Source organism: Carnobacterium inhibens subsp. inhibens DSM 13024 (assembly GCF_000746825.1).
GTDB classification, from domain to species: domain Bacteria; phylum Bacillota; class Bacilli; order Lactobacillales; family Carnobacteriaceae; genus Carnobacterium_B; species Carnobacterium_B inhibens.
Genome location: NZ_JQIV01000006.1, coordinates 2,085,514 through 2,200,856, shown reverse-complemented (window position 1 = coordinate 2,200,856; position 115,343 = coordinate 2,085,514). Strand labels below are relative to the sequence as shown.

At 35.4% G+C, this 115,343-nt stretch carries 94 protein-coding genes, 1 other RNA gene, 1 pseudogene, 1 riboswitch and 2 other annotated features (2 of these 99 only partly in view); of the genes and pseudogenes, 24 read left to right on the top strand and 72 right to left on the bottom strand.

From position 1 onward, the window contains the following. On the bottom strand, positions 1 to 914 hold the 5' portion of the coding sequence (locus BR65_RS11635; protein WP_034538321.1) for a mannose/fructose/sorbose PTS transporter subunit IIA. It extends 49 nt beyond the left edge of the window; 914 of the gene's 963 nt are visible here — the first part of the coding sequence; its start codon is at positions 912 to 914; its stop codon lies off the left edge, out of view. A 327-nt stretch (positions 915 to 1,241) separates the two neighbouring features. Beyond that, entirely contained in the window at positions 1,242 to 1,997 is a 756-nt protein-coding gene (locus BR65_RS11630) for a class I SAM-dependent methyltransferase (RefSeq protein WP_034538319.1), read from the bottom strand. 232 nt (positions 1,998 to 2,229) lie between these two features. Here BR65_RS11630 and BR65_RS11625 point away from each other — a divergent pair, with 232 nt between their 5' ends. From BR65_RS11625 to BR65_RS11605, 5 genes are all read left to right on the top strand, one after another. Then, positions 2,230 to 2,427, top strand: coding sequence for a helix-turn-helix transcriptional regulator (locus BR65_RS11625; RefSeq protein ID WP_034538318.1), 198 nt, complete (start codon positions 2,230 to 2,232; stop codon positions 2,425 to 2,427). A 2-nt stretch (positions 2,428 to 2,429) separates the two neighbouring features. Then, positions 2,430 to 2,870 carry a hypothetical protein gene (locus tag BR65_RS11620; protein ID WP_034538316.1) on the top strand — a complete coding sequence of 147 codons (441 nt, stop codon included), beginning with the start codon at positions 2,430 to 2,432 and terminating at the stop codon, positions 2,868 to 2,870. Between the two features lie 161 nt (positions 2,871 to 3,031). Further along, a complete protein-coding gene (locus BR65_RS11615) occupies positions 3,032 to 3,436 on the top strand; it encodes a zinc ribbon domain-containing protein (protein WP_034538315.1) in 405 nt (134 codons plus the stop codon). 232 nt (positions 3,437 to 3,668) lie between these two features. After that, positions 3,669 to 5,321 (top strand): peptide ABC transporter substrate-binding protein, encoded by a 1,653-nt coding sequence (locus BR65_RS11610; protein ID WP_034538314.1) that lies wholly within the window; start codon positions 3,669 to 3,671, stop codon positions 5,319 to 5,321. A 260-nt stretch (positions 5,322 to 5,581) separates the two neighbouring features. Continuing rightward, entirely contained in the window at positions 5,582 to 5,944 is a 363-nt protein-coding gene (locus BR65_RS11605) for a hypothetical protein (protein ID WP_034538312.1), read from the top strand. A 395-nt stretch (positions 5,945 to 6,339) separates the two neighbouring features. On the opposite strand, the gene BR65_RS11600 is transcribed toward BR65_RS11605, so the two are convergent. From BR65_RS11600 to BR65_RS14165, 5 genes are all read right to left on the bottom strand, one after another. After that, complete coding sequence (locus BR65_RS11600) at positions 6,340 to 7,998, bottom strand: peptide ABC transporter substrate-binding protein (RefSeq protein ID WP_034538311.1); 1,659 nt, start codon at positions 7,996 to 7,998, stop codon at positions 6,340 to 6,342. Positions 7,999 to 8,166: 168 nt separating this feature from the next. Further along, positions 8,167 to 8,443: a binding site (T-box leader), on the bottom strand. Between the two features lie 105 nt (positions 8,444 to 8,548). Continuing rightward, entirely contained in the window at positions 8,549 to 10,303 is a 1,755-nt protein-coding gene (locus tag BR65_RS11595; protein ID WP_034538310.1) for an ABC transporter ATP-binding protein, read from the bottom strand. A 1-nt stretch (position 10,304) separates the two neighbouring features. Continuing rightward, the gene (locus tag BR65_RS11590; protein ID WP_034538308.1) at positions 10,305 to 12,020 is read right to left on the bottom strand and encodes an ABC transporter ATP-binding protein; all 1,716 of its coding nucleotides are present in this window, start codon (positions 12,018 to 12,020) and stop codon (positions 10,305 to 10,307) included. A 129-nt stretch (positions 12,021 to 12,149) separates the two neighbouring features. Further along, positions 12,150 to 13,349 (bottom strand): MFS transporter, encoded by a 1,200-nt coding sequence (locus tag BR65_RS11585; protein WP_034538307.1) that lies wholly within the window; start codon positions 13,347 to 13,349, stop codon positions 12,150 to 12,152. Further along, positions 13,349 to 13,480, bottom strand: coding sequence for a hypothetical protein (locus BR65_RS14165; RefSeq protein WP_280512910.1), 132 nt, complete (start codon positions 13,478 to 13,480; stop codon positions 13,349 to 13,351). The genes BR65_RS11585 and BR65_RS14165 overlap by 1 nt, the downstream gene beginning before the upstream one ends. Positions 13,481 to 13,960: 480 nt before the next feature. Between BR65_RS14165 and BR65_RS11580 the strand changes: the two genes are divergently transcribed. The 3 genes from BR65_RS11580 to BR65_RS11570 are packed head-to-tail and all read left to right on the top strand — an operon-like array spanning position 13,961 to position 16,414. Continuing rightward, on the top strand, positions 13,961 to 14,578 hold the full coding sequence (locus BR65_RS11580; protein WP_034538305.1) for a sugar O-acetyltransferase: 618 nt from the start codon (positions 13,961 to 13,963) through the stop codon (positions 14,576 to 14,578). Between the two features lie 23 nt (positions 14,579 to 14,601). Beyond that, positions 14,602 to 15,603: an ROK family protein gene (locus tag BR65_RS11575; protein ID WP_034538303.1), complete on the top strand. Its 1,002-nt coding sequence runs from the start codon at positions 14,602 to 14,604 to the stop codon at positions 15,601 to 15,603. A 16-nt stretch (positions 15,604 to 15,619) separates the two neighbouring features. After that, the gene (locus tag BR65_RS11570; RefSeq protein ID WP_034538300.1) at positions 15,620 to 16,414 is read left to right on the top strand and encodes a Cof-type HAD-IIB family hydrolase; all 795 of its coding nucleotides are present in this window, start codon (positions 15,620 to 15,622) and stop codon (positions 16,412 to 16,414) included. Positions 16,415 to 16,628: 214 nt separating this feature from the next. Here BR65_RS11570 and BR65_RS11565 read toward each other — a convergent pair whose 3' ends face one another. Beyond that, positions 16,629 to 17,819 carry a CapA family protein gene (locus BR65_RS11565; RefSeq protein WP_034538299.1) on the bottom strand — a complete coding sequence of 397 codons (1,191 nt, stop codon included), beginning with the start codon at positions 17,817 to 17,819 and terminating at the stop codon, positions 16,629 to 16,631. A gap of 295 nt (positions 17,820 to 18,114) precedes the next feature. Here BR65_RS11565 and BR65_RS11560 point away from each other — a divergent pair, with 295 nt between their 5' ends. Together BR65_RS11560 and mgtA are read left to right on the top strand one after the other, a co-directional pair. Then, the gene (locus tag BR65_RS11560) at positions 18,115 to 18,519 is read left to right on the top strand and encodes an RING finger protein (RefSeq protein ID WP_051932760.1); all 405 of its coding nucleotides are present in this window, start codon (positions 18,115 to 18,117) and stop codon (positions 18,517 to 18,519) included. Between the two features lie 194 nt (positions 18,520 to 18,713). Further along, positions 18,714 to 18,879, top strand: a riboswitch (M-box (ykoK) riboswitch). A 355-nt stretch (positions 18,880 to 19,234) separates the two neighbouring features. Beyond that, positions 19,235 to 21,850 (top strand): magnesium-translocating P-type ATPase, encoded by a 2,616-nt coding sequence (gene mgtA / locus BR65_RS11555; RefSeq protein WP_034538298.1) that lies wholly within the window; start codon positions 19,235 to 19,237, stop codon positions 21,848 to 21,850. A gap of 262 nt (positions 21,851 to 22,112) precedes the next feature. Here the strand turns inward: mgtA and BR65_RS11550 are convergent, their stop codons facing one another. The 6 genes from BR65_RS11550 to BR65_RS11525 form a co-directional block, all read right to left on the bottom strand. After that, on the bottom strand, positions 22,113 to 24,212 hold the full coding sequence (locus tag BR65_RS11550) for a DUF262 domain-containing protein (RefSeq protein ID WP_034538297.1): 2,100 nt from the start codon (positions 24,210 to 24,212) through the stop codon (positions 22,113 to 22,115). A gap of 267 nt (positions 24,213 to 24,479) precedes the next feature. Then, positions 24,480 to 26,258, bottom strand: a complete 1,779-nt coding sequence (locus tag BR65_RS11545; protein WP_034538295.1) for a DUF2207 domain-containing protein — start codon at positions 26,256 to 26,258, stop codon at positions 24,480 to 24,482. Between the two features lie 267 nt (positions 26,259 to 26,525). Beyond that, positions 26,526 to 27,233: a DsbA family oxidoreductase gene (locus tag BR65_RS11540; RefSeq protein WP_034538293.1), complete on the bottom strand. Its 708-nt coding sequence runs from the start codon at positions 27,231 to 27,233 to the stop codon at positions 26,526 to 26,528. A gap of 140 nt (positions 27,234 to 27,373) precedes the next feature. Next, positions 27,374 to 27,910: a nucleoside/nucleotide kinase family protein gene (locus BR65_RS11535; protein WP_034538292.1), complete on the bottom strand. Its 537-nt coding sequence runs from the start codon at positions 27,908 to 27,910 to the stop codon at positions 27,374 to 27,376. 139 nt (positions 27,911 to 28,049) lie between these two features. Next, on the bottom strand, positions 28,050 to 28,604 hold the full coding sequence (locus BR65_RS11530) for a nucleotidyltransferase family protein (RefSeq protein WP_051932759.1): 555 nt from the start codon (positions 28,602 to 28,604) through the stop codon (positions 28,050 to 28,052). A gap of 13 nt (positions 28,605 to 28,617) precedes the next feature. Further along, on the bottom strand, positions 28,618 to 29,130 hold the full coding sequence (locus tag BR65_RS11525; RefSeq protein WP_244877170.1) for a MepB family protein: 513 nt from the start codon (positions 29,128 to 29,130) through the stop codon (positions 28,618 to 28,620). A gap of 262 nt (positions 29,131 to 29,392) precedes the next feature. Between BR65_RS11525 and BR65_RS11520 the strand changes: the two genes are divergently transcribed. Both BR65_RS11520 and BR65_RS11515 read left to right on the top strand, forming a co-directional pair. Continuing rightward, entirely contained in the window at positions 29,393 to 31,042 is a 1,650-nt protein-coding gene (locus tag BR65_RS11520) for a putative polysaccharide biosynthesis protein (protein ID WP_034538291.1), read from the top strand. A 128-nt stretch (positions 31,043 to 31,170) separates the two neighbouring features. Continuing rightward, a complete protein-coding gene (locus tag BR65_RS11515) occupies positions 31,171 to 32,613 on the top strand; it encodes a WD40/YVTN/BNR-like repeat-containing protein (protein WP_244877169.1) in 1,443 nt (480 codons plus the stop codon). A 459-nt stretch (positions 32,614 to 33,072) separates the two neighbouring features. On the opposite strand, the gene BR65_RS11510 is transcribed toward BR65_RS11515, so the two are convergent. After that, positions 33,073 to 33,900, bottom strand: a complete 828-nt coding sequence (locus tag BR65_RS11510; protein WP_034538287.1) for a MerR family transcriptional regulator — start codon at positions 33,898 to 33,900, stop codon at positions 33,073 to 33,075. Between the two features lie 162 nt (positions 33,901 to 34,062). On the opposite strand from BR65_RS11510, the gene BR65_RS11505 reads away from it, so the two are divergent. Together BR65_RS11505 and BR65_RS11500 are read left to right on the top strand one after the other, a co-directional pair. After that, positions 34,063 to 35,811 carry an ABC transporter ATP-binding protein gene (locus BR65_RS11505; protein WP_034538286.1) on the top strand — a complete coding sequence of 583 codons (1,749 nt, stop codon included), beginning with the start codon at positions 34,063 to 34,065 and terminating at the stop codon, positions 35,809 to 35,811. Continuing rightward, positions 35,804 to 37,618 carry an ABC transporter ATP-binding protein gene (locus tag BR65_RS11500; protein ID WP_034538284.1) on the top strand — a complete coding sequence of 605 codons (1,815 nt, stop codon included), beginning with the start codon at positions 35,804 to 35,806 and terminating at the stop codon, positions 37,616 to 37,618. Before BR65_RS11505 ends, BR65_RS11500 begins: the two co-directional genes overlap by 8 nt. A gap of 74 nt (positions 37,619 to 37,692) precedes the next feature. On the opposite strand, the gene BR65_RS11495 is transcribed toward BR65_RS11500, so the two are convergent. Continuing rightward, positions 37,693 to 38,505, bottom strand: a complete 813-nt coding sequence (locus BR65_RS11495; protein WP_034538283.1) for an alpha/beta fold hydrolase — start codon at positions 38,503 to 38,505, stop codon at positions 37,693 to 37,695. A gap of 243 nt (positions 38,506 to 38,748) precedes the next feature. Between BR65_RS11495 and BR65_RS11490 the strand changes: the two genes are divergently transcribed. After that, entirely contained in the window at positions 38,749 to 39,147 is a 399-nt protein-coding gene (locus BR65_RS11490; RefSeq protein WP_034538281.1) for a VOC family protein, read from the top strand. Positions 39,148 to 39,241: 94 nt separating this feature from the next. Here the strand turns inward: BR65_RS11490 and BR65_RS11485 are convergent, their stop codons facing one another. After that, positions 39,242 to 39,616: a type II toxin-antitoxin system PemK/MazF family toxin gene (locus tag BR65_RS11485; protein WP_023176947.1), complete on the bottom strand. Its 375-nt coding sequence runs from the start codon at positions 39,614 to 39,616 to the stop codon at positions 39,242 to 39,244. Position 39,617: 1 nt separating this feature from the next. Beyond that, complete coding sequence (gene mazE, locus BR65_RS11480) at positions 39,618 to 39,842, bottom strand: type II toxin-antitoxin system PemI/MazE family antitoxin (RefSeq protein ID WP_023176946.1); 225 nt, start codon at positions 39,840 to 39,842, stop codon at positions 39,618 to 39,620. A gap of 212 nt (positions 39,843 to 40,054) precedes the next feature. On the opposite strand from mazE, the gene BR65_RS11475 reads away from it, so the two are divergent. Both BR65_RS11475 and BR65_RS11470 read left to right on the top strand, forming a co-directional pair. Continuing rightward, positions 40,055 to 42,592, top strand: coding sequence for a DEAD/DEAH box helicase (locus BR65_RS11475; protein ID WP_023176944.1), 2,538 nt, complete (start codon positions 40,055 to 40,057; stop codon positions 42,590 to 42,592). Next, positions 42,589 to 43,299 carry an SWIM zinc finger family protein gene (locus tag BR65_RS11470; RefSeq protein WP_034538280.1) on the top strand — a complete coding sequence of 237 codons (711 nt, stop codon included), beginning with the start codon at positions 42,589 to 42,591 and terminating at the stop codon, positions 43,297 to 43,299. The genes BR65_RS11475 and BR65_RS11470 overlap by 4 nt, the downstream gene beginning before the upstream one ends. A 708-nt stretch (positions 43,300 to 44,007) precedes the next feature. On the opposite strand, the gene BR65_RS11465 is transcribed toward BR65_RS11470, so the two are convergent. The 3 genes from BR65_RS11465 to BR65_RS11455 are packed head-to-tail and all read right to left on the bottom strand — an operon-like array spanning position 44,008 to position 46,901. Continuing rightward, the gene (locus BR65_RS11465; protein WP_034538278.1) at positions 44,008 to 44,766 is read right to left on the bottom strand and encodes an ABC transporter ATP-binding protein; all 759 of its coding nucleotides are present in this window, start codon (positions 44,764 to 44,766) and stop codon (positions 44,008 to 44,010) included. 2 nt (positions 44,767 to 44,768) lie between these two features. Further along, positions 44,769 to 45,836: a FecCD family ABC transporter permease gene (locus BR65_RS11460; RefSeq protein WP_034538277.1), complete on the bottom strand. Its 1,068-nt coding sequence runs from the start codon at positions 45,834 to 45,836 to the stop codon at positions 44,769 to 44,771. A 24-nt stretch (positions 45,837 to 45,860) separates the two neighbouring features. Next, on the bottom strand, positions 45,861 to 46,901 hold the full coding sequence (locus BR65_RS11455) for an ABC transporter substrate-binding protein (RefSeq protein ID WP_034538276.1): 1,041 nt from the start codon (positions 46,899 to 46,901) through the stop codon (positions 45,861 to 45,863). A gap of 660 nt (positions 46,902 to 47,561) precedes the next feature. Here BR65_RS11455 and BR65_RS11450 point away from each other — a divergent pair. Next, complete coding sequence (locus BR65_RS11450) at positions 47,562 to 48,833, top strand: DEAD/DEAH box helicase (protein WP_034538274.1); 1,272 nt, start codon at positions 47,562 to 47,564, stop codon at positions 48,831 to 48,833. A 381-nt stretch (positions 48,834 to 49,214) separates the two neighbouring features. Here BR65_RS11450 and BR65_RS11445 read toward each other — a convergent pair whose 3' ends face one another. The 15 genes and pseudogenes from BR65_RS11445 to sufC form a co-directional block, all read right to left on the bottom strand. Further along, positions 49,215 to 49,526 (bottom strand): helix-turn-helix transcriptional regulator, encoded by a 312-nt coding sequence (locus tag BR65_RS11445; RefSeq protein WP_034538273.1) that lies wholly within the window; start codon positions 49,524 to 49,526, stop codon positions 49,215 to 49,217. A gap of 340 nt (positions 49,527 to 49,866) precedes the next feature. Continuing rightward, positions 49,867 to 51,541, bottom strand: a pseudogene (locus tag BR65_RS11435) (IS1182 family transposase). A gap of 518 nt (positions 51,542 to 52,059) precedes the next feature. Further along, the gene (locus BR65_RS11430) at positions 52,060 to 52,767 is read right to left on the bottom strand and encodes a hypothetical protein (RefSeq protein WP_034538272.1); all 708 of its coding nucleotides are present in this window, start codon (positions 52,765 to 52,767) and stop codon (positions 52,060 to 52,062) included. Position 52,768: 1 nt separating this feature from the next. Further along, positions 52,769 to 54,298, bottom strand: a complete 1,530-nt coding sequence (gene pglZ, locus BR65_RS13500) for a BREX-3 system phosphatase PglZ (RefSeq protein WP_051932751.1) — start codon at positions 54,296 to 54,298, stop codon at positions 52,769 to 52,771. Between the two features lie 13 nt (positions 54,299 to 54,311). Further along, positions 54,312 to 57,092 (bottom strand): DNA methyltransferase, encoded by a 2,781-nt coding sequence (locus tag BR65_RS11420; RefSeq protein WP_034538269.1) that lies wholly within the window; start codon positions 57,090 to 57,092, stop codon positions 54,312 to 54,314. A gap of 4 nt (positions 57,093 to 57,096) precedes the next feature. Then, the gene (locus tag BR65_RS11415) at positions 57,097 to 60,816 is read right to left on the bottom strand and encodes a DUF6079 family protein (protein ID WP_034538267.1); all 3,720 of its coding nucleotides are present in this window, start codon (positions 60,814 to 60,816) and stop codon (positions 57,097 to 57,099) included. A gap of 11 nt (positions 60,817 to 60,827) precedes the next feature. After that, on the bottom strand, positions 60,828 to 61,268 hold the full coding sequence (gene brxF, locus BR65_RS13495) for a BREX-3 system P-loop-containing protein BrxF (RefSeq protein ID WP_051932749.1): 441 nt from the start codon (positions 61,266 to 61,268) through the stop codon (positions 60,828 to 60,830). A 690-nt stretch (positions 61,269 to 61,958) separates the two neighbouring features. Then, positions 61,959 to 62,924, bottom strand: coding sequence for a hypothetical protein (locus tag BR65_RS11405; protein ID WP_034538266.1), 966 nt, complete (start codon positions 62,922 to 62,924; stop codon positions 61,959 to 61,961). A gap of 9 nt (positions 62,925 to 62,933) precedes the next feature. Beyond that, complete coding sequence (locus BR65_RS11400) at positions 62,934 to 63,560, bottom strand: hypothetical protein (RefSeq protein WP_034538265.1); 627 nt, start codon at positions 63,558 to 63,560, stop codon at positions 62,934 to 62,936. Beyond that, complete coding sequence (locus BR65_RS11395; RefSeq protein ID WP_034538264.1) at positions 63,551 to 64,042, bottom strand: hypothetical protein; 492 nt, start codon at positions 64,040 to 64,042, stop codon at positions 63,551 to 63,553. The genes BR65_RS11400 and BR65_RS11395 overlap by 10 nt, the downstream gene beginning before the upstream one ends. A gap of 143 nt (positions 64,043 to 64,185) precedes the next feature. Further along, positions 64,186 to 65,580 (bottom strand): Fe-S cluster assembly protein SufB, encoded by a 1,395-nt coding sequence (gene sufB / locus BR65_RS11390; protein WP_034538262.1) that lies wholly within the window; start codon positions 65,578 to 65,580, stop codon positions 64,186 to 64,188. Next, complete coding sequence (gene sufU / locus BR65_RS11385) at positions 65,580 to 66,044, bottom strand: Fe-S cluster assembly sulfur transfer protein SufU (protein ID WP_023176926.1); 465 nt, start codon at positions 66,042 to 66,044, stop codon at positions 65,580 to 65,582. Before sufU ends, sufB begins: the two co-directional genes overlap by 1 nt. Next, the gene (locus BR65_RS11380; RefSeq protein WP_034538260.1) at positions 66,031 to 67,269 is read right to left on the bottom strand and encodes a cysteine desulfurase; all 1,239 of its coding nucleotides are present in this window, start codon (positions 67,267 to 67,269) and stop codon (positions 66,031 to 66,033) included. The genes sufU and BR65_RS11380 overlap by 14 nt, the downstream gene beginning before the upstream one ends. After that, positions 67,266 to 68,552 carry a Fe-S cluster assembly protein SufD gene (gene sufD / locus BR65_RS11375; RefSeq protein ID WP_034538258.1) on the bottom strand — a complete coding sequence of 429 codons (1,287 nt, stop codon included), beginning with the start codon at positions 68,550 to 68,552 and terminating at the stop codon, positions 67,266 to 67,268. Before sufD ends, BR65_RS11380 begins: the two co-directional genes overlap by 4 nt. An 11-nt stretch (positions 68,553 to 68,563) precedes the next feature. Next, positions 68,564 to 69,337: a Fe-S cluster assembly ATPase SufC gene (gene sufC / locus BR65_RS11370; RefSeq protein WP_034538256.1), complete on the bottom strand. Its 774-nt coding sequence runs from the start codon at positions 69,335 to 69,337 to the stop codon at positions 68,564 to 68,566. Between the two features lie 250 nt (positions 69,338 to 69,587). Between sufC and BR65_RS11365 the strand changes: the two genes are divergently transcribed. Beyond that, positions 69,588 to 70,316 carry a gamma-glutamyl-gamma-aminobutyrate hydrolase family protein gene (locus BR65_RS11365; RefSeq protein ID WP_034538255.1) on the top strand — a complete coding sequence of 243 codons (729 nt, stop codon included), beginning with the start codon at positions 69,588 to 69,590 and terminating at the stop codon, positions 70,314 to 70,316. Positions 70,317 to 70,492: 176 nt separating this feature from the next. Here BR65_RS11365 and BR65_RS11360 read toward each other — a convergent pair whose 3' ends face one another. From BR65_RS11360 to BR65_RS11340, 5 genes are all read right to left on the bottom strand, one after another. After that, entirely contained in the window at positions 70,493 to 70,966 is a 474-nt protein-coding gene (locus BR65_RS11360; RefSeq protein WP_244877168.1) for a PH domain-containing protein, read from the bottom strand. Further along, a complete protein-coding gene (locus tag BR65_RS11355) occupies positions 70,956 to 72,476 on the bottom strand; it encodes a PH domain-containing protein (protein WP_034538253.1) in 1,521 nt (506 codons plus the stop codon). Before BR65_RS11355 ends, BR65_RS11360 begins: the two co-directional genes overlap by 11 nt. Further along, positions 72,469 to 72,951 carry a PH domain-containing protein gene (locus tag BR65_RS11350; protein WP_034538251.1) on the bottom strand — a complete coding sequence of 161 codons (483 nt, stop codon included), beginning with the start codon at positions 72,949 to 72,951 and terminating at the stop codon, positions 72,469 to 72,471. The genes BR65_RS11355 and BR65_RS11350 overlap by 8 nt, the downstream gene beginning before the upstream one ends. Before the next feature lie 132 nt (positions 72,952 to 73,083). Beyond that, positions 73,084 to 74,421 carry a PTS cellobiose transporter subunit IIC gene (gene celB, locus BR65_RS11345; RefSeq protein WP_034538250.1) on the bottom strand — a complete coding sequence of 446 codons (1,338 nt, stop codon included), beginning with the start codon at positions 74,419 to 74,421 and terminating at the stop codon, positions 73,084 to 73,086. 122 nt (positions 74,422 to 74,543) lie between these two features. Beyond that, complete coding sequence (locus BR65_RS11340) at positions 74,544 to 75,965, bottom strand: 6-phospho-beta-glucosidase (protein ID WP_034538248.1); 1,422 nt, start codon at positions 75,963 to 75,965, stop codon at positions 74,544 to 74,546. A 197-nt stretch (positions 75,966 to 76,162) separates the two neighbouring features. Here BR65_RS11340 and BR65_RS11335 point away from each other — a divergent pair, with 197 nt between their 5' ends. Beyond that, positions 76,163 to 77,134, top strand: coding sequence for a LacI family DNA-binding transcriptional regulator (locus BR65_RS11335; RefSeq protein ID WP_034538247.1), 972 nt, complete (start codon positions 76,163 to 76,165; stop codon positions 77,132 to 77,134). A gap of 176 nt (positions 77,135 to 77,310) precedes the next feature. On the opposite strand, the gene BR65_RS11330 is transcribed toward BR65_RS11335, so the two are convergent. From BR65_RS11330 to ald, 9 genes are all read right to left on the bottom strand, one after another. Next, positions 77,311 to 78,150, bottom strand: a complete 840-nt coding sequence (locus BR65_RS11330) for a MetQ/NlpA family ABC transporter substrate-binding protein (RefSeq protein WP_034538245.1) — start codon at positions 78,148 to 78,150, stop codon at positions 77,311 to 77,313. 125 nt (positions 78,151 to 78,275) lie between these two features. Beyond that, positions 78,276 to 78,980: a methionine ABC transporter permease gene (locus tag BR65_RS11325; RefSeq protein WP_023176912.1), complete on the bottom strand. Its 705-nt coding sequence runs from the start codon at positions 78,978 to 78,980 to the stop codon at positions 78,276 to 78,278. Then, entirely contained in the window at positions 78,964 to 80,004 is a 1,041-nt protein-coding gene (locus BR65_RS11320) for a methionine ABC transporter ATP-binding protein (protein WP_034538242.1), read from the bottom strand. Before BR65_RS11320 ends, BR65_RS11325 begins: the two co-directional genes overlap by 17 nt. A gap of 67 nt (positions 80,005 to 80,071) precedes the next feature. After that, positions 80,072 to 80,335, bottom strand: a binding site (T-box leader). A 50-nt stretch (positions 80,336 to 80,385) separates the two neighbouring features. Then, entirely contained in the window at positions 80,386 to 80,736 is a 351-nt protein-coding gene (locus BR65_RS11315; RefSeq protein ID WP_023176910.1) for a glycine cleavage system H family protein, read from the bottom strand. Between the two features lie 16 nt (positions 80,737 to 80,752). Further along, positions 80,753 to 81,121 carry an arsenate reductase family protein gene (locus tag BR65_RS11310; RefSeq protein WP_034538240.1) on the bottom strand — a complete coding sequence of 123 codons (369 nt, stop codon included), beginning with the start codon at positions 81,119 to 81,121 and terminating at the stop codon, positions 80,753 to 80,755. Positions 81,122 to 81,160: 39 nt separating this feature from the next. After that, entirely contained in the window at positions 81,161 to 82,336 is a 1,176-nt protein-coding gene (locus tag BR65_RS11305; protein ID WP_034538238.1) for an FtsW/RodA/SpoVE family cell cycle protein, read from the bottom strand. 167 nt (positions 82,337 to 82,503) lie between these two features. Continuing rightward, on the bottom strand, positions 82,504 to 83,499 hold the full coding sequence (locus BR65_RS11300; protein ID WP_244877193.1) for a YihY/virulence factor BrkB family protein: 996 nt from the start codon (positions 83,497 to 83,499) through the stop codon (positions 82,504 to 82,506). A gap of 163 nt (positions 83,500 to 83,662) precedes the next feature. Then, a complete protein-coding gene (locus BR65_RS11295; RefSeq protein WP_023176905.1) occupies positions 83,663 to 83,893 on the bottom strand; it encodes a DUF2969 family protein in 231 nt (76 codons plus the stop codon). 111 nt (positions 83,894 to 84,004) lie between these two features. Then, positions 84,005 to 85,123 (bottom strand): alanine dehydrogenase, encoded by a 1,119-nt coding sequence (gene ald, locus BR65_RS11290; RefSeq protein WP_023176903.1) that lies wholly within the window; start codon positions 85,121 to 85,123, stop codon positions 84,005 to 84,007. Positions 85,124 to 85,364: 241 nt separating this feature from the next. On the opposite strand from ald, the gene BR65_RS11285 reads away from it, so the two are divergent. Both BR65_RS11285 and BR65_RS11280 read left to right on the top strand, forming a co-directional pair. Beyond that, positions 85,365 to 85,733: a hypothetical protein gene (locus BR65_RS11285; protein WP_034538235.1), complete on the top strand. Its 369-nt coding sequence runs from the start codon at positions 85,365 to 85,367 to the stop codon at positions 85,731 to 85,733. A gap of 165 nt (positions 85,734 to 85,898) precedes the next feature. Further along, a complete protein-coding gene (locus BR65_RS11280) occupies positions 85,899 to 87,041 on the top strand; it encodes a site-2 protease family protein (RefSeq protein WP_051932748.1) in 1,143 nt (380 codons plus the stop codon). Between the two features lie 139 nt (positions 87,042 to 87,180). Here BR65_RS11280 and BR65_RS11275 read toward each other — a convergent pair whose 3' ends face one another. Then, entirely contained in the window at positions 87,181 to 87,474 is a 294-nt protein-coding gene (locus BR65_RS11275) for a PfkB family carbohydrate kinase (protein WP_023176898.1), read from the bottom strand. A gap of 56 nt (positions 87,475 to 87,530) precedes the next feature. Continuing rightward, positions 87,531 to 88,058: a UTRA domain-containing protein gene (locus BR65_RS11270; RefSeq protein WP_051932747.1), complete on the bottom strand. Its 528-nt coding sequence runs from the start codon at positions 88,056 to 88,058 to the stop codon at positions 87,531 to 87,533. A 403-nt stretch (positions 88,059 to 88,461) separates the two neighbouring features. Between BR65_RS11270 and BR65_RS11265 the strand changes: the two genes are divergently transcribed. Beyond that, entirely contained in the window at positions 88,462 to 90,468 is a 2,007-nt protein-coding gene (locus BR65_RS11265; protein WP_023176895.1) for a KUP/HAK/KT family potassium transporter, read from the top strand. Between the two features lie 351 nt (positions 90,469 to 90,819). On the opposite strand, the gene ssrA is transcribed toward BR65_RS11265, so the two are convergent. Continuing rightward, positions 90,820 to 91,186, bottom strand: a transfer-messenger RNA (tmRNA) gene (gene ssrA / locus BR65_RS13675). A 230-nt stretch (positions 91,187 to 91,416) separates the two neighbouring features. Here ssrA and BR65_RS11260 point away from each other — a divergent pair. After that, positions 91,417 to 92,010: a hypothetical protein gene (locus BR65_RS11260; protein ID WP_034538234.1), complete on the top strand. Its 594-nt coding sequence runs from the start codon at positions 91,417 to 91,419 to the stop codon at positions 92,008 to 92,010. A 192-nt stretch (positions 92,011 to 92,202) separates the two neighbouring features. On the opposite strand, the gene argF is transcribed toward BR65_RS11260, so the two are convergent. The 19 genes from argF to eno form a co-directional block, all read right to left on the bottom strand. Further along, positions 92,203 to 93,156, bottom strand: coding sequence for an ornithine carbamoyltransferase (argF, locus tag BR65_RS11255; RefSeq protein WP_023176892.1), 954 nt, complete (start codon positions 93,154 to 93,156; stop codon positions 92,203 to 92,205). Positions 93,157 to 93,181: 25 nt separating this feature from the next. Further along, on the bottom strand, positions 93,182 to 94,384 hold the full coding sequence (locus tag BR65_RS11250) for an acetylornithine transaminase (protein WP_034538232.1): 1,203 nt from the start codon (positions 94,382 to 94,384) through the stop codon (positions 93,182 to 93,184). Next, positions 94,377 to 95,180 carry an acetylglutamate kinase gene (argB, locus tag BR65_RS11245; protein ID WP_023176888.1) on the bottom strand — a complete coding sequence of 268 codons (804 nt, stop codon included), beginning with the start codon at positions 95,178 to 95,180 and terminating at the stop codon, positions 94,377 to 94,379. Before argB ends, BR65_RS11250 begins: the two co-directional genes overlap by 8 nt. 9 nt (positions 95,181 to 95,189) lie before the next feature. Further along, positions 95,190 to 96,425 (bottom strand): bifunctional glutamate N-acetyltransferase/amino-acid acetyltransferase ArgJ, encoded by a 1,236-nt coding sequence (gene argJ / locus BR65_RS11240; protein WP_023176887.1) that lies wholly within the window; start codon positions 96,423 to 96,425, stop codon positions 95,190 to 95,192. Between the two features lie 19 nt (positions 96,426 to 96,444). Then, on the bottom strand, positions 96,445 to 97,479 hold the full coding sequence (gene argC, locus BR65_RS11235; protein WP_034538228.1) for an N-acetyl-gamma-glutamyl-phosphate reductase: 1,035 nt from the start codon (positions 97,477 to 97,479) through the stop codon (positions 96,445 to 96,447). A 197-nt stretch (positions 97,480 to 97,676) separates the two neighbouring features. Next, positions 97,677 to 98,459 carry a Cof-type HAD-IIB family hydrolase gene (locus BR65_RS11230; protein ID WP_023176883.1) on the bottom strand — a complete coding sequence of 261 codons (783 nt, stop codon included), beginning with the start codon at positions 98,457 to 98,459 and terminating at the stop codon, positions 97,677 to 97,679. A gap of 32 nt (positions 98,460 to 98,491) precedes the next feature. Continuing rightward, positions 98,492 to 99,172 carry a histidine phosphatase family protein gene (locus BR65_RS11225; protein WP_023176882.1) on the bottom strand — a complete coding sequence of 227 codons (681 nt, stop codon included), beginning with the start codon at positions 99,170 to 99,172 and terminating at the stop codon, positions 98,492 to 98,494. 129 nt (positions 99,173 to 99,301) lie between these two features. After that, the gene (locus BR65_RS11220) at positions 99,302 to 101,296 is read right to left on the bottom strand and encodes a fructose-bisphosphatase class III (RefSeq protein ID WP_034538227.1); all 1,995 of its coding nucleotides are present in this window, start codon (positions 101,294 to 101,296) and stop codon (positions 99,302 to 99,304) included. A gap of 167 nt (positions 101,297 to 101,463) precedes the next feature. Next, positions 101,464 to 101,937, bottom strand: a complete 474-nt coding sequence (locus BR65_RS11215) for a glutathione peroxidase (protein ID WP_034538226.1) — start codon at positions 101,935 to 101,937, stop codon at positions 101,464 to 101,466. Positions 101,938 to 102,049: 112 nt separating this feature from the next. Continuing rightward, on the bottom strand, positions 102,050 to 102,508 hold the full coding sequence (smpB, locus tag BR65_RS11210) for an SsrA-binding protein SmpB (protein ID WP_034538225.1): 459 nt from the start codon (positions 102,506 to 102,508) through the stop codon (positions 102,050 to 102,052). 32 nt (positions 102,509 to 102,540) lie between these two features. Further along, a complete protein-coding gene (gene rnr, locus BR65_RS11205) occupies positions 102,541 to 104,907 on the bottom strand; it encodes a ribonuclease R (RefSeq protein ID WP_034538223.1) in 2,367 nt (788 codons plus the stop codon). A 3-nt stretch (positions 104,908 to 104,910) separates the two neighbouring features. After that, positions 104,911 to 105,663, bottom strand: a complete 753-nt coding sequence (locus tag BR65_RS11200) for an alpha/beta hydrolase (protein WP_034538221.1) — start codon at positions 105,661 to 105,663, stop codon at positions 104,911 to 104,913. Between the two features lie 178 nt (positions 105,664 to 105,841). Further along, positions 105,842 to 106,078 (bottom strand): preprotein translocase subunit SecG, encoded by a 237-nt coding sequence (gene secG, locus BR65_RS11195; protein WP_034538220.1) that lies wholly within the window; start codon positions 106,076 to 106,078, stop codon positions 105,842 to 105,844. Positions 106,079 to 106,183: 105 nt separating this feature from the next. After that, a complete protein-coding gene (locus BR65_RS11190) occupies positions 106,184 to 107,425 on the bottom strand; it encodes a DUF1015 domain-containing protein (protein ID WP_034538218.1) in 1,242 nt (413 codons plus the stop codon). 11 nt (positions 107,426 to 107,436) lie between these two features. Next, complete coding sequence (locus BR65_RS11185; RefSeq protein WP_023176875.1) at positions 107,437 to 108,618, bottom strand: 3-phosphoglycerate dehydrogenase family protein; 1,182 nt, start codon at positions 108,616 to 108,618, stop codon at positions 107,437 to 107,439. A 1-nt stretch (position 108,619) separates the two neighbouring features. Continuing rightward, positions 108,620 to 109,699: a 3-phosphoserine/phosphohydroxythreonine transaminase gene (gene serC / locus BR65_RS11180; protein ID WP_034538216.1), complete on the bottom strand. Its 1,080-nt coding sequence runs from the start codon at positions 109,697 to 109,699 to the stop codon at positions 108,620 to 108,622. Positions 109,700 to 110,490: 791 nt separating this feature from the next. Continuing rightward, entirely contained in the window at positions 110,491 to 110,988 is a 498-nt protein-coding gene (locus tag BR65_RS11175; RefSeq protein ID WP_034538215.1) for a mannose/fructose/sorbose PTS transporter subunit IIB, read from the bottom strand. A 203-nt stretch (positions 110,989 to 111,191) separates the two neighbouring features. Then, positions 111,192 to 114,020: a sigma-54-dependent transcriptional regulator gene (locus BR65_RS11170; RefSeq protein ID WP_034538214.1), complete on the bottom strand. Its 2,829-nt coding sequence runs from the start codon at positions 114,018 to 114,020 to the stop codon at positions 111,192 to 111,194. A 213-nt stretch (positions 114,021 to 114,233) separates the two neighbouring features. Beyond that, a protein-coding gene (gene eno, locus BR65_RS11165) for a phosphopyruvate hydratase (protein WP_034538211.1) crosses the window boundary here: on the bottom strand, positions 114,234 to 115,343 show its 3' portion. 192 nt of this gene lie beyond the right edge of the window; 1,110 of the gene's 1,302 nt are visible here — the last part of the coding sequence; its start codon lies off the right edge, out of view — the gene reads right to left on this strand; the stop codon is at positions 114,234 to 114,236.

Genomic DNA, 115,343 nt, shown 5'->3' with positions numbered 1-115,343 from the left:
CCTTTTGAATCATTTGGAACTTTACGTACGTCAAAGCTAATTCCTGCTTCTTTCAATTTCTTGAAAGCATCAATATCTTTTTGATCAAATGCTAATACTTTGTTTGGTTGAACTTTACCAATTGAATGTGCCATAGAACCAACATTGATTGTTTCCAATGGAACGCCACCTTCAACAGCTCTAAGTGCATCTTGTGGATTTTCAAATAAAAGAAGTGCTTTTTGACCACCAAAGTGTTGATCGTCTTTTGCAAGTTCAATCATTTTTTCAACAGGGACAACATGTGCTTTAACACCTGGAGGAGCCGCTTGTTGAATTAATTTCTTACGAAGTTCATCTTTAGCAACAGTATCAGAAACAACTATAATACGAGTAGGTCCAGTTGTCTTAGTCCAAGCAGTTGCTACTTGACCATGAAGTAACCTAGAATCAATACGTGCTAACACGTATTGCATTTTTCCAGGAGCACCTGCATTAGAGGTTTGAACTGGAGCTGCTTTTGCTCCTTTTGGTTCTAATTCTTCAGGTCTAATTTTTATACCCTCTTTTGCTGTTTCAATGATATGTGCTGCAATTTCTTGCGCAGAATCCATTGACAAACGAGACGCATAAGCTTCAATTACCATTGGTAAATTTAATCCGGAAACAATTGCCCATTTTTCTTTGTGTTCTTCAAACAAAGTATTTGCTTGATTAAATGGAGTACCACCCCATAAATCAACTAAGAATAATACTTCATCTTGATCGTCAAAAGATGCAACTGCAGTTTCCATTTTAGCTTTAACATCTTCTGGGCCTTCGCTTGGCATCAAGGTTATAGCTTTAACATTCTCTTGTTCTCCAAAAATCATAGCGCCGGATTGCAAGATGCCTTCAGCGAATTCGCCATGGCTTGCTAGTATAATTCCTACCATATTTCTACCTCCTAAATGATTTATTTCTTACTTGCTAATTAGACACAACTTCCAGAAAAAATTTCTATAGTTTTGTCTGTATTTAAAACCAACTTTCCTACTACTGTAAAAGTTCCCTCCTATCACTATCTGATATTTGTCCTTCACTTATATAAAGCAAGTATCGTGCCAAGTTTAGTGTATCATTCAGAAAGGTTATCTTTTCAACAGGTGCACTCCTCTGAAAAAACAAAAACAATACACTAATTAGTGTATTGTTTTTTAAATAGGCTTATATTCATGTTTTATTTAGTGTATTATCAAAAAAACACTACACTCTTTTACCTTTTATTTTTTTAACTTAAACACCATAAAATCAGCACATCTAAAGTCCTCTTCAAAAGAAGGGTATTTCTCTAACATTTCTTTCGACGGCACAGGTTCTACCATACATTCTAAAGTAAAACCAGTTTGTATGAGTGTATTAATATATGTCATTAAAGTTCTATGGAAATAAACCATTTTCTCTGTATTTCCTAGTTTCTGCTCATAAGCTCCTTCGTAAAAATAATTATCTACATTCCAATGCAGTTTTTCTCCATTTTCTGTTTTTTCCCAACCACTACCCGGAGTAACAAAACAAGGATGCAGAATAGAAAAAACAAAGGTTCCTCCATCAACTAACAATCGAAACATTTCTTTGAATGTTTTTTTATAATTTTCCAGGTCATGTATGACCATATTGGACACGATTAAATCAAAACTTGCATCTTCTAAACTATGTAAATCTTCACAATTACCTTCTATATAATGAATGGATAATCCGTTGGGCGTTCTCTCACGTGCAATTTCAATCATTTTTGGAGAATAATCTACTGCTGTTACGTTAGCATCAGACTTAGCTAGCAATCTGCTTAAATACCCTTCACCACATCCCGCATCCAAAATTTTTTTATTTTTTACTGTTCCCATCAATGAAAATAACGGTGGGTTCAAAAAAATTTCTTTATGTACATCTCCTTGCTCTGTATGACTTTTTGAATAAGTTTCTGCAAAGTTGTCCCATCTTTTAATAGTATCTTCTGTCTTTATATTTTTCTTCATTAATTAGTTTCCTCCAATACTTACTGAATTTCATATTCTTAACTATCTCTTATTCTACTATTTCCTGTACATTTTACTACTATTCTACCTAATATAATCCTCTTTTTTAGCTACTAAATGACTAAAATATCATAAAAATTAATAGTATAGTAAAAAATTTGACACCTTTTTTTGAATGGTATATCATTCTTGATGTAAAATATATTTTACGTTAAGAAAGGGAAATTTCATAATGGCTAAAAATTTACGTTTAAAAGTAGCTCGTGCTCAATACGAACTATCTCAACAACAACTAGCAGACGCCGTAAACGTAACACGACAAACGATCAGTGCTATTGAACGAGGGGATTACAACCCTACAGTTAATTTATGTATAGACATTTGTAAAGTATTTGACTTAACCTTGAATGATTTATTTTGGGAGGAATAATGATGAAACAATATGATGAGTATCAAAAGTTCATGAGATATAAATATGGTTACTATTCATTTATGACTTTAATTTTGCTAATTGTATCAAATTATATTTTAGGACTCATTTTTGAAGTTCAATGGGCTCAAACAAAAGAGCTGGAAACAATTATCATTACCTTTATAACGGTTTTGTTTTTTATTAATATCAGTGTTTATCACAATGCCTATTTTCGTAAAAATGAAGATAAAAAAGGTTCTATTATTGGGCTTCTGTTTTTAGGGATATTTAACATTTTTGTTGCCTACCAATCTTTGGGTGTTTACCCTGAGGATTTCATCTTAAACGGAAAAATAGGAGAAGGATTGATTCAATTTTTTTCAGGCCTAATGTTTCTATCTATTCCTATTACTTATTTTATTAGAGATAAAATCGATAAGAAAAGATCCGCTAAAGAATAAACTTCATTAATCAAAAAGAAATTGAATTTGTGGAACTCATCTTTCATTATTATCATTTATATCAGGATAAAAATCAGACTAAAGACGGTCGCTGGTTTTTCGTAAAATGGTATACTGTTTAGTATGTACTTGATAGAAATAGAAAGAGGCGACCACTTTACATGGGAAAATTAAGAGCTAAACTTCAAAAATTTATGATTGGCAGATACGGCGTAGATAAGCTTTCTAACTATTTGCTATACGGAGGACTGATTATCCTCGTCTTGGCTAATTTATTTCATTGGTCAATTATTGGATTACTAGGTTGGGCAGCCATTCTCTTTGGTTACTACCGAGCATTTTCCCGTAATCGGACAAAAAGGTACCAAGAAAACCAAAAATTTTTGACCTTCACACGTCAGCTAACTAGAAGTTGGAATCAAAAGCGCAATAAATTTTTACAACGAAAAGTATACAAATACTATGCTTGTCCCAACTGTCATAAAAAATTACGTGTGCCGCGAAACAAAGGAAAAATCACTATCACTTGTCCGCATTGCCGTGAAAAATTCATCAAAAAAACTTAAGTTGCTAGCTTCTTATCAAATAGCAATTGAAAACTAGAAACCTACTACAGTCTATCTTCTCCGATAGACTGCAGTAGGTTTTTTCATAATGCAATAACGCCTCTTAAAATACAGTATTTCGACCCTTTTATTCATAAACACCTAATTTTTTAGCTTAAATTACACATTTTTTGTATAGATATGTTAATATATTAAAATAGCATTAATTAAATTAGATTAAGGAGTGTTTCTAGTGAGAACAACATATAAATTAGCAGCATCATTGAGTACCATATTCTTATTAAGTGCATGTAGTAGTAATGAAGATACTTCTAGCACATCCAGCAGTGATTCAACGAGTAACAATTCAGAAGGACAAGTAGTTCACTATAGTGCACCTACAGAATTATCAACTATGGATACCGCATTAATTACCGACATCAATAGCTCAAACTATTTAGGACATGTGATTGAAGGCTTATTGAGAATTGATGAAGAAGGGAATCCTGTACCCGCTATTGCAGCTGATGAGGGAACCATTTCAGAAGATGGACTTACATACACCTATAAACTTCGTGAAGATGCTGTCTGGTCAAATGGCGATCCCGTTACTGCAAATGATTTCGTATATGCTATGCAAAAATTAGTTGACCCAGATACGGGTGCTTCATATAGCTATTTAGCTGAAACGATTGTAAATGCGAATGAAATTATGGCAGGTGAAAAAGAACCAAGTGAATTAGGGGTTACGGCTAATGGCGATTATGAAATCACTTTTAACTTAACACAACCAACACCTTACTTTGAATTCCTATTATCTTTCACAGCCTTCTTCCCTCAAAATCAAGCATTTGTTGAAGAACAAGGCGAAGATTACGGCACTACAAGTGATGCACTATTAGCAAATGGTCCTTTTATTTTAGATAATTGGGATGGAACCGGATTGACTTGGGACTTAGTAAAAAATGAAGATTACTATGCAGCTGACGAAGTAACTTTAGATACTGTCAATGTACAAGTTGTCAAAGAAACAAGTACCGGCGTCAATTTATTTGAAGGCGGGCAAATTGACAACTCTCAACTGACTGGTGAAATAGTTAAACAATACGCTGATAATGAAAATGTTGTCGTTCAAAAGAAAGCCAGAACTTCTTACTTGGAATTCAATTGGGACAACGAATACTTGCAAAATGAAAAATTAAGAGAAGCATTAGGATTGGTTATCAATACCGATGATTTAGTGAATACTGTTTTAGCTGACGGATCTACTGAAATCAGTGGATTTTTACCAGCTGACTTTGTCACAAACCCTTCTACAGGAGAAGATTTCACTGAAGAAACTGACTCATTCCTTTCTTACGATATTGAGCGTGCTCAAGAATTATGGGAAGAAGCCAAAGCTGAATTAGGCGTGGATAATATTTCCATCTCTTTCGTTGGGGATGATGATGAAAAAAGCAAACAAATCAGTCAATACATCCAAGGTCAAATTCAAAACAACTTACCTGGTATTTCTGTTGAGTTGCGTAATGTTCCTAAGAAGAACCGTCTTGCTCTAGCAGACTCTCGCGACTTCGATATCCTTCTTACTGGATGGGGCGCTGACTTTGCTGATGCCATCAACTTTATGGATCTTTTATATAGTGATTCAGCATATAATGAAGGCGGCTATTCCAACTCTGATTATGATGCTCTGATCGATCAATCAAAAACAACAAATGCTAATGATGATGAAAAGCGTTGGGAAGATCTTCAAGAAGCGCATAAAATCTTAACAGATGACTTTGCCTTCATTCCTTTGTACCAAGAAGCAGAAACACAACTACGGAACCCGGCTGTTAAAGGAATCATTTTCCATTCAGTTGGTGTAGAATTTGATTTAAGTCGCGCAAGTGTTGAAAATTAATTAATAATAAAAAAGAAGATATTTCCTGAAGTGACGGAATTATCTTCTTTTTTTGATGCATAACAAATATTTTTTCTTCTAAATATAGAATGATTTGCTTGGCATCGGTTTAACTAGAACAAGTTTATCCATAAGCTTAGCACGCTCGATAAGGGTATCTGCATTTAGTCAAACAGCATCACTCAATCAAGGTATTTTTAGTAATTTCTTTTGGTATTGTCCCTTAGATTTGGTCCTTTCAATCAGAATTCTATTTTAAATTGAACGAACTGATACTCATTTCATTAACTCAAACGGAAAACAGCTTTGAGTTGATCGAATTATGGCTTATTGCGTCTACTCAAATGAAAAGTAGCTTTGAGTTGATTGAATTATGGCTTATTGCGTCTACTCAAATAAAAAATAGCTTTGAGTTAATTGAATTACGGCTTATTGCGTCTACTCAAATAAAAAATAGCTTTGAGTTAATCGAATTATGGCTTATTGCGTCTACTCAAATAAAAAATAGCTTTGAGTTAATTGAATTACGGCTTATTGCGTCTACTCAAATAAAAAATAGCTTTGAGTTAATCGAATTATGGCTTATTGTGTCTACTCAAATAAAAAATAGCTACAACCTTTGAATACTACTTATTCGTAATGTGCTATATTAATCCATTTAAATAGTTGTAACCTAAAAAGGAGGATTTATCATGAACGAAATAACATTTAATGAACTGATTGAACGATCTAAACAAATAAGAGCACGTTAACATGACAAATGAAACGGATTTAGAACTTAAAATGGGAGAAACCATGTGATGGTTGATTGTACAAGCTGAAAGTTAGATAAGTTTTTGTCTACTACAAAAAAGATTAGCGAAATAAAACTATTTTTTTAGTGATCCAACATTTTATACAAGATCCATTTTTAAACACAAAAAACTATTGACACCACAACAAGTTCCTTTTTGGATCTTTGCTGGTATCAATAGTTTTCTTCATTATATTAACTAAAAGAGCAGGCTCTTATCAGATGCTACTCAGTCAAATAAGCTGTTCTGAAGTGGAAATAATCTCCATAAAGATGGTATTGGATTCCTTTTACTTTCGGATTAATCAAGTAATTTGATGCGCCTTGGTATAACGGAACTTGAGCTGCATCTTCTTCAAGTAAAATGGTTTCTGCTTGCTTGTAATCTTCAAATTGTTGATTCACATCATTTGCGTTTACCGTTTTTGCATCTGTCACTAATTGATTAAACTTCTCATTTTGATAGTTGCCATAATTATATGCAGAACCATTTTCATATAAAATGAAGTAATAACCTAAGTTATTATCACCGGCGATCCATCCAGAAATAGACATGTCATAATTTGAATCCGCACGTGTTTGGTTTACATTGTTTTTAGGTTGTTTATTTACTGTAACTGTTACGCCATCCAATGTTTCTTGAATCTGGCTTTGTACATATTCCGCTGTTTGAGTATTTGTGTAATCTTCTGCAACTAATAAACTCAATTCTATAGAATCTCCTAGATCTTCTTTTGCTAGATTCCATTCTTCCTGCGCTTTTTCAACATCGTATGTCAAATACTCACCGCTGTACTCTCTAAAATCAACATCCGTTTCCGGGTTTCGATAAAGATTATTCGGAATCAGTCCATTAAGTGCTACTGATCCATCATTTAGAACCGTGTTGACTAAATTTTCTTTATTAATAGAATGGGCAATCGCTTTTCTTAAATGTTCATTCGCTAAAGGCGTTCCTTCTTCTTTATTAAAATCAATAAATGTATTTGCTATATCATTATGAGAAACCAGCCCTTCATTATCTTGATATTGCGCTACATATTGACCAGTAATTTTAGTTAAATCTAATTCTCCTGCATTGAACAAATTAATACCAGTCTGATCTTCTTTGATCGTATTGAAATCAATTTTTGTTAATTTCACTTCATCAGCCGCATAATATTCATCATTTTTTTCTAGTGTCCAAGTCTCTTCACCTTGTGTCCAATTAGATAAAACGAATGGACCACTATAAATCGCATTTTCGCTAGAAGCTGCATAGCTGTCAGCTTGCTCCTCAACGTAAGTTTCATTTTGTGGAGCTAGCCAAACAACCGAAATCAATGTTAAGAAAGATGGCAGAGGTTCAACTAGTTCCACTTGAAATTCGGTATCGGATAAGGCTTCAACTCCTAGTTCTTCAAGCGCTTTCTCTCCTGTACGTACTTCCAGTCCATTTACAACGCTATCCAGTAAATAAGCATTTGGAGCAGCTGTTTCAGGGTTAGCTAGTTTTGTCCAAGAATAAACAAAATCATGAGCAGTAATGGGTTCTCCATTACTCCATTTAGCATCATCCCGTAAAGTAAATGTATAAGTTCGTCCATCTTCGCTGATTTCGGCTTCTTCTGCAGCTAAACCTGGAACTGGGTTGCTATCTTCATCCAAACGGTATAATCCTTCATATAAATGTTGAATAATCGTAAAAGTATTTTTATCAGTCGTTTGTATTGTATCAATACTCGTTATACTTGCTGGAACACTGACGCTCAATTCTTGCTGTTCCGCTAAACCATTTCCGTTACTTTTTGTTTCTGAATCTTCTGCAGTTCCGTTTTGTCCACAAGCACTCAAAACTATTATTGATGCTAACGCAATAAATCCTTTTGTTATAGATTTAAACATTTATTTTCCTACTTTCTATTATAATTTTTTTGATGATACCTCGTTTTTTGAATATTGTTTCCCCTGCTTGCTCTCCCTCCTGTCCTCACAATAAAAAAAAGCTTTCTGAACACAGAACCTCTAAAAAAGAACAAAAAAAGTCCTCCCTTCATATGCCGAAACATATGAAAGAAGGACGGAGATGTTAAATCTACACGTGGTACCACCTTTTTTCGCAAAAACATTACTATTTTTGCCTCAACCAGTACGCTTTAAAAATTACTTAAAAGTTATACTGTTCCACTGTAACGGGAGGACCCGTCTAATTTTAAAATAGCATCAACTGCTACAATCAAATTAGCCACTCCGAGACCATCTTCGAGTAGCATTTCTTTACCTGCTTTCACCTTACCAGGTTCTCTAAAAAAAGAAATGGATACTTTACTCTTCTCATCATTGTGTATATTTTTATCGTTCGTTAGTGTTCGTATGATTATCCTATCATACTGGACCTAAAGAAGTCAATTGCCAACTAATGAGAGCCTACCATTTTGAAAAAATAAGCGTATTGCTAGTCTTCTACAGTAAACTGAGCTTTATGAAGTTTAGCATAACTTCCACCTTTTTCCAGCAATTCCTCATGTGTGCCAACTTCTAGAATATGTCCTTGATCTAAAACGATGATCTGATCAGCATTCTTAATAGTAGATAATCGATGGGCGATAACAAAACTTGTGTGCCCCTCCATCATTTGCAAGAAAGCAGATTGAATTTTTTGCTCCGTCAATGTATCTACAGAGCTTGTTGCTTCGTCCAAAATCAACATATCCGGATTGGAAATCATCGTACGCGCAATCGTCAATAATTGTCTTTGACCTTCTGATACCTTTATTCCACTAGCTCCAATATTTGTGTCCAGCTTTTCAGGTAACCGAATCACATATTCATACATATAAGTTTTCTTCAATGCGTCATAGATCATTTCATCTGTCGCTTCTTTATTTCCATATCGTAAATTAGCGCGTAAAGAACCATCAAAAAGCCAAGTATCCTGTAATACCATGCCAAAACTCTGACGTAAGCTGTCTCGTGTAATAGCGCGAATGTCGGTTCCATCAATAGAGATACTCCCTGCATCAACGTCATAAAAGCGCATAAGCAGATTGATCAATGTAGATTTTCCAGCACCCGTCTTCCCTACAATCGCAACTGTTTCTCCCGCATAAACTTTCAAGCTAAAATCAGTAATCAAAGGTTGGTCTTTTTTATACGCAAAATCGACTTGCTTAAATTCCACTACGCCTTTAGCATTCGTTAGAACCTTTGCAGTTGTTTCATCAGGTTTTTCAATCGTTTGCTTCATGATGTCATAAGTTCGATCAAGTCCAGCTATTGCCAATTGAATTTCTGTCGTGATTCCGGAAATCTCAATAAACGGTTTTGTAAATTGTGTCGAATAAATCGTGAAACTAGAAATAATTCCGATCGTCACACCAGTGTTTCCATAAATAATCAATAGCCCACCTACTAAACCTACCGCAATATACGCTAAGTGATCCACAACTCTTGAAAGAGGATTCGTTAAAGAAGAAGCAAATTGTGCTTTTTGTCCTTCTACATATAGCCGTTGATTGATGACTTCAAATTTTTCTTGAGAAGATTCTTCTTGTTGAAAAGCTTTAACAATTTTTTGATTTAGAATTCTTTCATTAATAAACCCAGATAATTCTCCCGTTATCCCTTGTTGACTTTTAAAACGATACTGAGAGGTTTTCGCTACAAACCACATCACAAAAAAGATAACAGGTGTTGCAACTAATACAACTAATGTTAGTATCGGGCTTAAAACCATCATAAAAATAAAGGCAACCACTAATGTCGATACACCGGAAAATAATTGCATCAGTACAGAAGCCACAGCTACAGACACATTGTCCATATCATTTGTAAATCGACTGACAATATTTCCATGAGCTGTTTGATCGTAATAATTTAATGGCAGTTGGTTTAAGTGGATAAACGTATCTTTTCGTAATTCTGCGATTGACTTGTAAGCGACTCGATTCGCTAAAATTTGGATCAACCATTGGCTAACCACTGTAACCAATAAAATTCCTGCTAATAAAAATAGCGTTCGATATAAAACAGAAAAATCCACTTCCCCTGCTCCTATTAACAAATCTACTCCGACTCCTATATAATAAGTCATTAAAACAACCGTTACCCCGCTAACTAAACCAAATAAACTGGCAAATCCTAATTCTTTTCGATACGCAGTAAGGTATGGCCAAAACAATTTGAATCCTTTGGAAGATATTTTTTCCATCTTAAACCTCCTCCTGTGAAGCAACCAATTCTTGATAAGCTGCAGAATGTTTTAACAACTCTTCATGTGTTCCAACAGCTGAAATTCGTCCACTATCCATCAACAAAATCTGCTTGGCTTGCTGCAATGAACGGATACGTTGTGAAATAATAATAACCGTACCATTTAAATCATTTTTTAATGCTTCCCGCAAATCTAAGTCTGTTTGATAATCCAATGCAGATAACGAATCGTCCAAAATTAATAACTTTGGTTTACTAACGATTGCACGTGCAATCGTTAACCTTTGACGTTGACCTCCAGAAAAATTTTTCCCATTTTCCATTACAAGAGTGTCCAACTTACTTGGCAACTTCTGGACAAATTCTAAACATTGTGCTGTTTTCAACGCTTCCCAACATTCGTCATCCGTTGCATCCGTTTTTCCCCACTGTAAGTTCTCACGAATCGTTCCATGAAATAACACCGCTATTTGCGGTACCATTTTAATCTGTTTGCGCAATTCATTTAAGTTCCACTCTTTGACATCTAGTCCCATAAAATCGACAGTACCGGCACTGGAATCATAAAAACGTGGGATTAACTGAGTCAACGTTGACTTCCCGCTACCAGTACCACCAGTGATGCCAATAACGGTGTTATCCTCTATCGAAAAATCAATATCCGTTAACGAAAGGCCAGCATCTTTACTATAACGAAAATCAACATGATTAAATTCAACCAGCGGCTGATTGAGTTGCTTCTCAATTTTGCCATTTTCTGGAGAAACTAGGCTTGGTTCAGTATCTAACACTTCATTTACTCGTTGCCCTGAAGCATATGCGCGGGTAAAGATAACGACAAGATTTGATACTACGATCAGTGCAAGCAACATCTGATTCATATAGCTAATCAAAGCTAAGATCTGGCCTTGTTGCAGTGTTCCTTCATTAACAGAAAAACCACCTAAGTATAATAGAGTAATAACCCCTAAATTCATAATTAATGTCGTACTTGGAGATAATAAAGCAGATATATTGGAAACTTTTTCGTTAATATCGGCCAATTCATCTGTCGTCTTGGCAAAAACCTTAGTATCCGTTTCTGTTCGGGCATAAGCACGAATCACGCGTACACCGCTCAAGTTTTGTGCAATCAGCTTATTCACTCTATCCAAACGCTGTTGAACTTTTTGATACAAAGGAACAGCATATCGAATAATCAAATAAAGTATGACACAAAAAATGGGTAGTAATAGAAGGTAAAGCATGCCTAAACGTGCGTCAATGATAAAGGCCATCAAAACAGATCCCACGCTTAAAAAGGGAGCTCGCACGACAAGACGAATCAACATAGCCAAAGCCAGCTGTAATTGATTAATGTCATTGGTCATCCTTGTCACTAATGTATCTGTTCCAAAGAGATTGAGGTCATCATGGGAAAACTGATTGATTTTTCTCATCATTTGATTACGCAATTCCGTTCCAAACCCTTGTGATGCAATAGAAGAAAAATACTGACAGATCAGAGCACAAACTCCCCCAGCCACCGTCAGTAACACCATACATCCTGCCATTTGCCAAATGCGTGTACTATTTCCAACGGCTATTCCTTCATCAATCAACATTGCCATCATTAAAGGTAAGAGCAATTCAAAGAAGGCCTCTAAAAATTTGAAAAAAGGTCCTAATATAATTTGTTTCCGATATCTTTTGGCATAGTGTAACAAGCGTACCAAACAATCACATCCTTTATTTCTACTAATGTGTATTATTATAGCCAAAAAAAACTTATGAAAAAAGGCAGTCGCTCTTTTCATAAGTTTTTTCTTTAGTTCTTCAAATTTTCCTAGTACTTTGGTTTTGGTTTATTCAATACTAAAATAGCCGAAAATACTAATAACTAAGCTGCAAATTCCTGCAATTAAAAACCAACTATTTATTCCTAGTAAATCAGTCATAGGTCCAGCTAAAAGCAATCCAACTGGCATTGCGATAATCATAATACTTCCATAAAAACTGAAAAAACGCCCCAATTTTTCTGCAGCAATCTCTTCTTGGACATAAGCAGTAAAAGGAATTGAGAATTGATTTCCAAACCCACCCATTAAAAATGAGAATAAGGCAAACAACCAAAATCCAATCAGGCTACCTGATGTAGCGCCTGATAGTACTGTCACTACGCTAATGCCTATCAGTCCATAAATACTCTGCTTGAGTTTATTCTGTTTTTTATTGAGCTTTCCAATAACTACAGCTCCTAAAAGCATGCCAAACGCATAAACAACTTCGATGATCCCCCCGAAAAGAGCGGATAATTGAAAGTGGTTCGTTGTCATTAAAGGAAACAGAGAAGAAAGCGGCAAGTAAAAGAACATGACAAAAACGCCAATAATAGTGACTTTTAAGATATTCTTGTTTTGAACAAATTCTCTAAACCCTAGCCTTAACTCTTCGAAATAAGATGAAGTTTCTCCAGAGGCCGTAATTTTTTTAATTTTTATTCTTCCGATAATACCGCAAGCGATTATTGCTCCTAAAGTATCGGTCAATAAAATGACCCACAGCGGCGCTATAGAATAAAGAACAGCCCCAATTACCGGCCCTAACATATAGGCACCTGATTGTAAAAATTGATTCCAACTATTAGCTTCTACTAATTCATCTGCCGGAACTAATGTTGGAACAATTGCTTGAATGGCAGGTGTATGAAATACACTTGCCACTGCTCTTAAGAACAAAGAAACTAAGATCAGTGTTATTTGTGCCTCAGCTATCACAATCGAAAGGGAAAGAAAAAGAGCAACCAGACCAGTAAACAGGTCAGCAATAATAACGACTTTCTTTTTATCCATTCTATCGACCCAGACTCCAGCAAAAGGACCTATGATCAGTTGAGGTAAAAAAGCAAAAAGCCCTGCTATTGATAATACTGTACCTGAATTTGTTTGACTTGCCAGCCACCACATCAAGGCAAATTGAACAGCTGAACTGCCAATCAAGCTAATGGATTGGCCTAAAATTAATGGGACAAATTGTTTTCGCCAATTTTTTGTTTGATTTTCCATTAAAGCGAAACTCCCTTCACCAAAGAGAATGCTTGAACTACTATTTTACCTAAAACATAATCAGCAGCCACTCGTTTTTTATTGCCAAATATTACTTTTATATCTTTTAATCTTATAGATAGATTTTTCATCATTTTGCACTCCTTAAATTAGGCCGTGCACTTAACAGATTTTTGGGTACGCAAAAAAGAGATAGATTTCTATCTCTTTTGACAATTTTCATATCTATCTTTTTAGATAAATAGAATTTGAAAAATGGACAGACTGCTCCCCTGTTTCTGCTAACATAACAGGACCTTTTGAATAATAGTATTTAATTATTACTTCAAAAGGTTAAAACGCAATCTCATAGATGCTGTCATTTTCCAAATCCTCCTTTGTACATTCCTATTCGTATACTAGATATCAATCGAATAAATCCATATCTTTCTACCAATGTCTCATAAAGCTTAAAGGAATTTTTTCAACTAGTCAAGTTTCGTTCTCTTTTGTTCCTCAAGTAAAATAAACAGCTTATATCATATGGTAATTTGTGATAAAAAATAAATTATGTTATCCTAATAAACATAATTAATAAACTTAATAAAGGTAGTTTGAAAGGATGGAAATAAGTGAGAACACAAAGAGAAAGAATGTTAGCGGGAGATTTATACATGGCTGGCGGTCCTGAATTACGTACAATGATTAATAGAAGCAGACGTTTAATAGACGAATTTAATCATTCAACATTTGATGAAAGATCTAAACGCGTAGAAATTATCAATGAATTATTTGGGCAAACTGGAGAAAATGTTTACATCGAGCGTCCGTTCCGCTGTGATTACGGGAGTCATATTACAGTTGGAAAAAATTTCTACGCTAATTTTGAGTGTATCATGCTGGATATCGCATCTATCACCATTGGGGACAACGTTATGTTTGGGCCAAGAGTCGGCGTCTATACAGCTGGTCACCCAATTGATCATGAAGTCCGTATTTCTGGGTTAGAATTTGGTACACCTATAACAATCGGAGATAACGTTTGGGTCGGTGCAAGTACCGTTATCAATCCTGGTGTAAATATTGGAAATAATGTTGTCATTGGTTCAGGATCTGTTGTCACTAGAAATATTCCAGATAACGTGGTTGCTGTCGGAAATCCTTGTCGAATATTGCGAACGATAACCGAAGAAGATAAAAAGTATTGGACAGATTTAAAAGAAGCTTACAGTGAAGAAATGAAAGATTAACCAGCAAAAAAGAAGGTGAAAAATTGAAATCCCACAAACCTAGAAATATAAAAAACCATAATCTAAATGTCCTTCGTAGCGTGTTAAGAGAAAATCGTTCTTTATCTACCAAGGATCTTTCAGCGATTTCTGGACTAAGTGTGGTTAGTATCAATAAGCTATTATCCGAGTTGGTGGAAACTGGTGAGGTAACCATACAAGAAAATCCAGCAATTACCGGTGGAAGACGTGCTTCAATTTATCAGTTCAATCAACATTTCACTCATTTTTTAGTTATTCAGTTTACGGAAAAAAATCAAGACATCATTGCATTATTTCATGTATGCAACTTATTTGGTGAGGTGATTGAAGAGAAGGAATTTACAAAAGATGAATTGATTTGGGATTTGCTTAAGCAAAATATTTCTGTCTTTATTGAGAAAGATCCTTCTATTAGCAGCATTATCTTTGGCATACCTGGTGTAGAAATTGAAGATAAACTCAAAATAATGGATTTTGAACCTCTATCTCATCTTAATCTGCGCCAGCTTGTGCAAGAAAAGTTTGGTATTCAGGTTATAATAGAAAATGATATCAATGCTGCCACATTAGGTTACGCTGTTGAATTAAATACATCAGATGAAATTTATGTTTCACTTTATTATCCAGAAAATTATCCTCCAGGTGCTGGCATAGTTTATGACGGAAAATTATTTCGCGGCAAACATGGCTTAAGTGGAGAAATCAAACACCTGCCTTTAACTAGTAATAAAGACATTTTTCCAAAGCCAAAGGAAGTTTTAGTGAAAAATATCTATGAAGCACTTCAAGTGGTTATTAGTATGTACGATCCTACTAGAATAGTCATTTATACCAACCACTTAGATTTTTCAAAGGATGATTTGGAAAATATCAGAATTGAACTTACTCAAGTCTTTCCTTACTTTGAACTTTCTGATTTAAGGTTGGCTGAAAGCTTTCAAGAGGACTATTTACGCGGATTGATTCATTTAGGACTTGAAAATCTCATTCATTATATGGAATAGAAAAGAGGAACTCACTATGATCAAAGCAGTCGTTGTCGATATGGATGGAACTTTTTTGAATTCTAAGCACGATTACAACCGGGAATGGTTTAAAGAGATCTATCAAAAACTTTCAAAGCAGAATATTCGTTTTGTAGTAGCTAGCGGCAATCAATACGCTCAATTAAAATCATTTTTCCCAGAGTCACATGAAAACATTTCGTTTATTGCAGAAAATGGTGCCTTGATCTTTGAACAAAACACTTTAATAAGAGAACATCATTTCGAAATCGATCTTGTTGGTCAGATCATCACTTATTTAAAAAGTACACATCCAGATGTAGACATGATTCTTTGCGGTATTGCTAGTAGTTATATTGAAAAAAACACATCAAAATGCTTTAAATCAATCGCCCAAACCTATTACCATAAATTACAAGAAGTAGATCATTTACAAAATTTTTGCGAAGATAAGTATGTGAAGTTTGCTCTCAGCGTACCCGTTAGCCAAACAGAACAAATTCAAGACTCTTTACAAACTTATTTTGGTCATCAAATCGTTGCTGTATCTAGTGGTCATGGGAGTGTAGACATTATCATTCCTGGAAAACACAAGGCAGATGGACTAAGCTTTTTAGCAACTAAATGGGGTATTTCTCCAGAAGACATCGTAGCTTTTGGAGACGGAAATAATGATGTAGAAATGCTTCAATACGTTGGACATAGCTATGCTATGGAAAATGGCTCCTCATTAGTAAAAGAGGCCTCAAAAAATTTAGCGCCTAGCAATGACGAATCTGGTGTACTGCAAGTCATTGAAAAATATTTATAAAGAAACTCTCTAATCTTTTATTTATAAAAGAACTAGAGAGTTTTTCTTATTCTTAGGTACGTGTACAACAGCGACGATAAAAGGTTAGCCCATTCATAGTCGCTGCATTTTTAAAGCAGTAAATTTCCCTAATCGTTTAGTTAATCCTTTTACTTCTACTAGGTTTATTTCGCTCCACATTTTGAATGGCTTTAATGATTGTGTCAGTTTGTTGCTATTCTTGGCTCAGAAATTCAGCATCAATGACATTTTCAGTAGTCTGCTGTAAAGATTCTTTTGAAAGTTGATTTCCTTGAGAGCTGTTAAGAGCATGCTGACTCGCAAGTTCTTCTGTATACTCATCCAGCTGATAAATCCTAAAGTGGTTTCTTGAATCAGTATTTTCATTTTTAATACCTGTATACTGCATGACTGTAGCATCCCATTTAACATTTTCAATAGCTTTCTCTTCTTCTGTCATTACAAAATCAAATGAAATCATTCCACCTAACATATTATTTTCTGTTCCAGTCGACATCGCAGACAGAAAGTTGCCTAGTGAGTACACGACCAATGTTTGATTGCCATTTTTTCCTTCTACCCACTCAACAGGTTGAATCACGTGAGGGTGGGTTCCAATCACAGCATCTACTTCTAAGTCCGCGAATAATTGTGCATAGTCTTTTTGAAAATCATTCGGTTCAAGCATATGTTCATCGCCCCAATGAGCAGACACGATAACGAAATCACTGACTTCCTTTGCCCGTTCGATATCTTGAGTGATCAAATCTTCGTCAAAATAATTCAAACGGTAAGACACATCCGGTTCAATTCCATTGGTCCCGTATGTATAGGCTAGAAAAGAAAATGTTACTCCATCCCGCTCAATGACGGGTATCGTATCACGCTCTTTTTGAGAATCAAATACTCCTGTAAAGACCATATCTTCTTGTTTGTCCCAGATTTCCAAGGTATTTATGATACCTTGTTTGCCTTTATCCAATGAATGATTAGATGCTCCATTGACTAAATCAAAACCTAACTCATTTAGATTACCTGCCATGTTACTAGGTGTATTAAACGTTGGGTAACCAGAAAATCCGAACTCATCTCCGCCAATCAATGTTTCTTGATTAATAAAAGCCAAGTCGACCTTTTCAATATCATCTGACACGTTCTCAAACATGGGTTTAAAATCAAAAGATCCGTCTTCTAATTGCGCTTCTTCAAAAATTACATTATGAATCAGATTGTCTCCCACCCCTAGAAAAGACACTCTCTTTTCTTCATTTCTCTGTTCTTCAAGATTACCAGATGATTCACTTGTTGAAATAATTTCTGATGAAGTTTCCATCGGTTCTTCAACCTTTTCATTTCCACAACCGCTTAGTAACAACGCTGCTAACAAAAACCCTATTTTTTTCATTTTCTTCCTCCAATTTATGTGTCATATTTCAAACCTTTTCTTTGTATTCTATGTAAATGGCAAAGTAAATGGCAAAATGTTTTTTTCTATATAAAATAATCGTAAGCGTTTTACACCTTAATGTAAAGTTTGATGAATCTTCTTTCTAATGAATTACTGTATGAAGATTCTATGCGGCAGTTCAAAAAAATTTTATCATTAAAATCAGGCTAAAGTCTGTCGCTGAACTTATTCCAAAATGGTACACTATTTAGTGCTATCCTTATGGAAGACATAGAAAGAGGCGAAAAATCAAATGAACAAAATGAGAACTCGTATTCAGAAATTCATGATTGGCAGATATGGTATAGATAAACTTTCAACTTATTTGCTTTACGGAGGTTTGGCTGTCGTTGTCTTATTTAATTTACTAAATTGGGAAATTGTTGGTTTACTCGGATGGGCAGCAATCATCCTTGGCTATTATCGAACATTTTCACGCAATCGGACAAAGCGGTATCAAGAGAATCAAAAATTTCTAACCTTTACTCGCCAACTTGTCAGAAAATGGAACAACACACGAAATAAATTTTACCAACGAAAAGTTTACAAGTACTACTCTTGTCCTAACTGTAAAAAAGAATTACGTGTTCCACGTAATAAAGGAAAAATTAATATCACCTGTCCACACTGTCACGAGCGTTTCATCAAGAAAACTTAACTGAGCAATTTTAAAAAAACAATACTTTAGAAACAGAACCCCCATTTCACAGTTGTTTGGGCTTTTCCAACAACTGCATAATGGAGTTCTGTTTCTTTTGCTATTAAAACTATTTATACCCATAATAGCGTTCTCTGCTAGTCGAACAGCTTGACTTCTAAAAATCTTTGAGCTAGCATAGTAATTGAAATGAATAAGACTTCTGTTAGGTGAGGCTCCTATATGGAAACACGCTGCTGCCCAAAAACGTCGAGAGACACCAATGGGTCAACAGGAATGATCGAATTAAGGTCATTTTTAACGTAGCTGATGAATAATCTACGCCATATAGTGCTAAAACTCAACGATGGAGAAAGACTAAAGTTTTTTTGATGTGTAAAAAACTTTAGCTAAATATGGAATCGTTTATTTGGAATGGACTTTCAAGCATATACTCTATCGTTGAATAGAGTGTATGCTTTTTTTGTTGTTTTGTTTACAAAAAAAGGTTTTTATCCTGATTTTGAAGCTTGGGCTTATCATATCATATAGTGTATGGTTTGAACAAAAAAAGTGAGGTGAGTGGTATGGAAAAAAGTTCCAGTAATGATAGTCCAGATGATGATTTTTGGAGAATAAAAAAAGGAATAAGCAAACCTGCCATGAGCCTCTTCTTGGTTAGGAAACTCATGCAGTAAGCCTTATTTCTTCTGGTAAGACAAAGGAGGAAATAATAATGACAAACAAAAAGAAGTCTATTTATACAGAAAAAAAATCTAAAAACAACCAATTGAAGGAATTAGGTTACCTCAAAGAAGAAGCTGTTTTAAAACAACTGAAATCAAATGCATTAGGATTAAGCAATCAGGAAGCGGAAAAACGTTTAGAAGAATTTGGGCTAAATGAAGTAGCTGTTCAAAAACCAACGCCTTGGTATTTATTGTTGCTTCAAGCCTTCAAAGATCCTTTTATTTATGTTTTGACTCTTTTATTAGTCGTTTCAGCTGCCACTAAAGATTTTGAAGCCAGTATTGTGATGGCTATGATGATTTTATTCAGTGCTGGCCTTCATTTCATTCAAGAATACCGTTCTCAAAAAGCTAGTTTAGCTTTGAAAGAACTGATTGAAACGACTTGCGCGGTGACTAGAGATGGCGTAACAAAAGAAATTCCAATCGATGAAGTGGTTCCTGGTGATATTGTCACTCTTTCAACTGGAGATTTGATTCCAGCAGACTCTCGTTTGATCTGGGCAAAGGATTTATTTGTTAATCAATCTTCAATGACTGGTGAATCCATGCCCATTGAGAAACTTACTTCTCTAAAAAAAGAAAAAGAAGATTCACAGTTGACCGCTTTAGATCTTCCTAATTTATTGTTTATGGGTACCGATGTTTTAAGTGGCCAAGGTAAAGTTGTTGTTGTAAAAACTGGCGAAGATACTCTCTTTGGCGATATTGCTACTCAATCTTCTAAGTCTAGAGGCGAAACGAGTTTTGACCGTGGAGTAAAAAATGTGAGTAAACTATTGATCAGATTTATGTTGGTTATGGTTCCTATTGTCTTTTTGATCAATGGAATCTCAAAAGGCGATTGGAGCGAAGCTTTCTTCTTCTCAATAGCCGTAGCCGTTGGTCTGACACCAGAAATGTTGCCAATGATTATCACCAGTAACCTCGCTAAAGGCGCGATTACGATGTCTAAGAAAAAAGTAATTGTTAAAGAATTAAATGCCATTCAAAACTTAGGTGCTATGGATGTTTTATGCACCGATAAAACAGGCACCATAACGGAAGATAAAGTTATTTTAGTGCAACATGTTAACCCAGTCGGAGAAGAAAGTGAGCGCGTTTTAGAATTAGCGTATATGAATTCCAATTACCAAACCGGTTGGAAAAACGTGATGGATCATGCTGTGATTGAGTACTTCAATGAGAATCGTGAAGAAAATGAATTAGAAAAAATCGAGAAGATCGATGAAATCCCTTTTGATTTTTCAAGACGACGCCTAACAGTCGCTGTTAAAGCAGGCGATCAGCAATTGATGATCACGAAAGGCGCCGTAGAAGAAATGCTGAAAGTTTGTCAGTATGTAGAATTAAATAACGAAATTATTCCATTAACACCTGAACTACAAAAAACGATGGAAGAAGTCAGCATCAAGATGAATAAAGAAGGCATGCGTGCCCTTGGTGTTGCGTATAAACAAAACGTTTATGATTCAGCTGTCTATTCCATTAAAGACGAGTCTGATATGATCCTTGTTGGTTTTATGGGATTCTTAGATCCGCCAAAACAATCTTCTATCACAGCTATTAAATCACTTCATAAACATGGTGTGAATGTAAAAGTATTGACTGGCGATAATGAGATCGTTGCTCAAAAAATCTGCAAAGATGTCGGAATCCAAGTCGATCGAGCAATCCTTGGAACGGAACTTGAATCCATGACAGATACTGAATTGATGGACGCTACAGAAAAAGTGAATCTTTTTGCTAAATTAAACCCAACTCAAAAATCCAGAATCATTGGATTGTTACAACAAAAAGGACACACTGTTGGATTTATGGGTGATGGGATCAATGATGCACCAGCATTGAGAACCGCTGATGTAGGTATTTCTGTTGATACTGCAGCCGATATTACTAAAGAAGCCAGTTCAATTATTCTGCTGGAAAAAAGTTTGACGGTTTTAGAAGATGGCGTTTTAGAAGGTCGGACTGTTTTTGGAAATATGATGAAATACATCAAGATGACGATTAGTTCAAACTTTGGAAATGTGTTTAGTGTCTTAGTAGCTAGTGCCTTTCTACCATTCTTACCCATGCTTTCGATTCAACTCTTAGTACAAAATCTTATTTATGATGTTGCGCAATTAACAATTCCTTGGGATAAAATGGATCCTGAAGACTTAATGAAACCTGCTAAATGGGGAACGTCAGATTTTTTGAAATTTACGTTTAGTATTGGTCCCATTAGTTCTATTTTTGATATTCTAACCTTTATTTTAATGTGGTTTGTTTTCCAAGCCAATACCGTCCAAGATGCTGCACTATTCCATACTGGTTGGTTTGTGATTGGCTTGATCACTCAAACTGTTGTCGTACATGTTATCAGAACGAAAAAAATTCCATTTATCCAAAGTAGAGCCAGTTTAAGCGTAATGTTATCCACACTTGGTGTGATAGTTGCTGCTGTATTGATTCCAGGCAGCACATTCGGAACATTTTTTGACTTTGTAGCACTGCCAGCAACTTATTGGAAATGGATGATACTAATTGTCTCAGCTTATATTTTGACGACTCAAGTAGTCAAAATGATTTATATTAAGTTCAATAAAGAATGGCTGTAAGAATACAAAAATACTCGTTAACCTTATTCATATAAAGGTTAACGAGTATTTTTTGCCTTACGCCTCTCTTACAATCTTTTCACTAATAATGTTTTAACCATTGTAGACTAGCTCTTTTTCTTAGTAAAGTTTGTGAAAAATCAAGAACATAATAAATACGACATTGTATTTATTGTGCTTAAGTTAATTTTTATGAAAAATCAGATTCACTTTTTTATATGAAATTGATAATACAAATGCAATATTTACATAACATAATCGTTTAAGAAACTTCGGTTACATCAGTTTTACTTTCATATAATACTGCATCAATCATTAATGTATCATACTCAATTTGGTAAAGTTCCAATAATTGTTTTATATAGTTCATCTTTCTCCAATTTGAAAGTGAAGAGAAAACATATAATCCCGGAAGTATTTCACTATTTACTGCATTTGGACTATCTGAAAACATTCCTTCCAATCCTGATTGGCTTTCTATTTTCGACAGGTCCATTAAAGGATTTAAATTAATATCAGCTAACTGTTTGATTATATTTACATAAAAGTCTTTCCAAGAACTGATTGGTTGATATTCATCAGATATGAAACTGTATCCTTTAATTTGATAATTAGTAAAGTGTTGCTCTCCATCATAAATAATCATAGACTTTTCTTCATATGATGGTATAAATTCTGTTTGAGGATAAGGCCAGATATTTAATGCTGTCTGAATTAAATCTTCTGTACGCTCCAGTATTTCCTTCTCGCCCCAATTAGGTACATTTGCTGTTAACCTATTAAGATTAACAAAGTGACTATCTTTAAATCCCTTTTCCATCGTTTGCTTTTCACCAAAAGATTTATTACTGTATTTAGAGTTATAGCCTGTTATTGTCAAATTACCAATTGAATGTAAATAGGTATCATGAATTCGCTTATAATCAGGTCCTAAATCATCAATCCATTGACGACTTAATCTTTGAGGCATGATATGTTCAATACTATATTCTTGATTTTTTATTCCATCATAAATTTGTAAAGCTTCAAAGTGATCATAGTTTTCTAATCTTTCGAATAAGTAAGTTCTAAATACCGAATTTGCATTGTATAGATCCCTTGAACTTAAATTTTCTCTAACTTCTTCATCTATTGGAAATTTCCCTGTATTAGTTTTTGACATCAGAAGATAATTAATAACATCTGAGGGAACAATACCTTGATTTTCTTCTTTAGCTAACATTCTCTTCATATCACGATAAAGTACAGATATAATTTTATTTAATGCATTTGATGGTAGTTTTGTAATCATTCTTCTTACGATATAAGTTTCTAATACTCTAAATATTTTTGTTACTTCCTTACTACTTAATTCATTTTGATTATAATCATGTAATATGGCCATCAAGAAAGGACGAACGACTGTTACTTGCAATTCATTGAAACGATTTAATATTTCATTTATTTGCTTAACACCTGTAGCTGTATCTAAAATTTGTTTGTACGCATAGGAATAACTAGATAATTCATCAAAAAACTCCTTTTTCTCTATGCAGCTATCTTGATAAAAATCAGTAAATGCTTCATAAACTTTTGATATATTCGGATACTTCCCATTTTTTATAGTTAAGTAATCCCTGAAAAAAGAACTTAATTGGAAATGCGTGCGTTCTTCAATTGGTTCCCAATAATTTTCAAATAAAAAATTCTGTGAATCTTGTTTCTCGTTCATCAACAAGTAATTTCGAATCTTATCAGCATCGGTTAAGTCTACACCAGTTGAGTTAAGACTCTCGAAAATTAATTGAGGATCATCATTTGGTGAATTTAAATTCACTACCATTACTTGTAGTTTTTGAATTGAGTTCATTAACTGATCCAAATTAATTGGTAAACTCTCTAACATTGAATAAAGAAATTCATAATTCATTGTAATATTCGAGTTCTTAATAAAGAATTTCTCATCATTAAATAACTTTTTATAAGCTTGATAATCTCTTGGATTAGATTTTAATTTGAATTTATCAACATCTCTACTAAAACTATCGACTAAAAATAAGTCATTTATATTTGTCGGATTAATTCTTTCTCCTTTTATTTCGTTTTTTTCCATCCAATTTTTCATTGCTAACAGTAATAAAGAAGTGGTTGTTAATCGCTGCTGTCCATCAATTACAATAATATCTTGTGAATAATCACCAGGTTTAACAACAATACTTCCAAAAAAGTGAGTTTCTTTATTTTCTTCTTCTAGAGAAATCAGATCTTCAATTAATCTTCTACAATTTTCTTTTTTCCAATCATAGTTTCTTTGATAAACTGGAACGATAAATTTAGTTCCACCTCTTAAATATTCAGATAAAAAACGTACATTTCCTTCCATAATAAACCTCCATGTTAAAAAACTTTTTAGTTTAATAATAACAAATATTTCAGTGTTATCTATGTTGAAATAAATTCATAGTATCTATAATATATTTTAATTTTCACTTTTCATCGAACTTAATCTACATTAAAAAAGTGATCCTCCTTTAGGTTGTCCAGCTTTAATATACAGATGATATTCTTAAGACTAATAATATTATTTAGTAGAATTCTATAACACAATATCTATAACCGGATACTACTAAATATATCATTAGATACTCTCCTATCGAGCCCCTCCACCGCCTCCACCACCGGCACCTCCACCTCCACCAAAGGAAGTTGAGCCACCAGTACCTGATACTGCTGATGAAGAACTTGAGTGGAATCCGCCACTCTCTAATCCACTGGACCAATTGTTTCTAAACCCTGTTACACCATTCCAATACCAGTAATGATAGATGAATTGATTTTCGCCAGAAATATTATCTGGATTCGGAATCATTTCCTTAAACTCTTCTGTTATTTCTTCGCTTCTATAGTACAACGTATTCCAGAACAAAAATTCTTCAAAAGAGAATGGGTTAGTGTTATCCGCAAAACCTTCTAAATCGATTTCTTCTAAATAATTATCAAACTGAACTAGACGGTCAAATAATTCATCGCCTTCAGGACTGGCAACAGCTACCTCATGTTTGGCACCCCAAACGTCAACTTTTCCAAATGAAATCAGGCCTTCTTTTTCTAGATACTCTTTTGAGTAATCAATCAGATAATCGGCATAAGTTCCGACTTCTTTGGCATGTTTTTTAGCCCATTTCTTCATGTCATTATCTTCAATGAATCCACTGCTATTTGAAGCATCTAATAACATGATCCATAATCCCGTCTCATACTTCGCTTCAGGATTTGTTTCAATGTTATCCACAAATTCTTTGAATGATTGTGGATAACGTACACGCTCTTCTACAAAATGAATGATTTCTATTTCTGTATCGTAATCATCACCAAACAACGACTTATCTTCAGCTGTATGAATTAGGATCCGTTCTTCTGAAGACCATTTCAGTAAATAGGCTGAGAAGTAATCTTCAAAATAGCCTTTATCGATGTCTTGCAATAAATAAGCGATACCTGCAAAATCATCTCCATGGTAAGGAATCTCTTCTAATACAGTCTCACTATTTTCTTTGATTCTTTCTTTTCCAGTACGCATTTGTCCCGCTTCTTCTCTCGCTTTTTTTAATTTTTTAGAATATTTGATAATAAAAGCTGTGATCCCTCCACCAGCAATCGCTATTAGAGAACCAATAATGATTGGAACTGTAGCAGAAGTAGCTTCATCGTTATACGCTGAACCATTCATAGCCATTTCACGTTGCTCTTCGGATGTCATCCCTACACTGGCTTGTGTAGTAAACATACCTTGCGGGAATTGTAGCAAAGCCGTTACATCTTTACTATCGTCAACTTCTTCCTCTGCTTCCCACACAATCGTGTTTCCTTCTAATTGTATATCCCCTTCAAAACCAAATCCCCAGAACCGGACATTTTCATCGGTAAAGGGTTCAAATCCAGTAATTTCAACCGTCAAATTTTCTGCTGGTATGTCAGAAAACGTATCAAAATTCCATAGCAAACCTTGTCCATCTTCCAATTCACGAACTAAATTTGATAAAGTATACGTTACTTCATAATTGTTTTCTCCATATTCGCCAATACCCCATATGAGTTCTAATCCATCATCTGTCACTACAGTACCGTATTGGCCAGCTTTTTCTTCCAATGAAGCATCTAGATTCCATGGTTCCATCACTTGATAACCAGCTACTGAAAAATCAAGTAATTGAGAATCTTGCAGATCATCCAACACGATATATAACTCAGTACCATCATCCATATTCATCGCTCTATGCTCTGTGACGATTCCAGATCCGTCTTCTTGCAGTTCAATTTCAATCTTCATATCTGATAATTCATTTTCAGCAAAAACTGTTTCACTAAAAGCGAAGCATCCTAAAAAAGCTCCTCCAATACCTAATCCCTTTTTCATTCTTTTATTCATCCCCATACCCCCTAATGTTGAACCCTCATGCATTCACTATTGATTATCTGATTTTAGTATACCAATACCGTTCCATTCTAGGAAACGATTTCCTTAACTCCTTTAAATAAGTTACTCGTAAAAACTAGTTTGTTTGTCAAATAGGTATTTCTTTCAAAAAAAAAAGAAAGCTTCTAGTCAGTTCCATAATCATTCGTATAGTCCGAATAGCTATGGAACAAAACTTAAGCTTTCATATATTCACTATTTACCTATCTTCATTAACCTTTAGTCACAAACCCATTTGCCATCAATCATATTACAAGCAGCAGCATCTGTTCCCATTATGGTTAATCCTTTTAATTGGAAACCTTCTTCTTCAGCAATTTGTTCAATCGTTTGTTCAATCACTTCTTGCGGTTGTGCTCCGCTGATTAAATATTTTTGATTCACCACTATAGCAGGTGCTCCTTGAATGCCATAAGCTTCTACTTTTTGTAAATCTTCCATAATTGCTTGTTCCGTTTCTGGATTCTCGAATTGCACTTTCCAATCATCAAAATCAACTGAAGTTTTCTTTACTACATCTTCAATCACTGTCAAATCTGAGATATCTCTATTTCCTACAAACAAAGCCTGTTGCAAGCCATCAAATACAGCCCAATACGTGTCTTGATCCGCAATCATTCCAGCAGCTTTTGCAGCTTTCAATCCATTTTTAGATGTTGGAAATAAGAAATCCTGCTCTTTCATTCCTTCTATATTAAAACGATGTTCGTCATCATTTTGATTGGCATTTTCCCAATGATGAATTACTTCAGGTTTTACTGCTTCATGCGAACCAAATTGCTGAATAAACTGTTCTTTCTCCCAGCCTAAAGCAAATGAACGATGGATGATTTCTAGTTTTGGATATTTTTCAGCCACTTTCCTCATGCGATAAGACATTGGAAAACAAAAACTGCAAATCACATCATGGAAAAATTCTACTTGCATGTCAACACTCCTAATAGTTATTTTTTATTGGTTTAAAGTAATTTGACTTATTAAGTAATCCTCATTTACTTACTAATTGTAAATTAAATAAATTGCATTATCAACTTCCTATTTCATCATCAAACAGATAGGCTTATTAGCTAATAAATTAGTTGCTTTACTTTAAAAATTTGTTGGTCTAGTGGCAGTTCTCCATCAAGCAATAAATCTGCAGTTGAAGAAATAAATCGCTCATGAGCCTTAAAAATAGGTCTGGCAAAGTTTAAATAGTCCTTAGACCATTGGATAATTTCTTCAGATGTTCTCTCTTGATAGTCTCTTACTAACTGTCTAGCAAACGTGATATCCAAAGGCGTTTTAATGTAGACTACTTTATTGATGTAAGGTCTAAGCATGTCATGTTGATAGCCATAAGGAAAGTCAATGAGGATGATTGGAACTTTATTATAAGAAGCAAAAAAATCAGCCATCAGTAGGCTGATGTCATGTTGATTCACATACAATTCAGGATTATCTAAGATATCACCTAGTTGAGGTGTCGTATCTAGCTTGTCTAAACTATAATCATCAAATGAAATAATAGTGCTTAATGGAATTTCTTTATGTAATTCATTTATTAACGTAGTTTTTCCGCTTGCTGTTACCCCGCTTATGATTATAACTTGGCTTTTATCCATAAAAATCCTACTCTCTTTTGACTTAATAAATTCCCCACACGATTACACAATTATTCACTAGTTAAACTAATTGCTATTTTTGTTTTTTAAACTCTTTTCTTTATGTATATCAACTTAATCAGAAACTATTAGTTTATTTTTAAAATTCTATAGATAAATTCCGCCATATTTTATCCCATTCTTTGTCTTTAATGCGTTCAACATATATTGAATGAAATTCGCTATTATTTTGATAAAAGGGTGTAGGCTTCACCTTCATTTCAAATAAATCCTTTATTCCATAGGGAGCCATAATTTCAAGATCATTATTGCAAAGCCTCACAGCTACTGCAGTTGAAGTTTCTGGAAAATGGGCAACACCATCATACGTTGAAGTAAAAGAATCAAAGCCGCTTTTCAAATGCATACGGGCTTGATTTTTTACTGACCAAGGTTGATTTGGAAACAAAGCTTTTAACTCTGCTTCCAACTGCTTTTCCATTTCCCAGGAAATATCTGCAGTATCAAAACAAATAACATCAATATCATTTATAGACGTTATTGTATTATGCAAACTATCCCACACTTTATTTCGAATAAGCCCCGCACATACCCAGGCATCATTTACCTTTAATTTCTCAACTGTTTCTAAAATCGATACTATGTAAGTGTCCTGTTTAATCATTTCTATCAATTGTTTTTCGTAATTAGTCACGTTGATCACCCCTTTACTTTAAGTTAATTAATTTAGAAAAATATAGTTTTGTTAGCCTATTATTATCTACTTCGTTTGATAAATCAATAAAGTACTCTCTCTGCCACTCTTGAGTCTTTATTGCAGATTGATTTAGCTCATTCACCCAAGAAGGGTAAACCCGTATTGCCATTTTTCCTTTAGAATTTCCAGTTCTCAAAACTTCTTGTTTAAGTAATATAGATTTTGGGAAAATAAATTGTCCTTGTAATTCATTATCTATAACCGAAATTATTATCTTTTCTGGGCTTTCATCGTAAGAATAGGCTTGATTTTTATTAGTATCATTTTTCTTCCAGAAAACTACAAAATACCCTTTTTTACTTGGAGTCAATTTAGCTAAGCGACTCCGATAGGTATTGTCTGCAATACTAAAGCTAATGCCCTCATATTCATAGTTATGATTCTCCTCAGATAGAGCTGTAATATTAGGTTTTCCTAGACCAGTAAGCATATTGTTTATTAAATTTATCGACTTAAAACTCAACACTTTCCCTCCTCTTTATCTGTTAGTATAGACTATTTTAAATTTTTTTCAGAAAAGTACTTAAAGTATACCTAATTTAGATAGTGTTTAAAGTTTTTCTTACGTTTAGCAACTGGCCGTAGTTCTATTTTCTTTTATTGTATACTATTTATAGCAGGACAATAAATTGGTATGTTCATTTACCTTACTTCTGAATGTTTAGTAATAGATTGAATTGAATAATTAACAGCTAGTTTTGGCCTAATAAAAGTTGGAGGATACTATGGACGAATCTAATGAATTAAACAAGGAAACTACAAGTTCTAAAACAAATAAGATGATTGAAGGGACTTTTTGGTTAACTGTCGGAAATTTTCTTTCTAGATTTCTTGGATTAATTTATATTATTCCTTGGTATTCTTGGATGGGGGAACATGCAAAAGTATCTAATGGACTTTATGGAATGGGTTATAATATATATGCTATATTTTTATTAATCTCCACGGCTGGAATTCCTTCTGCTGTAACAAAACAAATTGCTTATTACAATTCATTGGATGATTCCGAAATGAGCAATCAGTTCTTTTATAGTTCTCTTAAAATAGCCACCTTTATTGGAGTCATAGCTAGTTTTGGTATGTATCTTTTTTCGCCGATAATTGCAAAAAGTTCTGGTGGTGGTCAAGATTTGACAGCAGTCATCAGATCCTTAAGTATTATTGTTATTTTTTTTCCTAGTATGAGTGTTATAAGAGGTTATTTTCAAGGAAACCAACAAATGAAACCTTACGCTGTTTCGCAAATTTTGGAACAAATAGGAAGAGTCATTTATATGCTGCTTTCAACTTTTATTATTATGAAGGTATTAAACGGAAATTATGTTACAGCAGTGGTTCATTCAACGTTTGCAGCTTTTATTGGTTTAATAGTAAGTTATGTCTATTTATTATTTAAACTACATAAAGAGGCACCACTTAAGGGCATATTTCTGCAAAATAAAAAGTCGGAAATTAACTCTAAAGGGTTATTAAAAGAACTGCTACAAGTATCGATTCCTTTTATCATTGTGGCCTCAGGTATTTCGCTTTTTAAATTAATTGATCAATTTACATTTTCTAGAATCATGAATCAAATTTCTACTTATTCTGATATGCGCTTAACTGAATTATTTGCGATTTTCAGTACAAATCCTGATAAATTAACGATGATTGTAATTGCCTTAGCTACATCGCTATCAAGTGCTGGTCTTCCTCTATTAACAGAATTTTTCACAAAAAAAGACAAACTTTCATTATCAAAGATGGTGACAAACAATATTCAACTTTTCCTTTTTATCACCCTTCCATCTATATTAGGAATGATTTTATTAGCAAAACCTCTTTACACGCTATTTTATGAAGCAAGCAACTTAGGGACAAAAGTTCTTATACAAGCTTGTTTAACTGGATTTATCCTCGGTTTTTATATGCTAAGTTCAAGTATTCTCCAAAGTGTTAATCAAAATAGATATGCCATCTTTACCTTACTTATAGGAGCTATAGTAAAACTGATTTTACAATACCCATTAATTTCAATTTTTGAAGTTTATGGTCCATTACTAGCTACTGCTATTTCATTCGGAATAATTTGCATCTTAAATCTAAAAAAAATAATCAACATTACTCATCCAGATATTAAGCTGCTGCTCAAAAGAACTGTTTTAATTTCTTTTTCATGTATTCTAATGCTTCTTGTTGTATTGCTTGTAAGAAACTTTCTTTATCTATTTTTGGATCCTGAACGTAAAATGCATAGTTTTCTTATCGTCACCTTTGCTGCCATTATCGGAATAATTACTTACATGTTTTTATCTTTTAAAACTGGTTTGGCTGATAATCTTCTTGGCTTCAATGCAAAAAAATTAAAAAATAAGTTAAAACTATTTTCAAAATAATATTGAAAATTAATGTTGCTGATAATACCAAAGTTATAGTCAATTCTTCATTGAATAAGACCCTGAAAAAGTGCTAAACTATGCCTATAACTTTCCGAAAATTTTATACTAATGAGGATGAGATTTACTTGAAGAACAAAAATTACAAATTGAGAGCTTTTATTTTTAATCCGATTACCGTAGCTATCTATGCTATAGGATGTTATTACTTATGTTCACTTGCTCAATACGGCGGAGTTGCTCAGAAAGCTCCCATTATCCTAATCATTTTTCTTAGTCTGTTTATTTGGGTTGGCTGGGGTCTTTATTGGTACATATGGAAAACCAATAAAAATCAGTCCACTTCTCCCCGCTCTATAAGACGTAGTAAATTCCTCTTTCTGTTCAGTGTGAATTCATTCCTTTTGATCACACTTGCATCGGGTATAAGTCTTTATCAAAGTGGCACAAATTCCCAAGGAAGATTAGCATTTGTGATCCAAGACTATTTGAAATCTAGCGATGTTCAATTTGTTCACAATAATATCTACAAAGATGGTTTAAATGGCTTATTTGAAGATCTTGAAACGAAGTATGATTTGCCAGAAGAATTGTATGTCAGTAATCAAGTTGAATTGACCTTTAATAAAAAGGGTGACATTACTACTTTATATAGCTTTTTGTACGGCCTAAACGATGATGGCGAGACAGAAAGCTTTTTGATCGATTATGACAGTTCAAAAAGTGATGATCTCAGTGTGACTTTGAATGGAAACGTCAATCCAACCTTTGAGAAAACGATGAGACTTCAACCGCTGTTAGATGCAATGGAAAATCTTCCAATAAAAGAAACGGTTAAATATTGGGATGAAGAAACCCTTGGCATCTATTATGCTGGTTCCCGCAGTTGGGGATACAATACTGAAGGGATTCTTTATTTTGATGAAAAGGGAGATACCTTTCCAATCGAAACAGCCTTCAATGAAATTATTGGCTATACGATTTCTGTTTATACCCCAAATAACAACACGATTACACCGGTACGTTTTGTTGACTATTCACCAACAGTATCTCCTGCACAAATTGGAGATGTTCCAACCGATCAAAACATGAATGACAATGAAACGTACTTTTTGACTGAAAAAACTGGTTATCAATTATTCGTAGTAGATGCTGCGTTAGGCTCACGTTTCTATACCTTGAACAAAACCACAGATGGTGGAAATACTTGGGACGTTATTAATTCTGATCCATTTGTAGGACAACTTGGGGTTTCATCTGGGATAACTTTTATGGATGAGAACCTTGGTTTTATTGGATTGTCCCACAGTGGAGGCAGTTATGCAGATCTCTATCGAACAACAGATGGTGGTGCCACTTTTGAAGAAGTCGAACTACCAATGATTGAAGTTCCTTTAACCGATACAGAGAAGTATGCTCCTTTTGACTTTCCTGAAATGCCTTATAAAGAAAGCGACAGTCTTTTTATTCAAGTAAATCAAGGACAAGACGGCGATTATAATGGCGGTAGCAAAGGTCTGTATCAATCCAAAGACAACGGTGAAACTTGGATGTTTGTCGGAGAAGTTTAACAAAACGACTATAAAAAATGATATCCACACTTTTCTTTAAAGGTGTGAATATCTTTTTTTATAGTTTTATCAGTATTAATAACTTTTGATTTTAATTTATTTTCCTAAGAATACTATGAGTATCATATAGATTTAATAATGTGATGCTTATAGTACTTGCGAAAAACTTTAAGTGCCGTATGGATCAAATGAAATGATGCTTATGGTGCTTAAGTATACTTTTAGGACCGTATAGGACAAATAAAATAATGCTTGTGGTGCTTAAGTACACTTTGAGTACCCTATAGCACAAATAAAATGATGTTTATGGTACTCAAAAACAATTTGAGAATCATATGGATTTAATTCATTATTCATTTGGATATCTGTTGTAACTTAATCACTTTTGCTAATATACTTTTTAATATTTAATTTATTAAGATTCTCTATGCTATAACTATTTGCTATGAAAGAGAATAATTATATAACCTTACGACATTTTTCATTTTCGTTTTTAACTTTAATCATGACCTTAACCAAATACTTTTCTGGATTTTTTTCTGCAACTTCATCAATTATGTATTCCTCATAGGCATCCCCATCAATCTCATAATCCTTTTCTGCTAGACCATCCAACATTTTTTGATACAGTTTTTCGGTTTTATTATAATCACAATACTCATACATAACTGCATAACATCCTCCAGGTTTTACACTTACCTGATTTTTATCTTCAGTCGATCTATTGATATAGAAATAACTAAAATTTGAAAACTCGCCCTTGGCCAATTCATTTTTTCCAATAATCGCTCCTATTGGAAAACCTTGGACAATTTGTTGTTGGTCAATAAGTGAATAGAAATCAATGAGGGCTTCATTGTTTTGTTGATTTATTTTTTTACCGATTAGTATCGGTTTCTTTTCTTTCTGGATAAAAGTAAGTTTTCCAACAGTTATTACGTCTGCCAACTTTGTTAACTCTATTCTTTTTTCCAACATATCTTTGTATTGCTGTAACGTACTAATTTTTTTATCAATCTGTTTTTGTTCTTCTAGGAACAACGACAGCATTTTTTCTGGAGTTCGTTCTTGTAAATAGATTTTTATTTCTTTAATTGATTTCCCTAATTCTCTTAAAATATAAATGACACTAATAGTATCTAATTGTTTTTCTTCATACATTCGGTACCCTTTATCTGTAACCATTTTAGGTGAGAACAAATAAATTTTGTCATAATAAATCAGGGTCTTTCGACTGATTCCAGATAAAGCTGAAAACTGACTAATGGTTAGATATTCCTTTTCCATATGATTCCTCTCTTCCCATCCACAGTTTCTGAAAATAAAACTTGACTGTATAGTTGCTATACAGATTATACTGCTATTATTCGCTTATTTCAAAGCATCGAGCCCGCTCTTATGCTATCTGAAGTAAGTTTATACGCATAACTAAAAGGGGACATGAACAATATGCATTTATTTTTTACATTTTTAAAGAAAAACAAACTGCTTGTCCTTGCTACAAGTAGCTTAATTTTACTTCAATCCGTAGCAACTCTATTCATCCCTTATCTAATTGCTCAACTCATTGATAAAGGTATTTTAGAAAAAAATACCAACGTCGTTTCTTCTATTGGAATTCAGATGTTGCTTACTATTCTTGTAGGTGCTCTTGTTGGGGTGCTTGGAAGTTACTACACTTCTGAAATTGCTTCACGTTTTGGAAAAGAAACCCGTAAAAAGTTATTTAGAAAAATACAAGATTTGTCACTAAATGACACTAATAAAATTGGTGTGGCCTCTTTAGTCACGAGAACGTCTAGTGATGTTGTCAATATTCAAGAAGTAACTTTATCTCTCTTTCAAATGGTTTTACCGAGTCCATTTATGGCAGTCATTTCTATTGTATTGGCTTATCGGATTTCCCCTATGATGACGGTCATTCCACTTATATCCATCCTTATTTTTATCGGTGTGATTACTGCCGTAATGTTTAAATCCACTCGCTTGATCAATAACATTCAGAAAAAGATGGATAAAATGACAATGCTTGTTAGACAATTTTTTAAAGGCGTAAAAATTATTCGTGCATTTGATAACGCTGAATATGAAAAAAATAAAGTTGATGGTAGTTTTAATGATTTTGCTGCTAACATGATTCGGATCAATAAGTACTTTGCCTTTCTAACACCTGTTGCTTTTAGCCTGAACGCCCTTACGATGATCCCTATTATTTGGGTGGGGAGTTCCTTAGTTGCAGACAACACCATTCAAGTAGGTTCCATTACTGCCGTTATCGGGTACTCAGTCATCACAATGTCTTCATTTATCATGACCGCTTTGATTATGTTTAACATACCTAGAGCAATCGCATCATTAAATAGAATTCAAGAAGTACTGACACTTCAGCCAGAAGTGGAAGATGATAGTCAGTTAAACGAAAAAGTAGATGTTACTGTGCAGCCTGCTTTGTCATTTGAAAATGTAACGTTTCAGTACCAAGGTGCTGACAAATCAGTCCTAGAAGACATGGATTTTTCAATCAACACAGGTGAAGTATTGGCTATCGTTGGTGGAACGGGATCCGGTAAAAGTACGATTGCTAAAATCCTTTTACGGTTCAATGACATTCAAAAGGGTCGCATTTTGATACACGGTACAGATATCAGCAAACTTTCTCAAAAGGACCTTCGTTCATTGATCAGCTACGTCCCACAAAGAGCATTTTTATTTAGTGGAACCATCCAGGATAATATTTTAGATGGGAATAAAGAAGCTACGGTTAATGAATTGAGACATGCAGCTCAGGTTGCTCAGGCCTTACCGTTTATAGAAGAACAGGATCAGCAATTTAATGCCTTGGTAGCTCAAGGGGGAACCAATTTTTCTGGAGGACAAAAACAACGTTTGGCAATCGCACGTGCACTGATAAAGAAATCTCAGATTTATGTATTTGACGATAGTTTTTCAGCACTGGATTATAAAACAGATGCGAAACTAAGAGCCGCTTTAAAACCAGAATTGAAAGACGCGGTAACGTTAATCATTGCCCAAAGAATCAGCACGATCATTGATGCTGATCAAATCATCGTCTTAAACGAAGGGAAAATTGTGGGTAAAGGAACCCATTCAGAATTAATTGAAAAAAATCCTGTTTATCAAGAATTAGCTAAATCTCAAAATATGCTGTCTAAAAGCGAGGTGAAAGAAAATGTCTAAAAAAGAACAAGTGCTTTTAGAAGAACTAGACTCAGAAAAACCAAAAAATCTAAAAAAAGCCGTTCATTATTTTTTCGAACTGCTAATGCTTCAAAAAAAGAAAACCATTCCAGCTATTCTTTCAAACATCATTGGCACATTAGCCTATGTTTCGATTCCTTTAGTTACAGCTCAAGCTATTGATGGACTAATTGAAGCTGTAAAATTACCGGGTACTTCAATGATGGAAAGTATTCGAGCTGCAATCACGGGACCACTTTTAATCTTATTAATCATTGCTGGAATCATATTTATTTGTAATTACTTCCAGGAATATTTAATCGCCTCTGTCAGCGAAGAGGCCAGTCTAACCTTACGAAAGAAAATAACAGCTAAACTAAATAAATTGCCTTTAAATTTTTACGATCAAACACAAGTAGGCGATCTATTAAGTCGAACGACAGCCGATGCAGATAAAGTAGCGAACTTTATTATCATGAGTTTTAATCAGTTTATTAGTTCAATCATCATTGTCATTGTTGGGTTGAGTCTAATGATTTATGTTAGCGGCCGCTTATCCTTGATTATTATTTGTATGATCCTGGTCAATATTATCGTCACGAAAGTCATTTCTAAAAAGAATCAAACGTTATTTGGCGACAATATGTATACCTTAGGAAAATTAAGTGGCGCTACGGAGGAATATTATTCCGGAAACACGATTATTAAAGCTTTTAATAAACAAGAAGAAGTCATTCAAAAAGCCGATCAATTAATCGACGAACAATATAAAGCACATAAAAAGGCCCAATTTGTTAACTTTGCAATCTACCCTATCATGAGAAGCATTACTCAATTGGCGTATATCAGCAGTGCCTTAATGGGCGCTACTTTAGCCATCCAAGGAACGATAACAATCGGATTGCTTCAAGCTTTTCTACAATATGTCAATCAAATTTCAGATCCCATTACAGAAGCCTCTTACGTCGTGAACATGCTTCAAGGTTGTTTAGCAGCCATTGAACGGATTTATGAAGTTTTAGATGCAGAAAATGAAGTTCCTGATATCAAAAAGGCTAACGTGATCGATAATCCACATGGTCAAATCGAATTTTCGCATGTCAGTTTTGGCTACAACAAAAACCAATTGATTATGAAAGGCGTTAATTTTATTGCAGAACCCAAAAAGACAATTGCTATCGTAGGTCCTACGGGTGCTGGGAAAACAACACTTGTAAACTTATTGATGCGGTTCTATGAAATTAATAGTGGGTCTATTTTATTTGACGGGATCGACACGAACACCCTAACCAGACATGATCTAAGAAAACAGTTTGGTATGGTGTTGCAAGATACGTGGTTGTTTGAAGGAACCATTGCAGAAAATATTAGCTACGGAAAAAAAGACGCTACTCGAGAAGAAGTTATTGCCGCAGCTAAAAAAGCGCAGTGTGACTCGTTTATCCAAACGTTACCAGAAGGTTATGACACGATTATTTCGAGTGAAAATAATATAATTTCTCAAGGACAACAACAATTGTTAACCATTGCTCTGACCATATTATCAGATCCGAAAGTCATGATCTTAGATGAAGCCACTTCAAGTATCGATACTAAAACAGAAATTAAAATCCAACAAGCGATCGATCATCTCATGTTGGACAGAACCAGCTTTGTGATTGCTCATCGATTGTCGACGATTAAAAATGCAGATCTCATTTTAGTTATGGATAAGGGAAATATTATTGAAACTGGAAGCCACCATGAATTGTTAGAAAAAGACGGCTTTTATGCTGATCTTTATCAAAGCCAATTCCAATCAGCATAAGTCTGTTAGAATTATGTAAAAAGTGAATACTGGACAAAAGAGCTAGAAACAGTTTTTGTTTCTAGCTCTTTTCGTTAGTTCTTATTTTGAATAAACATCAACATCGTCCGATTCAATTTTTCTGTCTCATCATGAAAAATCGCATGGCCGCTCTTTCTAAAGTGCACGACAATAGTTTTAGAAATCAATTGAGTCATTTCTTCCACCACTTCATACGAACAAACAGTGTCTTTTTTGCCATGACAAATTAAGGTCGATACCGTAATTTTTTCAAGGTCTTCTCGTACATTCTCATCTCGCATAGCCAGAGCTGAAAGAATCATTCCATAAGAAGAAGCCCCAAATGCCAAATTTGTCAGCCAACCTTTATAGGAGACTAAGGTTTTCTCATGAAACAGCTTTTTAATAAAGTCTTGGATTAGTTTAGGACGATCAACTTGAATTTGTTCAACCATGGCTGTGATTTCTGACTTTTTAATCCCAATGGAGTAAGCAGGTTTCTTAGCAAATTGCGGAACTGCTGCACTGATTAAGATCAGCTTTTTAATTCCAAATCCCTTATGGCGAGCCATGTACCTCGTGGCAACCGCTCCGCCCATTGAAAACCCCACTAAAATAGCCTCTTCAATGTGTAAGTCTTCTAAAACGCTCTTAGCATCGTCCGCAAGTGTATTGTAGCCGTAATCTTCAATCACTAAATCTGACTCACCAAACCCACGAAAGTCGATTCCAATCATGCGATACCCTCTAGGCAAAAAGTAATTGTATTGGTATTCAAACATCTGATGATCAAACGGCCATCCATGCAAGAAAACAATTGGCTGCCCATCTCCTACATCTTCCACTGCAATAGACGCATGATTCGTTCCCTTAATCATTTTTTTCATCTTAGTTACCTCCTACTACCTTCTCTACCTAAGTATAATAGAAGAGCTTCTTTTTTTAACGGGATAAAGCTCAGAGCCTCTCACCAATTTATCGGTTTTAGCCTTTATTCCTTACTCATGTAGACTGGGCAGACATCTTAGAATGACTAGCGCAATTTAATCTCCTATTTTTGACAAAAAAGTTTCCTCGTGAGATGCTTTACTTGTAATAAAATCAGTCTATGAAGAGAATGGAGGATTTTTATGCCAACAATGGTTTTTGTAAATTTCCCTGTATCTGATGTCAATCGCTCTGCTGCATTCTATGAAAAATTAGGTTTTACTAAAAATAACGAATTCTCAAACGATGAAGCTGTCGCAATGGTTTGGGATGATCACTTTTGGATTATGCTGCTGAATCACAAATTTTATAGCCGTTTTCTTAAAGATAAAACAATTGCAAATACTCAAACTACTAGCAGTTCTTTAATTGCATTTAGTCTAGAAAGTGCTAATGCAGTCAAAAAATTTGCTGAAACAGCCAAAGCCAATGGCGGTGATTTCCATAACGTAGACATGGGAATGTCTGAAGACCAAATGTTTGGACTTGAAGTACAAGATCCAGACGGAAATACCTTGGAGCCCAGTTGGATAGCAATATAGCCATAGGATAAAAACCGTCAGAGATTTGCTCTGACGGTTTTTACTGTTAGACAAAATTTTAAGATTCGTAGCGGATAAATTACTTTTAAGGTTCTTATTCTCCTAACAACTTATCAAAGGAAAAAATATCGGTAGCTACTTGGGCAACAATCCCTAATTCGGCAGTCGTAGCTTTTTCGACAAAGGTCACGGCTCTTTCTTTTGCCATAAAATCGAACCCTTTTATTTGCATCGCATTGATTGTTCCATGGATGGTATGATCCTTCGATAAAGGAATAAACCCTGGTCTACTTTTATTGGTGGACGTAATTGGACACACTTGTATAAACCCAGTTGTGGCATTGTAAGCATCTGAGCTAAGAACTAAAGCCGGCCTTTTCTTTTGAATTTCTCTTCCAGCACTAGGATTAAAATTTATCCAAACGATATCCCCTTGTTTTGGTGTATAATCATTAATCGAGTAAATCATATTACACTTCTTCTCTTCCAATTAATTTTTTATCCTCGTTAAATTCATCCTCAAATCTTAAAGTTTCGTTATTTTCTAGAGCTTTTTCAAAAATATTATTTACTTTAGGTACATAAGTAATACTTCCTAATTCACCTTTTACGGCTACATATTCTTGATCTGGTTGAAGATTGAACTTCGTAGGGACTGTTAATACAATGGCATTTCCTTGTTTTCTAGTCTTCATTATGCTCATCTCCTTTATTAGTTCACCCATATTTTACCAAAACCTAATAGTAAATACAATGTATTTACTATTAGGTTTTGAAAACTAAAAATTTCTCTCTTGCTTTCAGTTTGATATTAAAAATCGTATAATACTCTAAAAGAAATCTTTATTCCGATTGGTACTTTTCTAATTTCTCAATCGGATAATTCAAAAGAAAGGGCTAAAAATACATGGCACAAGCAATTTTTTCAGAAAAAGGATTTTATATTGAAAACCCGGAAGTAGACTATGAATATGCATTGAAAGATGCACCTTTTCAGACTCTTTATGAGCAAAGTTTTTCTACAGAATCAGTAGAAACGGATGTCTCGATTGCTTATTTAATCAATGTAGCGCAAGAGTTTGTATCTGCGTTAAAAAATGACGGAGAAATTGAAGTGACTCGTACCTTTCGTTTCCCTTCAGAAACGGTTTATCAACAGCTTATGAACAAGGCTCCTTTTGTTACAGGCTATGAATTTATTACTGTTCAATGGTTGAAAGACGTTCATCAGGAATTAGCAGCGATTTTTAGTGAAGAGCTGAGTCATCTTCAAAGCAGTGTTTCTGAATATATTCAATCAAAAAACAGGTCCTTAATTGTTGCGGGCAGAGTTTACTTTCACTTGGTCGAAAGCAAACAAGAAGGCTTTCCTTTCGCTTTTCTAGCTACTTATGCTACTAAATACCAAGACAAAGTCAGTCACATGCCGCTAAAAAATGCACTTGCAGAATTCAATGATTCTTCCGAGATGCTTTCTTTACTATCTGCTGTTGGACGGGTAGCTAATGAGTCTGTTTTCATCTCTCAATTGGTCGAATCCGGAGAATTATTTTCGCCACTGAGATTCAACGAAAACGAAGCTTATCAATTTTTGAAAGAAACGCCGCTTTATGAAGAACAAGGAGTCATTTGCCGCATTCCTGATTTTTGGAAAAAAGAGCGCAAAACAACCATTAAAGTGACCATTGGAGATACAAAACCGAGCAGTATTGGAATAGAGGCTCTGTTAGAGGGCAAACCTGAAATCTATCTAGGTGAAGAACGATACTCAAAAGCAGAAATTGAAGACTTATTGCATCAAAATGAAGGATTGGCTTTCTTGAAAGGCAAATGGGTTGAAATCAACCACGAAAAACTGCAGCAGCTGTTAACAACTTATGATACGAAAGAAAACAGCGAATGGACCTTGTTTGATGCTTTGCGGCAGCAACAACTTTCTGACGCTGAAGAAAACGACTCTCTGATTGAAACAACGAATGGCCAATGGCTGCAAACCGTTTTCCAGCAAATGATCACTCCTACTCAAATCAAACAAGAACAACCTGCAAAATCTTTTCAAGCAAGTTTGCGGCCGTATCAGCTAGTAGGATACAACTGGTTAAACTTTATGCAAGAACAGACTTTTGGCGCCTTATTAGCAGATGATATGGGCTTAGGAAAAACGGTTCAAATCTTGGCTCTGCTAGATTCTCTGCGTCAAGAAAACAAACGGGCTCTTTTAGTTATCCCGGCTTCTTTACTGGAAAATTGGAAGAAAGAAGCTGCCCGCTTTGCACCCCATTTACAGATACAAATTTTGCACGGAAAGAATACCTTCGTTCAAGATGTAGAAGCTGACTTGTTTATCACGACGTATGGCATGGTTGCTAGAATGGAAGCACTCAAAGAAGAACAGTTTGATCTTCTAATTTTAGATGAAGCCCAAGCCATTAAAAACCCGGGAACTAAGCAGACTAAAAGTATCAAAGCCCTGCAAGCCAACGCAAAAATCGCGATGACCGGAACGCCAATTGAAAATCGACTTTCAGATTTATGGAGTGTGTTTGACTTTTTAAATAGCGGATTGTTAGGATCAAAAGCAGAATTCGCAAAACAAATCAAAAAAGGCACCGACTATGGAGCGTTACGCCAAATGATCTCGCCATTTATTCTTAGACGGCTGAAAACTGATCGACGCATTATTTCCGATTTGCCGGAAAAAAATGAACAGAAAGAATACGTTTCGCTTTCCAAAAAACAGATTGCCTTGTATAAAGGACTTCAGCGAGATATCGAAAAATCGATGGCAGAAACTGAAGGAATTCAACGAAAAGGTTTAGTATTAGCGGCTATTTCTAAATTCAAACAAATTTGCAATCACCCAGACCAGTATTTAGGCAATCAAGAATTCAAACCAAAACTCAGTGGGAAATTTGAAGCCTTACAGAGCATTTGCGAAACGATTCGTGACAAGCACGAACAAGTCTTGATTTTCACACAATTTAAGGAAATGTGCGAACCGCTCAATGTATTTTTAGCAGAAGTTTTTGGCCAATCGGGGTTGGTCTTGCACGGCGGAGTTCCCGTAAAAAAACGCGGTGAGCTGGTTGATCAATTCAACGATCCTGATACGTACACACCTTATATGGTACTCTCTATTAAAGCTGGCGGTGTCGGTCTGAACTTAACGGCTGCAAACCATGTCATCCACTTTGACCGATGGTGGAATCCAGCCGTTGAAAACCAAGCAACCGATCGAGCATTTCGAATTGGGCAAGAAAAAAATGTCTTTGTGTATAAATTTGTGACTAGTGGAACGATTGAGGAAAAAATCGACGAACTATTAACAGAAAAAACACAACTTTCTAATGATTTGATTACTGAAACAAGCGGCGAGAATTGGCTGACAGAAATGAGTAACGATGACTTAAGGAATCTCTTTACTTTGGAGGTGAATGACAAATGAGCCGATATGGTTTTTATGAGTATGAAAGTATGGCCGAAAAAAAGGAAAAAGCTGAACGTAAACTGACGACCTATCAAAGAAAGCATCCTGACGCTCAGCCTATTTTGCTTACAGGTACTAAAATCGCCAATTCTTTTTGGGGAAAAGCGTGGTGCGATCATCTAAAACACTATGCGGATTATGATAACCGCATCAACCGCGGACGTTCGTACATCAAAAATGGTTTTGTCTTTGATTTAACGATTGAAAAAGGAATCATTCAAGGAGTTGTCTGCGGCAGCAGCTCAAAATTATATCAAGTCGACATTGCCATCGATCCGATTACGGATCAACGATTCGTTCACCAAATCGGCGGACACATTGAAAGTTTAGAAGCACTGGCAAATGGCCAATTCCCTAAAACACTCGCTGAAACTTTTTTGACCAACGAGAACGGCTTGTTTCCTAATCTAAACGAAATCAACCTCTCTTGCGATTGTCCGGATTGGGCACATATGTGCAAACATATTTCTGCAGTCCTTTACGCTGTAGGAGCTAAATTGGATTTGGACCCATTGCTTCTATTCGAATTGCGGGGAATTGATACAACGGCTTTAATCAAAAAATCCGTTGAAGAAAAAATGACGACATTATTAGAAAATGCGCATACTGCAACATCTAGTCGTATTATTGAAGACGATGCGATTATTGACCTTTTTGATTTATAAGGGCTGCTTCAATGTAGAATACAGCCTATCCAAACTACCATATATGTAATAGTTTAGTGTAATTTACAGGTAAAAACATTTTGAGCGCCATATGAGTTAACTAATAAAATGTTTACGGTAGGGAAACTTACAATGACTACCGTATGAATCAACTATTAAGATGCATACAGTAGGCAAGCTTACAATACCTACCGTATGGATCAACTACTAAGATGCATACAGTAGGCAAACTCACAATGACTACCATATGGATTAACTACTAAGATGCTATACGGTACGCAAACTTACAATGACTACCATATGGATCAACTACTAAGATGCTATATGGTAGGCAAACTCACAATGTCTACCGTATGGATCAACTACTAAGATGCATACGGTAGGCAAACTCACAATACCTACCATATGGATTAACTACTAAGATGCTACATGTAGGCAAGCTTACAATGACTACCGTATGGATTAACTACTAAGATGCTATATGGTAGGCAAGTTCACCATACCTTGTGCTGCACCGGTAATGATTACTACTTTTCCTAATAAATGATCCATGAAAAAAATCTCCCTTTAAAAACAAATTTGTAACAGGATATAGTCATCTATAGTATTTACATTTAATAATTAAATACTTTTTCAACTAAATATCAATCCATTCAAACTTTGTTGCTTATTAGGAGGGTATAAAATGTCAATATATTTTTTTTATTTTCATAGAAATTCAATGGTTTGTTTACCTGAAATAGGGTTAACATAGGTGTGACAATCCACTTCATACAATTCTTTAATGACCGCTTCTGTTAAAACTTCTTCTGGTCTTCCTTCTTTAATGATCCGTCCATCTTTCATCGCATACAAGTAATCTGTAAAGCGTACAGCTAAATTCAAATCATGTAAAGCTGCTAATACACCAATAGGTAAGGAACCGACTGTTCTTAAAATACTCAATTGATGTCTGATATCCAAATGATTAGTAGGCTCATCTAAAACTAAAAATTTAGGCTGTTGGACCAACGTTCTACCTAATATGACCCGCTGTTTTTCTCCACCTGACAATGATAAGAAACTCCTATCCGCGATTTTTTCCAAGTCCAGTTGAAGAAGAACCTGATTAACAATTTCATAATCTAAAGCATTGTCTCTCTCCATCAAACCTTTATATGGTGAGCGTCCGAGTAATAACATGTCACGGATGGAAAAATCAAAATTGATTTCGTGAAACTGCCCCACAACACCTAATTTTTGTGCGAGCTGTTTATTTGAAAGATCTTGAACATTTTCATCACCCAGAGTAATGACTCCCTTACTGGGTTCAAGTAGTTTAGAAACACTTTTCAATAAAGTCGATTTCCCACAGCCATTCGGTCCGATCACACCTACAAATTGGTTTTTACTAACGTGCAAGGAAATATCTTCTATAATCTTCTGAGAGGCAATAGATACCGATACGTTATCAATCGTTAAATTCATACTTACCCTCCAAACTCATAGCCTTTTTTCACAAAAATATAAATGAACAGTGGTGCACCAATTAAAGAGGTCAAAATACCAATAGGCAATTCAACAGTTGGCAGGATGATACGAGACAAAATATCGCACCATACCATAAACAAAGATCCCGAAAAAACTGATAACGGTAAAAAGTACCGATGATTTGACCCGACTATCCCACGAACAATATGTGGGATGATCAACCCTACAAATCCAATCATTCCAGTATTTGCCACAATGATCCCAGTTAGAACCGACGTAATAACAAGATACAATTTACGGTAAAATTTCAAATTTACCCCAAGCGTAATAGCTGATTCATCGCCTAACAACATAAGATTCAACGTCCGTATTTGCGTTAAGAAAAAGAGCAAACAAACCATGACAACGTTGGCTATCAAAGGTAGCTTGGACCAACTTGCTCCGACTAAACTTCCCATCATCCAAAAAGTAACTGAACGAATCCCTTCCGCATCATTAGCGATATAAATGATGAAATTGGAAAAGGCTGTAAAAAGGGCATTTAATACCATCCCGGATAAAATCAATTTGATCGAATTCATTTGTCCAGTAGCATTCGACAACAGTAAGACTAGCAGAGCCGCTGTCACAGCACCTATAAATGCCCAAAAAGACAAACCAAACTGAGCCAAGATACTGGTTCCACCAAAGCCGATCATGATAGCAAATGTTGCACCTAGAGAGGCTCCAGACGAAATGCCTAAGATATAAGGATCTGCGAGTGGATTCTGGACCGTTGTCTGCATGACCGCACCTGCTAAGGATAGTCCCATACCTGTGAGCATAGCTAAGAGTACTCTCGGAAAACGAATCTGCCAGATGATATTTTCGAAAGAGTCAGAAGAACCTCCCGGTAAGTTATCAATCCTTCCACCTGACAAATTTTTAAGCAGTATCTGAAAAGATTCTTTTAAAGGCACTGCAACTTGTCCGATCGCGACACCGATTCCAACCGAAAAAATAATCAATACAATAAGAAGGAGTAAACACATATAAAATAACTTTCGTTGTTTATCGATGTGGTTCATCAGCTTACTCCCTCCTACTATAAATTAATTTTTTGACTGCATTTCAGCGCTGAGTTGTTCCATACCGGTTAAAATTTGGTACCCATAACTCCAGAACTGATTGTAATCGATCGTATAGATACGGTCTTCCTTGATCGCTGTCAGGCTTGAAAGTGCGTCATTTGCTTTCAAATCAGCTAAGCTCTCTTTTGGATCACGTCCACCCGTATAGTTAACCAGCAATAATACATCTGGATCAGCTTCCAATAAGGCCTCCACACTGATTTCTCCCGTTGTATCTGCAAATGTATTTTCTAAGCTCATATAGCTTAATGCATCGTTTAAATAAGTGTCTGCTGCACCACTGTAAATATCTACGTTAGTACCTTCTGCTCCAAAAATATAAGCATAATCAAGTGTTTCCTGTTTATCAGGAATGGCTGCGACGATCGCATCCATTCGCCCTTGCACATCCGTTGAAAATTGTTGTGCCTTCTCTTCAACCGTAAATAATTTTCCTAAATGATCAATATCTGTATAGAGATCATCAAAAGTTGCGCCGGTCGTTGATGTCGCTTGAATATACGTCTGAATACCCACGTCATTTAATTCTTCAACTGTTCCTGTTCCCCATTCGGCATTGGCAAACAGTTGCCCACGCCCCACAACGATATCCGGATCAGTACCTACAACTAATTCTTTTCCTACGTATCCTTCTGACAAAACAGGAATGCTAGAGAAATCTTCAGTCACCGCTTCATCCCCTTCACCGTATAAGGCAGCTACGCCTACAATGTCTTCAGCTAATCCAAGTTGGATCAGCAACTCCGCTGTTCCCTGATTATTGGCCACAATCGATTTTGGACTAAATTCGTAAGTGATTTCTTTTTCTGAAAATACCGCGCCTTCTGACGATGCAGTGTAATTATCCAACGTTAATGGAAAAGTTGTTTTTTCTGTCTGTTCCATTGACTGTTCATTCGCAGCTGTCTGTTCTTCAGCAGCATTTTTTTCTCCACACGCCCCTAGCAACAAAGTTGAAGCTGTAATAAGACCTAAGTATTTCATTGTTTTTAGTATAGTCATTTTTTCATCTCCAAATACGGTTTATTTTTTATTCACTATCCGTTTATTTCTATACTTTTGATCTTTTAATTATTGTCTAAAACCAGATAATTAGATAAAACAATTCTAACTTTTAAATTGATAAGCATCTTTATTTCTAATTATATGATTGAATTTTGTTAAAGTAAACAGAAATGTTAAAACATTCACAAATAAATAGAATAAGAATTACTATTTGGATACTTTTCTATTGGTTCATTCAAAAAAATCCATTTAAACAAGCTGAATTCATAAGAATTCTAAATCCTATTCTAACTTAGTTAACTTATTATTTTTTTCACTTGCGGACACTATTGTCTCTTTTTATTGAACAATAGATTTGGGACAAAACGAATTTTAAATTTTCATAAGAGAAATAATTACTTTTCCAAAAGCAAGTGTTTTTGGAAATCCTCTTTATGTGAAAATAAAAACTCTAAAACCCCAAAAAAGGAATAATGTGACTCTCACTTCCATTTCTGATACAATAGCTCAGTCACGCTATTTCTCAGAGAAACTATATACTTGTTCGGATTAGGTCGATTTTTGAAAGATAGTCAGACTCTTGTATGCTAAACCAACTTAATCCGAAACACATTCACAAAAATTAAATGCATGTATAACATGCCGAGGGAGATCCATTTGTTATTTAATGAATTAGAATTGAACCAACACTTGTTGCGCGCACTGAAAGAAGCAGGCTATACGAAAGCAACGCCTATCCAAGAGGATGCCATTCCGCATCTGATGAACAACAAGGACTTGTTGGGTTGTGCCCAGACTGGTACTGGTAAGACAGCTGCCTTTGCCTTACCCATCCTTCAAAATATTATGGAAGAAAAAACAGTTGGAAAAGGTACCATAAAAGCCTTGATCCTTGCTCCTACACGTGAGCTTGCTATACAAATCGGTGAAAGTTTCCAAACATACGCTAAATACCTTCCATTGAATATCCAAGTAATTTTTGGCGGCGTTTCCCAGAATCCTCAGACAGCCACGCTGAAACGCGGAACGGATATCCTGGTCGCGACGCCAGGCAGACTATTAGACCTTATCAAACAAGGATTTGTCAAGTTGAACCAGGTTGATTTCTTCGTCTTGGACGAAGCCGATATGATGTTAGATATGGGTATGTTACGTGATGTACGCCATATTATCCGCGAATTGCCTAAGAAACGTCAAAGCATGTTTTTTTCAGCAACGATGCCGAATGAAATCGAAAAACTTGCAGGAACCATTTTATCAAACCCGGTAAAAGTGGTGGTCAATCCGGTTTCATCAACTGTTGAAGTCATACAACAAAGCGCTTATCGCGTAGCCAAAACCGACAAAACTAACCTACTTATCTATCTTTTGAAGAATACGCAGGTTGAGCGCTCCCTAGTCTTCTCCAGAACCAAGCATGGTGCCAACAAAATCGTCAAAAAACTTTTGCAAGCGGGTCTTTCAGCCGAAGCGATTCACGGCAACAAGTCCCAGAATGCGCGTCAGCAAGCTTTAGAAAACTTCAAGACCATGAAAACCAGCGTTCTCGTAGCGACAGATATCGCAGCCCGTGGTATCGATGTGCCTGAGCTTTCGCAAGTTATCCAATTTGACTTGCCTGAAGTTCCAGAAACCTACGTTCACCGTATCGGCCGTACAGGACGCGCAGGGCTAAGCGGAAAAGCTATCTCTTTCTGTGATGAAACAGAATCAGACTTGTTGCGCGACATTGAAAAACTTAGTAAGAGAAAAGTTCCAGTCATAAAAGACCATCCTTATCTGTTGAAAGAAGGCACTCAAGCACCAGCACAGCAAGCGAAAAAAGCAGTTGCCACACGCACTAATGGAACACGCCCAAAAAGCAAACAAGGTCGAAGAGGCGGTCAGAAAGCCGCACAAAGACCTCGTGTACAAACGAAAAACACGTAAAGTAACTGGTTGACAAAGTCACCCTCTTTTACATCGGTAATGACTTAGGTGAAGCAGAAGATGGTCAAGTACGCTTCTTAGAAATATTGAATGCAGTATTTATGAAACAATGCTATAGCAAATCAATTACAGCTTCACATACTTGTTCATTTGTTTAAGCAAATGAACAAGTAAACAACTATCACAACGACAAAAAAGCTGGAAGCATTCTTGTTTCCAGCTTTTTTATTTAACTCTTGAATTAAGAAAACATCGATTAACAGTTTGGATAGTCATTATAAAATCAGTCTGTTATGGAACTAATTTCTTCTTTCTCTAGTCGTTCAAAATCTAGAGTAAATAATTACGACAGCTCCCTAATTTAGATACTAAGATGGAAATTTATTTTACTGATGCAGCTTCATTATTTTTATTGTCATCAACAAAGTTTATTTCAATTTGTTTGCCTAGAGAGTGAGCTATATCTTTCAATGTAGAAAGTGAAGGTTCCATTTGGGCATTTTCAATACGTGCAATTGTTGAACGGGATTTTTTTACTTTTTTAGCGAAGTTAGTTTGATCCAGCCCTGTTTGTTCTCTTAAGGAAAACACCATATCTGCTAAATCAAGTTTCAATTGTTCTTCTTCAAAAGCTTGTTTAAATTCCACACTTTCAGACAGATATTTTTTGATTGCTTCACTATTCTTGCTCATCTTCATTCCGTCCTTTTCGAATAGAATCTTGTAATTCAGTGTTCTCTACTCGATCTATCAACGCCCGAAATTTTGCTTCAACTTTAACACTTAAACAATTAGGATAATCATCGAATTCGTTTCCTTATTCAATTGAAGATTTTACCATATTACTTTTCATATTATTTCCACAGTTGATTTAGCGCATACGCTACAATTTGTAAATTGTTGAATTTAAAATCCATCAAGAATTATTAGAAAAAGACAACTTTTATATACAAAACTTTATCAAAGTCAATTCCAAACAATTTAAAGTTAATAAAATTATGTAAACAAGTGACTCCTGAGCGGATATTGAATATCAAAAAGAGGCTGGGAAAAAACTAGCCTCAAATAAAAAAATCGTAATGAAATAATCAAAATTCTGATTGTTTCATTGCGATTTTTATTTTTGACTGATTTTTTGTAAAAAGCATCCGCTTTTCTTCTAGCCTCAAGGGCTAGTTTTGTAAGATTCATGCTCATAAGCATGATCCCGATGTCATTATGAACGGCTTGCTTGCCTCTGACATGGGTTCTGCGCATGCCAAATACACCTTTCATACGACCAAAAACAGTTTCTACGTCAACTTTTCGTTGTGCGTAGATAGCTTTGCCACGATCGCTTTCAAGGTTCTCTTTTGCATGCTGCTTGAATTATTCCCAGTTATAGTTGACCGCTGTCTGGCGTTGGGCACCTTTGGGTGTCTTGGCTAGTTGCTTGCGTGTCTCGTCCAGTTGTTCCACATCAGCCTTGTATACTTTAAATTGTCTGCGGAAACCATTCTTATCATTTTGCGTACTATAAAACGGACGTCGTCTAAATCCGTATAAGCATCTTCAATCTCGTCATAATCCCAGTTGGCGCGGTGTTTAGGGTTAGAGCGATAGGCTTTACTGTTCTCTTTCTGATACATGCCGTATGGGATGAGCGGTACTTTCTGAAAGGTATCCATAACCGCCTCGTAATTTTCTTCACTGCCATAGCCGGCGTCTGCGGCGATGTATTTAAATAAATCTAACGTTTGAATGGATTCTAAAAAAGGGATAAACGTGCGTGTATCCGTCGGATTGGAAAAAATATCATAGGCAATGACAAACTGATTGCTCGATGCGACTTGAAGATTATAACCCGGTTTTAACTCACGGTTCTTCATCGGATCTTCTTTCATGCACATGAATGTTGCGTCTGTATCTGTTTTTGAGAAACTGTTGCGGCCTTCAAACGTGGCGTTTGCTTCTTCATAGCGTTGCTTACGCGGCAAGAAATCTTTTTCGCATTTATTTCGATGTTTCTTGAGGATGCGACGACGTCGCTTCTGTTTCGAACCACCTTTTGGAATCACTTTTTCTTCTGTAATCGCAGCTTCAACGGCCACAAGTTCTTTGTCCAGGGAAACGATTATTTCTTCAATACCTTTCGAAGTTTTTAATATCTCTTCCGATAAAGCGAGGTTTACTTTTGCCTGGATAAGTTCATCATACAATTCCAAAACGTTGGCATTGAGTTTTGCTTCATAGCGTTCGATTGCTTTCTTCCAAGTGAAACTATAAATATTTGCATCGGCTTGTATCTTTGTACCATCGATATAGAGCGCGTCTTCGTGAATCAAGCCGTTGTCACTTAAGAGTGTTGTGAAAAGAATGGATGCATACTTGATGAGTTTTGATGCGTGCTCGCTTGAACGGAAGTTATTGATTGTCTTGTAGCTAACAGAAGTATCGCCCGTTAACCACTTCATAGGAATGGATTCTTCATTCATCTGTTCCATTTTGCGTCCAGAAAAGGTTGTGCGACTATAGGCAAACAAACACATCTTTAAAAGCATTGCAGGATGAAAGGCAGGGCGTCCCGTATGAGACGTCTCTTCAAGAAGAAATTCCGAAGGAATAGAATCGACAAAACGGCTAATGAGGCGGGCTTCATGATCATTCGGGATTGTAAAATCCAATTGTAGTGTTAAGGCCGTTTCCATTGTGTTATAATTTTGATACATAGTGAGTCACTCCTTTGGTTTTTGGTCGTACTTAAATTATAAGGTATTTGGCTCACTGTGTCTTTTAAAACGATAAAAATCCCCAACTCTTCCAAAATGAAAGAGTTGGGGATTTTCTTTATTCAGAGACTGAGTTTTTTCCCAGCCCCTTTTTATTTAGTTATTATTTTGAATAGACATTAGCATCATTCGATTCAACTTTTCTGTTTCATCATGGAAAATCACATGTCTATTCTTTCTAAATAGTACGATAACTTTTAAAAGTCAGTTGGTCCCAATCTTCCACAATTTCATACGAAAAAAATCACCGTTTTCCCCGTGGCATAGCAATAACAGAAAGAACCATCCTATAAAAAAACTTCCAATGCAAAAGTTAGAGGAATAATCATATTTTTTGCGATAATTATTTTTTTGATTTATTTTTTCCAAATGACTATTCCTAGAAGGGTATTAGTTGATGCTAAACCATAATTAATCGAGCAGTTAATTGAGAAAATAAAAATAAAAAATCACATCAATTATTTCAATTTTATGAATGTATCTATTCGTTCACGAATTACTTCTATGTCGTCAAAATTGATATCTGAACTAGTTATTGAGTATTCCAGCATAAACAGTCCTGATTGAGTATTAATAAGCTCTAAAGGAACATATTCTGCTTCTGAATGAACTAAGATTGAATGCATCATTACATTTTTTATAAACTCATCTACTATTCTTATTTTTCTTCCGGTTAAAGCATATTGCCCTTTTTTGTCAGTTGTTAAAACCTCCCAATTTACCAGTGTTCCTAATACTGTCAGCACTCCCTTATTGACAGTTTCTGTCATACCGTATGAATTGTGAATCTCTCTCATAATAGTTTTTGATTGAAAAATATCATTCATACGAACATATTTCCCAATAACAGTGATTGTATCTGAAAAAAATGGAAACGAATAGAGTGTCATCAGAATTTGAAGAGCACTTTTTTCTTCAATCGAAGCTTCAGCGTATTTCTTTAATACTTCTATCTGAAATTCACTTAATGGTTTTTTGCCATTTCCCCACACTTTTGTAAGATTATTCAATGCTTTTCGTCTAAAAGTATTTCCAGATATAGATTGTGATAATATCTCATCTAGTATTTCGTAAGCATCTTTTGGAGAATATCTTAACATCAATTCTGCAGCTTTATCTAATTCTTCGTACATCATCACTCGAAATAAACCGACTCTTTTTTTCATTTTATAATTCATCCCTTTTTAAAACTGTCACAAATGGAACAAATACTTCTTCAATATGGGTACCACCATGAGTCATTATTATATCATCTTTTGGAACAAATGCAGCCTTTTCACGAGCAATTAAGGGAAGAAATTTTTCAGGTAACGTTGAGCTATCCCACTTCATTGTTGTCTCTTTATGACCTTCAATTGTACTACTTCTTAAAATTTCATCATCATATGTTCGAACTCTTTGTCCACGCCCCGTTGCTAATACTCCTTGTTGAATTTGACCAATACCAACAGCTTCAATATTTCCATGATCCGCAGTTATAAATACATCGTAATCAAGAGTTAATAAATCATTCAACATTGATTCAAGATACCCACGCTCTAGCCAAATTTTTAATTCAGATTGAACCGTTGCTTGACCTTGTCTCGCACCGTGCATGAATTCATCAATAACATCCACAACACAACCATAGATTTTCGTTCTATTATACTTGAATTCCAGCTTCTCTTCTTTATAAGGAAGGTGTCCTAAACCTCTTTGATACTTGATTTCAGATACAGCAAATCCTTGTTTTACCCAAAATTCTCGCCAATGATGCGGTTCTTTTGCTGTCGTATCAATACTTTTGGAGTACTCAGTAGGTCTTTTCCCTGAGAATATCGCTTGTCGAGATACTGAAGTAATACTAGGTATCCATGCCATTATCGAGTCTGTTTTCATTTTTATTCTTTTAGTAATTAACCATTTTTCAATCAAAGACCACTGTGTAAAACTCATGCCATCCATGACTATAAGTGCCTGACGCCTTTGGGTTTTGTTCACATTCCGTGCCATAAATGACGTTATCTGATTGACGTAATTCGGTTGTTTGAATGCAACCATTGACAAGTTTTTATCGAAATGATTAACTATGAACTCTTGAAATTCTTTGTTACTTTCAGTCACTAACTCCTCAAATTCTCTATCCTGTGGTTTGTAGAGTCTTTGATTACCGATAGTCTTACTTATCAATCCCCAATCTGAAAACATTTTTTTTGATTTTTTAAATATAGTCAAATCGTTTTCAAAATCGTAATTTTCTTGAAATTGTACCGATATGTTTTCTATAGTAGTAAATTTTATATCTTTAATAAATTGTTTTGTTTTATCATAGCCCATTCGTAAATTATTACTACTTTGCACCTCAAACAGACGTTGCCATTTTTTAGAATCTATCTCACTTACTGCTTTACTATCTAGAAGAGGAAATATATCATAGATTCCAATAGATAACTGAAATGCTCTATCATAGACATCCCAAGGAATTTGTTCAAATCCATATTCCACCAAACGGACTACCAAAGTTCCATCGTAATAATTTCTGAACTCACTTTCATATTCAAATCGAAAATGAACCGGATCACTGTAGCTAATTAAAGAAATCCCATTCTCTTTTAGAAGAAGCTGTATTTCTGCTTTTTCTAAAAGACCGTCATCATCTTTTATTAAATAAACAGCTTGTCGTGGAAATTTATCTAATATTGCTTGTGTCCAGTTCATTTTTATCATCCCTCTACATCTCTGTACGCATCTGCGCGTTATCGAAGTACATCAAAAGTTTATCATCTTCTTGAATTATCTTTTCAGGTAAACGTTCCCCAATAGTTACAATTTTTTGATAATCTTTATCTGTCCATGCTTTCTTAAAACCGACACGAATTGCTTCAGTGCGGAAGAACTTAAGTTTTTTCTTACTATTATCAATTTCTTCAACGTAGCGATTAAACTCGCGAAGCAAATTTTTCTCCCGAATTTTTTCCAAATCAACTTGTTGATTTGGATTTGGTACATACCAGCGATTCATTGCCCGCTCTTTTAGAATCGAATCTCCATTATCCAAGCCACGCAAATCGTGATATGCTTGAGTAAGATATGTTCTAATTTGATTAGGAACTACTCCTCTTCCATCATACATAAGAAAATTTTGAGCTAACAATTCATCTAACTCAGGTAAATCCTCATATTTAGTAATGTGTTGAATTTCCTTCATAAAAATTGGATGAATATCTTGTCTGGTCTTAGGTTTTTTCATTAATTGTTGTCTTATCCATTCAATTGCGCTATTTTCATCAGATACAAAAAGTTCTAATTGAGCAAAATGTTTAGCTAAAATTCTTTTTTTGTCAAACTCTATAGCTTGCTCTTCTAAAAAAAACATACCATCTCTAAATTGATATCTTTCTGAAAGTTCTCTTTGAAATTCTGCTGAAGACAAAGGTATTGAAAGACCATTTTGAACAAAATACGCAATAAGCCTGTCAAATAAAATTCTTGGAGTCCTCTCAGTAGAAAAGTGAATTTCACCTCCATTTACCTTAGGTAAAGCGAGATTCGCCAAGTGCTGATCAATAAAATCCCACATAAGTATGCTATTATTATTTCGATTATTAACAAAGTTTTCTCTTAATTTTTTTTGAGGCTTGTATGCTGAAATTACCAAATCTTGTTTCACAGCTACTGTAGTGGTAAGTGCTTTAAAGGACCCCTGTTTTTTATCCAATGAAGAAACATTGGCAATCACAAAACCCGCTCTCTCCAATGCTTCTCTTATTGAATTCCAAACACTGGCTTGGGAATTACTGAACTCTACAGTAATCCATCGATTAGATTTTAAAACTCTAAACAATTCTTTGAAACACTGCTCCATAAGCTTTTGATAGTCAAGTAATCCTTTACCTTGGTACTTATTCATTATTGCTTCTTCATTATTATTTGTGAACAGCTTCATCCACGATTCCGAAAAAGAGTTCAATTCAGAATACATTAAATTCGCTCCAAATGGCGGATCTACAAAAATATAATCAATACTTTCATTCTCTATATTCTTTAAATCTGTCGTACTTTGATTAGAAATAACCGATGAGTTATATAAAGAGTCTATAGTCGATACCATATTTTTTAATTTTGACTGAATAGCATCTAGCATAGGTCTTTCGCCATTTAAACTAGGAATATAAAACGTTCCACTAACAAAACCAAATGAAAATATGCCACCTTTATCTAGCAATCGTGGTATATTAACTTTCACCATTTTTGTTGAATAAGAATTACTGCTTCTCATCACATTTAACAACTCTGTAAAAAACTTATTTTCTTTTATCAACTCATAATATTCTGACATAACCACTAAATTTCGTTTCGTATAAATTTGATGAACATACTCGATACCATTTCGTTTTAGGCGATCAGTTTCGTCCCCTTGAACAACTAAATCTTTAGGAACAAATCCAGAAATTTTATACTCATTAATTTTCATCTGTAAATCATTGTCAAACTTTTCAGGTCGCTTGTTATATCTCGTTTTGCCAGAAGTATAATTTATTAGAACCTGAACCTGCTTTGGAACTTTCAAGGGGCGTTCAAGAATCGTATCGTACTCCATAGTAAAAACTTGAGTCATTTTTTTCTTAGTTACTTCGGCATTGCAATTCGGACAAAACATTTCTTTGCGCATTTTTTTTTCGTGTTCGTCAACTGAAATATCCCAAAATACAATTTCATTTGAACAGTTATAACAAGTAAACACATCACTCCAAACGGAATAGTTAATCGGAACTCTCTCTCCAAATGAATCAACGGTTTCGAACATCCATTCTGTCTTTTTTTTCAATTTTCCTATAATAGATCTGGCTACTCTTTGGTACTCAACTTCATCTAAATTATTATTATAACTCTGTGAAATTAATGAAGCTGCTGGGGATAAATCAGTCATAACTGCATGTCTTTCCCCAACTTTTGAAATTTGTTTTTTTTCCTCATCAAAAACATTACCACTTTCATCAACGTAATATCCAAGTTTTTCTATTTCTTCTTTTGAGTTTGAATATTTTGTAGCAATACCTGTCATTCCAGTCCCTGAAAACCCATCAAGCACAACATCACCTGGCTCAGTGTAATGAAGGATATATCTCATGACTGCTTTGTGTGGGACTTTAGTATGGTAACTGTGTACATTATATATTCTATCACTTTTACCCTCACTAACATCTGCTGCAAATGGTTCCCGTTGATAATAGAGTTCATTTTTATTTTGATTTCTCCACTCTTCGATGAAATCATGAATCCATGGGTTTGGGCATGCTGTATAGTATGGTGGATCAGACAGCGCAATAACGTCTTCATCTTCTCCAATAGGATATCCTTCGACTTTCTTGAGTTCTGAAAGTTTTTTTCGCAGCTCATTTCGAAAATATTCTCGACGTTCATCATGATTTTTAAATTCCATACCTAATACAACAACTTTTTCATCTTTACTATTAAAATCCATCGACATTTGTTCATTATTAAAGGACATTTTCTCACCTCTTAAGCATAATTCTTATTTTTTCCTTTTCTTTACCTTCTGTAAGGTCTGAAATTAATTGACGAATACGAACTTCCAATTCATTTATTGACATAGGGCTACCATCCCCCATTACTTGTATCAATTGTGTTTCTGTAATTTCAACTTTTTCAAAACCTTTAAATAAATTATTCACTATCTTTAAGAACTGAGAACTTACTGGAAAGACAAGTTCTTTGGTATTAATAAACTCTTCAATTTCTTTCTTTTCATCACTATTAAGCAATTCTCGATTTAAGATTATATTAGATTGTTCAAGACCATTTATTAAAATTTGCATCCAATTATCATAAATAGTCGTTAAATTATCATTTGAGTTCCGAATAATTTCTTTCGAGCGACGATCTGACTTTCCAATTTCAAAATTACAATGTTTACAAGTCGGGACCTGTTGTAATTCACCTTTTGTTAGTGTGAAACAAGTTCTTGATAAACGCATTTCATTAACCCATTCATCTAGTTGTTGACCTGGTAATATCTCTACTTGATTGTTTAAGACTCTCAAATTTTGAACTTCCACAGAATTTAATAAAGCATCACGCTGGATCTCTTCCTTACTTGTTAACCGAGATTTTTGGTGAAGTTCATAATATTCATCAATATAATTCAACTTAATGGCTTTCAAATCTTCCATTTGTTGGTTGTAATTTCTCCCTGCTTTAACAGCCTCAACAACTTTGTCAATTGATTTTTGTACATTTTTAGACCAATTACTTTCAAGTCCGTAATTGTATGTTGCTTGGGTAATATAACCAACTAATGTGCCAACTTCATCGACATCTTTTTTCATTTGTTCAATCGACACAAGTAGTTCTTTGTTCTTACGTTGTTCACCGATTTCAGCTAAAGTAATAGGGAAATTCTTCATCTTTGCAACACTATTATATCGTTGGATCTTCTCACAAAATTCTTTATATGACGCTAATCGATTGATATAATCTTGCTTAGTATTAGCATCCATCACTTCATTACTTGAGATACTAAAACCATTTTTGACAAGTTCACTAATTTTAAGTATATATGTTACTTCCTCGATAGCCTTCGAACTTAGACGTTTGATGAATCCCTCTAAAACTTTTTCATCAAAGTTGGGTGTTTGCTCTCCAAACATGTCTAATATTGCATTTATCTCCTCTATTGGAAGCCCAGTAGGATTCTTAATATAATCAAAATTCGAAAGAGTTTCGATATTCATCATAGCAAACTCACGGTAATTCATCGCAGTAAAATTATTACCTGCAACATTAACTTCTAACTTGCCTGATGACAAGAGTGCGCCAATAATTACGACAATCAACTCCGGCTCCAATTTATACTCTATGGAAAGTCGACGATCTCCTGAACCACGCAAAGCATCTTGATTATATATTTCCTTACTGTTGACTACTTTACCATGCCCCCTGCTTGCAAGTAATTTAAGAATCCAACGTGAGTAACCTGAATTAGCAATCGATTCATTTGTAATATTTCCCATATCATCTTCCATTACTAAGCCATTGAGAATAGCCTCACCAGTTTTCGTTTTACGACCATTTAAATATTGAAGCGCATCACTAGCAACAGTTTTAATATTTTCACTTGTCAAATAACCTGGAGAAAACTTTTTGAAAGTTGGATACTCAGAATATTCTTCTTCAAAAGCATCCGTCAAAAATTCAGCAGAGGCATAGTTTACTAATGCTTTCAAATTGTCTTCCGCTGGTAAAAACATGCCAAAATCAGATAAGTATCCTTCTTTTCCCTGATAAATAATTTTGAACGCATCAACAAAATTCTCATGAAGCCATTTATTTAATTGCTTATAATAGGCGTCGAACTTATTCTTAAACAATTGCTTTTGTGCCTGAGTAGTCTCAATATATTGCTCTTTTGCGGCTGCATATTTACGTAATGTATTGGAAAAAAATTCATCTTGGGTATTTAACTTGAAAAACACTTCATCTGCTCGTCTTTCATTCTTAAAACTAACTTCATCGAATGGGCGAAGCATATAGATATAAAAATCACGTTCTGGTTGTGCTGTAGAACGCTCATTCGGAGAACCAAGAAATAGATATCCTTTCCGCATTACTCGCTTATGTTCCCAAGGAAGTTCATGCTTCCAAATCTTATATCCAGAAATATAAGTTAAATCGTTCAACGCAATCGCATTTTGTAGTAAATCAAAATAATAACGGTCCATTGTATCTGCCTCAATAATTTCTGCGCGATCCGAAATGAGACTATCTACGTCAATGTCCTTCTTCAAATCCAAATAATATTGAGCATTGATATCATTAATTGAAATATACTGATAGCTTACTGTCTCCATAATTGTCTTGATTGCAACATCTATATTAGACTTTAAGAATGCTGCTGGATCGTCATCTTCTAGTAACATGTCCATTGCCCCTGGAACTGTCAGAAAAAGGTCATCCTTTAATTCATCAGAAGTCATGCCAACTTTCGAATAAATATCATCAGTTGTCAAACGGTCAAGCGCCATAGCATTTACAATGCGAATAGACATTTTTTTATAACGTTGCTTGCTTGTCGGATACGTGCTAATAATTCTATCCTTTAATATTGCTACTTTTTCCATTACTTCTCTAACTTCTGGAATGGTTTTATTAGATGGATCTTCTTCAATATAAGTCCAATAACTATCATAAGAAACCAGACCAGGATCGTCTGCAGGTACTTCTTGATTAATAATCTTCTTCATTTCACTGGAGATAGTTTTTAAAGCTATACGTTTCTCAATATTATGAACTTTTTCAAAAGTAGCTAAGTATGCTGGATGAATTGGAAATAAATTAACGTACATATCCATGTTTTCACTCAATCGCTCATAGAGACTAGAGAATGTTAATAAATGTTCACGAATTTTTGCTTTTTGGATATCATCCTTCTTCAAAAGACGTTGTGAAATAACATATGCGATATCCTCTTTAACAATTCGAACCTGCTCAAATCGTTCTTTTACACGGCGTAGTGAATCAGCGACATAAGCGAAACGCGGATTATCAAAAAGCATCTCTTGAATACCAGCCATAAACCGGAAGCGACTATCATAAGCTACTTCTCCCATTTCACGTAAAAATCCCAAGTCTAAAGTTAACTCAAGTTCTTTGCGGCTACGTAAATAATCTAAAAGTTCATCTACAACTAGCAGTAATCCTTTTTCTGGGTATGTTTCATTAAAGATTGCCATCATTTCAAGCAACCATTCTTTATTGTTTGTAAGTTTAGAGTCATCTTCAGGAAATTCATAAATAACGCCCATCTCAGCAAATCCTTTGATTAACTGAGATATAATGATATCTTTTAGGGGACGGTTTACACCACCAATTTCGAAACGAACAACTTTGAACTGCCCTTCTATTTCCTTGGCATTTTCAGCAACTTTCTCATTTGAAATGTATTTACTCGACCCTTCATGTTCTGCAATTGTTGAAATCACACTCATTAAATGAGATTTACCACTACCATAATTTCCCACAACTAAAAGGCCTTTATTGTCTTCTGGTTTGGTATATTGCAACTGCTTGAAAACCACCTCATTGATTGTTTCAGCCATACGATCTGAAATAACAAAAGTTTCTAAAAGATGAATTGCTTTATCTGTACTATTAGCATCTGTTAGTTGAATAACTGAATCTATCGGTTCAAAACTCACTAAATCTTTATATAGCATCTTTACACTCCTTATTGGATGACTGTCACATCCGCTAATTCTATTTTTTTATACTCACTATGTCCTAGTTTCCCATAAATCAAATAATTATCCTCAATAGGATAACGCCAAATAATAATCACAACTTTATTTTTACTTAATTGTTTAAATAAATCAAAAATATCTAAAGATAAATCGGGGCTCATAAGTAATTCAAAATAATCAATCAAAATGGCGTAATTATTGACACCTTGGACAGCATCTGTAATAAACTCCGAAGAATAACTCCCCCATGAACGCCTATTTATATTTATTAAAATCTTACTGAGTGGTAAATTAACAGATAAATAAGCTAATTGACTTAATTTTGGGATATTTTGATTTCGCTCCATTTTTATTATAGCTAATTTTTCATACTTTGAAGAAAGTTGCTCCGCTAATTCTAGCAATATCTCTTCTGAAATAGTTATCATTAGAATAGCCTCCAATCATTAAAATAACTAGTATAACATTCCTCACTATTTCTTTATATCATTACCACGCATTTCTAAGTTGTTTCTATAATCCATATATATAGTATACCCTTTTGTCCTAATGATTTTATATTTGAGTGCAACTCTTGTACACGATAAATAGTTGATACTAAAAGCTATTAGTTACGGATGGTTTATATGACTGAAGATTTTCGATTTTTATGGTTGTGACAAATTTAAAAAATAATAAACCTTTATTCGTCCTTGAAAAAAATAGATCACAATAAGTAGAACATTTTATTGATGAGAAGCTTAATTTTTTCAGATTATTTCACAGCAATAGAAGTGACTCAAATTTATATAAAGAAGTAGTAATATCATCTATTAAAGCACTTTAACAAATATGAAAAAGTATACTCCTTTTACTTCTCCGGAAATACATTACTATAAAAACCGAATTTTTTTCTACTAATTTGCTAAGCAGAAGATGGTACTTATAATAGTGCTAGCAAAGACTCCTATCGATTAACTAATGTTAGTTAGGAGTGAGGGCATTTGAAGAAATAATTTGAGTTTTAGTCTTAAATATTTTTTTTAAGAAGATTTCAAAACTATTTTTTATAATTAAGCATAAAAAAAGGATGACGAATTTGTAGGTTAGTACATTTGTCATCCCACTTTTCCTACTAATTAAACAATTCCTTCTACATGAGATAGCAAAGAAATCTGTTCAGCTTCAACCTCTCTTTTTCTTTGCTGCAGGCGAGCAATAAGTTTACTTTGTACAGAATCGAAAAAAGCGTCTTTTACTAAATTATTCCATTTTTCGGCGTCTTTTTGCACATAATATTCTTGTAATAATTTAGGAAGAATATCTAAATAAACAAGTAATAACGTTTGTGCTTTTAGTTGGTATTCATCAGACAAATCTTCATAGTTTCCTGAATAAGCATCAACTTCTACAGCTACTACACCTTTGTCATTAAGCCTAATTTCTATATTTTCATGACCAGTATATTCAATTCTTAATACTATTTGTTTCAATAAATTGCTTTCTAAAATGAATGATAAAGTACTAATTAGATTTAATACAGTATCTCCTTGTGCAGATAATTTATTTTCATCTCTTGTTTCACCACGAACTCCAATAATACTGTTAATAATCAAAGATTGTTCATTTTGATTTGAATCAGTAAAAGAAAACTCACTATCTTCATCAAAAACAGCCTTTACAAACCACATAAATGTATCATCAGTAAATGATAATTTATTCTCTATGATTTCGTTTTTTGTAGTATAGTTAAGTAATTTTCGTAGTAATTTCAATGCATCAGAATTTCTATTAATAATATATTGAATTTGAGTCCCATCACTATATATGATTATAAGCCCTCTTATAGGTTGAGTTCGTGCTTCAATAGGAGCCATACCGGGAGTTATAGAATTCATCGAAAACTCAATCACATTGTAAAGTATTTCTCTATTATCAATAGTCACTTTTTGAGTAGTATCAAATTTTTGTTCCTTATTAAGATTAGAATAACTCAATCCGCCTTCACTTAATAAACTTTCATTATTAGACATAATTAAATCTACTGATTCTTCTATATTTTTTGATAATGTATCTGTCCATGCTGTAGTTGAAAACCATGCCATACTATTTCCTCATTTCGTAAATAATAATTTATTTTGTTCTAACTTTAAATTTTTTCTTTTAGAGGTCAAAGTAGTTTCAACATAACTATCTACTTTCGTATCATTTTTTATCACACTAAACCCTAATTCAATAGAATCAGCCATACGTTCTTTTTTTTCATTATTAAATATTTTTTCTAAATCTATTAATATACTCCTTTTATTTTCGCTAATTTCATAATATTGAGCGTATTCTGGTATATATTGCGCAGTGACCTGTATAGGCAGAACAAGTTTTAGTTTAGACTTGAGAAATTTTCTAGGAGTACCAGTTAATATTATTTTAGAGAAAATCCTTGCGGTATCTTCTTTAAAATAACAATAAACAATTTTTTGTTCTTGATAGTCAGATTTATTAACTGAAAACTGAATGTTTATTATTGAAGCTTGCTTTTCAAACCAAGTTATTAATGAATCTATACACTTAAATATTACTGCAAATATTCCTGAATAAAATGTTAAACTAATTCCATAAGCTTTATCATCTGGAATAAAAGATGTATTTAATGGAATTACATAAGTAAAATAAGCAGATAATAATGTTACCACCACAGGGGAGGTTGTCATTAAAATGTTCCATGTTTTTTTCAAATCCATAATTTAACATTCTCCCAAATTACTTCATTCAAAAAGATAATTTCTTCATCAACTTTATCATTTCCACCAATTTTTACCAATCCATTAACAGATAGCGATATATCTATAGGTTTATCATTTTTCCTATACTTAATTCTAATGCTTTTAATATCAACAGATTGCTTTTCAGACAAGAAAGACAACTCATCCATAAGATTTATAAAATAATCACGATCTCTGTTTACAGAACTAATTAGTAACTCTAACTGATTTTTATAATCATTATCTTCCTCAAAAAAATCAATTGTGACTATTTTTGCTTTTTTTTCAATAAAAAATTTCCTCAGTACCTTAAGCATAATATCTGATGAAATTATAATTTGACTGTATCCATTATTCATGGTGGATCGTACAAAAAAATAATAATCTTTTTCTAAAATTTTAATAATATCTAATCTAGAATTTTTATTATTTATAAATACTTTGTATTGTACCAATTCCATAAGCTATTCCTCCAAACTTATCGTAATTAGTATAAAAGATTTTTGCATATATTTAAAGTCATTTCTACAATGTACAATTGATTCAAACAATTCTAATAATTTGTATAAATTCTAAAGTGAAACGCAACTAACCATAATATATATTAGCCTACACTGCCTTCCATCTCATAAGCAATCAAACGGTTCAATTCCACTGCATATTCCATTGGGAGTTCTTTTGAGAAGGGTTCGACGAAGCCCATGACGATCATTTCGGTGGCTTCTTGTTCAGTCAAGCCACGACTCATCAGGTAGTATAGTTGTTCTTCTGAGATTTTAGAGACTTTGGCTTCGTGTTCTAGCGAGACATTGCCATTGTGGATCTCATTGAATGGAATGGTATCTGACTTGGATAAGTCATCCATGATGATTGTGTCGCATTCGATATGGGAGATTGATCCGCCTGAGTTTTTGCCAAAAGTGACTTGTCCACGGTAATTCACTTCTCCACCGTCTTTAGCGATTGATTTTGAGACAATCGAACTTGAGGTGTTTGGTGCATTATGAATCATTTTTGCTCCGGTATCTTGGTTTTGCCCAGCTCCTGCCATCGCGATCGATAGCATGGTTCCTCTGGCTCCGCGTCCATTTAACTGGATACTTGGGTATTTCATCGTTGTTTTGGCTCCAAGGTTGCCATCGACCCACTCCATAGTGGCTCCTTCTTCGGCTACAGCGCGTTTGGTTACCAAGTTGTATACATTGTTAGACCAGTTTTGAATCGTCGTGTAACGGCAGTAAGCGTCTTTTTTGACCACGATCTCAACGATGGCTGCATGCAGACTACTAGATGAAAAGGTTGGTGCAGTACAACCTTCGACATAATGCACACTAGCGCCTTCATCCACAACGATCAATGTCCGTTCGAATTGGCCCATTGCTTCATCGTTGATGCGAAAGTACATTTGTAGTGGCACGTCACAGCGTACGCCTTTGGGAACATAAATAAACGTTCCACCAGACCAGACAGCAGAATTGAGTGCTGCTAGTTTGTTGTCTGTTGCGGGCACGACTGTTCCAAAGTGTTCTTTAAAGATTTCTGGGTATTCTTTTAGCGCTGTATCGGTATCGGTAAAGACGATGCCCATTTTTTCAAATTCTTCTTTCATATTGTGGTAAACCACTTCAGATTCGTATTGCGCCCCAGCCCCAGCTAGATATTTGCGTTCAGCTTCTGGGATCCCAATGCGTTCAAAAGTTTCTTTGACTTTATCCGGCACATCTTCCCAGTCGCGTTCGGGTTGATTACTGACGGCCTTGTAGTAGGTAATGTTATCGAAGTCAATTTCTGATAGATCCGCTCCCCATTCAGGCATCGGTCGTTTATTGAAATGATCGTAGGCTCTCAAACGGTAATCCAACATCCAGTCTGGCTCTTGTTTGCGTTTTGAAATTTCTCGAACGGTTGACTCCGTTAGTCCTTTTCCCGTTGTATAAACAGATTCCACATCATCATGAAAACCGAATTGATAATTCTCGCGTTCTGGTACTTCTCCCATTATTTTTCACTCCTTGCTTTTCCTTCATCAGGCTTCTTTTCAATCAATGCTTTTTCAAGTGCTTTCCATGATAATGTGGCGCACTTGATGCGGGCAGGGAATTTTGCGACACCATTCAATAAAGCTGCGTCCCCTAACTCTTCCAGTTTTGGAACGTCTTTGCCTTGCACGAGCAGAGAGAATTGATCTGCTAAATCTAATGCTTCAGAAACGGTTTTCCCCATCACGACATCGGTCATCATACTGGCGCTGGCTTGGCTGATGGTACAACCGCTTCCATCAAAACGAATGTCTTTAATCAAATGATCTTCGACGACCAATTGCAGTTGTAGCACGTCCCCGCAAGTCGGGTTAAGCAACTCAATCTGAGTCGTTGACTGCTCCAATTTCCCATAGTGATGCGGATGGCTGGAATGATCGAGAATCACTTGCCGGTATAATTGATCTAATCTAGATAGTGCCATGATTGAAAAACTCCTTTGTTGCCAGCAATGCTTCGATAAATTTATCCACATCTGCTGTCGTATTGTACAGATAAAAACTCGCTCGAGCGGTTGAATCGGCTGATAATCTGCGCATCAAGGGTTGTGCACAATGATGGCCAGCTCGAATCGCTACCCCTTCCATATCCATGGCTGTTGCCACGTCATGTGGATGAAGTCCATCCAAGTTGAATGTCACGATACCGGTTCGTTTGGCTGTATCTTTTGGCCCATATATCGTTAATCCTGGGATTGACGTTAGTTTCGGCCATAAATAAGCCATCAAATCTTTTTCGTGTTCATGAATTGACGTCAGTCCAACGGTTGATAAATAATCGATGGCTGCGCCTAATCCAATGACTCCTGCAATATTAGGGGTTCCTGCTTCAAACTTCCAAGGCAATTCCTTCCACGTACTGTCTTGTTCATCCACCATAGCGATCATTTCCCCGCCAAATTCAACGGGTTCCATTTGTTCCAATAAGGAGCGTTTCCCGTACAACACACCAATACCCGTCGGTCCGACCATTTTATGTCCACTAAGGGCATAAAAATCAGCATCCAACTCTTGGACGTCCACTGGCATATGCGGAACAGCTTGCGCTCCATCAACCACTAATACAGCTCCTATTACATGCACTACTCGCGCAATCTCTTGAATGGGGTTAACGACACCAAGTACATTAGAAACATGAGCCAATGCCACGATTTTAGTCTTCTCGTTTAATTGAGCGTGGAAACTCTCCATGTCCAATAAGCCTTCTTCTGTCAATTCAATATACTTTAATGCAGCTCCGGTTTTATTAGCTAACTGCTGCCAAGGGATCAAGTTTGAGTGATGCTCCATCACTGAAATCAGGATCTCGTCTCCTGACTTTACGTTTGCTTCACCGTAGCTTTTGGCTACCCAGTTCAAACTGGTCGTGGTGCCGCGGGTAAATAAGACTTCAGCTGATTCATTGGCGTTGATAAAATGTTGTACTTTTTCACGCGCTGCTTCGTATTGAGTGGTTGCTCGCTCAGCCAAAGTATGCACGCCGCGATGGACGTTGGCATTGGCTTCACGGTAATACATTTCAAGAGCAGCCAATACGGCTGTTGGTTTTTGAGTGGTTGCAGCATTATCTAAATATACTAACGGTTCATCGTTCACAATTTGCGTGAGAATCGGAAAATCGTTTTTCAATTGTTCGGCTGAAAAACTCATTTGCTTAACTTCCTTTCGATCGTATCCACTAATCCGTCACGTATGACTTTTAACGGTATCGCTGCGATAACGGAACCTAAGAATCCTCGAATGACTAAGCGTTCGGCTTCTTGTTTCGGAATGCCTCGACTCATTAAATAATACAGGTTTTCCGGATTTACTCTGCCTACACTGGCTGCGTGTCCGGCCGTCACATCATTTTCATCAATCAACAGAATCGGATTAGCATCTCCTCTAGCGTGTTCAGACAACATCAAGATGCGGCTTTCTTGCTGGGCATCTGCACCTTTTGCGCCTTTGATGATGTGTCCAATACCATTGAACGTTAGAGTAGATTTTTCAAGGATCACACCGTGTTGTAGAATATGCCCAATCGTATTGCGCCCATAATTGGTGACACGGGTATCAATGCCTTGAATCTGTTTGCCCATACTGATAGCCACAACTTTGACTTCGCTGTGCGCCCCTTCTCCGATCAGATCGGTATCAAAGTCGGCAATCACGTTTCCAGCATTCATAACGCCGATCGCCCATTCGATCGTCGCATCTTTTAGTGCATGTCCACGACGATTAATATAGGTAGTAGTTGTTTCTCCGATTTGATCGACTGCTGAGAATTTCACTTTCGCTCCGGGGTTGGCAATCACTTCCACAATGATATTGGCTGCATTTTTTTCGGTTCCAATCGTTTCGTATTTTTCGACATACGTAAATTCGCTATTGGTATCCGCAAAAATCAAGACGTGCTTGATCCAACTGTTTTGGACTTGACTGTTTTGCACAAATAACGCTTCAAGCGGTTCATCGATCACAACATTTTTAGGGACATATAAAAATAAACCACTAGTCATAAAGGCCGCATGAAAAGCCGTCAGCTTGTCTTCATCGTGTTCAACAGCCAGCTTCATGTAGACCTTTTCCACTAAATCAGGATGCTCTTGCAAAGCCGTAAAAATATCGGTAAAGATTACACCTTGTTCGATGTACTCCATCGGCAACTGCTCCATCACGGTTTGGTTGCCAACTTGGATCACTCGCGGTGCATCGCTATCACCCGTTAAAAAATCTTCTGCCAGCATAATCCCTTCTTCATAGCTGAATAGATCCGGCACTTGTAGCAATGGCCAGCGTTGGTATTTAACTCTTTCAAAAGACGGCAGCTCTAAAGAATTGATTTTGGTTAACGCTGATTTTCTAAATTCCATCATCCACAACGGTTCTTCATGCATCAATGAAAATTGCTGAACAGAGTCAAGATAATCTATATAATTGGTCTCTTTCATCTTGATCCTCCTTAATCGTCTTCCAACACAATATCTAAGCCTAGTTCATCACGGATACCTTTGTAGCCTTCCGCTTCAAGACGCTTCGCTAATTCGGCTCCGCCAGTTTTGACGATGATGCCATTCATCATGACATGCACCACGTCTGGCGTGACATAATTCAATAAGCGCTGATAATGCGTGATGATCAATGCCCCAAAATTTTCACCGCGCATCGCATTGACGCCTTTTGACACGACTTTTAGTGCATCAATATCTAGCCCTGAATCGATTTCATCCAAAATAGCAAATGTTGGCTCGATCATCATCAATTGTAAGATCTCATTGCGTTTCTTTTCCCCGCCGGAAAAACCTTCGTTTAAATACCGTTCAGCCATTTCTTCTGGCATATCCAATACTGCCATCTTGTCGTCTAACTTTTTGATAAAATTCATAACGGATATTTTGTCGTCTTCTGGTCTTCTAGCATTGATTGCTGCACGCATAAATTCCGCGTTCGTGATTCCAGCAATTTCACTTGGGTATTGCACGGCTAAAAATAATCCTGCTCGAGCTCGTTCATCAACGGCCATTTCTAAAACATTTTGGCCATCTAATAAAATCTCACCTTCTGTAACGATATAGCTCGGGTGTCCCATGATAGTGGCGGATAAAGTTGATTTCCCCGTTCCATTTGGTCCCATGATGGCGTGGATTTCACCTGTTTTCATTCTTAAGTTAACACCTTTTAAAATTTCTTTGTCTTCAATCGATACATGTAAGTTTTTCACTTCTAATACGGACATAGCTTGGATTCGCTCCTATGCTTTAGAATTTTTTCACAAATGATACTTCTTTGGAGTTACTGTCTTTCTTACTTTATATTTTAGACTAACCCTCTTGCTTTCGCAATCTTATTAACAAATGCTCTGAAGTTACTTTTCTGCTATAATCAGGTAAACTAAGAAAAAAATGAAGCTGGCAGAACCAGACCTGTTCTTTGAGTGTGCTGTGTTTTAGTTGTACTGCTTTTATTAATGAAAGGACGGATCATTTATGAAACCATTAATTGGAATAGCCGGAAATATTTTATTGAACAATGCCGACCTGAATGGCTTACCAATCACTTACACACCACAAGGATTTGTTAATGGCATTCGCCAAGCTGATGCTATACCGGTTGTTTTCCCCATCAGCGATCCGGCTGAAGCTAAAGACTATTTATCGAAAGTAGATGGACTACTATTAGCTGGTGGACAAGATGTGTCGCCGTTATTATTTGGCGAAGAACCCAGTTTAAAGTTAGGCGCGACCAATCCAGCACGTGATGCATTTGAGATTGCACTTGTAAAAGAAGCGATCCATCAAGAAAAACCAATTTTTGCTGTTTGCCGCGGCCTTCAACTCGTGAATGTTGCTTATGGCGGAACGCTGTATCAGGATGTATCGGATTATCCTGACTTGACCGTTCAACACATTCAATTGACTCACTTTGAAACCGGTGCTCACACGATCACCATTGATCCTGAAAGTAAGGTTGGAAAGATTTTTGGCGATCAATATGTGGTCAATACGTATCATCATCAAGCCATCAAAGAATTAGCTGAACCCTTTAAAGCTGTGGCTTGGAGTAAAGACGGCTTGATTGAAGCCTTCGAAGCAAAATCACCCAACCAAAGTATCGTAGCCGTGCAATGGCACCCCGAATTAATGATTCCGTACGATTTGATGATGCAGCGTTTATTTACAGACTTTGTCAAACGCACCATCAAAAAAATGAATTAAGAACAGGCTTCAGGCGATACCACAGCTCTTTACAAGCAAAACCGTTCATTCCAGAAGAATTTTTTTTACTGTACACACTTATTGACAGAGAGCCAAAAAAGCTCGTTCCGTTTCTTTCCTTCACAGCAGTAGTCCTTCTACTCTTGTGGGACAGATCATGAATGAGCTTTTTTATATTATAAACTGTTGCGGATCAATCGTTGTATTCTTTTTTTCAATTCCAAAGCTTCTTCTTCAGGCATTTCCGGCAACTTATGACTTGTCGCAGCTGTAGAGATGGTTAAAGACATGACGCCTAATTTTTTAGCTAACGGCCCAACATTGGATTCGATATTTTGAATGCGGATGATGGGGATCGTGATTCGTTTTTTTATAAAAATGCCTGAGATGAAATCAATCTCATCCATTCGATAGTTTACTCTCCAAGACCGATAATGCCACGTTGGCAATACATAAATAGAGATAAATCCTCCAACCAGAGCCAAAGCAATAGTAATATAGATACCTTCTTCCGGCAATGGAGTATGGGGCATGATTTGGTAAAAAAAGTTATACACCAGTGCAACAATGACCATTGGAATGCTGTTCATAAACCCTCGTATCCGCCATAATTTTAAAACTAGAGGATCCAGCTCTTTTTCAGGCTCCATGCTGTTCACTCCTCTCTTTTGTCATGAACCAATCAAATAACCGCTCACAGTCGGCTTCTTCGATAAAAGACAATTCTTTACTCTGGGATGTATCCCCTAAAGCACTAAAGACTTCTACTTTTCCCAATTGACTTCTTTTTAAAAAGGGATTTTGTTTGACCGTTAAATTTAAAATACGGTCTTTACGCAAGTACATGATCTCGGTCCCTAGGAAGGTTATCAACTGAAAGGTCACTTCTTCTGTGGATAAAGCATAACCCGTTTTTTTGTAACTCCGGTAGCCATACAAAAGTGACAGCAAGCTACCCACTAACCCGATCGTCCATGCATAAGGCCATAAAAAGTAAGAAGCTAAAGCGGCTGCAATGATCCAGAATAGCAATGGAAATTGTACAAACCGTCTAAACGAACGAATGGGGATAATCGTTTGAGCAGGCTGAAAGTTAAACTGCGGAATGATTTCAGCTCTTAACGCTGCAAGTTGATCTTTTTTTACCAGCGGCAGCAACAGAATTTTTCCTTCTTCAGTCATTTCACTCACAGAATCTTTCTTATCCACTTCATCATCACTTGTGATGCCTACCCAAAAGGTTGTATAGCCCGTTAGTTTTTGCAGCCAGTTCTGTTTCTCCCACACACTTTGAATATTGCCTAAAGCAATCGTCTGGCTTTTAACTTCGAGTAGTCCCTTTTCAATGGTCACGTGATTTTTTGTTAATTCGACTTTGTATTCAAAATTCTTAATAATCGAAAGCACTGTAGCTACAACATACAATAGGATAAACAGCAGGATACCGATGAAAATAAAAGAGGCAATCGCTGTTTGACTGAAGATCGTCCCTGCTTGATTAAAAATTGAATCAGGAATAAACTCTCCAAAAATGTTTACTGCTCCTACCATTAGGATCAGCCCTTTAAAAACAGTTCCGCCCATAAAATTCATCTTAAGGATATCTACTAAACTCATGGAATACAATTCTTTTGTGACTCCTGCTTCTTGCAAGGAAAATCCACTGTGTCGATCGATCTGCTTCTCTTCACGTTCCTCATTGCTATCCCTGTCAGCATCAAATGATGTTTCTTTAAGGTAATGCAGTTGGTTCGCCAACTTTAATGCATCTTCTTTAGACAACGCATCTAATGTGATCCCTTTTCCAGGAGTCTTGATCTCCAACTTTGTGACATTAAAAATACGATGAATCAAGTTTTCACTATAATCAATGCTTTGAATCCGACTAATTTGAACATCTTTTTCTTTTTGAATAAATAATCCGCTTTTTACCACAAATCGATTTCCTGCGATCCAAAAAGAGGTCCGTATGTATCTTAAAACGTCCACTAGGTAGGATAAGCCAAAAATCGTAAAGAACAGTAGTGGCAAAACAAAGCCAAAACCTTCCATGTCGGGGCCGGTAAAAGCAAAGAAAAGAATCGGCAAGATAAAAGAAATCAACCGTTTATAGGCTTCTGTAATAAGAGTCAATGGATGCAATTTTTTTTCATTATACATCTGATTTCACCGCCTTTATCTGTTCCAGCAATTGAATTCTTAACTCTTCTGCATCTTTTTTCAACAACAATGGAATCTCATGCCCTGTTCCTGCCGTAAAGACTTCGATCATTTGGATTCCATATCTCTTAGTCAACGGTCCTTCTTTGACGACCACGTGTTGGATTCGCTCAATTGGGATCACCGTTCTCTTTTTAAAAAAGAGACCATTCATAACTTCAAGATGAAGCGCATGCATTTCGTAGCGTACAGCCTTTAGCTTTAAATAAGGCAATAAGAATAGACTCAATAAAAAGTCAGTGATTGGCAAAACAATCCAGATTGCCATCAACCAGATTGGCCAATTAAATCTTATAGTCAAAAACATTAAAAGGACAAAAACAGCTAAGGTAAAAAAACTTTCAATAATATCTTTTGTTCGTTCATAGCGAATGGCACGTTTGTCTAATTTTTTCGCTGGCATATCTTTATACATATTAATCACTCCCAACCATTATCCTTTCTTTGAGTGTATCATTATCTTGAAAAGAGTACTATCTTAAACTTGGTTTTAAAGATATAAAAAAAACGAGTGAGAGATCCACTCGTTTTTTTTGCACTGATTATTTTAAACAGCTTTTGTTTGTGTCGTAGAAATCGCTTCTTCCATTTCAGTATTTACTGCATCTTGACCTTCCGTTTCGATCTTGTAGGCTTTGTTATCAACCAGTTTAAAGAAAGGGTAGTAGATAACGGTACTGGCAGCGATTTGAATGATTTGGAAAACGGCGCCTCGCCAACCACTAACCAAGAATCCTGCAATAACTGGTGGTGTCGTCCATGGTATATTGGCACCATTCGTTATTGGAACGAGTCCGATCGACATAACAAAGTAAGTTGACACAGCCATAAGAATCGGAGTAATCAAAAATGGAATCAGCATGATTGGATTCAATACGATGGGCAATCCAAAAATCAAGGGTTCATTGATATTAAACAAGGCTGGTCCAAAAGCTAATTTGCCTAATGTCTTAAACTGTGCAGATTTAGCCATAACTAAACAAAGTATGGCTAATCCGATTGTTCCACCAGCGCCTCCTACTTTTATGAAATTTTGATAAAATTGATAGTTTACAATATTGGGAAGTGTTTCTCCCAAACTGAAAGCAGCAGCATTTTCTGCTGTTAGTGATAACCAAATTGGTTGCATAACTGCACCAACGATATTAGAACCATGGATCCCAAATGACCATAATAAAATTTCAAAAATGACAATAACCAATGTCGCTGGCAATGAACTGCCTAAAGCAGTCAGTGGTGTTTGTAAAAATTGGAAAATAAACGTTTGAGCTGTTTCATAAGAGCTAAAGCTAAACCCGATACGGATAAAATTAAAGAATAAAATAACAAATAATGCCGGTATTAAAGCTGTAAAAGATTTGGCTACATTTGGTGGAACAGATTCAGGCATTTTGATGGTCCAGCCTCTTGCAACTACCCAACGAGTGATTTCAACAGCAATAATGGCTGTGATCATCCCTACAAATAATCCACTGGCTCCTAAATTATTCATCGGAATGCCAATTAACCCATCTTCTGTAGAAATAGTTGGTGTTAAAACTAAGAAAGCCACAACTGAAATTACGATTGCTGCTAAATCGTCTAGATCATAGTATTCAGCTAATGATTTTGCGATACCAAAGATAACAAAAATTGTCATGATGTTCATGGTCATATCATACGGTACCATAAAGTAAGTCGTCCAATTTTCACCTAATATAGAAGCCATAAAATCTGGGTACCCAGCTATAGGTAAGTTAGCGAACAAAAGAAAAATCGAACCTAAGATCAAAATAGGCATAGCGCCAAAAAAACCTGTCTTTATAGCAGATAAATAGCGATTTGAATCCAACTTATAGGCAATAGGTCCCATCTTATCTTGAAGAAATTCCATTATTTTATCCATTATCTATTCTCCCTCCAGTTAAAAAACGCTTACATATTCATTTGAAAAATAACTTACCTATAGTGATAGATTGAAGTCAATATAGGCAAGCATTGTCATCAGTATTTCTTACATCTTATTACTTAACCATTTGAACAGGTTTTTTTTAAGTTGCTTTCCATCAAGTCATCAACATAACTAACTGTTTCTGGTTGATCAACTTCTATTTCTTTGATTTTTTCTGCAAATTGCGGCAGATGCTCTTTATGTGCATACAGCATTTCATCAAGAATCGTTTTTGCAAGCGTGCCGCCTGGTACTAAAGGATTGATCGTAAAGGCCTGCAAAGCTGCTCCATAATTGCCTTCAATAGCTGCTCGAATCACCGTTTCTTCCATAGCTTTCATATTTTGAATGATGCCGCGTGCTGCTGGAGTAAATGTGCCCCAGTTATAAGGTTCTACTCCATGAGCAGTAACGGCTCCCGAAACTTCTACAATGCTATCATATGGTAAATCATCAATCGTGCCGTTGTTTTCTGTTGAAACGACCATATCTGTTCGTTTATCATTTTGGATAGACGCAATGATCTCACAAGCTGCATCACTGTAATGAGTACCGCCCCGTTGAGACAACTCTTCAGGTTTATAATTTAGTGCAGGATCTTTATATAATTCAAACAATCGTGCTTCAGTAGCTTTTACAACTTGAGCTCTTGTTTCACCGTTTTCAAACTCTTCGATAGAGTGTTTTAACATCTCATCTTCAATGTAATAGTAACGGTGGTATCCGCATGGCAGCATACCTAAGTCTTTGATTTGTTCGTAATGGAATTCAGCGTCATGGATATTTTTAAAGTCAGTATTTTCGCCATCTTTATGAGGTCCATAAATCATATCGATCAGTTCAGCGGTTCTTTCTTTCCCAGTCTTATCCCAAACACGATGCCAGTGGAAATGATTAATCCCAGCGAATTTAAAGAACAGTTCATCTTCTGGTATACCTAATTTTTGTGAAGCTGTCGAACAGTGTCCAATAGGAACATTACATAAGCCAACAGTTTTTTTCCATCCTCCATGTTTAATGGCTGCTTCAGTTACTATACCTGCTGGGTTTGTGAAGTTGACTAACCAAGCATCCGGACAAACTTCTTTCATGTCCTTAATGATATCTAGAATAATTGGAATGGTTCTGAAAGCTTTAAACATCCCACCGGCTCCATTTGTTTCTTGACCTAATACACCATGTGATAAAGGAATTCTTTCATCTTTGATTCGTGCATCCAACAATCCAACACGAAATTGTGTCGTAACGAAATCGGCATCTTTCAAAGCTGTTTTTCTATCTAATGTCAGTTCGACATTCCAATCTAAACCGGCAGCTTCGATTTGACGCTTAGCCATTGCGCCAACAATTTCAAGTTTTTCTTTTCCAGCTTCGATATCCACTAAAACGATATCTTTGATTGGCAGTTGATTCTTACGTTTGATATACCCTTCAATTAATTCTGGAGTATAACTTGATCCTCCACCTATTGTGACGATTTTTAATGCTGTTTTCGACATTTAATCTTCCTCCTAATTAAAACGTTTTCATTTCTTATATTTACTATAGTTTATGTAATGCATTACATGTCAAGCACAAACTTTTTATTTATCAAAAAGAATTTTTCGATTTTTATTCGCTGTGTTTTACGTATTTTTTCTGTCCATCGTTTGGTATACTGATTACTATACAACCGTTTACAGAAAGAGGTTTCGAAATGACGAATATGAAGGATATTGCAAAAATTGCTGGTGTTTCCTCTGCTACCGTTTCAAGAGTCATTAACAATAATGGTTATGTCAGCCATATTACGCGCCAAAAAGTCGAAACCGCTGTCGAAAAGTTAGATTACGTTCCAAACAGTCAAGCGATTTCGTTGAAAAAAGGAGCGACCAAAACCATTGGCATCATTGCGCCAAATATTACCGAGACCATTACTGTCTTAGTCAAAAATTTTACATTAGCTGCCCAAAAAAAAGGGTATACGGTCATTCTCTACTTAACTGAAAATGATCCTAAAAAAGAATTAAATGCTTTAGAGTTGATGCGCAGCAAGCAATTAGACGGTATTTTTCTGATCATTCGTTCGAACGATTGGGCAACCATTGAATCGTACACAAAATATGGTCCTATCGTTACCTGGCAAAGAGTTAAATCCTCTTGTATTCTATCTGTCTTTATTGATCAGTATGATGGCTATCTTTTAGGCCTTGAATACCTTTATGCTAAAGGGTGCCGCAACATTATTAATTTATACAGCGATATTCGTCGCTTGAATACTAAAAGCCGAATCAAAGCGTATGAATATTTTTGTAAAAAATACGATTTAACCCCTCATTCACCCGGACAGTTCAATGATATCAATAGTATTCAAGATGGTGAACGTATTGCGCAATGGTTAGCCAAACAAGTAATCAAGCCTGATGCCTTCATGACAAGCTCTGATGCTGTTGCAGCTGGTTTAGTTTCGCAAGCAAAACGTTTAGGGTTCTCAGTGCCTGAGGATTTTTCAGTGATTGGTTTTGATAATATTGAAATTTCTCATTTATTAGATATCACTACCATTGATTATTCCATACATAAGCAAGCTGAAAACGCATTTAAAATGATCAATAACGATTTAACTTTACAAAAGTTAACACCCGAAGAATTGGCTTTTACTTTGATCGTGCGTAAAACAACAAAATAAAGCAGCACTTTGTTTGAAGCTTGAAAGCCACGAAGTCTACAGTCTTTGAACGGTCCTCTGACTTTCTACAAGTATTGCCGTCTATTTCGGAATAAATTTAAACCAATCGATTTAACTTAGCTACCAACAAAAAAAAGTAAGAAGCCATTTTATCTGCTTCTTACTTTTTATTTACGTTATTCTGTTACAGGAACAACTGCTCCATCCCATTCTTCTATGATGAAATCTTGTACTTCTTTAGATTTCAATGTTTCTACTAATTTCAAAATTGCTGGGTCTTCTGCATCTTCTGAACGAACGGCAATAATGTTTGCATATGGAGAAGATGTGCTCTCAATAGCAACAGAATCATCAATTGGGCTAATATCTTGATCTACTGCAAAGTTTGAATTGATTGCGATCAATTCAGCTTCGTCTTGTTGGTATAAAGTCGTCATCAATGCTGGGTCATTTTCGTATTCAAAAACTAAATTTTTAGGATTTTCGTCAATATCCTCAAATGTTGCTGTTGTCAGATCTACGCCATCTTTCACTGTTACTAGACCGGCTTCTTGGAATATACCGATTACTCGCCCCCAGTCTGCTTGGTTGTTGCTGACTAAGACAGTTGCGCCATCTTCTACATCTTCTAAACTTTCATAACGTTGAGAAAAGATAGCTAAAGGTTCGATATGAATACTTCCTGCATTCACAAAATCATAACCGTTTTCTTCTACAGCTGCATCAAAAAATGGAATATGTTGGAAATAGTTGGCATCAATCTCGCCTTCATCCAATGCTACATTTGGTATCACATAGTCATTATAAGTAGTAATATCCAATGTGATTCCTTCTTCTTCAAGAATAGGTTGAACAAATTCAAGGATTTCAGCATGTGGAACGTTGCTTGCCCCAATTTTTATCGTTGTATCTTCTGCATTTGATCCATTGCTTTCTTCATTTCCATTTCCACAAGCCGCTAATGTAACAATTACTCCTGCTGTTGCTAATGCTGATAAAATTGTCTTCTTTTTCATCTCTAAATCCCCCTGTTTTATCTTTCTATTTTTTAGTGCTTTTAAATCCCCTATTTATACTGCGGTCGTGCTTTTCTATCAACTCATGAGTATGATTCCTTCTTCATAGAGCTGTCTAACTTGTTTTAGCGTTTATCCACTTTTTTAACGATCACATCGCCAATGGCTTGGATGATAAAAACGATCACTAAGATAATCAATGTTGCGACTAACACTACGGTACTTTGGTTTCGTTGGAACCCATCAAGATAGGCTAAGTTTCCTAATCCACCAGCACCGATAACACCAGCCATCGCTGTATATCCGACTAAAGAAATAGTTGTAACCGTAATGCCAGACACAATAGCTGGCAGACTTTCTGGAATCAATACTTTATAAATAATTTGCCATTTGCTGGCCCCCATTGCTTCAGCTGCTTCAATTACGCCTTTATCGATCTCACGAAAACCAATTTCAACTAACCGTGCAAAGAAAGGTGCTGAAGCAATAATCAATGCTGGTAAAGCGGCAGTCGGTCCAGTAATCGACCCTACGAGTGTTTTGGTTACTGGAAGCAACAAGACGATCAAAATGATAAATGGAATGGAACGAAAAACATTGACTAAAATTGCCACTAATCGATAAAGTACTTTAGCAGCCACAGTATTTTTTCCATTTGTTTCATATAACAATAATCCAAGTAATAAGCCTGCGAAAAAGATGATGACAACTGAGCCGATCGTCATTCCAATCGTTTCAATCGTTGCCTCTTGCATTTTTTCCCATTTAACTTCTGAAAAATCGAGGTATTGTGATAAAACACTGGACCCTAGATTAAGCTTCGACAACATGTTCTACCACCTCTACTTCTACTTGGAGTTTTCTTAATTCTTCAATAGCCACTTCAATTTTTTGGCTTTCACCCGTTAGTTGGACATAAAGCGAACCAATTGCGCCATCTTGTGTTTGTTGAATGTTCCCTTGAATGATGCTTAAATCGACGCCATCTTCTCGAACGATTTTTGACATAATTGGCATCTTGGCTTGTTGGCCATGGAAGGTTAAATGAACAATTTTTCCTTCTGGGTATTCAGCCAATAATTCTTCAAAAATCATATCAGTATCTTCACTATCTGGATTTGCATCTTGGCGGATAAAGCGTTTAGTTATCTCTTGTTGGGGTTTCTTGAACACATCAATCACTGAACCTTCTTCAACGATTCTCCCATTATCCATAACCGCTACTTTGTCACAAATTTTACGGATCACATGCATTTCATGCGTAATCAATACAATGGTTAGATTCAGGCGTTTATTAATATCCAATAATAGATCCAAAACTTCATCCGTTGTTTGTGGATCAAGCGCGCTAGTCGCTTCATCACAAAGCAGTAATGTTGGATCATTGGCTAAGGCTCTAGCGATTCCGACACGTTGCTTTTGACCACCTGATAGTTGAGAAGGATAAGCTTTCTCTCTTCCTTCTAACCCAACTAAGCGAATCAACTCTTTTGCTTTAGCTTCTCGCTTACTTTTTGGTACATTGGCAATTTCGAGCGGGAAAAGAACATTTTCTTCAACTGTTCTGGACCATAATAAATTGAAATGTTGAAAAATCATCCCAATTTTTTGACGTTCCTTTCTAAGTGATTTTCCTTTTAGTTGAGAAATAACATTTCCTTCAACAGCAACAGTCCCTTCGGTTGGTGTTTCTAAGCCGTTAAACATGCGTACTAATGTACTTTTCCCAGCTCCAGAATACCCCACGATTCCATAAATCTCACCATTCTTGATTGAGACATTGATATCTTTTACAGCTGTTAAACTCCCTTGTTTTGTTTGAAATACTTTTTTAATACCCTTTAATTCAATCATTTCAGTTATACCTCCTGTTTCATTTAAACAAAAAAACTTTCGTCCTTATACTAAGCCTATTGCTTACTATAAGGACGAAAGTTTTGCATTTTCGTGTTACCACCTTAATTTGTCAATTCATCACTAAATCAACCTCATTCAGTACTTAAGTCTTTTTCAACTTTTTTATACTGTGGCACGTTATCGGGTGCACCCGGAATAGGCTTATGCAAAGCATTCACTTATTCTGCTCAAAGACCATCTTCGGTTCAATATCCATTACCTATTTTCAGCAAACAAGGCTCTCTATAAACGGTTATTACGAACGTACTCTTCTTATCATCGCGTTATTGATATTGAACACATTTTAACAGAGCATTTTTTTTCTGTCAACTTTAATTCTTAAACTTCTGCTGACAATTTTTCAAAAGCACCTGGTTCTACATCTTTCACTTCAAGAATCCAGTTATCTTTTTTATCTGTACTATTTAACTTTTCAGGATTATCCGTCAATTCTGTATGGAATTGAACAACGATTCCAGTTAAAGGAGACAACAATTCTGTAACAGCTTTTGCTCCTTCTACACCTAGCAATACATCATTTTCTTTGACTTCAGCTAGTGTGTTAGGAAGTTCTACAAACATGACTTCACCTAGATCGTCTTGTCCTTTTTCTGACAATCCCATACGGTAGTTGTCGCCTTCTTTTAAAATCCAAAGGCCGTTTTCGCTGTATCTCATTTCTTTTTCCATTTTAGTCGCTCCCATTCTAGTTTTTAGTTTCTTTTCCCCAAGCTGCTTCATAATCCGGCTCTTTAAATCCAAGAGTTGTTCTTTTTCCATCTGTTAAAAGAGGCCTCTTAATCAACATACCATCTGTAGCCAATAGAGCAGCAGCCTCTTCTATATCCAAATTTGGAACGACCGTTTTTAAGCCTAATTCACGATATCTGTTTCCGCTTGTATTAAAAAAACGGATGACAGGCAACTTAGACTGCTCAATTAAATGGATCAAGGTTTCTTTTGTTGGTGGAGCATCGATCATGTTGATTGCATGATACTCTACCGCATGTTCATCCAGCCACTTTCTTGCTGCTTTACAAGTTGAACACGTCGGGTGTTGATAAAGTTCAAGCATTACGTTCACTCCAGTAGGTCTAGTTCGTTATACTAGCTTTTATTTAAAGTCTTCATCTTCTTCTGAGAACATGTAACTACGGTAATGGTACCTCATGGACATGATCAGCCCAACACCCATCATATTCCCAAGCAATGCTGTTCCACCTTGAGAGATAAACGGCAATGGAATCCCTGTTAAAGGAAGTAATCCAATACTCATACCGACGTTTTCGAAAACATGGAATAAGATCATCATGATAACGCCCGTTGCGATATACGCATAAAATTCATTTTTCGTATCAAAACAAATGCGAATCATTTGATAAATCAATAAAAAGTAAATAAAAATCAAAATACAACTGCCGAGAAAACCAAAATTCTCTCCAATCGTAGAAAAAATCATATCTGATTCGCGAACGGGTACATAAACTTCTGAAGTTCCAAAACCTTTACCAAACATTTTTCCTGAACCAATCGCTTTAATACTTTGAATCAGTTGGTAGGATGCACCTCCCGAATCTCCATAAGGGTTCAGCCAAGAATCTATTCGAGAAAATTGATAAGGTTTAAAACCTAAACGCAATAAAAAATCGCGATTGTACACTACAAGAACGAGCAATGATGTACCAAGTGCGGCAACACCTGAAAATATAGGAAGAATAATTTTCCATGTAATTCCGGAAATCAATATTAAACCAATAATGATTGCAATAAACACCAATGTTGAACCTAAGTCATTTTGCATCATTACAAGTACCAAGGGAGGAACAGATGTTAAAATTATTTTTCCTAGTAATAAGAAGTCAGCTTTAGGGTAATGAGTTGAGTAATCGCCGTTGTGTTTTGTTACAACACGAGCCAGCATAAGAATAAAGGCAACTTTCATGATTTCCGAAGGCTGGAAGGTTAGTCGACCTAGCTTAAACCAGCTTTTTGCTCCGGTACTTAACTCAAGAGACCGATCATAAAAGAATAATACCAGCACTAACAGAAAGAGCCCTACACCATACGCTATTGGAGCAAGTTTCCACAACTGCTCCGAATCAAACTGCATAATCACGATAATCGCAACTGTACCCACTACGTACCAGATGATTTGCATCAATGTAGCACTGATCCCAGAGTTCCCAGTTAAATAAGTGGTTGAAAAGATAGTCGCAATACTAATGATTGCAAGCAACATGACGGATAAAATAATTCCGTAATCTATTTTTGTTTCTTTATTTTCTGTCATTTTTTAAAATTCTCCTTGTATCCTATCTATCAAAAATTTCTTTATCAAACTCAATCCATTATATAAGAAATCCTCCCTAAAAAAAAGGCTTCTCGTCTTTCTTAGAAAAAACTTACAGTGCTACTCTATTAAACCTGTATGTAGAAAAAAGAAAACTGAGTTTAGACTCAGTCTTCTTTTTGTTTTTCTACTGTTTTTACTTTAACTAATTTTTTGTGTTGAATCGAATCTGAACTGTCTGGATACTCTTTTTCTTTATCTTCTTTTTCAGCTTCATCCTTTTCAAGTTTCGCTTCATTGACAGATTCACCGGTTTTGTATTCGAAATAAATCGTATTGATCAATCCACCCATTAATAAGATCATAGCGGATAGATATAGCCAGAGCATTAACACAATGAATACTCCAAATGTTGCACTAGCAGCTGCTTCTCCTCCAGCATATTTAACATAAAGCGTAAAGGCTTGAGATAAGATCAACCAGCCTGCAGTTGCAAATATCGCTCCTGGAAGAGCATATTTAATATGCAACCGATGATTCGGTACTAAAAAGTAAACCATTGTAAGAACAAGAATCAAGACAACTAATAAAACCAACCATTTATAACCAAATACTTGCAGAACAAAGCCTAAATCGATTCCAACAAAGTCTTGAACAAACAATAGGATCTGTTCACCAAAAACAAAGATGAAAATCAATGCCCCTACAATAGCAACTATGGCTAATTGAACGAGGAAAGAGACCAAACGAACAATAATAAAGTTATTTCTTTTTTCGACTCCATAAACATCATTAAGAACATTTTGTAAGGCATTGAAGGCTTTACTTGCTGACCATAACGACGTGATCAGCCCAATAGAAATTGCTCCTCCACTTGAACTGCTCAAATAGCTTTCTAGAACTGGAGCTAAAACATTGTAAATATCTGGCGGCACAGCCGTCTCTAACATAGGTAGGATGTCTCCAGCGCTTATAGGAAAAAGCGGGATAATATTTGCTACAACCAATAGAATAGGAAATAACGATAATAAAGTAAAATAAGCAAGTTCTGCTGCGTTTGAAGAAACTTCCGCTCGCGCCCAATTGGGTTTTGCGACTTCTACGAAAGTTTTGAGTTTATCTTTGAAAGAAACTTGTTTTGCATTCGTTGTCAAAACGATCACATCCTTTATATTATGTGTTATGTATAGAAAAAGCATAGCACAGATAGATTTAAAAAGCATTTAGGACGCTCTTTCACAAGAATATAAATAAAAAAAGGTCAATCCTAAAAAATAGAATTGGCCTTTTGAATTACCTTACAGGATACTAAATAAATAGACTTAGTTAGATTTGGTGTAAGTTGTATTCCATAACTAATTTATTTATGCCTTCATCAACAGTTTTAACTTTAGATTCTGTTCCTGAATTTGTCGTTACGATAACCGATTGACCTTCAACTTGTTGCAATTTGCCAATTTTTTCATCATTCACATAAAGCTCTAACTCAGTGAAACCTTCTTTATTATTTGGGGTTTCTTTTACTTCTACTTGAATTTTTTTATTTCCTTTTGCCATGCGAATGCTCCTTTTGCAGTTAGTTTCTCATTTAGTATACTGCATTTTTGAAAAAAATTCATTGATTTATTCATCTAAGCTGCTTTCAGTTTCATAAAAATTAGCGAATACTTAAATAAATGATGTCAAAGCTTCTTGATAAGGAAGGTTTAGTGATTCTGCGACTTCTTTTTGAGTTACCTTTCCATCCATCACATTAATACCTGTATAAATCGTTGAATTTTCTTTAGCTGCTTTGACTACTCCTTTATTCGCAATCTCAACGGCATAAGGAATGGTTACATTCGTTAAGGCTAATGTAGATGTTTTAGGCACAGCGCCTGGCATATTTGCAACAGCATAATGGACGATACCGTGTTTGACATAGACCGGGTCATCATGTGTCGTAACTTCTGAAGCCGTTTCAAAAATCCCACCTTGGTCTACTGCAATATCTACAATAACCGATCCATTTTCCATTGATTTAACCATTTCTTCTGTAACTAATGTTGGGGCTTTTGAACCAGGAATCAATACTGCTCCAATTGCCAAGTCAGCTTCTTTAACAGCTTTAGCAATATTGTATTCATTTGACATTAATGTGTTGATCCTGTTTTCAAATAAATCATCTAATTCTTCCAGACGTTTCGGATTCACATCTAAAATAGTCACTTCTGCTCCTAATCCGATAGCGATTTTAGCAGCATTCGTTCCTGAAACTCCACCACCAATAATCGTTACTTTCCCTTTTTGAACTCCAGGTACACCACTCAACAGTATTCCTTTTCCTTGATTGACGCTTTCAAGAAACTCTGCCCCAACCTGTGCAGCCATTCTTCCGGCAATTTGACTCATAGGGGTTAAAAGTGGCAATGTGCCATCTTTTCCAGCCATCGTTTCATAGCCGATAGCTGTCACTCCAGCTTTCATCAATTCTTTTGTTAACTCTAGAGATGGAGCTAAGTGCAAATAAGTGAAAAGTATCATGCCTTCTTTAAAATACTGATACTCACTTGGGATAGGTTCTTTTACTTTAATGATCATTTCAGCATTACCCCAAATTTGCTCAGCTTCTTCCAATATAACGGCACCTGCTAATCGGTATTCTTTATCAAGAAAACCAGCTGTCTCTCCTGCATTTTCTTCGATCACAACTTCGTGCCCATTTTCTACAAGACTTTTTACACCGGCTGGAGAAATGGCCACCCGACTTTCATTATTTTTAATTTCTTTTGGTATACCGATCTTCATAGTGATTTCCTCCTATTTTTTACTACCTGTTCTACTTCTCTATTACTATTGTAACGCTGAATCAGACAGAACCCAAATTTTGACACTTTTGTTTTTTTCTTCTTATTAATTTAGCTGTCTATATGCTATTAGACATATTTTGTCCACATTACCTATTTATTTATAGTTGTCATTGAAAAAATATTTTCATTTCTTAAGGAATATTATATAATCAATTATCGTGATTGTGGAGGTGGAACTTGTGTTAATTGATATTAACGATAATTTTTTCAATGAGTTACAAGAAGTTTCAGATTCGCTAAATATAACTATTGGAGAATACTTAGAAAATCTTCATGAAAAAAACCAAAAACTGAAAATGATTTTATTAGAAGATAAAGAAGGCTTCGAAAAATTCTTAAAGGAATACCATGTTATTTTAGATGATTTAGTTATGCTTAATCCAGAAGCTTTAGCCATTTTAAATGAAAACAGTAATCCTGAAATTATGAAACCTGTATTTATTCAACTTTTAAAAATAGCTAATGGGGATATTAGTGTATTAACTAAACTATATGATACTTATCTTGAACAGTCTCAAACAGCTTTGGATTTTTCTACGGCAGACTAATTTATAATTGAATGTTAAAAAGATCTACAAATCCTTTTAACCTAATAACGATGATTGTATTTTTTTACAGTCATCGTTTTTTCTAAACAATTTATCAGCTTTTTGTTCCATCCGTTCAATATTGTTATTAACCGAAGTAAAAAAACATACCCTAGGAGGAAATTAATGGCGCTAAACAATCCATCTAAAAAGAAAAAAAGTAAATTCTATAACAATATGCTTTTAGCAGGAGGATCTATTTTTACCGGGATAGCGATTGGTATTTTTGCTGCCGTATTCTTTCCATTCCTCAACTTTGAGATCAACCTATTTGCCTTGATTGGTGGTGTACTATTCTTCTTTATTAGTTTTTTCATACATATTTTACTTCATGAAACTGGTCACCTTATCTTTGGATTATTAACAGGATATACCTTCGTCTCATTTCGAATCGGTACGTTAACGATCATAAAAGAAAAAGGCAAATTAAAACGCAAACGATTCCATTTACCAGGGACCGGTGGACAATGTTTGATGTCTCCGCCAGACTATTCTACCGACCACTTTCCATTTGTCTTGTATAATTTGGGTGGAGTTTTCATCAATCTACTCTTTTCAGTTATTCCCTTGATCCTTACTTTAACTATTGAAGGTCTTTCTCTACCAGTCTTATCTTTATGCCTGTTATTCGCTGGTTCAGCCTTACTCACAGCTTTAACAAATGGTATTCCTATGAAAATAGGCGGAATGCCAAATGACGGATACAATCTTCTTTCCATCCTAAAAGAGGAAGAAAATAAAAAAGCTTTCTTTATTCAATTAAAAGTAAATGCACTAATGACAGAAGGCTCACGCTTAAAAGATATTCCTTTAGAAAACATTCAATTAAAAGGAAATCCTCAATTCTCTAATTTATTAGCCATTTCTGTTTACCTGTTGGAATACAATTGGTATTTAGACAATTTAAAATTAGGTATTGCAAAACAAAAATTAGATGCTTTTCTCCCTCACTTAGAAAACTTGCCATTATTTTATAGACATGAGTTAAATTGCGAGCGTTTATTTTTAGTATTAAGTGAACAACCACAGAATCCAAATCTAATACAAGAAATATATGATGAAGATTTACAGCAGTTCATTAAAAAGACTCCTTACTTGCCAAGTAAAAAACGCCTCATGATGGCATACGAAGGGTTCTATTGTAAGAACTATCAAAAAGCTATAGACTACTACGAAGAACTGAAAACAACTGCCTCCATGTATCCTGTAAGGGGAGAAGCTGAAATGGAATTAATGTTAGGCGAATGGATTAAATCAAAATTGGTATAAATAGTTAAAAGCGGAATAGCTAAAAAAACTAATCACATGTCTATGATTAGTTTTTTTAGCTATTCCACTCTTTTTTTGGCTGAGATACATTGTGTTTGGAGATTCCCAAACGAGAAAAAGCTCCTAAATTCTAACAGTATCACCTCAAAAGGTTGTTTCGATTTCCATTCATGTACTCTTCAACTATTTTTTTGCTTACCATTGGAGTATCTCCAAAAGTCGTATGTGCAAGTACTGCATTCGAAATAACAAAGTCCACAGAACGTTCATCGGACCAATTTTCGATGAAACCTGTTATGATACCAGAAGCAAAAGCATCTCCTGTTCCTATTCTGTCTAGGATTTCCAATTTATATTCAGTACTAACTGAAAAGCCCTTATCGCTTCTAATAAATCCTTTTAATAACTGTTCTTCACCTTTATTTTCACGCAATGTTCCGGTAAATAGTTTGATACCAAATTTCTTTACAAAAGTTTCACTGACACTATTTAAACTTCGTAGTCAATAATATATGGATACTTATATGGATACTTATTTGTATCATATATGGCATACGAGACTTCAATCACTTCATTAAACGTACTAATTGTTTTTCTGACCCTTTTTAATAAGTGTGTATGGTCTATCTTTAATTTTTCTTTTATAGGTTCTTCAATTTTTACGACTTCAAAACTATCTTGAAAACGACTAACGTTTTTATCAAATTCTGCTAACCATTTATATAATGAAACCCTTTCTGTTTGCTCCAAGGCCTCAATACTTCCTAAAACAGGAAGGAAATGTTCAAAATAAATATAAGGTTCCCCATTCAAATAATAAATTCTGGTTAATTTATATGACTTTTCCTTAAATGTTTTACGTATAAGATCATCTTCATTTATAGTTTGTACTTCTTCAATAGATAGTATTTCTTTTTTCAACGTGTTGCCGCTTAGTTCAATAATACTCGAAAAAGAAGCTGCTTTAGGAAGTTTGTTAAATAAGCGATCGCTTATGACTGTCGTACCTTTCCTCATTTCCATTTCATTCCTAATTCATTAAAAACATTATAATGTTTCCATAAATATACCAATATTAAGCGGTTTATTCAAAAAAAACTCTTTACTACTTATTGTCTAGTTTTTAATATAGGGAATAAAAAATTAGACAATACCGTAATAAATTTTGACCCCCCAAAAAAAATCAGATGTGTATTGACTTAGTGTTAGAAATTCATATAATAAAGTAGTCATATTAAATCGAATAAAAAACTGCTCATAGGGGAGTAGCAAGCACAATTTATTGTGTGGTTAAATCAACTAATATGCGTTACTAAAACGCTGGTTTAACATCAAATTGCAAGACCTATGTATAAATTTTGTTATAAATTTATACATGGGTCTTGTTTTTTTTCGACGAACAATTGGAGGAATAGATTAAATGGAATCTAAAGTTGATTCAACACAGAAAAAAAAACTGACGATTGGCGGGTTATTTATTACGCTTGGCGTTGTCTATGGAGATATTGGCACCTCTCCACTATATGTAATGAAAGCACTCATTCATGGTAATGACGGGTTAGCAAATATATCAGATGAGTTTATTTATGGATCTTTATCTCTCGTATTTTGGACGCTGACCTTATTAACAACGATCAAATACGTCAGTATAGCTTTAAGAGCGGACAATCATGGAGAAGGCGGTATCTTTTCTCTGTATACACTCATTAGAAAAAAAGCTAAGTGGTTGATTGTCCCTGCGATGATTGGTGGAGCTACGCTTTTGGCAGATGGGATTTTAACACCAGCTGTCACAGTTACAACTGCTGTTGAAGGGTTAAGAGGAATTCCCTCTTACATAGAGCATTTTGGCTCTAGTCAAAATACAGTTTTGTTGATTACAATTATCATTATTAGTTTTTTATTTATGATCCAACGATTTGGTACAGAAGTGATTGGACGTCTTTTTGGTCCAATTATGTTTCTTTGGTTTTTAATGTTAGCTGTTCTAGGTGTACTCAATACATTAGGAAACTGGGATATTTTAAGATCCTTATCGCCTTATTATGGGATAAAGCTCTTATTAAGTGAGGAAAACAAATCAGGCTTTTTAATTCTTGGTAGTATATTTTTAGCAACCACCGGAGCAGAAGCTCTTTATTCTGATTTAGGTCACGTAGGACGAAAAAACATTTATGCTTCATGGCCATTTGTAAAATTAAGCTTACTACTGAATTATTTTGGTCAAGGTGCCTGGTTGTTGTCTGTAAAAGATAAACCGTCTTTCCAACATATTGAAGAAATAAATCCTTTCTTTGAAATGATGCCAGCAAGTTTCCGGATTATTGGCGTAGTTTTTGCAACATTGGCAGCCATTATCGCTTCACAAGCGTTAATTTCCGGATCATATACGCTTGTTTCTGAAGCCATTAAATTAAATCTATGGCCGCGTTTACAGATTATTTATCCAACAAATACGAAAGGCCAGCTTTATATTCCTGTCATTAATTCTATTTTATGGGCTGCTTGTATTGGTGTAGTCCTCTACTTTAGAACCTCTGAACATATGGAAGCAGCTTATGGATTAGCCATCACAATCACTATGTTGATGACGACAATTTTACTGTACAATTATTTGATTTATCGAAACGTATCTCATTTCATCTCGCTTATTGTCTTATTCTTCTTTGGCGGATTGGAAACAATGTTCTTTTTATCCAGTGCAACCAAACTATTTCATGGAGGATTTGTAACAGTTCTTATTGCACTTATTATCTTAAGTATTATGGTAATCTGGCACAAAGCTTATGTTATTGAACATAACGTCGCAAAAGAGGTATCTCTTGTTGATCATGTCAGTCGACTAGAGGCCGTAAAAGCAGATTACAGCATTCCATTATATGCTACTAACCTTGTTTATCTGACCAGCAAATCTAGACCTGGGAAAGTCGATAGTGAAGTGATGTATTCCATTTTTGATAAACAACCAAAGCGAGCAGAAGTTTACTGGTTTATTAATGTTGAAGTTACTGATGAACCAAGGACTATGGAATATGTGGTTGAGAATTTTGGAACAGACTCCGTGATAAAAGTTAAGTTACGTCTAGGTTTCAGGATGGAACAAAAAATCAGCACGTATATGCGACAAGTTGTTATTGATTTAATGAAATCGGGCGATATAAATAAACAACCACAAAAATGGTCAATCAATGAATTCAATCGTAATGTAGGAGACTTTTGTTTTGTGATTGTTCGAGAAGAGTTATCCACAGATACTGAACTTTCGGCTTTAAATCGTTTTATTATGCAAACTAAATTATCTATAAAAAAATTAGCTGTCTCACCGGTTAAATGGTTTGGTCTGGAGTACACCGATGTAAAAATTGAACATGTCCCCTTGTTACTAGGCAAACGAAAAAAAACTCGTTTAAAAAGAGTTTACTCATAGAAAATAACACATATATAAGGTTGTTTATTGACTCGTTCATTGTATCTGGCTTTTCTACAATAACTATTTCTCGACTTGAGACAAACGATTTAATCGATCTAAACTCAAGTCGTTGCATGTAAAAAATAAATGTCTGACCTTTGAAAAAGGTGAGCAGAATGTGAGCAAAGGTATGAATTTGCAATATAATTTAATATTATTGGCCAAAATAAAAAAACATCAATAGTGTTGTTAGATCACCATTTTTTAGCACCTAATTAAAAAAATAAAGCTATTCCAAGCAATTCAATCAAAAAAAAACGTGCAAACATTGATTTAACAATGTTTGCACGTTTTTTAAATTAAAACATTTTATGGAAGCGAGGGGAGTCGAACCCCTGTCCAAATATATCGGCACCTAGACGTCTACGTTCATAGTTGTGCAATTAAGGTTTCGCGCAGTACTAGCCACACAACAGGCATCATACGTTGCTAGTCTGATGATCTCTTCTAAAACTTACAGACGGAAAGGTTTAGCGTATCCCACTGATTATAGGACCCTTGCTCGAGCACATGGGCGATGCCGAGAGGATCTACACTAAGCTGTTATTACGCAGCTAAAGCGTAAGAGTTATTATTGTTTTTAGCAGTTATATTTAACTGTAACGTTTTAGCGTAGCCGTAACCTACGAAACGCGATCCAAGCTCGACCTATACCTGTCGATTCCGTAACGCTCCCTAAGTGGGATGTGTCTACAGAAGGATGATCGTTTTTAGTTCATTAATCATCTTAGTTAACTCTCTAAGAATAGTATAACACAATTTAACAAAAAAGAAAATACGTTCGCTTCGTGTGCTGTCATAGGGCTTATCTTTGACAAACCATTCTTCATACTTTAGTGTTAAGAGGCTAAATGAACGTTGGTTGACTTACATATTTTTAGCTATTAACCTATTTGGAGGAGTATTATGACTAACAATAATCATCTTGATTTCAAAAAATTACTTAAGATTTTCTTAATAACAGCAGGACTCACCTTTTTATTTTTCATCTGTCTTGCCATCTATTTTACAGTTACAGATTCTGAAGATGAAACCGATTCTGGACCGGCTACTTCAGAATCCTCAGCAACCTCACAATCCGTTGAAACTGTAGCAGGATTAACTGAAGGAGATAGCACTTACCAAGAAGTCTTTAACGACTATGAAAAATCTTATGTCTATTACATCAACATGTTTGGTACTCAATTAAGTAATTATGAAAGTGGGGAAACGACAAAAGAAGAATTGGCAACAACTAGCACAGAGTTTAAACAAATTCTGAATCAATTCTTGACTACCACTTCTGAAACGACCACTGAACAATTTAATGAAAGTAAAGAACTTGCTGTATCTAGTGCATCTGACACGATTTCAGCTTTAGAAGGCTTAGAAACGATCATACAAACTGAGAATACCTCAAACTATGAAAATACAATAGAAAATATGCAAAAAGGAATCAATAAATTTAATCAAAGCCAAGAAAAATTTATGGATACTGTTAAAACACTTACTAACGAATAAGTTTCTATACCGTTTTGCAATATCCTTTTAATGTGCTGACTAAAGGAGAATGCCAAATGAAATTAACAACCGATTTATTTATTCAAGAGTCTGTTGGAGCTGCTTTTAGCCAATTAAGTATTTAATTAATCAATGTATTTTTATATACAGTAAAGCTGACAGGAAATTCGTTTCCTATCAGCTTTTTAAAATTTATGTATCTGCCATTAATCTTTTCAATACTGCTTTTTGAGCATGCAATCGATTTTCTGCTTCATCAAAGACAACTGAATGGCTTCCATCAATCACTTCTGTCGTTACTTCCTCCCCACGATGTGCTGGCAGACAATGCAAGAAAATGAAATCTTCTTTTGCATATTGGATAAGGTCTACATTTACTTGGTAATCCTGAAAAATGGATAAGCGTTTATTTGCCTCTTTCTCCATTCCCATACTTGTCCATACATCAGTGACCACGATATCAGCTTCTTTGATTGCTTCGATCGGATCATCAGTAAATTGAATATTCGCTCCGGTATGCTCACCCTTCTTTTTAGCCTTTTGAAAAATTTCCTCTAAAGGTTCGTATCCTATTGGGCTTGCAATATGCATATTCATACCCATAATTGCGGATCCTTCCATCAAGGAGTGAGGCATATTGTTGTTTCCATCTCCAATATAAGCTAATTTCAGCCCTTTCAACTTTCCTTTTTTCTCATAAATCGTCATCAGATCCGCAAGAACTTGCATCGGGTGATGTTCATTCGTTAACCCATTTATGATTGGCACAGATGCATGTTCAGCAAATTCTTCAATAATTTCATGTCCAAAAGTACGAATCATCATTCCATCTACATAACGTGAAAGAACTTTAGATGTGTCCGCAATACTTTCTCCTCTTCCTAACTGGATATCTTTAGAACTTAAAAATAATGCATGCCCGCCTAGTTGAGTCATTCCTACTTCAAATGATACACGCGTTCGTGTAGAAGATTTTTCAAAAATCATCCCTAACGTTTTCCCATGTAAATAAGGATGTGGAATCCCAGCCTTGGTTTGTTCTTTCATAACGATTGCTTCTTCGATCAGTGATAGAATTTCTTGTTCTGTTAAGTCTGCTACTTGTAAAATATTTTTTGTGTTTGATTTCCTCTTGTTTTCTATCAAAATAAATTCACTCCTCACTTTCTATTCAATTTATTGGTTTATTTTCTCTTTGAATTTCTATTAAGACCAGTTCTAATTTTTGAAAAAAATATTCGATTTCTCTAGACGTAACCGTTAACGGTGGCAAAATACGCAAAACAGAGTCCCCAGCTGTCAAGGTCAAAACGTGATGCTGTTGTAACATCGTCACTAGTTTTCTTGCTTCCACACTTACTTCTATCCCAATCAGAAAACCAAAACCTTTTACTTTAGTAATGACACTGTACTGATCAGCTAATTGATTTAATTGTTCTTTGAAATCAGCTGCCTTTTGTTTCACTTCTTCCATAAAACTTGGCATAGTCATTTCAGTTAATGTGGCTAAGCCGGCTGTAGCAACTAATGGATTTCCGCCGAATGTTGTGCCATGTGTTCCTGGAGTAAATGATGCTGCAACAGTACCTTTTGCCAGCATTGCACCAATTGGAAAGCCAGACCCTAATCCTTTTGCAAGTGTCATCACATCAGGTTCGATCTCATAGTGTTCATAAGCAAATAATTCCCCAGTTCTTCCCATACCTGTTTGTACTTCGTCAACTATCAAAAGAATATCGTTAGCTTTACAGATAGCTTGTAATGAATGCAGCCAGTCTTTTTGTGCAGGGTTGACTCCTCCTTCGCCTTGTACCAGCTCCAATAGTACTGCTGCCGTTTTACCGTCATGGATCTTTTCTAAATCAGAGTCTTTATTAAATGCCAAAAATCTTACATCAGACATTAAAGGATCATATCCAACCTGAATTTTTTCTTGTCCCGTCACAGACATCGTGGCGTAGGTTCTTCCGTGGAAGGACTGTTTGAATGAGACTACAGCTGTTCGTTCTGGGTGTCCTTGGTCTTTTGCATACTTACGAGCGATTTTTAAAGCAGCTTCATTTGCTTCTGCTCCACTATTACAAAAAAAGACTTGATCAAATAGTGACTGCTGGATAAGTGCTTCAGCCAGCTTTGTCTGAGCAGGAATCTCATATAAATTGGAACAATGCCAGAGAAGTTCTAGTTGTTGATGGACTTTTTGACTAACTTGTTCAGGTACATGCCCAAGATTACAAGTAGCAATACCCGAGGTAAAATCTAAATAAGCTTCATTTTTATCATTCCATACATAGCTCCCTTTTCCTTTAACAATTGTAATTGGAAAACGTGCATAGGTAGCCATCAAAGCTGGTTGTTTCTCTTCTTTAGCCATACATCACTTCCTCCTTATAGACAAATTTTGTTCCTACTTCATTTCCTTTTAAATAGCTTGCGATGTCTTCGGGTTTCAAACCATTCAAAATAACAGCTTGATTCATCTGATTAGATAGACTTCCAAGTGCTGAACGAACCTTTGGAATCATCCCATCAGTGATGACTGCCTCTTCGATCAGCTTTTCGGCTTCTTGTTTTGTTAAGGAAGGATGCACTTTTAAAATTCCTTGTTCTCGCTCCATGACTCCTGGAACATCACTAATAAAAGCAAGTTTTCCACCTAAGGCTTTTGCTATTGCAGAAGCTGCCATATCTCCATTAATGTTGTAGTGTTGTCCTTTTTCATCCATTCCGATAGGTGAAATAACGGGGATGATATTGTTTTCGAGTAAATTCATTAAAAAAGCGGTGTTTACTTCAGTAACTTCCCCCACAAATCCAATATCTTCGGTTGCCTGGATAGGTCTTACCTTTAATAATCCATGGTCAATGCCGCTTATACCGATAGCTTGCAAGTGTTGGATCTGACATTGAGTAACGATTTCGTTATTGATTGATCCGCTTAATACCATTTTTACTACGGTTAATACTTCTTGTGTGGTCACACGTAATCCATTGACAAATCTAGTCGGAATGGCTAGTTTTTCTAATAATTGATTGATCATTGGACCTCCACCATGGACAATTACCGGATAGCATTTTTTTGTTTGTTGCAGCTGGGCTATTATTTGATAAAAAGACGCTGGTAATTGGTCTTGTATACTTCCGCCAATTTTCATGATCAAGATATCCATGTTTTCACCTCACGTCCGATAAGATGAATTGATCCGAATGTAATCATAAGTTAAATCGCATCCCCATGCTGTCGCTGAGCAGTCGCCTTGCTGCAAATCGATCGTCAGCTTTAATTCATCCTTTACCAATATAAGCATAACGGCTTCTTCATCAAATGGAACGCCCATTCCATTTTCAACAACCGGTATATGGCCAAATGCTACTTTTATTCGTTCTGGCTCTATTTTTTGCTTGCTGTATCCTATAGCTGAGATGATTCTGCCCCAATTGGCATCCGATCCATACATAGCGGTTTTTACTAAGTTTGAAGAAATAACCGTTTTAGCAACTGCTCGAGCAGCCTCAATCGTTGTCGCTCCTACAACTTCCACTTCGATTAATTTAGTAGCACCTTCTCCGTCACGAGCGATCGATTTAGCCAGCGTTTTGCACACGTAGTGAAAACCTTGTAAGAATTTAGTCCATTGTGGGTGCTCTTGCGTTAAGGTTTGATTGTTTTGGGTTCCGTTTGCTAAAGCAAGGACCATATCATTTGTACTCGAATCTCCATCAACAGTAATCATATTAAATGTTTGGTCTGTAGTTGACTTTAATGCTTGTTCCAAACTTTTACTGTCAACAACAGCATCAGTTGTTATGAAACCAAGCATCGTGGCCATGTTGGGATGGATCATGCCAGAACCTTTTGCAGCTCCACCGATCGTAATTTTCTTTCCATCAATTTCCATTTCAATGGCTAAGTGTTTTGTCTCAATGTCTGTCGTTAAGATAGCTCGCTCGAAGTTCTCTGCTTTTTGGCAAAGCGGATCGTTCAAATATTGGATTCCTTTCTCGATAGGAGCAAAAGGTAATGGAACACCTATGATTCCTGTAGACGCAATCGCTACCAGATGGGCTTCAATTCCTTTTTCTTTAGCTACGAGTTCAGCTGTTGCTTGAGCTTTTTTCATCCCGTCTTCACCTGTGCACGAATTAGCATTGCCAGAATTCACGACTAATGTTTGAATTTGTTGCGCTGTATCTACATGCTTCTTTGTCAATTTAAGAGGAGCAGCCTGAAAACTATTCAAGGTATAAACACCAGCAGCTGATGCAGGAACAATTGAATGGATCCAGCCAAAATCAAGAGCAGCTTTTCGCAGACCTGTATGTACGCCACCAGCGGTAAATCCTTTTGGAGAGGTTACATGACCATCCTCTAATAGTTGAAATGTTTGTATGGATTGTTTGATATCGGTTAACATAGTTTATCTCCTCACTTTTTTAAGGGTATATTGGACTGAATTCTAATCCTTCTTGAATGGGCCAGTCATTCATTAAATTCATATTTTGAATGGCTTGTCCTGCTGCTCCTTTGATCAAGTTGTCTATGGCTGTAACGATAATGACTTGATCAGAACGTTCATCTACATGAATACCTATATCGACATAATTGCTTCCGATAACTTGTTTTGTTTGTGGCATTGATCCAATAGGATGTAGACGGACAAAAGGATCATTGGTATAAAAATCTTTGTAGAGTTGCCAAATGTCTTTGGTAGTCGTTGGTTGTGTTAAAGGAACATACATGGTGCATATCAATCCTCTAGTCATTGGTACTAAGTGAGTTGCTAACGTTACCGTTACCTCTTTGCTCGCCTCTTTTGACAGGTAGTACTCGATTTCAGGTGTATGTTGATGCTTGCCAAATTTATAGGGGACAAGTGAATCATTCATTTCAGAGAAATGAGTCATTCGTGAAAGCGTCCGGCCTGCTCCTGATGTCCCGCTTTTTGCATCAATAATGATTCCTTTTTTTGATCCTAATCCTGTTTTGATGATTGGGATCAACCCCATCAAAGCAGCAGTGGAGTAACAACCGGGATTAGAAATAAAAGTTGCCTGTCTAATTTTATCTTTGTAAATTTCTGCTAAGCCAAAAACAGCATTTTCTTGCATGTCACTTGCAACAGCTTCTTTTCCATACCATTCTTCATAGTCTTTTTTTAATAACCTGAAATCTCCGCTTAGATCAATACACTGCAGGGATGTTTCTAGAACCTCTGGAACCAGTGATTTGCTGATTCCTGCCGGTGTAGCGAAAAACAAGATGTCTACTGCTTTTTCAAGGTACGAAAGGTCGTATTCCATTAACGGTCTTTCTATAACTTTAGTTAAATGGGGATAAAGATCGCTTAACCGTTCTCCATGATGAGAATGGGAAACAATTTCAGTAACTTCGACCTTTGGGTGATTTTTCAACAAGCGAATAAGTTCTAACGCACCATAGCCTGTTGCGCCAACAATTCCGACTTTCATCAATTATTAACCTTCTTTCACGTAATTTTAATTATTCCCATTATAACAAACAGAAATTTTTATGCAATATAAAAGAATAAAATATTTATTTTATGCAATTATTAATTGTTTAATGTATATAAATTGTATAATCAATGTATAAAATTTCGGAAAAAAGAGCCGCTAGCATGATGCTAACGGCTCTTTTTGAATAAACTTTATTTAATTAAATCGTAAAATTCTAATCCTTCAACAATTCCGCCTTCAGTATGGCTAGAAGTAATGTAATCTGCTGTATTTTTTACAAGATCTATTCCATTTGCCATTGCTACACTGTAATCAGCATGAGTCAACATTTCTAAATCATTCGGACCATCTCCGAATGCATACGTAGGAACGGTATCAAAATTCATCAATTTAACCAATTCTTGAATACCTGTAGCTTTTGAATTGCCTTTCGTAATGACATCTATACTGTAAGGTGTATTTCTGTAAAATGACAATTCGGGAAACAGCTCTCTAAGTTGATCATCAATAGCCGTATCCATTGTTAGAATCAATGCCATCAGCACTTCTTCATTTAAATGAATTTCTGCATCAACAGGTGGTCTTTTAGAGTGAATAAAATTATACGCACTCTCAACTTCTTCTGAAGTATGTGTCACTCGAATTTTATCACTTGTATAAAAAGCAACAGCTAGACCACGCTCATCAGCTGCCTGTTTCAAGCGAATCAACAACTCTTGCGGCATTTGACTGCGGTAGATTTCCTTGCCTTCATACATAATGTATTGACCATTCAACGTGATAAAAGACTCAATGGGTGTTGTATCGAGTACATGTTGAATTTCAAGTGGACTTCTTCCTGTTGCAATAAATGGAACTCCACCGTTTTCTTTCAACTTTTCTAAAGCAACAGTTACTTCTTGATCTACTTCAGATTTATTATTTAACAATGTTCCGTCTAAATCGAAAAAAACTAACGTTTTTGGCAGTACCATATTGATCTCCTTTTTGTAAATCTAATATTTATTTAGTTTTCTAAATTTTTAAAGTGCCCCACTTCGTTATAGGCTTCTAAATGGTATCTTCCGTTGTAGTATTTAACCACTGAAACACTTGCATTTAATAAAGGTTGTGGGTTTTCTAGTTCTGGAACCAAGTTATTCAGTAAGTAACGAATTGTATTTCCATGCGCTACGATCATAACTTTATCACCTGTATCACGGTGTTTATCGATTAACTTAATCAACCCTTGTTCGACTCTTAACCAAAATGTTAAAAAGTCTTCAGCGTCATGATATGGATCTGCTTCTTTAAAAGCATTCATCTGCTCAGGGATAGACGTTTCAGCCCACATCTCAGCTACACTTGAGTAACCCATTAACTCATTCACTTTTCCCCATGTTTCATCTACATCATTTCCTTCAAAAGAACCAAAGAAAACTTCTCGAAACTCCGGCATAGGATGCAGCGTCATTTCTTTTCCTTTTTTATTTTCTTCTAAAATAATGGTTGCCGTTTCAATCGTACGACTCAAGTCAGTTGTATAAGCAGCATCGAATGCTACATCTGCTAATCCTCTTCCACTGCTGCGGACATCTTCTCGTCCTTCAGGTGTTAAAGGTGTGTTAGACCAACCTTGCATTCTTCTATAATGATTAAAGTATGTTTGCCCATGACGGACAAAATAAAAAGTGCATCCTTCTTCCATAAAAAATCTCCTCCAGTACACTATTGGTAACTATTCTTTTCTTATCCTTCTTAATTGTACCAAAAAAGCCGAGAGATATTGTAACTATCCGTTTAGTTTTACGTAAACATTCTGTTAACCCATTGGTCATTACTTAAGAACAGTATGATTTTGTCTAGTTTTTTCAATAATGTCCCCATTACGGTAAGCAGCCAATAGTGCATTCAAATCGCTTACTTGCTTAGTCAATTCTTTGCCGACATCGGTTTCTCTTACTTTTTTCCGATCTAGTTCTCGGTCGATAACTCTTCTTGTAGACATGATATCTATTTCGTTTTCAATTGCCTCACTGACAGAAGTAAATGGTTGGTGTGAGACTAAAACCATTCCATACGAATTGTATAAAAGTGTATACCCTGCTAAACCAGTGGTACCTTGGTAAGCTTTTGAGAATCCACCGTCGATCACAATGATACGTCCATTTGCTTTAATTGGATCTTCTCCACGCTTTTCTTTCACTGGTGTATGCCCATTAATGATGTGACCTTTAAGAGGATCTAATCCAAATTCGTTCAGAATTTTTTCACATGTTTTTTCATCATTTCGCATCTTGTAATACGCATTTTTCTTTTCTTCATGTGTAGCTTTATCGGCAACATAATACCGTTCGAAGGTCGTCATTTGGTCTTTTCCAAAAAGAGAAGAGACCGGTCCCGTCCATAGATACCAAACATAATCTAAATACTTTTCATTATCTTTATGATCTTTATTTAAATATCCTTTTCGTAAAACTTCTTCAAATTTATCCAACAACTTTCTGCCGGCATACTGTTCTCCTTGAATCTCCATCCCCATAAATTCTCCATCTTCAGTCAATGGCATACAACCATGGAACAATAAATTATCATTATAGGTCAGATACATACTGCCTTTGCGATATAAGTAAGCAATATGTTTTTGAAGCCGTTCGCAGTTTTTAAAAGCTGTAACCAGTTTTTCAACTACTAGTTCTTCTTCTGGTGTTAAGGTATAAGGGTCAGCTGGATCAATCGTCGGAAAATTTGTATTTAATAAAGGATACTCTGTACCTTTGATTGTAATGGTTCCTTTTTCGTAATCGATATCGCTTAACAACAAGCGGTGATCTAATTGGAACTCAGAGTGACGCTTGATAATTTCTCCTTCAAGTTTAAATTGGATCACTGAGATTGCTTGATGCATTTTAGTAATTTGACGTACTTCATCTTCAAAATAATCTTCTTTATCAGGGTCTATTTTAGGATAAAAACAGCTGTTCAAGTCTTCTGGATAAGTCATTTCGGCAAATGTAAGCAATTGGCGTAATGAAATGCCATAAGCATCTTCAATAATTTCTAAATTATCATAGCGAGCACTGATCCGTAGAACATTTGCAATACAAACCGCTGATCCACTTGCCGCTCCCATCCACAAAATATCGTGATTGCCCCATTGAACATCAACCGAATGGTGTTCTATCAAGGTATCAATGATTTTATCTGGGTAAGGGCCTCTATCATAAATATCACCGACTACATGGAGCTGATCTACTACAAGACGTTGAATAAGATAAGAAATAGCTGTAATAAACTCAGACCCTCTATCTAATAAAATAATACTGCCAATAATTTCACTATAATAATCTTCTTTGTTAGTATAGCCATTTCCGTCTTTGGATAACAATTCTTCAATGATATAAGCAAATTCATTGGGCAAAGCCTTACGGACTTTTGATCGCGTGTACTTGGAAGCTACGAATACACATAATTCAATCAAACGTGACAACGTCAACCTATACCATTCATCTACTTCTTCTTGATCTTCGAATTCACTACAGACTAAACGAATTTTATTTTCTGGATAATAGATTAATGTTGCTAAGCTGTTCATTTCTTTTTGACTTAAACGATTATGAAAAATTTCTTTGATTTTCTCTTTTATATTGCCTGATCCATTTCTTAGCACATGTTGAAAAGCTTCATATTCTCCATGAACATCGCTAACAAAATGCTCTGTACCTTTAGGCAAATTCATAATCGCTTCTAAGTTAATAATTTCAGTAGTTGTGTCTCCAATAGTAGGATATTCTTTAGCTAATAAATTTAAGTACTTTTTAGTTAAGTCCATGACTCTCACCCCTTTATAATGTATACCAAATCATTATATCATTTTTTTGCTTTGTGCATTCTTTTTAGTTCTAAGGCCTTTCCTTTAGAGTTATCACATTTTTTAATAGAGCTATAAAGTAATAAAAGGGCCTAAGACAGTTTGTCTAAGACCCATTTAGTATTTGGTTAGCCATTTGCTACTGCATCGGCTATATCTGTTTCCATTTTTTCAGGTTGAGTTGTTGAGCCAAATCGTTTGATGATTTCTCCGTCTCGACCAATCAAGAATTTAGTGAAATTCCATTTGATTTTTTTATTACCTGTTTCTGAAGTCAAGTATTGATAAAGTGGATCTGCCTTTTTTCCATTTAATAATATTTTTTCGTGTAGTTGAAAGGACACGCCAAAATTTTTCTGACAAAAGCTAGCAATTTCCTCTCCTTCACGAGGCTCTTGATTCATGAACTGGTTTGAAGGAAAACCCAATACAACTAGTCCTTGATCTTTATACGTTTGATACAATTTTTCCAAACTTTCTAATTGAGGAGCCAGCCCACATTCCGTTGCTGTATTCACAATTACTAAAACTTTTCCTTTGTATTTTGATAGTGAAACTTCTTCCCCACCAATTTCATTCACCGTATAATCATAAACAGACATGAGTAGTCCTTCTTTCACTTTTAATTTTTAAAAGCCATTCATTTCTTAGACTCACTTTACATTACTTACTTTATCAAAGTCAACAGTAAAGACTTTGATAAAGCAGCATCTATTATCTTGATCTTAAGGCACGATCTAACTCGCGTTTTTGATCTTTTCGTTTCAAATCTTCACGCTTATCGTATTTTTTCTTCCCTTTAGCTAACCCAATCAATACTTTTGCATAACCATCTTTTAAATAAACTTTTAATGGAATCAATGTGTTTCCGCTAGATTTTGTTTCTCCTAGCAAACGCATGATTTGTTTTTTATGCATCAATAATTTTCTCGTTCTTAATGGATCATGATTAAACTGATTACCTTGTTCATAAGGACTGATATGAACATTGTGTAAATAAATCTCACCATTCTGAATCTTAGCATAGCCGTCTTTTAAGTTGATTCGACCTGCTCTAATAGACTTGATCTCTGTTCCTTGCAATACTACCCCAGCTTCTACTGTATCTAATATTGAAAAATCATAGCTTGCTTTTCTATTTTGTGCAAGTACTTTACCTGAACCTTTTGGCATTTATAATAGCCTCCTAACGCATTCAAACTTCGTTATTTTTTCTTTTTAGGTTTCTTCTTTTTCGCTACATCTTTGTAAAAAGGTTTGCTTTTCTTTTTATCTTTTTCTTTTGATTTCGGTTTGTAAGCAGAAAAACTATCTCTTGACCCGTTTTCTTTCCCGCGTCTTTGACTATTTCCACGACCTCTGCCTTGCGTTGAACGTTTTGGTCCATCATATTTAGGCGCATCTGGATCTGGGACTAATTCAAAGTCGATCTCACGTGTTTCAGGATCTGCTTTTGTTATTTTCACTTTAACTTTTTGACCGATGCGATAAACCACACCAGTTCGTTCTCCTACAAGCATCATTTGTTCTTCGATGTAGTTGAAATAATCGTCTTTCATATTTGAAATATGAACCAGACCTTCAACCGTATTCGGCAATTCAACGAATATACCAAATTTCAAGACTGAACCAATGATTCCTTCATAGATTTCGCCAACTTTATCAGCCATATACTCTGTTTTCTTCAATGCATCTGTTTCTCTCTCAGCATCAACAGCACGACGTTCTGCTTTTGACGTTTCGACTGCAATATCCGGTAAACGATTTGCCCATTTTTCTTTTTGAGCAGAACCCGTTCCGTTTTCTCCATAAGAACGGATCAAACGATGTAAAATCAAATCTGGATAACGGCGAATCGGAGAAGTGAAGTGAGAATAAAATTCTGCACCTAACCCAAAATGACCTAATGGCTCTACATCATATTTGGCTTGCTTCATACTTCTTAACATCATTGTCGAAACAACTTGTTCTTCGGGTTTTCCTTTTACGCTGTTCACTACTTTTTGCAAAGTCTTAGGTGAAACATCCTGACTGGTACCCTTTATCGTGATTCCAAATGCTGTAACAAACTCCATGAATTTTTGCATGCGGTCACTATCAGGTTGTTCATGGACACGATAAATTAAAGGAACTTCCATTCTAGTAAAATGTTCAGATACTGTTTCATTAGCAGCCAACATAAAAGACTCAATCAATCGTTCCCCTACGCCGCGTTCTCTTAATACGATATCTAATGGTTTGCCTTCAGGATCAACGATAATTTTTGCTTCTTTTGTATCAAAATCAATAGCACCACGAGACTTGCGTTTTTTCTCAAGTGTATGATGCAATGTTTCCATTAATTCAAACATGTCTACTAAATCACTGTATTCTTCACGTGTTACTGGATTTTTATCTGTCACTATTTGATTGACTTCTGTATAAGTCATTCGTTTCGTTGTTTTGATCACACTTTGGAAGATTTCATGTCCCACGATTTCTCCTTCAGGTGTAATTTCCATTTCACAACTCATAGCTAGACGGTCTACATTAGGATTTAAAGAACAAATCCCGTTAGACAAACGTTGCGGAATCATTGGTATCACTCGATCTGTCAGATACACACTCGTTCCTCTTTCAAATGCTTCAGCATCTAAAGGACTATTTTCGGTTACATAGTAGGAAACATCTGCAATATGAACACCAAGATGGTAATTTCCATTATCTAATCGTTTCAATCCAACTGCATCATCTAAGTCTTTTGCATCTTCTCCATCTATCGTTACCAAAACTTCATTTCTTAAATCACGGCGTCCCGAAAAATCCGCTTCACTAATTTTCTCCGGAACTTCATCCGCTTGTTGTAATGCTTCTTTTGAAAATTCAGTTAAAATACCATGTTTGTATACAATCGTTAAAATATCGATTCCTGGATCATTTATATGTCCTACGACTTTTTTAACTAACCCTTGCATACTTCTAGGAAATTCGTCATCTGGATACAAAGTAATCTCAACAACAACAATGGATCCGTCAACTGGTTTGATGCCCTCTGCTTCAATAAAGACTCTAAAATCCGTTATTTTTTTATCTTGAGGGTCAATGTATCCATACAAACCTGTTTCTTCGATTCCTTCTTCACTGTAAGCATAAAATTCACCCACTAATTGAGTAAAATTGCGTTCCACAATCGCTTTTATTTTTCCTTCTGCACCTTTATCTGACCACGGTTCCGCAGGTTTAATAATATCGACTGTAACTTTATCTCCATCTAATGCATAGTTGGTCATATTAGGCGGAATATAGATATCTTTGTCTTCATCCTCAATTGCTACAAATCCAAATCCTCGATCACTAGCTCTGAAAATACCTGTTAAGACAGGATCATTGCTTGGTAGTTTAAAATGACCTTTTTTATTTAAAAATAGTTTGCCCTCTCGTTCCATTTCAGCTAATGAACTGACAAGTATTTTAAAATCTGCGGCACTAGTCATACCCATTCCTTCACTAATATCGCTGACTTGAAATGAAACTTTCTTTTGTTCGTTCATAAAAACTAAAATAGCTTCTTTTAGTGTTTTTTTGTCATTCATTTTTTATCCTCCATTCCAATCTAACTGTTTTAAAAAGCTGCTGACATCTGTTTGCAACGCTTTACGATCTACACCCACGGTTACAGCATGTTTACTGTCTTCATACCAATGAAAATCTACCACAGGAGCTTGTTTCAATGACTCTTTAAAAGCTATAGAAAGCTCCGGGTTGATCATTTCGTCTTGACCAGCTTGCGCGATAAAAACTGGTTTCTTTATCTCACTGTACTGATTTCCCATTGATTTGGTTAATTCGTTTAATTCAGTTAATTGATTTGTTAATTTACGTTCTACTTCTGGCATCCGGTCATTTATCTCTAGTTCCGAATAACCTGCTTTCTTTTTCATTATTCGTACTAATGTTAAAAATGCTTCTTTAACATTATTTTCACTGTGAAAGTTTACAACTGGTGAACAAAATGTTCCACCTGCCACTATCGGTTCACTATCAACCAGCATTTTTGTTGCGATTATGCCGCCTAAAGATAACCCAAAAACGGCTATTTCTTGATACCCTTTTTCTTTTAGGAAGTGGATAGCTTCTTTTGCATCTCTTACCCAATCTTTTGGAGATGCTGCTAAAATATCTTCGGGATCATCTGTTCCGTGCCCATTAAATAAAGGCGCATAGACCGTATAATTTTCCTTCTCTAAGGCTCTTGCCAACATTCGTACATCATTGGGTGTGCTGGAATACGCATGCATCAAGATTACTGCTTGAGGACCCTTTTCAAAAAAAAATGAGTGTATTGCCATTTCTACTCCTCGTTTCTTGTAAGTCTTTATTCTACTATTTTACTGTAAATCTTCATTTTTTCATACTCAAACACTATAAACGACTTTTTTAAAAAAATTACCCTATTTAGTCTGGATAAAAATATTTTTTTTAGAAAAAAAAGCTACCTGAAGTTTTCAGGTAGCTTCACTAAGTTCATTAATGAATTGCTATATAAGCAAGAGCAAGTGCCAACGCAAAGAATAATATTCCGAGTACTACTGTAGCACGTTGCAATACTGCTTCAAATCCACGTGCTTTTTGTTTCCCAAATAACTGTTCAGCCCCGCCAGTAAATGCACTAGCAGCATTGTTTGTTTTTGTAGGTTGCATAGCGACTACAATAATAAGTAAAACTGAAATAATTAGTTCAGCAATTAAAAGTGTATCGTACAATTTCATTGCCCTCCTGTCTACCGTTTCTTCTACCCCTAACTCTAACATAAAAAATAGTAAATTACTAGAAAATAAAGAAGTTCTTCCCTAATGATTTGCTACTATTTAGTTACTTTCAAGATCATGGATAAATAAACCACTTAACAATTTCGGTTCAAACCAAGTTGATTTTGGAGGCAATACTTTTCCACTATCCGCAACTCGTATCAATTCGTCGATTTTTGTCGGATACATTGAAAAAGCTACTGTAAACTGTCCATTATCAACAGCCTCACTTAATGCTTCCATTCCTCTGATTCCACCAATAAAATCGATTCGTTTATCTGTTCGAATATCTTTGATATCGAATAATGGCGTCAAGACATATTCTTGTAAAAGCGAAACGTCCAGCCCTTTTACTGGGTCATCTGACATAAAATCTGGTTTTATCGTTAATTTGTACCATTCCTTTTTTAAGTACATTCCCATTGTTTTTGTCTGTACCGGTTTATAACTAGAAGATACTTTTTCAACATCAAATTTATTCGCTAACTTTTCTAAAAAATCTTCTGGAATCACTTCATTTACTACTCGATTATAATCTAAAATAGCCAATTGCGATTTTGGAAAAAGGACAGCTAAAAAGTAATTAAATTCTTCTTCAATTGATGCATTAGGAGATGCTTCTTTTCTTTTTAAAGCTACTTTAACAGCTGATTCTGTTCGATGATGCCCATCAGCAATGTACAATTCTGTTACATTTTGTTCAAATAGTTGTCTTAACTGATCAATAATAATTGATTGATCAATTACCCATACTTTATGTTCAACAGAATGGAAACTAGAAAAATGATAAACAGGCGCATGGTCTGCTACCCATTGTTCAATCAGTGTATTGACGGCTTCTTCATCCCGGTAAGTTAAAAATATTGGACTTGTATTCGCATCTGTTGCATCGACGTGCCGAATGCGGTCCAATTCTTTTTCTTCACGTGTAAATTCATGCTTTTTGATATTGTTTTCTAGATAATCTTCAATCGATGCACAGACTACTAGTCCCATCTGTGAACGTCCATTCATGGTCAATTGATACAGATAGAATTGTTCCTGCTGATCCTGTACCAGCCACTCTTTTTTTAAGAACTCTTTTAAATTGCTTACCGCTCTTAGATACACTTCTTCTGCATATGGAGAGTTTTCTTCAGCTAAATCTATTTCTGCTTTATCAATGTGTAAAAAAGATTTTTCATTCTGATCCCCTAGTATTCGTGCTTCTTTTGTGCTCAGCACATCATAAGGAAGAGAGGCTATGTCTCCGGCATACGTTGGTTCTGGACGGATAGCTTTAAAAGGTTTGATTTTCACCATGATTTCTCCTCCTACTTTATGCTCTCATTTTTTATTACTCGAACGCTTAAAATACCTGCGACACTTTTTATTCTATTCACGATATCCATTAATTTCTCTTCTGGAATAGATTCGATATCAATTAATGTATATGCATAATCTCCGCGGCTTTTATTCATAATATTCACGATATTTACACCATATTCAGCTAACCCAATAGACATCTGCGCTACCATATTGGTGATATTTCGATTAATAATTGCTAAACGAAGTGGAAAATTAAGAACCATCTCTACTGTCGGAAAATTGACAGAATGAACGATGTTTCCAGTTTCTAAGAAATACTTTAATGTCTTTGAAGCCATTTTGGCACAATTGATTTCCGCTTCTTCGGTTGAAGCGCCTAAATGAGGCAACACGACCACATTATCCATCTCAATCAGACGCTCATCAGCAAAATCGGTCAAATAGCTTTTTAGTTGTCCATTTTTAAGAGCAGAAATAACTGCATCCAGATCTACTAATTCGCCGCGAGCAAAATTCAATAAAACGGCTTCCTTTTTTATTAAAGCCAGCTTCTCAGCACTAATCATTGCTCGGGTTGAATCTAACAGAGGAACATGGACAGTTATATAGTCTGAAGTTGTCAATACTTCTTCAATAGACAGTACCCGTTTTACCCTGCTAGAGATACTCCAAGCCGTATCAACTGAAACATAAGGATCATAGCCAACAACGTCCATCCCTAAACGATAAGCATCATTTGCTACCATCGCACCAATTGATCCTAAACCGATAACCCCTAATTGCTTGCCTGCTAGTTCACTTCCTACAAAGCGTTTTTTTTCTGCCTCTACTTTTTTATCTACATCTGGTCCTTCAAGTGTTTTTACCCACTCTACACCTTCAATTATTGGACGAACCGCTAATAACAGGCTAGCTAATACCAATTCTTTTACCGCATTTGCATTAGCTCCTGGTGTATTAAAAACAACGATGCCTTTTTCAGTGCACTCTTGTATAGGGATATTATTCGTACCGGCACCCGCACGTGCAATGGCCTTTAACTGACTTGAAAACTTCATATCATGAAGATTTTGACTTCTTAGTACTATCCCATCCGGATCATCCGTTTGATTTAATTGATAATTTTCTATATTAAACTTTTTTAGGCCTTCTTCTGCTATAGCATTATACGTTTTAATAGTGTACATCTTATACTCCTCCTACGTTTGCTTCAAATTCTTTCATAAAAGCAACCAATGCTTTTACACCTTCTAATGGAAAAGCATTATATAAACTGGCTCTCATTCCACCTACTGAGCGATGACCTTTTAAATTCATAAATCCTTTACTTTCAGCTTGTATGATAAATAATTTGTCCAACTCTTCTTTTCCAGTCAGAAATGGAATATTGGTCAAGGAACGTGACTCTGCAGACACTGGAGAACGATACAATGTTGAGTTTTCAATAGCTTCATAAAGCAATTCAGCTTTTGTTCGATTAATTTTTTCTATCTCTGCAACACCGCCTAATTCTTTTAGCCACTCAAACATTAATTTTGCAGCATAAATCGCAAAAGTCGGCGGCGTATTGTACATAGAACCATTATCTGTTTGAACTTTATAATCCAACATTGCAGGTAACTGATTCTTTTGCTCCATTAAATCCTCACGAATAATAACGACCGTCAAACCAGAAGGGCCAATATTTTTTTGAGCACCAGCATAAATTAATCCAAAATCAGAGACATTGTAACTGCTCGATAAAATATTAGAAGACATATCCGCAACTACAGGAACATTTATATTAGTTGGAATGTTCAAAAAAGCCGTTCCTTCAATAGTATTATTCGTTGTTATGTGTAAATAGTCATATTCTTTATCAACTAAAGGAATAATAGGATTTTTAGCATAATGATTTTCTTTAGAACTAGCAATAACGTCTACTGTTAAGCCTTCTACTTTTTGAGCTTCTTCTATGGCTTTTTTAGACCAGCTTCCAGTATCAACATAGGCTACTTTATTTTTCCCTAAATTTAATGGTACCATCGTAAATTGCAAACTCGCTCCACCTTGAAGAAATAATACTTTATAATTTGAAGGAATTTCCATTAATTCACGTAAAAGTGATTCTGCATCATTTATAATGGATTGAAATAAAGAGGAGCGGTGACTCAATTCCATTACCGACATACCACTGCCTTGATAAGATAATAAATCTTTTTGAATGATTTTTAATACAGGCACCGGCATGATAGCTGGTCCTGCTGAAAAATTGAAAACTCGTTCCATTTTAATCCGCTCCTAATAATGTATTATAAAAATTAATCTAATTTTAATTATACCAGTATTTTGTTATTTAAAAAGACAAATTTGATTTTTTTATAACTGAGCAAAAAAAAGAACGGTATAGGAACAACTTTACCCCTATACCGTTCTTTTTTTTAATTATTTGACACATTCTCTAAGATGAATGTTAATGGAAAGAATGGTATTATCTCTTAGATTTGATCCATTCAACTGGTATCCTATTCTAAATTGGTCGAACTAAATCGTATTGCGTCTACTCAAATGGAAAACGGTTCTGAGTTAACCGAATTATAGCTTATTGCGTCTATTCAAACGGTAAACGGTTCTGAGTTAATCGAATTATGGCTTATTATGCCTACTCAAATGAAAAACGGTTCTGAGTTAACCGAATTATAGCTTATTGTGTCTACTCAAACGGAATACGATTCTGAGTTAATCGAATTAAAGCTTATTGCGTCTACTCAAACAGTAAACGGTTCTGAGTTAGTCCAATCAAGGTTCAATACCCCAACTTAAATAAGATTCTCCGTTGAAAGCGACAGTAATTTCCCATATCATTGTCAAATCGGTCCATTTTCGAAACAGTTGGGCCTCTTGCAACAAGACGGTATGATAAACTCGCAATAGTTTATCGTGCCTTTGTCTGTTTAGTGGCTATTTTCCTTTCGTCAAACTAGTATTAAAACATACTCTAATCTATCCACACTAAAAGTCATAGATCCATTTATCCAAAATGACTGCAATTAGAATAAACAAACCTATTTGACTAGAGGTTATATCATTTTTTCTTTTTTCAATAAATCCATCATATAAACTTTACTGTCCGCTGCTACTTTACGTATCTCTAACTCGATTCCTTGATTGCTTAAATACTTCAAGTCTTTTATATCTTGGTTATTCACTGCAACGGCATTTGTGATCATCTTTTTCCCCTCTGAAAAACTCATCCCACCAATATTGATGGATTTTAAGACTACTCCACCTTCAACTACTCTTCTAGCATCATAAGGATTAGTAAACAATAACATTGTTTTGAAACTATCAAATTTAGGGTCATTAAAAATGGCAATCATTTTATCAATCGTAATAACGTTTGTATGAACACCTGGAGGAGCAGCTTGTTTTAATAATGTTTTTCTTAACATATCTTTTGCGACTTCATCACTTACTACCAAAATTCGGTTTACTTTTGTTTCTTTTGCCCATACGGTTGCAACTTGACCGTGAATCAATCGATCATCAATACGAGCCAATCGAATTTCCATTGTCATGGTAAATCATTCTCCTTATCATAGGTTAAAATTATAAACAGCTTATACCATTCTTTCTGGTCTATATACTGTTTTTATATGAAAACTTCATGCCCATTTCACTGTATCTTTTTTCAGCATTAAGGGAACAACAAGTATAAAAAGAGCATTGACACACTGTTTTTTGTGTATCGATACTCTCTTTATTCTGTGTTTAATCCGTCTTACTGTTCATCGACTATTTTTACAATATAAACTATTTCAGAGTCAGGAATAGTTATATTCAATTGGTTTTCTAGTAATGAGTTAGCTTCATTAACCGCTTGGTAATAAATCGAACTTTCATCGATCGTTTCGCTTGATTTGCTAAGAGGGTCTCTAAACAATACTCGTTCAATAACACCAGCTACATGCATTAAAAGACCTATTTGGACACTGTTGCTAAGTGTTTTATCTAATTTCTCTTCAATAACTTCAGTGTAATTCCAAAGAATATCAATAAACTTACGCGGATTAAGGAAGGTAAAGTAAGTAGCTAAATACTCCTCACAAAGTTGTTTTGTATCCATTGATTCAGCATAATTTCCTTCAGCGTATTGATAGTCTAAGATCACTTGTCTAACTCTTTTGTCCCCTGAAGACTGGAACAATTCTTCTAATGTTAGATGCGGAGCATCCAACGTTGGTTTAGCCACTCCAGCGGTAGCTAATATTTGATACTCTTGAGCAATTTTTTGCACCTCTTCATCCATACCAATTAAAGAAATCGTAAAAATCTCAATTGTTTCATCAATAAAATCTTCCAGCAGACTTTCCATACGTTCTTTTATTCTGACAGCTGTTCCTTCACCTGTAGAACAAATCGTAATAATTGCTTTTGGTTTATTGATTTCTTCTTGTCTAGTTGGCGATAAAACAACTAGTTTATCTTCAGGAAGATTGCTGTATCCTCTAAAGTTTTTTAAAGACCAATAAATTTCATCTAGCTGGTTATCCATTAATGAGGTTTTACGTGCAGCTTCTAGTACAAGAGGAGTTGTCACCATATCTAACGTTTGCACCGCTATATCTGTGTCTCTCATAGCTTTCACGCCAAAAGTCGTCAAGGAACCCATATCTACTAATAATAATACACCTTTGCCTGCATCAACATTTTGAATTGCTTCTAACACTAATATATAGGCTTGTTGCGGACTCATATCTAAAGGCATATCTACAGCAGCGATATTTTTTACATCTAATAATTTAGCGACAACTTGAACCATACTTGTAGCTGTTGAACGTCCGTGTGCCGCAACAACAATACCTACATCGCCTAAGTTGTTTGGCTCTTTTAAAGACACTAGCAACATCGTTAGGTACCAACATTCCACCTCTGGAACAATGATTTGATAGTTTTCTTTCATATGATTCTTGATCATAATAGCTACTTCGTATTCTTTTTGATAACTTAAAATCAACTTATCTAATTCACTATTTTGTTTTATTTGAACAAAGCCTTCTTTAGATCGCTTGATAAATGAACTTAGATGTAAACTCATAGCATATAAAAAGTTTTGTTTGAAATGGTATCCTAAATGTTCTTCGGCCATTTTCCAAACTTCTTTAGTCAATGTAATAACTTCTTGTTCCACAATATCTTTTAAGTTCTGCTCGTTATTGGGAGACAATTGATTCGTTTTATAAAAAGATTTTAAATGAAGATTGATATCAGTGGTAATAAAGTTCTCAATGTCATCTTGATTTAACCCTTCATCTTTAAGCATCACAGCTTTATCGCCAATAATCTCATATAAATTAAAAGGCAGTTCGTAAGAATCTTGATCCAAAATATATACGGAATCTTTAGGATGAATGACCATCAGCGGTTCGAGATAATTAGAAATCTCATTCAATTCCTCACGGTTCCGGGCAATATTGATCAGCCCTTCTTGCAGTTCTCCTGTTAATCCTTCTATGTTGATCAGCATTTCTTCAGTATTGTCCATACTATTTAAAAATGCTTTGGCACAAGCTAATTGAATACTGGATTTCAGCTGACCAATGTTTCCATAAGTTACACTTCCCAGCAAAGCTTTAACAACATTTTCATCGACTACGATTCTTTTGTCAATGCGTTTTGCTTCAATCGACAACAGTAATTTAAGCAATTTGACTCGCTCATTTGCTGGACGATCATTGAAAGCTGGCAACTGAATTGTAACAGGAATACGTCTTACAAAGGTCTTTAGTAACGCTGAATTCGGGTCTTCTGTTGTTGCACAAATAATTCTGACTTTAGCGGATACCCTTTTTTCTGTTTCTCCCATAGGCTGAAAAGTTCCTGTATCCATAAAATAAAACAGCATTTCTTGACCTTCAGGAGGTAACCGATGGATTTCATCTAGAAACAACATATTGTTATCTGCTTTCAACAGCAAACCATCTTTTGCTTCTGTAGCTCCTGTATAGGCCCCTTTAGCATGCCCAAATAAATGGGACATCAATAACTGCGGGTTTTGCGAATAGTCTGCACAGTTAAAAATAATCAAGGATTGATTTGGTTCGATAATTCCTTTATCTTGCGAATATTGATACATCGCATTAGCAAAGAAAGTTTTTCCTGAACCAGTCGGCCCAATAATCAAACTGTTTAATCCTTTTGGCGGATAAAATATTGCAGCTTTTGCTTGTTCCATTTGATTTTTTAAGCTTCCATTTGAACCAATCATGTATTCAAATAAATTATGATCATTTTTTCTAGCATCCTCTTTTTGTTCTAATAAAGGATCTTTTTTGATCAATGTTTCATCTTTATAGGACTTTACGATCGTAGTTAGTGGTTTCCATTTTAAGCAACTGCTGTCAACATATCGCACAGGTCTGCCTTCAAGTTTTGTTATTTTACCTTCGCGAACTAAAAGGTTGAGTTCCTTACTTACGTTGTTGCGAATAATATTCAATGCTTCAGAAATTTCAATTGTCGTAATTCCTGAACCAAACTCAATCTCATCACTCGTAAGGTTTTCCGTGTGCTGTTTAACAAACTGATAAACTAAATCTTTTCTTTTCATTTAGTTACCTGCTTTCTTATAGTGTCAATCGCTTACATTTTATCATAAATAGACCAATTTGTATCACAAATTTTGATACAGTAAAAATTGTGTATCAAAATTAAGATTATTGTTCATTTTTTGTTCACTTTTCATAAAAAAAACCGTTTATCAGTTGCGTTGCCTCAACGGATAAACGGTTTTACTTTTTTAAGAATTTACAAAACTACATTCTTATTTATTTTTTAGGTTGTAGAAAGCTTGTAAGCCTTCGTATACAGCTAAGTCGCCTAATTGATCTTCGATACGTAACAATTGGTTGTATTTAGCAATACGGTCAGTACGGCTTAATGAACCAGTTTTAATTTGACCAGCATTTGTAGCTACTGAGATATCAGCAATAGTTGAATCTTCAGTTTCACCAGAACGGTGAGAGATTACAGCAGTGTAACCAGCTTTTTTAGCCATTTCAATTGCATCAAATGTTTCTGTTAATGAACCGATTTGGTTAACTTTGATTAAGATTGAGTTACCAATATTTTCTGAAATACCTTTAGACAAGATTTCAGTGTTTGTAACGAATAAATCGTCACCAACTAATTGAACTTTATCGCCTAAGCGTTCAGTCAATAGTTTCCAACCATCCCAGTCATTTTCATCCATACCATCTTCGATAGAAAGGATTGGGTATTTGCTTACTAATTCTTCCAAGTAGTCTACTTGTTCAGCAGCAGTACGTTTAGCACCATTTTCACCTTCGAATTTAGCGTAGTTGTAGATACCGTCTTCGTAGAATTCTGAAGAAGCACAGTCAAAACCTAGATAAACATCTTTACCTGGTTCAAGACCAACTTTTTTGATTGCTTCAAGAATAGTTTCTACTCCATCTTCAGTTCCGTCAAAACGAGGTGCAAATCCACCTTCATCCCCAACAGATGTTTCTAATCCGCGAGCTTTTAAGATTGATTTCAATGCGTGGAAAATTTCAGCTCCCCAACGTAATGCTTCTTTAAATGTTGGAGCTCCAACTGGTAAGATCATGAACTCTTGGAATGCGATTGGAGCATCTGAGTGAGATCCACCATTGATGATGTTCATCATAGGAGTTGGCAATACTTTAGTATTGAAGCCTCCTAGGTATTGGTATAAAGGAACATCTAGGTAATCAGCAGCAGCACGTGCTACAGCGATAGAAACACCTAAGATAGCGTTAGCACCTAATTTAGCTTTGTTTGGAGTTCCGTCTAATTCGATCATTGTTTTGTCAATTGCCATTTGATCGCGAACGTCAAATCCAATAAGAGCTTCAGCAATAACGTTATTCACGTTTTCTACTGCTTTCAA

Excerpts from the sequence above, each read along its gene's own strand:
- BR65_RS11495 (WP_034538283.1), bottom strand. The coding sequence starts at position 38,505 with ATGAAAAAAATGATTAAGGGAACGAATCATGCGTCTATTGCAGTGGAA.
- BR65_RS11280 (WP_051932748.1), top strand. The coding sequence starts at position 85,899 with ATGGCGCTAAACAATCCATCTAAAAAGAAAAAAAGTAAATTCTATAAC.
- BR65_RS11500 (WP_034538284.1), top strand. The coding sequence starts at position 35,804 with ATGTCTAAAAAAGAACAAGTGCTTTTAGAAGAACTAGACTCAGAAAAA.
- BR65_RS11315 (WP_023176910.1), bottom strand. The coding sequence starts at position 80,736 with ATGGAAAAAGAAATGAGATACAGCGAAAACGGCCTTTGGATTTTAAAA.
- BR65_RS11220 (WP_034538227.1), bottom strand. The coding sequence starts at position 101,296 with ATGGACTTAACTAAAAAGTACTTAAATTTATTAGCTAAAGAATATCCT.
- BR65_RS11330 (WP_034538245.1), bottom strand. The coding sequence starts at position 78,150 with ATGAAAAAGAAGACAATTTTATCAGCATTAGCAACAGCAGGAGTAATT.
- BR65_RS11485 (WP_023176947.1), bottom strand. The coding sequence starts at position 39,616 with ATGATTTACTCGATTAATGATTATACACCAAAACAAGGGGATATCGTT.
- BR65_RS11620 (WP_034538316.1), top strand. The coding sequence starts at position 2,430 with ATGAAACAATATGATGAGTATCAAAAGTTCATGAGATATAAATATGGT.
- smpB (WP_034538225.1), bottom strand. The coding sequence starts at position 102,508 with ATGCCAAAAGGTTCAGGTAAAGTACTTGCACAAAATAGAAAAGCAAGC.
- BR65_RS11335 (WP_034538247.1), top strand. The coding sequence starts at position 76,163 with ATGACGAATATGAAGGATATTGCAAAAATTGCTGGTGTTTCCTCTGCT.
- BR65_RS11340 (WP_034538248.1), bottom strand. The coding sequence starts at position 75,965 with ATGTCGAAAACAGCATTAAAAATCGTCACAATAGGTGGAGGATCAAGT.
- BR65_RS11505 (WP_034538286.1), top strand. The coding sequence starts at position 34,063 with ATGCATTTATTTTTTACATTTTTAAAGAAAAACAAACTGCTTGTCCTT.
- BR65_RS11490 (WP_034538281.1), top strand. The coding sequence starts at position 38,749 with ATGCCAACAATGGTTTTTGTAAATTTCCCTGTATCTGATGTCAATCGC.
- BR65_RS11250 (WP_034538232.1), bottom strand. The coding sequence starts at position 94,384 with ATGGCTAAAGAAGAGAAACAACCAGCTTTGATGGCTACCTATGCACGT.
- BR65_RS11175 (WP_034538215.1), bottom strand. The coding sequence starts at position 110,988 with ATGACAATGGAAATTCGATTGGCTCGTATTGATGATCGATTGATTCAC.
- BR65_RS11510 (WP_034538287.1), bottom strand. The coding sequence starts at position 33,900 with ATGGAAAAGGAATATCTAACCATTAGTCAGTTTTCAGCTTTATCTGGA.
- BR65_RS11225 (WP_023176882.1), bottom strand. The coding sequence starts at position 99,172 with ATGGAAGAAGGATGCACTTTTTATTTTGTCCGTCATGGGCAAACATAC.
- sufD (WP_034538258.1), bottom strand. The coding sequence starts at position 68,552 with ATGAAAGAGACCAATTATATAGATTATCTTGACTCTGTTCAGCAATTT.
- BR65_RS11545 (WP_034538295.1), bottom strand. The coding sequence starts at position 26,258 with ATGAATAAAAGAATGAAAAAGGGATTAGGTATTGGAGGAGCTTTTTTA.
- BR65_RS14165 (WP_280512910.1), bottom strand. The coding sequence starts at position 13,480 with ATGAAAAATCTATCTATAAGATTAAAAGATATAAAAGTAATATTTGGC.
- BR65_RS11460 (WP_034538277.1), bottom strand. The coding sequence starts at position 45,836 with ATGAACCACATCGATAAACAACGAAAGTTATTTTATATGTGTTTACTC.
- BR65_RS11520 (WP_034538291.1), top strand. The coding sequence starts at position 29,393 with ATGGACGAATCTAATGAATTAAACAAGGAAACTACAAGTTCTAAAACA.
- BR65_RS11325 (WP_023176912.1), bottom strand. The coding sequence starts at position 78,980 with ATGTTGTCGAAGCTTAATCTAGGGTCCAGTGTTTTATCACAATACCTC.
- brxF (WP_051932749.1), bottom strand. The coding sequence starts at position 61,268 with ATGATAACTATTTCAGAAGAGATATTGCTAGAATTAGCGGAGCAACTT.
- argB (WP_023176888.1), bottom strand. The coding sequence starts at position 95,180 with ATGGATATCTTGATCATGAAAATTGGCGGAAGTATACAAGACCAATTA.
- BR65_RS11550 (WP_034538297.1), bottom strand. The coding sequence starts at position 24,212 with ATGGAAGGAAATGTACGTTTTTTATCTGAATATTTAAGAGGTGGAACT.
- BR65_RS11270 (WP_051932747.1), bottom strand. The coding sequence starts at position 88,058 with ATGAGGAAAGGTACGACAGTCATAAGCGATCGCTTATTTAACAAACTT.
- BR65_RS11420 (WP_034538269.1), bottom strand. The coding sequence starts at position 57,092 with ATGTCCTTTAATAATGAACAAATGTCGATGGATTTTAATAGTAAAGAT.
- celB (WP_034538250.1), bottom strand. The coding sequence starts at position 74,421 with ATGGATAAAATAATGGAATTTCTTCAAGATAAGATGGGACCTATTGCC.
- BR65_RS11380 (WP_034538260.1), bottom strand. The coding sequence starts at position 67,269 with ATGAGTTTTTCAGCCGAACAATTGAAAAACGATTTTCCGATTCTCACG.
- BR65_RS11360 (WP_244877168.1), bottom strand. The coding sequence starts at position 70,966 with ATGGAGCCTGAAAAAGAGCTGGATCCTCTAGTTTTAAAATTATGGCGG.
- BR65_RS11585 (WP_034538307.1), bottom strand. The coding sequence starts at position 13,349 with ATGGAAAATCAAACAAAAAATTGGCGAAAACAATTTGTCCCATTAATT.
- BR65_RS11320 (WP_034538242.1), bottom strand. The coding sequence starts at position 80,004 with ATGATTGAATTAAAGGGTATTAAAAAAGTATTTCAAACAAAACAAGGG.
- BR65_RS11570 (WP_034538300.1), top strand. The coding sequence starts at position 15,620 with ATGATCAAAGCAGTCGTTGTCGATATGGATGGAACTTTTTTGAATTCT.
- BR65_RS11405 (WP_034538266.1), bottom strand. The coding sequence starts at position 62,924 with ATGGCATGGTTTTCAACTACAGCATGGACAGATACATTATCAAAAAAT.
- BR65_RS11615 (WP_034538315.1), top strand. The coding sequence starts at position 3,032 with ATGGGAAAATTAAGAGCTAAACTTCAAAAATTTATGATTGGCAGATAC.
- BR65_RS11560 (WP_051932760.1), top strand. The coding sequence starts at position 18,115 with ATGAACAAAATGAGAACTCGTATTCAGAAATTCATGATTGGCAGATAT.
- argJ (WP_023176887.1), bottom strand. The coding sequence starts at position 96,425 with ATGTTAACCGATATCAAACAATCCATACAAACATTTCAACTATTAGAG.
- sufC (WP_034538256.1), bottom strand. The coding sequence starts at position 69,337 with ATGTCCGTATTAGAAGTGAAAAACTTACATGTATCGATTGAAGACAAA.
- argC (WP_034538228.1), bottom strand. The coding sequence starts at position 97,479 with ATGAAAGTCGGAATTGTTGGCGCAACAGGCTATGGTGCGTTAGAACTT.
- BR65_RS11415 (WP_034538267.1), bottom strand. The coding sequence starts at position 60,816 with ATGCTATATAAAGATTTAGTGAGTTTTGAACCGATAGATTCAGTTATT.
- BR65_RS11430 (WP_034538272.1), bottom strand. The coding sequence starts at position 52,767 with ATGAAAAAAAGAGTCGGTTTATTTCGAGTGATGATGTACGAAGAATTA.
- serC (WP_034538216.1), bottom strand. The coding sequence starts at position 109,699 with ATGGAACGAGTTTTCAATTTTTCAGCAGGACCAGCTATCATGCCGGTG.
- BR65_RS11565 (WP_034538299.1), bottom strand. The coding sequence starts at position 17,819 with ATGAAAAAAATAGGGTTTTTGTTAGCAGCGTTGTTACTAAGCGGTTGT.
- BR65_RS11295 (WP_023176905.1), bottom strand. The coding sequence starts at position 83,893 with ATGGCAAAAGGAAATAAAAAAATTCAAGTAGAAGTAAAAGAAACCCCA.
- BR65_RS11350 (WP_034538251.1), bottom strand. The coding sequence starts at position 72,951 with ATGTATAAAGATATGCCAGCGAAAAAATTAGACAAACGTGCCATTCGC.
- BR65_RS11400 (WP_034538265.1), bottom strand. The coding sequence starts at position 63,560 with ATGGATTTGAAAAAAACATGGAACATTTTAATGACAACCTCCCCTGTG.
- BR65_RS11190 (WP_034538218.1), bottom strand. The coding sequence starts at position 107,425 with ATGGTGAAAATCAAACCTTTTAAAGCTATCCGTCCAGAACCAACGTAT.
- rnr (WP_034538223.1), bottom strand. The coding sequence starts at position 104,907 with ATGAATGACAAAAAAACACTAAAAGAAGCTATTTTAGTTTTTATGAAC.
- mazE (WP_023176946.1), bottom strand. The coding sequence starts at position 39,842 with ATGAAGACTAGAAAACAAGGAAATGCCATTGTATTAACAGTCCCTACG.
- BR65_RS11215 (WP_034538226.1), bottom strand. The coding sequence starts at position 101,937 with ATGTCTGTTTATGATTATACGGTGAATGAAATTGGTGGGGAAGAAGTT.
- BR65_RS11305 (WP_034538238.1), bottom strand. The coding sequence starts at position 82,336 with ATGACAGAAAATAAAGAAACAAAAATAGATTACGGAATTATTTTATCC.
- BR65_RS11465 (WP_034538278.1), bottom strand. The coding sequence starts at position 44,766 with ATGAATTTAACGATTGATAACGTATCGGTATCTATTGCCTCTCAGAAG.
- BR65_RS11595 (WP_034538310.1), bottom strand. The coding sequence starts at position 10,303 with ATGGAAAAAATATCTTCCAAAGGATTCAAATTGTTTTGGCCATACCTT.
- BR65_RS11395 (WP_034538264.1), bottom strand. The coding sequence starts at position 64,042 with ATGGAATTGGTACAATACAAAGTATTTATAAATAATAAAAATTCTAGA.
- BR65_RS11265 (WP_023176895.1), top strand. The coding sequence starts at position 88,462 with ATGGAATCTAAAGTTGATTCAACACAGAAAAAAAAACTGACGATTGGC.
- ald (WP_023176903.1), bottom strand. The coding sequence starts at position 85,123 with ATGAAGATCGGTATACCAAAAGAAATTAAAAATAATGAAAGTCGGGTG.
- BR65_RS11310 (WP_034538240.1), bottom strand. The coding sequence starts at position 81,121 with ATGCTTGAACTTTATCAACACCCGACGTGTTCAACTTGTAAAGCAGCA.
- BR65_RS11230 (WP_023176883.1), bottom strand. The coding sequence starts at position 98,459 with ATGGTACTGCCAAAAACGTTAGTTTTTTTCGATTTAGACGGAACATTG.
- BR65_RS11200 (WP_034538221.1), bottom strand. The coding sequence starts at position 105,663 with ATGGCAATACACTCATTTTTTTTTGAAAAGGGTCCTCAAGCAGTAATC.
- BR65_RS11535 (WP_034538292.1), bottom strand. The coding sequence starts at position 27,910 with ATGGATAAAAGCCAAGTTATAATCATAAGCGGGGTAACAGCAAGCGGA.
- BR65_RS11260 (WP_034538234.1), top strand. The coding sequence starts at position 91,417 with ATGACTAACAATAATCATCTTGATTTCAAAAAATTACTTAAGATTTTC.
- BR65_RS11470 (WP_034538280.1), top strand. The coding sequence starts at position 42,589 with ATGAGCCGATATGGTTTTTATGAGTATGAAAGTATGGCCGAAAAAAAG.
- BR65_RS11355 (WP_034538253.1), bottom strand. The coding sequence starts at position 72,476 with ATGTATAATGAAAAAAAATTGCATCCATTGACTCTTATTACAGAAGCC.
- sufB (WP_034538262.1), bottom strand. The coding sequence starts at position 65,580 with ATGGGAGAAGTACCAGAACGCGAGAATTATCAATTCGGTTTTCATGAT.
- BR65_RS11365 (WP_034538255.1), top strand. The coding sequence starts at position 69,588 with ATGAAACCATTAATTGGAATAGCCGGAAATATTTTATTGAACAATGCC.
- BR65_RS11185 (WP_023176875.1), bottom strand. The coding sequence starts at position 108,618 with ATGTACACTATTAAAACGTATAATGCTATAGCAGAAGAAGGCCTAAAA.
- BR65_RS11445 (WP_034538273.1), bottom strand. The coding sequence starts at position 49,526 with ATGAGCAAGAATAGTGAAGCAATCAAAAAATATCTGTCTGAAAGTGTG.
- sufU (WP_023176926.1), bottom strand. The coding sequence starts at position 66,044 with ATGGCACTATCTAGATTAGATCAATTATACCGGCAAGTGATTCTCGAT.
- BR65_RS11630 (WP_034538319.1), bottom strand. The coding sequence starts at position 1,997 with ATGAAGAAAAATATAAAGACAGAAGATACTATTAAAAGATGGGACAAC.
- BR65_RS11455 (WP_034538276.1), bottom strand. The coding sequence starts at position 46,901 with ATGACTATACTAAAAACAATGAAATACTTAGGTCTTATTACAGCTTCA.
- BR65_RS11170 (WP_034538214.1), bottom strand. The coding sequence starts at position 114,020 with ATGAAAAGAAAAGATTTAGTTTATCAGTTTGTTAAACAGCACACGGAA.
- BR65_RS11540 (WP_034538293.1), bottom strand. The coding sequence starts at position 27,233 with ATGCAAGTAGAATTTTTCCATGATGTGATTTGCAGTTTTTGTTTTCCA.
- mgtA (WP_034538298.1), top strand. The coding sequence starts at position 19,235 with ATGACAAACAAAAAGAAGTCTATTTATACAGAAAAAAAATCTAAAAAC.
- pglZ (WP_051932751.1), bottom strand. The coding sequence starts at position 54,298 with ATGAACTGGACACAAGCAATATTAGATAAATTTCCACGACAAGCTGTT.
- BR65_RS11600 (WP_034538311.1), bottom strand. The coding sequence starts at position 7,998 with ATGTTTAAATCTATAACAAAAGGATTTATTGCGTTAGCATCAATAATA.
- BR65_RS11475 (WP_023176944.1), top strand. The coding sequence starts at position 40,055 with ATGGCACAAGCAATTTTTTCAGAAAAAGGATTTTATATTGAAAACCCG.
- BR65_RS11625 (WP_034538318.1), top strand. The coding sequence starts at position 2,230 with ATGGCTAAAAATTTACGTTTAAAAGTAGCTCGTGCTCAATACGAACTA.